This is a genomic window from Chloroflexota bacterium (assembly GCA_026708035.1).
Lineage (GTDB): Bacteria > Chloroflexota > UBA11872 > UBA11872 > UBA11872 > JAJECS01.
In genome coordinates, this window is record JAPOVQ010000025.1 from 1 (window position 1) to 115,343 (window position 115,343).

The window sequence follows — 115,343 nt, forward strand, 5'->3', positions numbered from 1 at the left end:
ACGTCGACTTCACCATCGTGCACAACATGTCGCCGGGCGTCTTCGCGCTCTACGCGGACGTCGCCCTCGAGGCCGGGCAGCCGACGGTGGCGATCCACACCTGGCCGCTCATTCCATATATCGGTCCGATGGCGGACTGGTTTGACACCGGCGTGAACGCCCACGTGCCCCGACAGCATGCGATCCCCGGGCGCCTGCTCGATCCCAAAGTCAAAAGCCGCTCGCGCATGCACTACCGGATGGCGCTCAACGAGGCCCAGCGGCGCGGCGACGACACCTGGGCCGTGCTGGTGGACGAGGATGGCTACCTCACCGAGGGCACCGGGTCCAACTTCTTCATCGTTCGCGACGGCGAGCTGCTCACGCCCGAGCCGCGGCACATCCTGCGCGGCGTGACGCGGCAGAGCATCCTGGACCTGGCCGGCGAAATCGGCGTGCCGGTCCGTGAGGCCAATCTCGAGCCCTACGACGTCATCGTGGCGCAGGAGGCGTTCTTCGCCTCGACACCCTTCGTCATCATGCCGGCCACGCGCTTCAACGACCGCCCCGTCGGCGACGGCGCGGTGGGGACGATCACGTTGCGCCTGCTCGACGCCTTCAGCGAGACCGTGGGCGTGGACATCGTGGCGCAGGCCAAGGCCTACGGCCAGCGCCTCCGTGCCGGCTAGCTAGTCGTCGTCGGCGCTGCGCCGCAGATCGTGCGTGAGCACGCCGACGATGCCCGCGGCCAGTCCGCCGATGATTGGTCCGAGCCAATAGATCCAGTGCGAGTCAAAGTGCCAGTTCACGATGGCGGGTCCCAAGCTGCGCGCCGGGTTCATGGAAGCGCCGGTGATCGCGCCGCCCACCAGGATCAAGGCTCCCAGCGTGGCGCCGATGGCCGCGCCTGCCGCGGCCGCCGGCACTCTGCCGCTCACCGCCACCGCGATGACCACCGAGACCAGCACGAACGTCATCACCGCCTCGAGCAGGAACGCCTGCCCCGCGCTCACGTCGACCGCCGGCAGGGTCATGGCCGTGCCGGGTCCCATCGGCCAGGTCCATCCGTGCAGCAACGCGCCCAGCAGACCGCCGGCGATTTGCGCCACGAGGTACGACGGCGCCTGCCGCGGCGAGAACTTGCCGATGGCCGCCAGTCCCAGAGTCACGGCGGGGTTGATGTGGCAGCCGGACACGTGGCCGATGGCGTACACCAGCCCCGCCAGGATGCAGGCGTGGCCAAAGGCCGGAATGAGCAGATTTCCCGCGGCGACGTCGCCAAAGCCAACTTGCGCCATGGATGTCGTCATCATCGCGACGAACACCAAAAGCGTGGTGCCCACGAATTCGGCCAGCAGGGCGCGTGGCTTCAGCGACTCGATCATAGGCAAGTCTCGGAACTGGACTTCCGCCGCCACGGAATGACGACGTCAGAGCTTCGCGACGAGGATTCTAAGCGGGCCGCCGCGACCTTAGCGGGTGCACCCTTATTGCGATATTATCTCAATAAGCGCGAGGCAATCGTTGACAATGCGATCGGGGCATGGCCGCGCGTGCCCGATGATCCTGGAGGTCTATGTCTGAACCGCCGGAGGTAACGCACTCGCACCTGTGGCGGCCTGGCCGCCCCATCAACCGCCGCGCGCTGCTTGGCGCTTCGCTCCTCGGCGCGGCGGCGGTGGCAACGACCCCGCTGCTCGCGCAATCGGTGACCGAGGAAGAAATAGAGGCCACCGAGCAGGAAATCGAGCGTGTGGACAGTGAGCGGCGCGCCGCCGAAGCGCTGGTAGCGGCGGCGATCGCGCGTGAAAGCACGCTGCAGCAGCAATTGGCCGTCATCGACCGCGACCGCTACTTGGCTGCCCAGCGGCTTATCCAAGTCAAGCGGGAGCTCGAGACCGTGGAGCTCGAAGTCTTCGACATCAACCAGTCCATCGGCGATCTCAATGACGCGTTGGCCGGCGAGACCTCGGTGCTCGAGCGGAAGGCGCGATCGCTGTATAAGGCGGGCCGCACGACGTTGTTGGAACAGGTCCTCGCGGCCGACTCGTTCGCCAGCGCGCTCGACCGCGCGGCGTCGCTCGAGCGGTTGCTGGCGCGCGGCGTCGCCGACATCGGCCAGCTCCGGTTGCGGCGTGGCGAGATTCAGCTGCGCACGGCCGATCTGACGGCCCGTCTGGACCGGCAGCAGGAGTTGCAGGCCGAAGCGCAGTCGATCGAGGAGGAGCTGGCGCGCAGGTCCGAGGAGCAGCAGGACCTCATCTTCAGCGTGCAGAAGGAGCAGGCGGAGCGCGCGGAGGACGTGCGGGCCTTTGAACGTGAGTCGGAGGCCATCGCCTACCGCGTGCGGCTTCTACGCGATATCTACGAACGGCAACTCGTTGAAGAGGAGCGTCGGCGGGCCGCCGAGGCGTTGGAGCGGGCGCAACAGTTCGCCAGAACCGTCATCAGCCAGCAGAGCCCCGGCGCGGCGGGCCCCTACATCTGGCCGCTGCTGGGACTGATCACCACCGAGTACGGCGGGTGCACTTTTGGGCAGTGTCCCCACCTGGGCATGGACATTGCCGCCTCGTCGGGCACGCCCATCGTCGCGGCCAACGACGGCGTGGTGCTCGCTGCGGGACTTGTGGTGCCGGGCGACCGTCGGGCGTCTTACGGAATGATCGTGATCATCGCCCACAGCGAGACTGAAGAAACGCTTTACGCCCACCTGGACGACCTCACCTGGCCCCCACCGGTCGCGCCCGGGCAGTTTGTGAGCCGTGGGCAGACCATCGGGTTCGTTGGCCTCACGGGGTGGACCACCGGTCCCCACCTGCACCTGGAATACCGCGTCGGCGGGGCCGCTAGCGACCCACGGCGAGTGCTCGTCTAGCGGGCGCCGTCGGCCCGCGCGCTCAGTCCAGGCGCCGGAAGAAGCACGTCCGCTCGCCGGTGTGGCAGGCGGGCCCGGCTGGGCGGACCTTCACCACCAGGGCGTCGCCGTCGCAATCGATGTGGATCGACTCCACCGTCAGCACGTTGCCCGAGGTGGCGCCCTTGTGCCACAGCTCTTGCCGACTGCGGCTCCAGAACCACGCCTCGCCCGACTCCTGCGTGAGCGCCAGCGACTCGCGGTTCATGTAGGCGAGCATCAAGACCTCGCCTGTCGAGGCGTCCTGGGATATGGCCGGCACCAGCCCGCGATCGTCAAACGTGGGCTGGATTGTTTCGGCTGGCGCGGAAGCGCGCGTCGACATCGGATTGATCCTCCCTGGTGGATGTCGCGGCCGCCGGGCTAGACGGCCGCTTTCATCTCCTGGTACTGGGCCTCCATGGTTTCGTTCACCGCCAGCGTTGCGTCGAGACCATCCGCCAGCGTCTCCAGGGCGCTGCCGGGGACGGCGGCCAGTACGTAGGCGTCGGGGATTTCGGTGAATGTGCGCATGCCGATGCATCCGAGCGAGATCGACGCCGCCTCTCGCCCCGCGGCCGTCGGCAGCACGCCGCAGGCGGGCCGACCGAACACGCCGTCTTGCGGACCGGTCCACAGCGTGCCGCCCAGGCTCTCTTCGAGAAACATCGTCTGCTTGGGCGTCAGCCACAGGATCACGTTGTCGGGCTCGAGCGGAAACGTCGCCAGCGGACCGTAGACGGCGCCCCTCGGTCCGGGATCGAAATGGGGAATGTGGGGAATCTCCTCTTCGCGGATGTAGGCCAGCGAGCACATGTCGCCGACCAGACCCATCAGCTCTTCCTGCTTGGCCGGCGGCAGCTCGAATCCCATCACCATCGCCCCAATGGGACAGCCCATGTGTGCCGCCTCGTCGGCGAAGAACACCTGCTCCTCGGCGCGGCGCCAAAACGTGCAAGCCGACGGCACCGCGTCGGTCCACGCCGCGATCCCTGACGGGGGCGCGTCCACGCGCGCGACCGCCACCGGCGGATACTCGAGGTCAAGGACGGTCTGAAGTCGGGTGGCCAGATCGGCATAGGGCGTGGACGTCATGCGTGCTCCAAAGGCGCGGCAAGCCCGCCAGCGTCAGCAGGTAGGCACTGCCACGTTCGTAGGTGGGTCTCTCGATGGTGACACAACGAGCCGGATGAATCCCAAACGTGACGACCGGCGCGTTGATTGACTGTGATTGACGCCGTTTGCTAAGTCGCGGTGGTATGGCACGGACCGCACAGCCCATACACTTCCAGGCTGTGGCCGGTCACGGCGAATCCGGTCTCGAGCTCAACCTCGCTGGTGATCGCGTCGAACGTGCAGCGTTCGATGATTTCGACGGTGCCACAGGTTTGGCACACGACGTGATGCTGGTCGGGGGTCCGGCGCGCCAAATAGCGGTGTTGCTCCGGTGAGGGATGCACTGTTTCCACCGCGTCGATGTCCCGCAGCAGGTCCAGCGTGCGGTACACGGTGCTCCGCGACGCATCGCCATCGGATCGCTGCACCGCGCTGACCAGCTCTCCGGCTGAAATCCCGGCGGGCGCGGCATCGATAGCCGCCAGAATCAGACGCCGCTGTCCGGTGACTCTGCCGCCCGCATCCCGCAGGGCGGTGAGGGTGCGATTGATCCAGGCGGATTTCATGGCGGGGCGTGCGTGAATCGGCGCGCCCCAATTATACGGCCTTTCAGCATTGACAGAGGGTCTCAGTTGTTTCCGAACTCAGCGGTGGTTTGATCGAGCGCCTCTGGCGCCGCACGTGCGGTGCGCGCATTCTCGGCCAGCCACGCATGGCCCCCGCGGCTGGCGTGGCACAATTCCCACTGCGCATCCGACGGCTGAGCCTCACCGCTCGAGATGATCAATCCCCTCCACGCCGCGGCGGGCGCGCTTATCCTCCGTCGCCTCCATCGGTGGTCCGGCAGCACGCTGCGGCTCAAGCTCCCCGACGGCTCGCGGCGCGACTTCGGTCCCAGCGACGCACCTCGTCGGGTGCATGCGGACGTCCACCACGCGCGCTTCTTTGCGCGCCTGCTCTTGGGCGGCACGACCGGCGCCGGCGAGTCCTACATGGCCGGCGAATGGTCCAGCACCGATCTGAAAGCCTTGCTGCAAGAGACGCTGCGCAACGGTCCTCGCCTGGGGTTGGAGTCGCACGCCAGTCTGCTCGCGCGGCTGCTGAACGCGTGGCGCCATCGGCGGCGGGCCAACACCAAGGTCGGCAGCCAGCGGAACATCCACGCGCACTACGACCTTGGCAACGACTTCTACCGGCTGTTTCTCGACGAGTCGCTCACCTATTCCTGCGCGCGCTGGCCGGAAGGATGTGACGACCTCGCCACGGCCCAGCGAGCCAAGATGCGGGACATCTGCGACAAGCTGGACCTGGGCCCCGATCACCACGTGCTCGAGATTGGGAGCGGCTGGGGCGGATTCGCGCTTCACGCCGCCCAAACGACGGGGTGCCGGGTGACCGGCATCACGATTTCGCGGGAGCAGCTTGAGCATTCACGCAAGCGTGTCGCCGAGGCCGGCTTGCGCGACCGCGTGGATATCCAGTTCTGCGACTATCGCGACATCGACGGGCAATACGACCGCGTGGTCTCCATTGAGATGTTCGAGGCCGTCGGGCGTACCTACTGGCGCTGCTTCTTCGAAGTCTGCGAGCGCGTCTTGCGGCCGGGCGGCCGGATGCTCCTGCAGACCATCGCCATTCCCGACGCCGACGTCGACCTGCCCTATCGCGGAGCCGGATGGATCAGCCGCTACATCTTTCCGGGCGGACTGTTGCCGGCCATGTGCGAGATTGCCGAGGCTGCGGCGACGCCGCGCGGCGACCTTGCCGTCCGGATGGTGGACGAGATTGGTCCTCACTACGTCCGCACCCTGGATACGTGGCGCTCGCGCTTTTGGAGCCGCATCGACGACGTGCGGCGGCTGGGATTCGACGAGACGTTCGTGCGGATGTGGGACTTCTACTTGGCGACGTGCTCGGCGGCGTTTGCCGTCGGGCAGACGCGCGATGTCCAGGTGCTGCTCGAGCACTTGGGGCAATCCACCGCGCCCCCGAGCCAGGTCATCACCGCCGGCGCGGCCTTCTAGCGGTATCGAGCAAAGATCGGCTTGAACGCCGGTCTTCCATATCTCACCCTTTCTAACGAAGGCTGCGTCCAGACGCCTGGATTCCGAAAGCAATTGTGGGTGGAGAAGCCCGAGACCCGTCGTGAGCTCTGAGGCCGTACCTGCCGCCCGGCGGGACAGTCCCGAGGCAGAATCCTCTTCGCGCCTACACGCCGTCGTTCGCAACCTTCCCTTCACGCTCGTGCACCTCTTGGCACTGGCCGCGATCTGGACTGGCATGAGTTGGCCGGCCGTGGTGGTCTGCCTGGGGCTCTACTGGATGCGCGTGTTCTTCATCACCGGCTTCTATCACCGCTATTTCTCCCATCGGAGCTATCGCACGTCGCGCGTGTTTCAGGCGGTGATTGCGTTCCTCGGCACGACCGCCATGCAGAAAGGGCCGCTGTGGTGGGCCGGACACCACCGGTTTCATCACCGGCACTCGGACGACGAGGAGGATGTCCATTCGCCGCTGCACGGCGGATTCTGGTGGGCGCACATCGGCTGGCTGATCCGCGTGAGCCGGGACGACACGCGCTGGGAAGAGGTCAAGGATTTGGCCCGCTTTCCCGAGTTGCGCTTCTTCGAGAGCCACTACCGGCTCGGCATGGCGGCCTATGCGGGCGGGGTGATTGGCCTGGGATTCTGGCTGGAGCACGCATTCCCGCAGACGGGCGTCACCTGGGGGCAGGTGCTCGTGTGGGGCTTTGTGATCAGCACGGTGATGCTGTGGCACACCACCTATCTCATCAACTCCGGCGCCCACATGTGGGGTAGCCGCCGCTTCGACACCAAGGACACCAGCCGCAACAACTTTTGGCTGGCGCTGGTCACCATGGGCGAGGGCTGGCACAACAACCACCACCGCTATCCCGGGGCCGAGCGCAACGGGTTCTATTGGTACGAAGTCGACGTCACGCACTGGCTGCTCACGGTGCTCAGTTGGCTTGGGTTGGTGTGGGACCTGCGCCGCCCGCCGCGCCATATCTATGAGAGCGCCTCGCGCTAGCCGGCTTAGTCGTCAGGTCGATGCGCTCGCAAGTCCGCTACTGATTTGGCTGCCAGGCGTTGACGGAGACGATCAACGCCGCGCTGCCTCTACCGTACGGACTGGTTTGCCTGTCGAGCCAGGCACGATGGTGGTCAAGACTTCAGCGAATTGGCGCGCGGCCGATTTAGACTCTGGCGGTGGCTCCGAGTCTGTGAGGGGCGTTTCAATGGTCGGCACAGCGCCGTCATTCCCGCGGAGGTGGGAATTCACGCCCCAGTCGCTTCCCGACGACTCGCTGGCCGCCAGGGGGGCGCCGTGCGCGTAGCGCTCACCGGCGGCAGCGGCCTCATCGGCGGCGCGGTCGCCGCCGCGCTCCTGGCCGAAGGCCATGAGGTCATCCATCTCGTCCGCCCGCCGCGTCGTTCCGCCGAGGGCCAGGTTGCCTGGGATCCCGTGGCCGGCACCATCGACGCGGGCGGTCTTGAGGGCCTCGACGCCGTCGTGCACCTGGCCGGCGAGCCGACCACCGCCTGGCGTTGGACGGCTGCCAAGAAGCGCCGCATCTTCGCCAGCCGGGTGGACGGAACGCGGCTGCTGGCCGAGACGCTGGCCGTATTGCAGTCTCGCCCCCGCGTCTTCGTGTCCTACTCCGCGGTGGGCTACTACGGTGACCGCGGCGACGAAGTCCTGCGTGAGGACTGCCCGCCGGGGTCAGGCTTCCTAGCGAAAGTCGCGACCGACTGGGAGGCCGCCGCGCATCCCGCCGCCGGCCGCGAAATCCGGGTGGTGCATCTGCGCGGTGCGCCGGTGGTGGCGGGCCACTCCCCGTTCCTGACGCGCCAGGCGCCTGCCTTCAGGCTCGGGCTGGGCGGCCCGTTGGGCAGCGGCCGCCAGTGGTGGCCCTGGGTGGCGCTGGAGGACGTCGTCGGTGTCATGCGGCACGTGCTGGCGCGTGACGACCTGCGGGGCCCCATCAACGTCGTGGCCCCGGAGCTGTGCACCAATCTCGAGTTCGCCCGCACATTGGGTCGCGTGCTTGGCCGATCGGCGCTGCTGCCAGTGCCGTCGCCGATACTGCGCGCAATGATGGGCGAGATCGCCGACGAGATGCTGCTGGCCAGCCAGCGCGTCGAGCCGGCTCGACTGATTGACTCGGGCTACCACTTTCACTTCCCGATGCTGGAGCACGCCCTGCGCCACGCGCTCGGACGGCCTGGCTCCTGAGACTCGACCGCCGCGCGGCGGTGCGCGAGACTGCCCGCGTCCAGCGCCGCTCGACGGTTGAGGGAATCCATGCTCAGCACTGAGGGATGTCGGGCGCGCACGCGCCGCTTGCTCGAATGCGTCGACGCCGACGTGGAAGCGCTCGTTGTCACGCGGCCCGAGCACGTCTTCTATCTGGCCAATTACATGCCGTCGCCCAACGACATTCACCATCGCGCGCCGCAGTACCTGGTCATCCAACGCGCCGGACCCACGACGCTCATTCTCGATGGGTTCGCCAAGCTCGACGGCGAGCCTGCCGTTGATGAGGTTATCCACGGTCATTGGGGCGTGGCGGAGCCCGACGTGACCCGCGCCCACTGCACGGCCAGCGCGGTCATCGACCTGATTGGCAAGCTCGGGAGCAAGATCATCGGCGTCGAGCGGGCCGCCGTGCCCGCCACGGTCGCCGAGGCGGCGCCCGAAGTGCGGGACATCGAGCCCCACCTGGGCCTCATGCGCCGGGTCAAGGATCCCGACGAGCTGAAGCTGATCCGCGCCGCCGTGCGAGTCGGCGAGGCCATGCACGCGGCCTCGTGGGAGTGCCTGGCGCCCGGCATGCGCGAGATCGACGCCTATGCCGCCATCGTGACCGCGGGGCTCGAAGTGGCCGAAGGCCCGTTCGTGATGATGTGCGAGTTCATCTCCGGTCCGCGGGTCGTGCCGCGCCGCGGCGACCCCGGCCCGCGTGTGATGGAATCCGGCGACAACGTCGTGATGGACCTGTTTCCCTACGTCAACGGCTACCGCTGCGACCTCACCAACACCATCACCCTCGGCGGGCGGCCCACGCCGGAGCAGCAGTACGCCTTCGACGCGGTCCACGAGGCGCTGACGTCCTCCGAGGCCATGATTCGCCCGGGCGTGCGCGCGCAGGAAATCTACGCCGTCCAGGACGCCGTGCTGCGGGGCGCCAACCCGGAGTGGGGGCTGCCGGGCCACGCCGGACACTCGCTCGGGCTGGAGCATCCCGAGGCGCCGGACTTCGTGCCCGGCGTCGAAGGCGAGATTCTGGAGGGCATGGTCATCGCCCTCGAGCCGGGCGCCTACGGCATGCCCTTCCACGGCGTGCGGCTGGAGCACAACTACCTCGTCACCGCCGACGGCCTGGAGCGCCTCTCCAACCACCGCCTGGGGCTGGTCTAGCCCGAGCCGCCCGTCCGCCGCCGACCCTGGGCAACAGTTTGACCGTGACCTGGCCCATGCGGGAAGGTCAACCCACCACCAATGAACCTGTGACGGAGGCGGCGATGGCCGTTGAGGCGGCGACGCGGCGGATTGACGATCGGGACTGGGCGGCGCTGACCCTTGGCGAGCGCATCCGGCAGATCGAGGTCGAGGGCTATCTGGTGCTGCCCGACCTGCTCACGTCCGAGCAGGTGGCCGACCTCAAGGCCGTCACGGCGACCTGGGAAACCATCCCCACCGACTACAGCAAGAGCCAGCAGGTGCGCCCCGGCGTAGAGTTTGCCGGCGGTCTGATCAGCGATCTCATCGGGAATCCGCCCGCGCTGGAGTTCCTGCGCGCGCTCTGCGGGCCGGAAATCATCTTGATGTCGGTGGCCTATGCGCGTTCAGAGCCGGGCCATCCCGGCATCAGCCTGCACACCGACGGCCAGCCCTACGGATCCAAGATCTTCGGTCAGGGCGGCAGCACGCCGTTTATGGTTCGAGTGCTGTACTACCTCGACGATTTGACGCCCGAGGTCTCGCCATTTCGCGTCGTGCCGCGGTCCCATTTGTCCTTCCACGCCGACGCGAATCCCTATCTCCGCTTCGAAGGCCATCCCGAAGAGGTCATGGTGCCCGCCAAGGCGGGATCAGCCGTGCTGATCAATCACCGCGTCTTTCACGGCAACTTCCCCAACACCGGCGATCGGCCGCGGGAGATGATCGCCATCGCCTATCGGCCGGCGTGGGCGGGACCGCAGGGCGAGGTGCCGGCCTGGGACGCCGACGCCGTGGCGGCGCTGCCCGACCACGTGCGCCCGCTATTCGCCGATCGCAACACCCGCCACTGGCTTCCGGAGGGCGGCAACAAACCCGAGGGCATGCAGTCCGAGGCGCCCGGAATGAACCCCAGCCGCTGGGATCTGGCCTAGCGGTTCCGACCTACTCGACCGCAGGGGGCTCGTTGCCCCACTCGTAGGACGGCACGCGCACGTTGCGCTCCTGCAGCGGCAGCGCCACGCGCGCGCCGCCCTGGAGGTGCGATTCGTGGAACGCGAATCCGAGCTCGGTTACCAGGCGCGCGCGGTCCAGCCCGCAGATCGAGGGCCGGCCGTCGCGAATCGCGGCCACGAGATCGCCAACGGCCACGCGGCCGGCATCGGCCAGACCGCCTCGGTCGGGCAGTTCAATAGTCTCGGCCGCCAGGCCCTCGCGGCCCAGGTAGCCGAAGCCTTCGCGCACGCGCCACACCAGCGCGTCGCTGGCGTCGTTGGTCACCAGCAGTCGACCTTCGCTCCCCAGGACCTCGTAGGCGTGACTCGGCGCGCCCTCGCGCATCACGTGCGCAAACTTGTTCTCGCCCCAGCCGAACATTCCGCGGCCCGGCGGATCCAGCCGGTCCCGCGCGTCCGCCGGCAGGCTGGAGACGTCGTTGACATAGCCGGCGGCCCAGGTTGGCTCGGGATGCCCGGCCAGCGTGAGCATCACGTCCAGCCAGTGGCAGCCGTGGTTGAGCAGCTGCGCCAGTCCAAACCCGAACACCGCCTGAACCTCGCCGATCAGTCCGTCCGCCAGCAGCTCGGCCAGGCGCACGTACGGCGGCCACCAGGCGCGGTCGAGGCCATAGACCACGCCCACGCCGTTGGCCTCGCACGCGTTGACGATGCGATCGACCTCGTCCATCGTCGTGCACAGCGGCTTCTCGAAAAAGATGCCCCGCACCCCAGCCGCCGCGGCCTGCTCGCATTGATCGGCGTGCATGGTTTGCCGCGTGGCGATGCAGACGATGTCGGGATCCACCGCTTCCAGCATCCGCGGGTAGTCTCCGAAATCGGAGATGTGATCGCCCCACACCGCCTTGAACTCCTGCCGCGTCTCGTCCCCGTAGTCGAAGACGCCGACGATTTCGGTGTCGGGCACCGCGTCGAACGCCGTGGCCCAGTTGTGGCTCTGCCCCACGCGATCGAGCATGCGGTGGCAGCCGGCAATCGCCACCCGCAGCGGACGATTCGAAGCACTCATCCGCGACCGCCTAGTCTTCCCTGGGCTTGATGTCGTGGTTCATGGCCCATTCGGGGTAGTAGTTGCGCATTTCGGCGCCGGGAGCCGGGGCGCCCAGCGGCTGCGGCGGCATGCGGAACGGTCCGGGCACCGCGATCATTTCGCTCCAGATGTGAACCAGCCCCAGCGCGCGTGAGAGCCGCGACGAGGGCACGTTCCAGGTCGAGGTCGTCCACCACACCAGCTTGCCCTGCTCCAGAATCCAGCGCCCCGCCGCCGCCGCCACCGCCCGCCCCATGCCGCGCAGCTGCTGGTCGGGCGCCGAGTCGATGCCGATCTCGAGCAACTCGTCGCTTTCAACGCGAATCGACGCCAAGGAAACCAACTGGCCGTTGTCGAAAATGCCGAATCCGCCGATCGACTCGTCCAACAAGCAGTGCCAGAAAATCTTGGGATCGGCCGTTGATCGAATCTCGTCGCCGCTGAGATAGACGGGACGCGGGTCGTCGGCCTCGCAAAAGCTCTGCTCGTCGGCCGCCATGCAGAAGTAGGGCCCCCAGCCGGTGAGTCCGTGGGGAAGCGTGGCCCGGCTGATCTCGTAGGCGCCGTAAATCGAGAAGAGCAGGTCATAGCTCAGTCCGCTGAGGGCTGCCTCCAGCGCCGGCGCCCAGTCCGGTCGCACCGTCACCACGCCGCGCCCGCCGAGTCCCACGGCAAGAACCGGCGGCCCAAGCTCTAGTCGCGCGTCCAGGGCTACGACCGGCACTTCGGGCGTCGACAGCGTCTCCAGCGATGCCCCGAGCCGACCTTCCTGCCAGGGCATCAGCCGCTGCCGCAATCGCTCAACCGCCATGCAGGTCGGCTCCCATCGCCGTGGCCGGGCCTTCGCCGCGGAGCGCGTCGCCCCGCCGGCTGCGTTCACTCGGGGATCGTAGCAGCCGGTTGCGGCCGCGACCGCTCCGCTGATCGCGGTGTAACCTTGCGGCAGTCGTCGGCGCCCAGGAGTCGCAGGTGAGAAACCTCAAGTTCTTGCTCACTGCCGCGGGCATCGTGCTGTTTTTTGTGTTTATCAGCGGATTGATGTTTTGGGCCGCCGCCACCTGCGGCGAGGTCATGCGGGCGGAAGCGGAGGCCACGCCGGTGGCTACGCCCGCCTTGCCGCCGGCGGGAGCGCAAGCCGCCGACGAGGGCTTCGGTCCGGTGCAACTGATCGGCGTGCTGTTGCTCGGCGGTGGCCTTTACTACTTCTGGCGCCGCCAGCGATCGCTCTACGAGTCCATCAAGGCCCGCGAGGGACCGACGCTGAACACGCGCGTTCGCAGCTCGATCGCCCAGCTCAACGTTTCGCACGAAGGCGAACCGGTGATCGAGGAGCGCATCCGGGGCATCGAGGAGCTTGGGAAGATCGTGCAGGAGTCGCCGCAAGACTACTGGCCGGTGATGGACGTGCTGAGCCGCTACGTGCGCCAGAACGCTTCACTCGATTTGGAACGCGCGGACGATCCCGAGATCGTGCGCCCGGACGTGCAGATGGCCATGACCACCATCGGGGCTCGCCGCCACACGCGGCGCGGCAGTGATCGGTTGAACCTCTCCGAGACGGACCTCCGCGGCGTCCATCTGCCGGGCGCACACCTCGAGCGCGTGGACCTCTCAGGGGCCCGACTGGACGGCGCCGTGCTGATCAACGCCCATCTCGAGCAAACGGACCTCACCGGCGCGAATCTCACGCGCGCGGATCTGCGCGGCGCGCAGGGAGTTTCGAGCGCCCAGTTGGACGCAGCCGTCACCGCCAGCTCGACCCAGCTCCCGGAGGACGTGGCGCCCTAGGACGCGGTGGTGCGCCCTTCGAGCGTCAACGGCCAGTCGGCCGCGGTCGACTCCTCGCTAGTGTGCTGATCTACCAGCCCACGCGCCGCGTCCACGATGCCGTCGACGCTCAGCCCGTGCGCCGCGCGCAAGCTGTCCGCGGGTCCGTGATCCAGGAAGCGATCCGGCAGGCCCAGGCGGCTCACCGTGATATCGCGCCGGCCATGGTCGGCCAGCAGCTCGAGCACGGAGCTGCCGAAGCCGCCCATGCGATTGTGGTCCTCGATCGTCACCACGCGTCCCGTCCGCTCAGCCACCTGCACGATCAGCTCCGTGTCAAGCGGCTTGACGAAGCGCGGGTTGACGACCGCGGCGTGAATGCCGTGGTCGGCCGCCAGGACTTCAGCAGCTTGCATCGCCGGATGCACGGCCCACCCAATTGGCAGCAGGGCGACGGTACCGCCTTCGCGGAGCACTTCGCCGCGACCAATGGGCATCTGACGCAGCGGCTCGTCGCAGGGCACCCCGCGGCCCGCGCCGCGCGAATAGCGAATCGCGAATGGCCGATCCGAGGCGATGGCGGTTGCCAGCAGGTGTCGCAGCTCGTTTTCGTCCTTGGGCGCCGCGACCACGAGGTTGGGAATGGCGCGCAGATAGGCCAGGTCGAGCACGCCGTGATGGGTGCGGCCGTCGTCACCCACGACTCCGGCGCGATCAACCCCCAGCACGATCGGCAGTTCCTGGATCGCGATGTCGTGCACGATCTGGTCGAACGCACGCTGGAGGAACGTCGAGTAGATGCACACCACCGGCCGCAGGCCCTGGGTGGCCAGGCCGGCGGCCAAGGCGAGGGCGTGGCTTTCGGCGATGCCCACGTCGTGCACGCGCCCCGGCAGCGCCTGCTGCAGATCCGCGAGCGCAGTGCCTTCCAGCATGGCCGCGCTCACCGCGACGATTCGCGGGTCATCCTGCGCCAACTCGGCCAGGGTTTGCGCCAGAATCTTGCTATAGCTCGGCGCCACGGTTGCCCCGACCGCCTGCGCCGTGCCCGGCTGGTGCAGCGTCACCGGATCGCTCTCGGCGGCGGGGAGTCCCCGCCCCTTTTGCGTAAACACATGCACGGCGACCGGTCGTCGGAGCGCCTTGGCCGCCTGCAGCGCTTCTTCCAGGGAGCGAAGGTCATGACCGTCAATGGGACCCTGGTAGGCGAAGCCGAACGCCCCGAAGAACTCCTGGGCCGATCCCGAAGGCGAGGTGGGCGCGGTCTCGCGCTGGGACGGGGTGAAGCGGCTGTCCGGTGCGGGCGGCGTCCAGTCGTAGTGCCGACCCTGGCCCAGGTTGCGGCCCAGCGCCCCAACATTGGGCGAGATCGACATCCCGTTGTCATTCAGAATAAGCACGAGCGGCAAGCCGAGATCGCCCGCATGGTTCAGCGCCTCGAATACGACGCCGGAGGTGAATGCCCCGTCCCCAATCACCGTGACGACCGAGGCGTCGTCGCCGTGGACGCGGCTGGCCAGGGCGACGCCCGCGCCGGCCGATACGCCCGTGCCGGCGTGCCCGGCGCCGATGACGTCGTGCGGGCTCTCCTCGCGCGCGGCGAATCCCGACAACCCGCCCGGTTGACGCAAACTCTTGAAGTCGTCGGCGCGTCCCGTCACGAGCTTGTGCGCGTAGGCTTGGTTGCTCGTGTCCCAGATAATCGGGTCTCGGGGGCTTTCGAAGACCCGGTGCAGGGCCAGCGTCAGCTCGACCACTCCGAGATTCGAGGCGAGATGACCGCCGTTGGCCTGAACCGTGTCGATGATCTCGGCGCGAATCTCGTCGGCCAACGCCGCCAGCTCGTCGGCGGCAAGCTGGCGCAAGTCGGCCGGCTCACGAACGCGATCGAGAATTCGGTTCACAATGCCCCCTCGGCCAAGACCGGCCAATTCCCGATGGTGCCTGCTTTATGACCAACGCGCAAAGCCAGCCTCGCGGAGGTCCGGTCCCCTCTCCCTTGACGGGAGAGGGATAGGGTGAGGGTGACCGTGCGCAACACTCTCGCCGCCCAGGCGCCGCGGATTCCAACGTGACTCGAAACGAAGCCAGCCGTCGCCCGCGCGTGCTCAGCCTGGTCGAGTTGGCCGGACCCGCGGTGGACCGCCTGCGGCGTGTTGCGGATCTCACGCTGCGCCCATGGACCGAGACCCAGGAGCTCGTCGATCCGCTCGACCTCGCGGCGGAGATCGAGGAGCACGGCTATGGCGCCCTGTTCATCGAGGCGGACTTCATATTCGAGGAAACGATTGTCAGGGCGCCGACGTTGCGGTTCGTGGGGATTTGCCGCGTCGACCACCGCCACGTCGACCTTGACGCGGCCGCGGCTGCCGGTGTGGTCGTGGCCAACACTCCGGGCCGCAACTCGCAGGCAGTCGCCGAGCTCACGCTGACGCTCATGCTCAATCTGGTGCGCCCGGTGATCGAGGCCTCGGCGTTCGTCGCGGATGGCGCCTGGGCCGATCCCACCGGCGGATACTTCGGATTTCGCGGCACGGAGCTCGGCGAGCAGACCGTCGGCATCATCGGCCTGGGAGCCATTGGGCGGCGCACGGCGGCCCTGCTGCGACCATTCGGCTGCCGGATCCTGGCCAGCGATCCGGCAGTCACCGCGGCGGAGATGCAGGCGCTCGGCTGCACCGCCGTGTCGCTTGACGAGCTGCTCGCCGCCTCAACCGTGGTCGTGGTGCACTGTCCGGCGCTCCCCCAGACACAGGGCCTCATCGATGCCGACGCCCTGAACAGGCTGCCGGCCGGAGCGCGACTGGTCGCCACGACCGGCGAGGGCGTGGTGGATACCGAGGCCCTGGCCGCCGCCCTCGAGGACGGCCGGCTCGCCGGCGCCGCGCTCGACGTGTTCGAGACGCATCCGCTGCCTCCCGACCACCCGCTGCTTTCCGCGCCGAACGTGATCCTCACGCCGCACATCGGCGGGGCGACGGACGTCACCATTGCGCGGCACTCCGACATGATCGTGGACGACTACCTACGCTTTCTGGCGGGTGAGCCCCTCCGCAATCCGGTTCCGCCGCACGTGCCTTCATGACGAGTGGGACCGCCTATCTCGGCGTCGACATCGGCTCGTCGGGGACGCGCGTGGCGGCGCTGGATTCAACGGGGAAGATTCGCGCCGTTGCAAGGCGGACGCGTCCGCGCAAGCCCATGGTCATCACCGATCTCGAGCGCACCCTCGACGTCGAGCGCATCTGGTCCGAGGTCGCGGCGTGCGTATCCGAGGTCGCCGCTCAGTGCGGCGAGGTCCGGTCGCTCGGCCTCTGCGCCATGCGCCAGACCCTGATCGTGGTTGACGACGAGGAGACGGTGCTCTTTGCCTCGGGCAACGACGACCTGCGAGCGTCGCTCTACGGCGCCGCCATCGACGCCGCCCACGGGGACGCCCTCATGCGACAGACGGGCCGCGCCCTTGCCGCGATCTACTGGCCCGGCAAGCTGGCCTGGCTCGAAGCCGAAGCGCCCGAGGTCATGGCGCCCGCCAAAGCGCTGACAACTCTCGAAGGCTGGATTGTGCGGCGCCTCACCGGTGCTGAATCGATTGGCTCGGTGAGCGCCGCCGAAACCGGCGCCCGTTCGATCCCCGAGAAGCGCTGGCTGAACACCGTGCTTCCTGACTGGACCCATCCACTGCTCCCGCCGGTCGCGGACGGCGACGCCGCCTGCCGGATGCCCGCAACCCAGACCCGTACCCTCGGGCTGCCCCGGGGTCTGCCGGTCGCGATGGGCGTACCCGATACGCATGCGGCCGAGCTGGGCTCGCGGACGGTGGGTTTCGCCGACGGAGACTGCGTGACCGCCGGGTGGAGTCTCACGATCGTGCGGCCGCAAGCGGCATGGGACGCCGAGGCCCCCATTTGGCGCGGCGAGCGCATCGGCGGCGAATACCTGGCCGAAAGCAACGCCGGCGACCTGGCCAGCGGCTATGCCTGGCTGAGCCAGGGCGGTGACGGCGAGTTGACCGATCTCGCGAGCCCGACCGACTCCGCGGCCGAGCGCGGGATATTCGCCACCACCGGCGCTCGCGTCATGGACGTGGCGACCGCGGGCCTCGGGGCCGCCGGCGTGGTATCGCCGATGCCCTTCGCCGAAGGCGTGCCCACGCGCGAGCTGCTGGCCACGGCGGTGCTGGAGGACATGGCCTTTGCCGTGCGGGGAAATCTGGAGCGCCTGCCCCCGCCGATCGGCGATGACGCGCCGGTGCGCTTGACCGGCGGGTTTGCCGCCGCTCCCGCCGCGGGCCCCATCCTGGCGAACGTGCTCGGCGCGCCGGTGGCGGCTTACCCCGGCCTTCCCATTACGGCCATCGGCGCGGCGATTTGTGGAGCGGCGGCGTCCGGCGATTTCACGCTCGATGAGGCCGCGGCGAAGCTGTCGCCGGCGCCAGAAATCCACGAGCCGGACCCCTCGGCAGCGCGCGCGTACGATGGACACTACGCGTGCTGGGTGGATCTGCGATCCCGGCTGGAGGCTTTTGTGCAAGAGACGCTATGAATTCCGCCGCAGCGCGAGCCGCGGTGCTCGCGGCCCGGCAAGCCATGTACCGCGAAGATCTGGTCGTGGGCACGGCGGGCAATGTCAGCGTCCGCGCCGACGGCCACGCCGACGCCATGCACATCACGCCCAGCCGCATGCCGTCCGACGAGACGACGGTCGACGACATCGTGACGGTGACCTTCGACGGCGATCCCATCGAGGGCGACCGCATCCCGTCCGTCGAATGCCTCATGCACGGGGCGGTCTATCGGGCGCGGGAGGACGTTCGCGCGGTGGTCCACGCGCACCCCGTGTTTTCCAGCGTGCTGGCCGTCCGCCATGAGGCAATCCCGCCCATCCTCGACGAGCAGGTCGTGTACGTCGGCGGTGAGGTCGCAGTCAGCGATTACGCGCCGTCCGCCACCGAGGAGCTGGCGGAGGCGACCGTGGCCGCCTTGGGTCCGCGGATGGCCGTGCTGCTGGCCAATCACGGCACCCTCGCGGTGGGATCTGATCCCGAGCATGCGCTCGAAGTCACCCGGCTCGTCGAACGCCTGGCCCAGATTTGGTATTTCGCCGACGCCCGACCGGGGAGCCAGCTGCTGCCGGAAGACGTGGCGGCGGCCGAACGCGATATCTTTCACATGCAACGACAGGTCGAGGTCGATCAATGGCGCTGAAGGTTCCGGGATTCCTCTTGCGGCGGCTCTACGTGAAAGGCAGCCTCCGTGCCACAGCCGACGGGTTCGCGCTGAACCTTTCCAACACGCTGGGGTCGGGATACGCCCGGCGACTGCTGCCCGTGGTGGTTAACGGTGTGCAGGTCGATCTGTCGGACTGTTTCTTCGAGGTTGACGGCGTCGAGCACGGGTTTGCCGAGGTCACGCCGGAGTCGCCCTTCAGCCTGGCGATGAACAAGACGTCGACGCTGGTCGTGCGCGGCGTCTCCCTGCCCGACGGCCCGGTCACGCTTCGTCTCGGCTTCGAGGTGCAGGGACTTGGAGACCTGTCCTTCGAGATCACGGACACGGCCGCCTAGCCGGCGGCGCGCCGCGGTTCGCGGCTCGCGCCCGGGATAGCATGCGCTGCTTCGTCACCGGAGCCACCGGCCAGCTCGGAAGCGCGCTCGTCCGCGAACTCACCGCCGGCGGCCACCACGTCACGGCGCTGGTGCTGCCGGGCGACCCATGGGCGGCGCCGGCATTCGAGGGACTCGATGTCCGCCAAGTGCCGGGCGACCTGAGGGACCCGACGTCGTTTCCGGATGATGTCTTCGACTGGGTCTTCCACCTGGCCGCGAACCAGTCGTTTTACCGGCGCGATCACCAGATCCAATGGGAGGTCAACGTCGAAGGCGTGGCGCACCTGCTCACGTGGCTGGCGGCGCACCCGCCGAGGCGCTTCGTCCACGTCAGCTCGCTCGCGGCGGTGGGGCTCGCGGACCGGCTCGAAACGCCGATGGACGAGATGACACCGTTTGAGGCGGCGGAGCACGGGCTGATGTACGCCATGTCCAAGCAGGCGGGAGAACGGCTGGTGCTCAGGGCAGCGTCGCGGGGACTTCCCGCGGTGGTGGCCAATCCGGGCACGGTGCTCGGCCCGTGGGACCGCGGCGGCCACGCCTGGCGCCTGTTGCGGCCGCTGGTGGGCGGCTGGGTCCGGGCCGTGCCGCCCGGGGGCAACAGCCTGGTCGACGCGCGCGACGTGGCGCGCGGCCTGCTGGCCATGGCCGCCGGCGCCCGGGCTGGTCAACGCTACCTGCTCACCGGCCACAACCTCACCTACCGACACCTCGCTCAGCGGGCGGGACGCATCGCCGGCAACACCGGGCCGATCGTCACCCTGCCGCGTTGGTTACTTACGGGGCTCAGCGTCACGGTCGAGCCGCTCGCCGACCTTGTGGGCATCGCTCCGCCAATCGCCCATGATGAAGCTGTCACCGGGAGAAGCTACCTGTACTTCAACGCCAGCAAGGCCCATCGGGACCTGGGCTTCCGGGCGCGGCCGCTCGACGACACGCTGCTCGACACCCTTGAGTGGTACGCCGCCGCCGGACTCAGTTAGTCCCCAGGCGCTTCGGCAGGGTCCGCCCCCTCTCCCACCGGGAGAGGGTCGGGGTGAGGGGTCCGGATGCCACCGACACTCGGGTCCGCCTCCCGTAGGGGCGCCACTTGTGGGCGCCCGTTCGGCTTACTCCGCCGGCTCGTCCAGAAAGACCGTCTGCCGCGCCTCGCTGGAAAACGCCACCAGCAGCGTCGCCGTGTCCTCGCCGACGTTGATCGCCCGGTGCCGTACACCCTGGGGCACATGCAACAGCGATCCCGCGGACAACGTGACCGTCTGCGTCCCGATCGTGTGCTCGATCGTGCCCTCGGCGACAAACACCAGCTCGTGGCAGTTGGGGTGATAGTGCTCCGGATTCGAGGAGCCGGGCTCGAACTGGGCGCGCCCAAACGTCATCCCGCTGCCGGGCGTCAGGTTTTCGTCTGCCAGCCACTCGAGCGACACGCCCGGCACGTAGTCGCGCCGGCCGCGCCCCACCGTCACCACGCGCGGTTCTTCCGCCTCGCTCATCGACTCCGCCTTCCTCGCCTCGGGATGCCTTCGCGCGGCGTCAGCCTACGCTACTCCGTCGCCGCCCGAATCCCGCTGCTACCCTGACGACCCCCGACGAACCACACCCAGGCGACATCCATGGCGGCACCGGCATCCCCCGAACCACCCAGACTCCTTCAGCTGGCCGCGATCAACAGCTTCATGGGCCACCCCAGCCCGGATCGCGAGTGGAGCTTCGAACGCAAGATCGCGGAGGTGGCCGAGGCCGGATTCGACGGGTTCACCGGACGGGCGCCGCCGATCACTCGGCAGATGGTGGACGACTCGGGCCTGCTGTTCTGGTGCACGGCCGACATCGAGACTGCCCGTGACGTCAAGCCCGCGCTCATGGCGGCGCAGGAAGCCGGCGCGGCGACGGTGAACGTGCAGATGGGCAACCACGACACGCCCACGCGTTCCGCGGTGGCGCTGGCCCGCCGCACGCTCGCCGCGGCGGACGAAATCGGGATTGAAGCGGCGATCGAGGTGCACCGGGACACGGCCACCGAGACGCCCGAGAAGGCCTATGCCCTGGCGGACGGCTTCGCCAAGGCCGAAGGCCGGCTGCTGCCCATGGTGTGGGACCACTCCCACCCGGCCGTGATCAAGCACTTGCCGCCGCCGTTCGCCGGGCGCCTGCTCGACCGGCCCGAGCTGGTCCAAAACTCGAACTGGTTTCACCTGCGCGCCTTCAACGGGCATCACGCACAGGTGCCGGTGATCGACGGCGACGGCAATCCGACGCCCGAGTTCCACGACTGGATCGAGTTCGTCGACGAGCTGATCCAGCTCTGGCTGGCGGCCGCGGGCCCTGGCGCCACGCTGTGGACCTGCCCCGAGATGATCGCCAGCGGCTACCGGCTGTCGGTATTCACGGACAACTGGAGCCAGGCGCTGTTCATCCGCAACGCCGTCGACGACGTCTGGGACCGCCGCCTACCCGATTGGTCGCCGCCGGCCTAGGGGCACGTCCGCTCGCCCGAATCTCAGGCTCCTTGTAGGGGCGCCCCTAGTGGGCGCCCGTCCGGGACGATCCGGGCAGCCACGAGGGCTGCCCCTACACGGAGCCATCCTGGCCGGTGGCCCGAGCTGCGTGCAGCCTGGGAGTCCCTCCGCTGCACCTGCCATTGGTGACCCCACAGGAAATACCTGCGCTTTTGCAATGAAACTTACTTGACAGAGATACACTCAAGTCTTACGATGCCTCCGACAGATCGAATCGGCGGTCCGAGAGGCGGACCGCACGGAGGAGGACACGATGGCCACCATTCAGCGTTGGGATCCGTTCCGCGAGTTGCTCGGTATTCACGACGCCATTGGGCGTCCCTGGCGCCGCACGGCGCTGCCCACGCGCGCATCCTCGTGGGTGCTGCCGGTCGACGTCCGCGAGGATGAGAACGCGATCGAGATCAGCGCGTCGCTGCCCGGCGTCGCCAAGGACGACATCGAGGTTTCCGTCGAGCACGGCGTGCTCACCATCGAGGCCAAGACCGCCGTTGCGGACGAGGCCGCAAGCGACGGCTACGTGCTGCGCGAGCGTCGCGCTGGCAGCTTCCGACGCGCCCTGCGCCTGTCGGATCGGGTGGACGCCGCCGCGGCGACGTCCCGCTACGCCGACGGCGTGCTCACGGTGACCGTGCCCAAGCTGGAGACCAGCAAGCCCAAGCGCATCGAAGTCACGGTCTCCTAACCACCTCCCCCCACGGCGGCGGCCCGGGCACGCTCGGGCCGCCGCCGGCGCGTTTCCACCTTGCTTGGGCGGCGCGGGCGATCGAAGTGCGCAACGTCAGTCAGCGCCCGCCATTTCTTCGCATCGGCGCCGAAGTCCGGCCCCCTCTCCCTGAGGGAGCGGGCTAGGGTGAGGGGCGCGCGGGGCAGCGATTCCACTGGGTGCATGATTCAGGAAGCTGCATCACGCACTTCCGAATAGACGGGCTCTCGCCGCCCCGCTACCGTTCTCGCAGCCGCCGCTTAGGCCGGACGGCCCGGAGACGCTTGCATGAAGGTCCTGATTGTCCCGCACGCCGACTACTACGTCCTGCCGACGGACGAGCTTCGCGCGGAGTTTCCCGACGCGACCTTCGTCGAGCCGGAAACCCCGGAAGAGCGGCTGCGTGAGGTCGTCGACTCGGACGCCTTCTACGGCACCCCCACCAGCGAAGAAATGCGGGCGGCCACGCGCCTTCGCTGGATCCACAATCCCGGCATGGGCATCGACCGGCTGATGAAGGTGCCCGAGATCGTCGCCTCCGACGTCGTGATCACCAACTCGCCCGGTCCCCACACCAACCCCATGGCCGATCATGCGTTCATGTTCATCCTGGCCCTCGCGCACCGCCTGGTGGAGTCGCTGGACGACCAGCGGCAGCGCGTCTGGGACACGGTGAAATACAACAATCGCATGCTGCCGCTCAATGGCAGCCGTTTGGGCATCCTCTCGATGGGCGGCGTCGGTCGAGCCGTCGCCCAGCGCGCGCTGCCGTTCGGCATGCACGTCTATGCCATGGATCCCAGCCCCACCGACATTCCCGCCGGCGTGCGCAAGGTCTACCCGCCTGAGGAACTCGACGAGATGTTGCGGCACACCGACTGGCTGGTCGTCACGTCGCCGTTCATTCCCCCGACGGCCAACCTGATCAACGCCGCGCGCATGTCGCTCATGCCCGAGGGCTCGCACATCGTCGTCGTGTCCCGCGGCGGGATCGTGAACGAGGACGCGCTGGCCGAGGCGCTGCACAGCGGCCACATCGCGGGCGCGGGGATCGACGCGACGGCCGTTGAGCCGCTGCCGCCGGACAGCCCGCTATGGACCGCGCCCAACATCCTCCTCTCGGCGCACACCTCGGCAATGAGCACTACGCTTGCCGCCGAGCGGCAGGAGATCTTCTTCGCCAACCTGCGCCGCTTCGCCCAAGACCGCCCACTGGCGTTCGTCTGCCCCGTCGGCCGCGGTTACTGAGCCTTAGCCACCCAATCGCACGGATCGTCCCGCTTGGCGGCGGCGCGCCGCGGTGGGAGCATTGGGACACGGGCGGCCGGAGGTCGGGCCCATGACACGTGACGGCAAGGTCAACGCCGGAAAGCTAAGCGACCTCGCGCCCGGCCGCTGCCACGGACTGCGCGTCAACGGGCGCTCCCTGGTGCTCGTCCGCGACGGCGACGCCGTGCACGCGCTCGACAATCGCTGTCCCCACATGGGGTTTCCGCTCGACCGCGGCAGCGTGGACGACGGGATTCTCACCTGCCACTGGCACCACGCGCGCTTCGACGTCACGACTGGCGGCACGTTCGATCTTTGGGCCGACGATGCGCCCGCGTTCCCGACCGAGGTGATCGACGGCGATGTCTGGATCGACCTGCGGGTCGACCGCGACGAGCTGTCGCATCACCGCCGCCGTCTGCGCGACGGCTTGGAGCGAAACCTGTCGCTGGTCATCGCCAAGGCGGTCATCGGTCTGCTGGAAGCCGGCGCGGACCCGCGCGAGCCGTTTCGCATTGGGCTGGAGTTTGGGGTGCGCTACCAGTCGGACGGCTGGGGGCAGGGTCTCACCGTGCTGACCTGCATGATGAACCTGCTGCCCCGATTGTCGCGCGACCAGCACGCTCGGGCGCTGTTTCACGGGCTGTCGAACGTGGCGAGCGACTGCGCCGGGGCCGCGCCTCGCTTCCCCGCCGGGCCGCTGCCCGACGCCCCTGCCGATCCCGCCGCGCTCAAACGCTGGTTCCGGCGCTCCGTCGAGGTTCGCGACGCCACCGGCGCCGAACGCTGCCTGCTCACCGCCGTGCGTGCGGGCTTCGAGCCGGAATCCCTGGCGGACATGCTCTTCGCCGCCGCGACCGACCATCGCTACCTCTCCAGCGGTCATGTGCTCGACTTCACCAACAAGGCGCTGGAGGCGCTGGACATCGCTGGCTGGGACCTTGCCGAGGGCGTGCTCGCGTCGCTGGCGCGCGGCTACGCCAACGCGCAGCGCATGGAGGAGTCCAACGCCTGGCGACGGCCGCACGATCTGGTCGCGATCCTCGAGGCGACTTTCCAGGAAATTCCGGAGGCGTCGGCACCGTTCGATGGGTCAACCCCGTGGCCCGACCGCGGAGCGTTCGTCAAGACCGTCCTAGGCGACGATCCCGACGCCATCGCCGACTCGCTCACGGTTGCGCTGCGCTCAGGCGTCGGCCCGGTGCAGCTCGCTGAGGCCGTGGTTCAAGCGGCGGTCGCGCGCGTGGCGCGCTTTCATGTCAGCAACGAGTTCGGCGACTGGGATCGCGCGCTGCACACGCTGTCCTTCGCCAATGCGGTTCGCTGCGGCTTGATGCGGTCGCCGTCGAGCGAGCTGGTGCGCGGCGTCTACGACGCGGCCATGAGCGTCTATCTCGACCGCTTCCTCAACGTGCCGCCGGCGCGCGTGCCGGGTCTCAACGGCCAGTCGCCGGCGCTGAGCTCCACGTTGCTAAGGCAATTGCCCGACATCCTGGACCGGCGGCAGCGCGTCGACGACGCCGCGCGGCTGGTGGTCGAGTACCGGGCCGGCGATGGGCGCGACGACGAACTCCTCGCGGCCATGGGCGGCGCGCTGCTGCGTGAGGACCGCAACTTCCACACCATCCAGTCGATCGAGGCCGCCATGCGGCAGTTCGACCTAACGACGCAATCCGACGACGCCACGATGGCGCTGGTGGCCGGCGCACGATATCTCGCGGCCCATGCCCCCACCGTGCGCGCCCAGGGCCAGACCTTCCAGATCGCCCAGCGCCTGCACCGCGGCGAGGCGCTCTACGAAGAATCGCCGGCCTGACCGAAACCGGTCCGCCGGCTCGCCACCGTGGTGATCCCGCCCTGTAGGGGCGCTCCTTGTGGGCGCCATTGGGAGAGACGCGGGCAGCCACGAGGGCTGCCCCTACATCGAAAAAGACCACCCGGTGGCCCGGGCTGCGGGCAGCCCAGGAAGTCCCCGCCCGAACGATCCCTTAGGCCGCTCCGTTCGTCGACGGCGTCGCGAAGTCGAAGATCTTCAGCGCCGTTTCGCCCATGATCTTGCGCTTCGTCTCCGCGGGAAACGGCTTGATCATCACCTCGCGCGGGTGGTCGAAATCGTGGTGGGGCCAGTCCGAAGCGAAAACCACGTGGTCCGTGCCGTCGATCAGGTCGATCAGCGTCACCAGGTCTTGCGGCCGTTCCGGCTCTTCCACCGGCTGCGTGCAAAAGTAGAACTCGCGGATGTAGTGGCTCGGCGGCTTCGCGAGCAAAGGCGCCTGGTGCCGCAGCTCGTGGTACTCCTTGTCCAGGTGCCACAGGACGTAGGGCACCCATGAGACGCCGCCCTCCGTGAACACGACGTTCAGGTCCGGGAAGCGCACCGGCATCCCCGTCTCGATCATGCTGAAGATGTTGGCCATCAGCGCGAACCCGTGCTCCACCGAGTGCCGGCCCAGTTGGGTCGCGAACTGCTCGGTGTTGAAGGGGAAGTTCGTGTGCAGAATGCCTCCCACGCTGTGCAGCATCACGGGACAGTTGGTCTCCTGGGCGGCCTCGAAGATGGGGTCGTACATCGTGTGGCCCCACAGGGGGCGAACCGCGCACGTTGGCAGGAATACGCCCACAAAGTCCTTGCGTGAGCCGTACTTCCGAATCTCGCGCGCGGCGTCCTCCGGGTCCTGCGGCGCGGCGAGGACGGTGCCGTACAGCCCCCGCGCCGGGTCCACCCAGCGCTCCGCCAGCCAGGCGTTGAAGGCCCGGGCCACCGCCGCCGCGAAGTCGGCCTGCGGCAGGACCGCCATCCGCAGCAGAAAGTCGGGAAACAGGATGGCGATGTCGATGGACATGGCGTCCAGGTCTTCGCGCATCTGGTCGGCGGTCGCCACCGTGCGGTGCGTCAGACCGCGCCCAGGCACCGGGAGGTCGAAGGGCGTGGCCGGCGCGTATCCCGGAGCTTCCAGGTAGCGGCGCGGCACGTCGCCCAAGTGCTCCAGGGCCACGCGCCACGGCTCGTCGCAATAGGGCGCCAGCGCCTCGGGGGGATCGTTGGCGTGCACGTCGCAGTCGACGATGACGAGGTCGTTGACCGTGAGCGGACGTTCGCGCTGGGCCGCCATGTGTGTGCTCGTTGGGTTGCGGGAGGCTGATTCTAGCCCGCAACGATCTTCTCCGTGCCCGACTAACGTGTTGGGCATGCGCGCGTCGCCGACACCGTCGGTTGATAGGTGTTAGATGCGTCGCCGACCTAGCAGGCTCCCGACGTCGGGGCGGCTAGGTTGCGGGGATTATTTGGTAGGCCACCGTTTCCGGAATCTGCGGTTCGGTCGTCAGCGTGATGCCGTCCGCGTAGCGAACCACGTGCGTCCCGCCTCCGATCCAGGCCCAGTTCTTGCCGAACGCGTTGAACGTCTGGCGCGGCGCGGCGAGCGTGAGGTCGTGGGAGCCAGGGCTGAGCGTCTGCTCGTTGCCGACATGGTCGGAGAGGTAAACGGCGTCGTCGGACGTTGCCTCGTCGGTCGCAAAGGTGAGCGTCAGATCGATCGGTGCACGCTTGCGGTTGTAGAACACGCTGGTGATGAATCCTGGTCCCGGCAAATCGATCCGGACCGGCCCGGCGTATGCGTTGGCCGCGCGCTCTCCGCGAATGTTCGGCCACTTTGCGCGCTGGGGATGTTGCCGGGTGACGTGCGACAAATAGCGCACGGCCACGCGCGCCCCTTGCCCCGAGACTTGCGACAGCGGAAAGTTGACCAGCTTGTGCAGGGCAACCTCGTCCGCGCCGCCGACCAATGCGTTGGCCACGGCCTGGATGATGAAGTGCGCCACGTCCGTGTCGTCGAAGTGGGCGCCCAGCCCGGGATCGTCCTGCAGGCCCGCCTCCATCACGACGACCCGGCGACTGCCGGCCAGTGGATCCGGTTCGCCCACCGTTACCGAGAGACCGTCGAGCGCCGTGCGGTAGTTGGCGGCCATTTCATACACCCGCTCGGGCTCCTTGTGCAGCGTGAGGGACATGTCGTGGAACCAGAAGTTCTTGGCAACCAGGGCCTCGCGATCGGTCTGCCCGGCCAGGAAGCTCACCCAGCCGTCCCAGAACCGCATCTGTCGCGGCGTGTTGTCACAGCGCCGATTCACGACGCTGAGCGATGGAAAGATCAGGCGCGCCCCGGGGTCGGCGGCGATCATGGCGTCGTAGGCCACCTGCACCAGGCGGTAGAGCAGGCGCTCGCGCTCGGCGTCGTCGATCTCGACCGCGGCGGCCGGGCCCGAGCCGTCGGTGCGGTCCACCCAGCGCTTGTGCGGTTCTCCGCCCCAGGCATAGCCCGGCATCTCCGGGCGACAGATATCCGGCTCGTTCGCCGGAATCCAGCGTGAGATCCAATTCAGGCCCGACGACGACGGCGTGGATCCTCCGTCGAGCGGCCGGCGACTCTCGACCACCCCGCGGACGAACCGGCCGAAGTGGTTCGACGGATCGGCGGCCGGCAACTCGAGCCCGTTGGGCGGGTTGAACTTCGCGGGCTCGGACACCCCGCCGCCCGCGTACGCCGGCGTGAACTGAAGCAGCCCGATGACTTCCCTCGAGACTCGAAAGTTGCGGTCGGTGGCGATCGTGGGCAGCGCGGCGTCGCTGTACGCGTCCATGCCGCTCCAAATGAACTGCTCGCGGGCCCACCAGAGCCCAAGGCGGTTCATGTGGTCAATGCCGGCGGCGACACCCTGCTCGCTGGCCAGGGTGCATCCGAAACCGGGGTCGATGCCTTTGTCCGTGCCCGGGAGGTCGTCCGAGATGCCGGATGCTTCGTCCGAAAGCGCGAACTCCTCCGGGGCGACGGCGGCGGTCGGCAGGTGGCTGGGCTGGCCCTGGAAATAGGCCCGATAGCGCTGGCCCAATACGCCAAGGCGGACAGTCCCGCCTACCCTTTCGAGGCCAAGATTGGCGAAGAGGTTTCGCACCTTGCCGGCAAAGCTGCGCGGCCGGGATCGCGCTACACCCGCTTGCAGGCCTGGATTGTCGGTGATGAAGGCTGCAATCGCTGGATCGACCGCCGTCACGTGGCTGTATTGGGGCCAGCCGTCGAACTCGAGCTTGGTCGCGTTCGAGAAGCTGGGTGACACGGGCGGCCCGTCCACGATGCGATCGACGATGGGCGCAAGGCGCGCCGCGCCGCCGGCCAGCGGCTGGGAGAACATCGCGCAGGCGAACAGTTGGTACCAGTTGTCGGCGTCGCGCCACACGCGGCTGATCGGCGGGCCGTACCACGCGTGGCCGCCGGCCGCGTCGTAGAGCGTCCAGAAGTTCGGACCGGCAGGGTCGTCGCGGACGTAGAAGCCCGAAAGACCTCCGTCGATCGGGAAGAAGGCCCCGTCCACCGTCTCGATCGCGTCCGGCGGAAGCAGCTGCTCAGCGCCGAGGGCAGGCGGCGACGTCGTGACTCGGGCAATGCCCCCGGCGGCAAGCGCCGCCATGACGGCGAGAAACCGACGCCGGCTCAGGATGGCCGCGTGACTTGACACTTAGGTCGCTGCTCCGATGTTAGGGCGGAACCACAAACGGCGAGGGGCGTTTCCGCACCCTACTAGAGCTTTGGAATCCCCGTGCTTGCGCCCGCCCGCTCCAGGCGTGCGGGTTTCGCGATCGCCTCTAGGAGGCGACGCCCGGCTCGTCCGCTTCAGCCGATGACGGCGAATTCAAGCGCACGGGCCACCAGTTCCAGCGGCGCAGCAGGATCACCAGGCTGGGCACGAACAGCGCGCGCACGACGAAGGTATCCAGCAGGACGCCCAGCATGACGGCAAACCCCAGCTGGAAGATGTCGCGCAGCGGCAGCGTGGCCAGGATCGAGAAGGTGCCGGCGAGGATCAGGCCCGCCGAGGTGATGACGCCCCCAGTTCGCGCCACCGCCAGACGTGTGCCTTCCACCAGTCCCCGCGCCCGAATCTCCTCCCGGACGCGCGACATGATCAGGATGTTGTAATCCGCTCCCAGCGCGGCCAGGAAGATGAACATGAAGACGGCGTTCTGATAGCCCACGCCGGGATGTCCCATCAGGTTCTGGAAGATGACGACGGAAATGCCCAGCGCGGAGAGAAAGCTCAGCAGCACGCTGCCGATGAGATAGGTGGCCGCGACCAGGCTGCGTAGCAGCAGCAACAGGATGAACCAGATCAGCACCACCACGATCGGCCCGACAAGCCGAACGTCGGTGTTCACCGAGGCCCACGCGTCCGTTTGCAGCGCGGTTGGGCCGCCGACCAGGACCATGGCGTCGGCCAGGCTGGTGCCCTCGACCGTGCTCCGCGCCGTCGCGCGGACTTCGTCGATGCGCTCGATCGCCGGGATGCCGTAGGGATCGTCTTCCATCACCACGTCCAGCCGGGCGGTGCTGCCGTCGGGCGAAATGAAGCGGCCGGCGGCGAGGAAGGCCTCGATCACGGCTTGCATTTGCGGGTCGGCGTTCGCCGGCGGACGGGCCGCCGGGGCGCCGGTTGGCGCGCCGCCCTGGAGCATTCCGGGAGGCAGGTTGGCGACGGCGGCTTGCAGCACAGCAGGATCCACTGCCGGCGCCTCGCCCGTGGGCCGGGTGGGTCCACTCACCCGCGTGACGCCCGGGATGTCGGCGATGGCCTGGGCCACGCGGTCGATGTCCACCAGGCTGGCCAGGACGTTGTCGGTACTCAGATAGACGTTCGTTGGCGCCAGGTTCCCGGCGCCGAAGCTGTCGTCCATGATCTGCGCGCCGATCTTCGACTCGGCGTCGTCCGGGAAACCGTCAATGAAGCTGAAGTTGGGGGTGAGCGTCGGCGTGCCGGCGGCGAAGACCACCAACAGCACGAAGGTCGCCGTGAATGTGGCCACCGGGCGGCGGGTCACGAAATCCGCGACGCGCGACCAGACGCGGGAGTGCTCGGTGCCGGTCACGTGCATGCGCCCGGGCCAGAAGGCCGCGCGTCCCAGCAGCACCGCCATGGCTGGGATGAAGGTGAGCCCGCTGAGCAGCATCAGGAACATTGCCAGCGCCAGCACCGGCCCCATCGTCTGAAACGACCCGAACGTGGCCAGCAGCAGCGCGAGCATGGCCGCGATGGTGGTGCCGGCGCTGGACGCAATCGCGGGTCCCACCCGGCGCAGCGCCACCTGCATGGCGCGCCAGCGGTCGGGCTGTTGCCGCAGCTCCTCCCGATACCGGGCCACGATGAAGAGCGTGAAGTCGGTGCCGGCGCCGAACATGAGCACCGACATCAGCGCCGTCACCTGGCTATTGAGCAGCAGCCCGGCGTTTTCGGCCAGCGTCGCCGCCACACCCTGGGCGATCACCAGCGTCCACCCCACGCCGGCCAGGGGGAGCAGGGCCAACGCGGGCGAGCGGTAGATCAGCAGCAACAGCACCAGGACGAAGAGCACGGTGAAGAGCGTCACGCGGAAGTCGATCGACGCGAACACCTCTACGGCGTCGGAGATGATTCCCGCGGGTCCGGTGATGGCGACGGTGAGACCGGCAGCGGCGGTTCCGGCGCGCGCCTGGTCGCGAATCCAGCGAATGACTTCGCGAAACTCCTCCTCTGCCGGAGAGCCGCTGATCGTCACGATCGTCGTCACGGTGGTGCCGTCCGGCGCCAGCAACGCGCTGCCCGCCATCGGCGACGCGGTGCTCAGGGCGAGCACGCTTTGAATGCCGGGAGGTGCGTCGGCCGCTTGCAGCGCCTCGTCCACCCGCGCCACGGCCGCCAGATCCGAGTCGGACAGGCCCTCGGGTTGATGGAAGACGACGATCGCGGGAATCCCCTGCCCCCGCGGGAACTTTTCCCGGACCAGTTGCAGGACGCGCAGGGACTCCGAGCCGTCCGGGAGGAAGTTCTCCTGCTCGTTGGTGGTGACGTCGGACAGCGGCGGCGCCGAGACGACCACGGCGGCGCCCACCACGCCCCAGATGGCGATGACGATCGCCGCCCGGCGCCAACTGGTGGCAAAGCTCGCAACTAGCCCGAACATCTAGCGCAACCCTATGTCGATGGCACTCGTCGGTTTGTGAACAAATGTACGAAGTCCCGTCGGTCCTATCTTTCGCGCCGGGGCTCTTACGTCGCAGAATTGGCACATGGGTACGCAGGCCAAAACGCAACCGAAACCGTCGGCGCGGGCGGCAACCAGCGGTGCGCATCCTGCACGACGCTGGCTGCTTGCGTCCGTCATTCCGGCGAAGGCCGGAATCCAGTCCGGGTTGCGACGGCTTCTTAAGCTAGCGGTTGATCCCATCCAACCTCACCGCGCTGGGTCTATCCCCTCCAGTCCACGCGGCCGTGTGCCCGTGCGGGGCGCCTGGGAGTCCGCCTGCGGCTGGGAGGCGCGCTGGAACGCCTGGCTGGCCAGTCCCTCCGGTCCCATGTGGCGCGGCGACGGGGAGCAGCCCCACCGCCGCTAGTTCCGGCCGACCGTCAGGCGATGTCCAGCCCCAGGGAAGCCGCGCTGTCCACCAGGTCCTGCCACACGTCGTCGTGCAGCGGAATCCCGTCGCGCTCGCGTTGCAGTCGCGTGCGCGCTTCCAGGTCGCCGGGCGCCAGCACTTCGCTGAACCCCGGCGCGGGCTCCGCCGCGTGCACCTGGTCGACCAGCTCCCTCGCGCCGCTCAGGTAGGCGTCCATATCGCGGAAGAGGTCGGACTTGGCGAACAGCATCGTCACGCCTTGGTGGCGCATGATGTCCCCGCCGCGTACCTCTTCGGCGTAGTCGTCCGATCCGGAGAAGGTGCGCCCCAGAAACTCGGCGGCCATCATCAGCGCGTAGCCCTTGTGGCCCCCGAAGGGAACATGGCCGCCGCCGTCGAAGAACGCCTGCGGGTCGGTCGTCGGATTCCCGTCGGCATCGACGATGCTGCCCGGCGGCAGCGTTTCGCCGCGCTTCTGGGCGTTGACCACCTTCACGCCCGAGAGCGCCGTGGTCGCGAAGTCGAACATCATCGGCGGCGCGCCCGCCACGGGAAAGCCCATCGCGATCGGGTTGGTATGCAGCACGCGCGTGCGACCGCCGTAAGGCACCGTCTGCGGATCGACGGCGCCGAAGCCGCCCGCGCACACCAGCGAGACCAGGCCCTCCGCCGCGGCCATCTCCACGTAGTGCCCCAGCCGCCCGATGTGATGCGATTGGACCAGCGAAACCAACGCCAGTCCCGACGCCGCCGCCTTGCCGATGCCGAGCTCGGCGCCGTACTTCGCCGCCACCTGCCCGAATGTCCAGTTGCCGGTCACCAGCGCCCCGCCGTCGAGGTCTTTGAGGGCTTCCGGCCGCGCCCGCGGCAGCAGTTGCTCGGCCCTGATGGCGTCGACGTACCCCGAAAGCTGCGTGACCCCATGCGTCACGACGCCGCTCATGTCGGCGATGACCAGGTGGTTGGCAACGTCGACCGCGTTTTCGGCTGATGCGCCGGCGGCCTCCAGGATGTCGAGCACGATCCGCCGCAGCTCACCCGCTTGTTTCGTGACCATGGCTTCGTCCTCGTTCCAGCGCGCTACGACTGCCCGCTACCGATGGTGCGCCATGCCATGCCCGGCCGCCACCCCGTGGTCGACGCCCGCCACGCCGACCCGTGCGAAATCCCACAAATGGGGCGTCAAGAGCCGGTCCGATCCCCTTTCCCTTGGAGGGAGAGGGCTAGGGAGAGGGTCCTCTGGGGCCTGGGCGTGGGGTGTCGACCGTGTAGGAATAATTCGCCGGCGCAGGTGCGCCAGTGCTGGCGCTAGTTCTCAAAAAGCACCACGTCGATGTCCTCGATCCGCTCGTCGGTCGTGTAGCGCCAAATGCCGATGTAGCCCCGGCGCAGGTCGCCGTTCGCGTCCCAATCCAGCGTCCCCGACGCGCCGTCGTAGTCGACCGCATCGCCGGCGCTCAGGATCTCGAGCGCCCGCGCGATGCCCTCCGGCCCCGCGAACACGACCTCTCCCGGTCCGCCACCCACCGCGCGCAGTTGGTCGCGGATCGACGGGCCGTCGGTGCTCCCGGCCGCCTCGGTCGCCAGCGCCACGGCGATGGTGGCGTCGTAGACCTCGCGGACGTACGTGCCCGCCGGGGGATCGCCGTAGGCGTCCAGGTAGTCCTCCTCCCACCGAGCGGCTGACTCGCTGGCTGGTGGAGGGGCCGGCCCGGTGCCGTACATGCCGCCCAGCGCGGCCCCGCCGATCGCCTGGACCAAGGCCGGGCTCTTGACGCCGTCGCTGAAGACGAAATGGTCGTAGATGCCCTGTTCGAGCGCCTCGCGCAGAATGATCTCGGTCTCCGTCGAGAAGGCGATCAGGATCAGGGCCTGGGCGCCGCCGGCGGCGGACTGGCGCAGGGCGTCGGCGAACGTGGTCTGATCGGGTTCGACTGCCACGGTGGTGATGGCGCCGTCCCACGCGTTTTCAAATGATTGGACCAATCCCTGCCCCCAGGCGTCGTTGCGGTAGATCGCGCCCACCTTGTCGAAGCCGCGTTCCCGGGCGACTCGCGCCAGGACCGGTCCCTGCGCCACGTCGGACAGGGCGACCCGGAAGAAGAAGTCGTCGTCCGCGGCATTGGTCAATCGCGGCGACGTGGCCGAGGGGCTGACGACGGGAATCCGGGCCGGTCCGGCCACGCGCTCGATCACGGCCAGCGAGTTGGCGCTGGTGCTGGGACCGACGAGCGCATGCACGCCCTCGTCCTCGATCAGCCGCCGCGCTTCGACGACTGCCGTGTCCGGGTCGAGCGCGGTGTCGCCGACCGCTGTCTCGACCAGGCGACCAAACACGCCGCCGGCCTCGTTGAGATGCGCCACCGCCAGCTCGAAAGCCCGTTGCCGGTCCTGGGCATTCTGCGGCGACCCCTCGCTGATGTACGTCAGCAGCCCGAGCTTCAGCGGCTCCGGAGGCGCCTCGCCGCACGCCGCCAGGCAGACCGACAGCACGCCCGCCGCCAGCAGCCAGGCAGCGCGCAATCTAATTGACATAACACTCCACCACTTAGTGCCGGGTCGCCGGCGACGCGCCTCCACGCCTCGTCGACGCAATCCTCACGATTGGTATGCGCGTCGCAGTCTCCCATGGCAACACCCGTAGCAGGTGTTGCGCTTCGTTTGTGAACCTTGGGATTCTGGTCCGAAGCACCTTCATCGTCATTCCAGGCGCCTCACTCCTGTCATTCAGGGCGAAGCGAGGAATCTAAGGGGCGGAAGGGGCACGGCTCCCTCGGCTGTAGGGGCGCCCCTAGTGGGCGCCCGCCCTACTCCAACCTCAGCGGCCCGGTGGCCCAGGCTGCGGGCAGCCTGGGAGATACAACCGCCGCCCGTCCCACGCTGCACGCAGCGCGGGCCACCGAAGATTTCGGGCAGCCACGAGGGCTGCCCCTACACGGCCTCTTCCGCTGTAGGGGCGCCCCAGGTGGGCGCCCGCTCTACTCCAAGCCCAGCAGCTCCAGCGAGTTGCGATGGATGATCCCGTCGAGAACCTCCTCGGGAATCCGCGGCAGGTTCGTGCCCTCCACCTGGTCGTTCAGGCGGCGCATATCGTCCATGCCCTCCTGCGGCGTCCAGAGCGGGAAGTCGGAACCGAACAGCAGCTTGTCGGCCACACCCCACTCGACCATCAGCACCAGGGCCTCCCACGCCTGGTAGGGCCGCACCCAGCCGCCGCCCGAGACGTCGGCGTAGACGTTGGCGTGCTTGCGAATGACCACCGCGCAGTCCCGCTGCCAGGGATGCGCCATGTGCGCGATCACGAACTTGAGGTCGGGGAACGCCTGCGCCACCTCGTCGATCAGCAGCGGATGGCTGTACTTGAGAATCGCCCGCGGATTCGGCTGCGTGCCCATGTGCGACAGAATCGGGAGTCCCAGGCGCTGGGCCTTCTCGTAGAGGGCGAAATAGACCGGATCCGCTGGATTGAAGTGCGCCAGCATGGGATAGATCTTGATCCCGCGCAGGCCCAGGTCCACGCCCCGGTCGATCTGGTCGAGATAGCCGTCCTCGGTCGGATCGATTCCCATGAACCCGATGAGCTTGTCCGGGTCCCTGGCCACCCATTCGGCGGTGAAGTCGTCGGGACTCAGCATGCCGCAGGCCAGCGCGCGCACGCCGAAGACGATGGCCCGATCAACCGCTTCCATCGCCTCCGCATATTTCTCGAACGGCAGCGGCTGCATGGGCGCATACCCCGCCCGCACATCGGCCCGCCGCGACGCTGCGCTCACGTGCTCCGGCTGCAGGCAATGCGTATGGACGTCGACGATCATGGGCATTCCTTCCGCCTATCCCCGGGGATCCGCTGAGCCCTCCCGCGCCCAAGATATCGCGACCCAACGAGTCCGCGCTGCTATTCGCAGCGTGAGCGCGACTCCGGGCGTGCGGGTGATTTGTCAAACTTCGGAACAGATTCCCGTGATCGGTCTAGCGGGCGTCCTTGGTGTGGGGAGGTCCTGGCCGACGCGCCTGGCTATTCCGGCGGCGTGGTACGGCCGTCGTCAGCGCCCCAGCAGACCGCAGTGCCGTCGAGGCGCAAGCCGCAGCTGAAGTTATCGCCTACGACGACCGATGCAAATGAGACTGTCGGCGGAGAAGCCTGACCCTCGTCGTCCAGGCCCCAACAGGCGACGGTGCCGTCGGTGCGCACGCCGCAGTTGTGGGAACTCCCGGCGCTGATCGAGACAAATCCACCGGCAGGCGGCGTGGCCTGACCGCCGAAATCAGATCCCCAGCAGACAACGGCGCCGTCCACTCCAATTGCGCAAGCGTGGTTGATGCCGACGCTCAGCGAGGTGAAACGGCCTGTCGGTGCCTGCGTCTCATCGTTCTCGTGCGCTTGCCCCCAACAGGCCACGGTTCCGTTCGCGCGTAGGCCACAGGTGTGGCTCCAACCGGTGCTTACGGCTGTGAAGGTGTCTGGCGGGGGCGAGGCATTGCCGTGCCTATTCGATCCCCAGCACTCGACCAGCCCCTCGCTGGTCACCCCGCAACTGTAGTCATTGCCGACGCTGACCGAAACAAAGCTCCCAGCGGGCGCGGTAGCCTCGCCGAATTGGTTTAGGCCCCAGCATTTGACCGAACCCTTCGGTCGCACGCCGCAGCTATGTCTAAGGCTAATGCTGATTGAGGCGAAGGGCGGAGACGGGAGCTCGTGAAGATGGTCATTCGGGACCCGCCCCCAGCAGTCGACGGCCCCATCGGGGCGGATGCCGCATACGTGCCAGCTCGCAGCGCTGAGGGTGGTGAATACGCCCGGGAGTGGCGACGTGCGTCCGTTGTCATAGCCCCAGCAGGCGATCGATCCGCCGACCCGGAGGCCGCAGGAGTGATCTTCTCCGACGGTGACGGAGCTGAAGGCGCCCGGCGGTGGCGTGGATTGACCGGCTTCGTCGGCTCCCCCGCACACCACCGTTCCGTCAGTGCGCACCCCGCACGCGTGCACAAAGCCGAGGCTGACGGAACGAAGTGCACCCGGCAGCTCTACCCCGTCGCGTACATGGCCCCAGCAGGCGATGGCCCCATTTGAGCGCACGCCGCATGCGTAGGAGGTTTCGGTGCTAATGGCGACGAACGTGCCTGACGGCGGCTTCGCACGTTCGCTGCGCTGGTCTCCCCAGCAACTCAGTGTGCCGTCGGTACGCACACCGCAGCTATAGCGACTGCCGGCACTCACTGCTGAGAACGTGCCGGGTGGCGGGGTAGCCTGGCCGATCTCGTTGTCTCCCCAGCAGGCTACGGTGCCGTCAGTGCGCACGCCGCATGAATGCCCGCTTCCGGCACTGACGGACTGAAACGTGCCGGTGGGCGCAAGCAATAGCTCGTCATCGTCGGCACCGCCCCAGCAGGTAATGGTCCCATCTGTGCGCACGCCGCAGCTATGGGTTGAACCGGCGCTGATCGCGGTGAAGGCGCCCGGAGGTGAGCTAGCCTGGCCCTTGTAAGACCCGATCCGGGTCGTGTTTCCGCCCCAGCACTCGACGGTGCCATTAGTGCGGATGCCGCAGGTGTGGCGGTCGCCGGCACTGACGGCGATCCAGTCACCAGATGCGGGCGGCTCGGTTGGTGCCGTCGTCGGCGTATGGTCGGCCGTCTCGGGTGCATCGACAGCAACGTCGCATGCGGCCGCGGCGACGATGACGAGGGAGAAGGCAGCCGAAATGGCCCCAATTTTCCGCGTCAGGCCATGGCAGCCGCTACTCCTGAGTCGTGCAAGCAAGCCTAGACCGCCCCAGTTTCTCGAGCCTCCCTACAAAACAGTACGCAGCCAGCGGCCAAAGCGTTCCGTTTAGTCCAAATAGTCGCGAGCCCCTGCGAGAGGTAGCTGCCCGCGCCCCCACTCGCGGGGCACCCGACGGCTCTATGGTTCGACCAAGCCCGCCGTCACCTCACCGCAGCTGATCGCGCCCCTTGAAGGACGGCACGTTCAACCGCAGCGTGGGCCGGTGCAGGTCGTAGAGGTCCATCGGCTGGTAGGGATGGTCCTTGGCGGCCTCCTCGTTGAACTCCACGCCGAGGCCCGGCCGGTCGGGAATCTCCAGCCAGCCGTCCTCGACCTTCAGCGGGTTCGCGCACACCTCGAACCGCCACGGCTCCGGCGGGAAGTGCTCCAGCGTCAGGAAATTCGGGACGCAGGCCGCCATCTGCACCGCCGAGGCGTAGGACACCTCGCCGTTGGGGTTGTGCGGCGCGAACGCGGCGTAGTGCGAGTCGGCGATGGCCGCGATCTTGCGCGCCTCGAGCATCCCGCCGCAGTGGGCCATATCCGGCTGCACGATATCGGCGCCCCCGTGGTTCAGCAGCTGCTGGAAGCTGAAGATCGTGAACAGGCGCTCGCCTGTCGCGATAGGAATGTTGAGCTTGCTGCGGACGTAGGCCATGGCGTCCAGGTCTTCGTGGGGGATGGGCTCCTCGAAGAAGGTGATGTTGTATTCCTCCACCGCCTTCCCGGCGCGCACCGCGTTGCCCACGGTGTTGAAGATGCCGTTGCAGTCGATGTAGAGGTCGATGTCGGGCCCCACGGCTTCGCGCACCGCGCCCACGGCGTCGACGCCGGTGTTGAGGATGTTGTTGTCCATGCGATAGAAGTCGATGCCCTCGCGGGCGCCCCACGGGTTGAATTTCATCCCCTGCACGCCCAGCTTCAGCGCGGCCTTGGCGGCCTCGGCCATCTGCTCCGGGCTCATGCCCTGGCGGTACCAGGCGTTGCCGTAGAGCTTCACCCGGTCCCGCACCTTGCCGCCGAGCAGCTCGTAGACGGGCACGCCGAGCGCCTTGCCCTTGATGTCCCACATGGCCGTTTCGACGCCGCTGATCGCGCTCGTCAGCACCGCGCCGCCCCCGTAGAACGCCCGCCGGTACAGCTCCTGGAAGTGCTTCTCGATCTCGAACGGATCCTTGCCCATGAGATAGCGCTTCAGCTCGTGCACGGCGGTTTCGGCCGTCGCCGACCGGCCCTCGAGGGTGGCCTCCCCGATGCCGTGCAGGCCGTCGACGTCGGTCTCCATCTTGACGATCAGCCAATTGCGCCACGACCCCCCGACGAGAAAGGTCTTGATGTCCGTGATTTTTCTTGGTCGCATGGGCGTGCAGCTCCTTGGCGTGAGTCGCCGGGTTCGCGGTGGTTCGGGCCTGGCTTAGACGTGTCTGCCGATCATTCGAGCCCCAGCAGCTCCAGGGTGTTGCGGTGGATGATTCCCTCGATCACGTCGTCCGGGATGCGCGGCAGGTTCGTGCCCTCCACCTGCTCGTTCAGGCGGCGCATCTTCGTCATGCCCTCCTCGGGCGTCCAGAAGGGGAAGTCCGAGCCGAACAGCAGCTTGTCGGCCACGCCCCACTCGACCATCAGCACCAGGGCCTCCCAGGCCGAGTAGGGCCGCACCCAGCCCGCGCCCGAGACGTCGGCGTAGACGTTGGCGTGCTTGCGGATCACGACCGCGCAATCGCGTTGCCAGGGATGGCCCATGTGCGCGATCACGATCTTCAGGTCCGGGAAGGCCTGCGCCACTTCGTCGAACAGCAGCGGCTGGCTGTACTTCAGGATCGCCCGCGGATTCGGATGCGTGCCCACGTGAGACAGGATCGGCAGCTCCAGGCGCTGGGCCTTCTCGTAGAGGGCGAAGTAGAACGGATCGGCGGGATTGAAGTGCGCCAGCATGGGATAGATCTTGATCCCGCGCAGCCCGAGCTCGACGCCGCGCTCGATCTCCTCGAGATAGCCGTCCTCGGTCGGATCGATGCACATGAACCCGATGATCCGGTCCGGGTCCTTCGCCACCCACTCGGCGGTGAAGTCGTTGGGACTCAGGGCGCCGCACGCTAGGGCGCGCACGCCAAAGACGACGGACTTGTCCACCACGCGCATGGCTTCTTGATAGGTTTCGAACGGCAGCGGCTGCATGGGCGGATACCCCGCCCGTTCGTCGGCGCGGCGCGAGGCCTCGCTCACGTGATCCGGCTGCAGGCAGTGCGAGTGGACATCGATGATCACGGGCAAACCCTCCGTGCATGTGCATGCGAAATCGGCATCAGCGCGAGAATCCGGTGGTCAGTCGTCCTGGTCGGCAGCGGACGCTTTCGGGCTTTTCCGCCGAGGTCCGGTCCCCTCTCCCCTCGAGGGAGAGGGCTAGGGTGAGGGGGCCTCCGAGCAACGCTTCCGCCGAACGTATGCGAAATGAGGCTGAGTTCTCCGCCACCCGGAATCCTCATCCCTTCACGGCCCCTGCGGTGATGCCCCGCACCAGCCCCCGCTGCAAAATCAGCACGATGATGAAGATCGGCACCGCCGACAGCGTCGACGCCGACATCGCCACCGCCCAGTCGGTGGCCGTCTGCTCGGCCGTGAACGTCGTGCTCACGCCGATCGGCAGCGTCTTGACGTCGGACGTGGTGGTGAACACCAGGGCGAACAGGAACTCGTTCCAGGCCAGGATGAACGCGAACAGCGCCGTCGCCACGATGCCGGGAACCGAGAGCGGCAAAATCACCCGGAAGAGCGCCCCCAGGCGGCTGGCGCCGTCCACCATGGCCGCTTCCTCGAGGTCGCGCGGCAGCGATTGGAAATAGCTTCGCAGCAGCCACAGGCAGAACGGCACCGAAAACGTGGTGTAGGTGATGATGAGCGCAACCAGGTTGTTCGCCAGGTTTAGCGCCACGACGATCTTGAACAACGGAATCAGCAGCAGCACCGATGGGACGGTGTACGTCAGCAGCGCGAACCGCCCGATGGCCTCGCCGCCCGGAAATCGCAGCCGAGCGAGGCTATAAGCGCCGAGCGTGGCGACGGCGATGGACACAAACGTCGTTCCCGTCGCGACGATCAGGCTGTTGAGCGCGAATCGCAGGAAGACCGGGTCGAACGCCACAACGGCCATGTGGTCCCCGACGAACGCGCGGGGGAGCAGGATTTCCCCGAGATCCCGCCGCAGAAAAGTCTCCACGGGGCTGATCGACCCCACGACCATGAAATAGATCGGGAACACGGCGAGAAACGACAGGAACAGGCCGAGCATGGCCCGCGGGCGATGATTGGCCGTGAGGACTTTGGCCACGCGCCTCATCGTTGCGATTCTTCCTCGACCCAGCCGACGCGGAGCATGATCAGCGACAGCAGCACCACCAGCACCACCATCACGGCGGCGATGGCCGAACTCATGCCGACGTTGTATTCGCGGAAGCCCGCCGTGAATACCTGCATCGGCAGCGTGAGAGTCGCTCGCGCCGGACCCCCGCCGGTGAGGAGGTACACCATGTCGAAGGAGTTGAACGTCCAAATGGTGCGCAGGACCAGCACGATGACGAGGACGTAGCGCAGCGCCGGCACCGTGATGTGCCAGAACATCTGCCACGCCGAGGCCCCATCGACCTTGGCGGCCTCGTACCAGTCCTCGGGAATCGTCTGCAGGCCCGCCAGCAGCACCAGGAAGGTCCATGGCAGGCCCTTCCAGGTGTAGACCGCGATCAGCGAGATCATGGCCGTGACGCCTTCGGAGAGCCAGGCGATCGGCTCGTCGATGATGTGCAGCAGCTGCAGGAATGCGTTGATGGGTCCGAACTGCGGATGCAGCAGCCAGACCCACACGAAGGCCGTCACGAAGGACGGGATCACCCACGGCAGGATGTTGAGCGTTCGGAAGAGCCCGCGGCCGCGATAGCTCGCGTTCACGGCGAGGGCGATGATCATGCCGATGATCACCTCGCCGGCCACGGCGCCGGCGGTCAGCACCACGCTGTTGATGACGACTTTCCAAAAGCCGCCATCGGACACCAACCGCACGAAGTTGTCGAGCCCGACGAACTCGGCGGGATCGTTCGGCCGTAGCAGGCTTTCTTTGAAGAACGCCAGCCACATCGTCGAGATCATGGGGTAGAGCACGACGGCGGCAATGAGCGCGACGGTTGGAAGCAGCAGCCCTATGCCCAGGAGCCGCTCGGAATTGCGCAGGCTGAGGCCTCGAATACCCCACCTCACCGTGGTATGCAGGGGGCGGGCCCGCGGCTAGCGCCGACGGCCCGCCCCCAAGACTGCACTCGATCGACTAGTTCTCGTCGATCACCTTTTGGACTTCGGCCTCGGCCCAAGCCGCGGCGTCCTCGGGGCTTTCACCGTCGAACACCATGATGAACATGTCCTTCACGATGTTACGAGCGGTCACGGTCCCGAGAAGTCCCGAGCCCTTGGACCCGTACTTCGATCCGCCGACCCACGCCATCTGCGAGGCGTCCACGCCTGCGCGGATGATGTGCGCCACCGGTGCGATGCGCGGGTGGCCCCAATATTCGTCGCTGTTCTGGACATCCACGTGCGTCGGCGCCCAGCCGATCACCGTGCTCTGGAACCACTCCTGGTAATTCGGGCGATCGAAGAGCGCCGCGAAGAACTCCGCCATGCGGTCGGGGTAGTCCGTCTGCGTGGTGATGTTGAGGATGTTCATCCCCGCCAGCCCGGCGCCCGTGCCGGCCACGCTCGGCTGCGCGACGGCGGCCACCTGCTCCAGCATTTCCGGCTTGTCGGCCAGGAAGGTGCCGGAGAACGAGGTCGACGAGACCATGTGCGCCGTGGCGCCGCGGATGAACTCGGTTCGACCGTGGCCTTCGTGGCGGGCTGCCGCGCCCGGAGCTGATACGTCGTCCAGGGCTTTCGCCAGCTTGAGCGCCGCGATGGTGCCCTCGCTGTTGATCGAGTTGTTGCCGTTCTCGTCGAAGACGTACGCGTCATGCGCCGGCATCAAGCTCCACGCCATCTTGGGATGGGCGTCCAGCAGGTAGGTGAAGTAGCCGTAGATGTCCGGCGGGTTGTTCAGCGCCTGGGCGTTCGCCAGGATGTTGTCCCACGAGTCCGGGTCCGGCAGACCGTGCTGCGCGTAGAGGTCGCTGCGGTAGTACAGGATGTGGGGCCACAGGAACTGCGGCACGCCGTAGTTCACCCCGTCCACCGCGGTGGCGTTGAGGTCGTTCTCGCCAAAGACGTCGCGCCCCATCAGGTCCAGCGCGTCCGTCGCCGGCGCCACGATCTCCTGCCCCGACCAGCTCCAGGTTGCGTCCGGCTGGCTCCAGACCATGTCCGGCAGCGTGCCGGCGGCCTTGGCCGCCAGGATCTTCGGCTCGGTCTCGCGGAATGGCACCACTTCGCGGTTCATTCGCACGTCGGCTGAAATGCCGGCGCGGGCGAACCACGCGTCCTGCGCCGCGACGCCGAGAGGTCGCGTCTCAAAGTCCCAGAACGAGATGTCGAGGATTTCCCGCTCGACCATGACTTCCTCGACCACTCGCTGGGTGATGACCTGCTGGACCGGAACTTCCTTGATGACTTCCTGCTTGACGATCTTCTCGACCGCGACTTCCTTGATCACTTCCTTGGTGACGACCGTCTCGACCGGAACTTCCTTGATGACTTCCTTGGTTACGACTTCGGTTTCGCCGCAGGCGCCCAGGATCATCGCGACGGTCGCGGTCCCACCGGCCGCCGCGGCCAGACGGAACAAGCGCCGCCGGCTCAGCGTTCCAGTTCGACTCGAACTTCCTGTCATCCCTCACTCCTCTGCTCGTGCGGGGCGCATGAGGTCGCCGCCGCATAACCGGTCAATACGGGCACAACGTTGGCTGGAAGTATATCGCCTGAGTGCGTTCGGGCATGACGCAACGCACTGGAACGGGCGCAAATCCGGCACCCATTGGAATCGGCGTGGTCTTGCGCGGCGCGCAGTCGGATTCGCCCGCACCTTTGCACGGTTGTTGGCGATTGCGCTGTATATCACGAAGCGGATTCACGCTTCAACCGCGGCGGCGCGCGATTGCCGCCTGCGCCGCACGCGCTCCGCATGCCACACTGCGCCCATAGGATCGTGGACCGAGGTGCGGCGATGGACCCGACTTGCTTGGAATTCGCACTTACCGACTCCGAGGCGGCGACCTTCGAGCGGGATGGATTTCTCGTCGTCGAAGACGCGCTCTCCGACGCCAAGGTCGCCGAGCTGAGCGAGCTGATGGACCGGCTGGTCGCGAGCGGCGGCTACACCCACACGCCGCACGGCGCCCGCGCCGGTCGCGTGAACGCCATCGACGTCGCCGGTCTGGATCCCGCCCTGATCGAGCTGGTGGATCATCCCCGCACGCTCCCGAAGGTGTGGGGAATCCTCGGCTGGAACATCCACCTCTATCACAGCCACTACATCACGGCGGAGCAGATTGACCGGCCCTCCAACGGGGGCGCCGAGGCCACGCTCGGCTGGCACCAGGACTCCGGGCAAATCAACCAGGACCTCGAAACCAATCCTCGCCCGCGGCTCTCGCTCAAGGTGGCCTACTTCCTCAGCGACGCCAGCGAGCCCGACCGGGGCAACTTCTGGGTGCTGCCCGGCAGCCACCTGCGGAATGAAATCGAAATTCCCGCGTCCGGTCGCGGCCAGCCGGACGGCGCCATGCCGGTTTGCGTGTCGCCCGGCACCGCGGTCCTCTTCGACCGACGGCTCTGGCACGCCGGATCGCCCAACTACGCGCCCATCGTGCGCAAGGCGCTCTTCTACGGCTATTCCCATCGCTGGGTGCACGCCCGCGACGAGGTGACCGTGCCGCCAGATCTCTGGGAGGCGGCCGATCCCATCCGCCGGCAACTGCTCGGCTATTCCACGAGCCAGCACGGACGCACGTCCCCCACGGACGAGGACGTTCCCCTGCGGGGCTGGCTGGAGCAGCACCAGCCGGCCATGGCGGCGCGCTAGAAGTCTTCGTCATTCCGGCGAGAGCCGGAATCCAGATATGCCTAGGACGTAGGGGCGAGTTTCAAACCCGCCCGATCACAATCCGTTCGCCCTGAGCGACGTCGAAGGGCGTGGTTCGACAAACCCTGTCCTGAGCCTGCCGAAGGGCTCACCACAAGCGCTGAACGCTACGCGCAGAGCGGGTGGTTGATGTCCCAGCGCAGCCCGGTGGTCTCCGGCGGATGAGCCACGAGCCGCTCGTGCGCCTCGATCCACTGCCGCCGCCACTCGCGGTGGTCGCGCAGTTCGGATGACGGATTCGAGCGACTGCGGGCGATGAACCCCGGCAGGTAGCCGCGGCCCGAAGGCGCGTCCGGGTGCTGATAGCGCAGGTCCAGGCTCATGCGCACGCTGTCGCCCAGGTTCGGCATCGCGCCGTGCATCAGGTGGCGGGAGAACACGATCACCGATCCCGCGCGCACCGGCAGCGGCTGCGTGCGTTCCTTGGACATGATCCCGTCGGGCAGGTGGACGCCGCTCGCGGGGTTCGGACAGTGCTGCGCCAGACCCTGCCGATGACTCCTCGGAGCGATCTTCAAGCACCCGTCCGCCGCCATGGCGTCGCTCAGGGCCACCCACGCGGTGATCATGTCGGTGTCGTCGGCCTCGCGCGACTGCACCGCGTGGTCCTGGTGCCACGGGGTCGCGCGGCCAAGGCGGTCGTCCTGGGCCAGAAATCGCTCGGGAACCTTGAGCCGGGCGTGCTGGATCGGACACGAGTAGATCTCGGATCCCACGAACGGCTCGACGACGTCCAGCAGCTTGGGGTGGCGTAGCAGATCGAAGGCGGGCTTGCCCAGGTAGGGGTCCCGGTCCGCCGTGGCGACCGTGTTGGGCCGGATCGAGGGATCGAACGGCGCCCCGTCAATCTTGCCGGCGCACTCCGCGAGGTACATCAGCTTCGCCTGGAGGTCGCCGTCGCGCGGCCACGCCGCGAGTTGCTCCGCCGTCAGCTCCTCATCGGCCAGGCGTTCCGCGATGCGCTCGAAGTCCTCGAACAGCGCGGCGAAGTCGCGCTCGGGATCGAACACGCCCTCGAAGATCACCCAGCCCTCGCGCTCGAAGTGCGCGAGCTTCTCCGCCAGCTCGTCAGTGCTCTCGACCGGCGCCGTTTCGACTGCCATTCGTGGTTCCCCAGGCTGGCCTCAACCCTGCGCCCCTCAGGATACGCCAACGCGCCGGGCTAGCCACTTTTTCTGGTGTCAACGAGTGAGAGAAACGGCCTTCGAGTGGCCTGGCTATTGCACGACCAGCTGATAGATCACCCCCAGCACCGCCCCCGCGGGCACGAGCCACGTCGCCGTCGTGCGGAAGCGAATCACGAGCGCCAGCGAAACCGCCGCCAGCACGCCCGTGAACACGTCCACGATTGCCGCGCGCCCCAGCGTGGCCGCCACGCCGATCATCAGGGCGATGGCCGCCGCGTTCACCCCGTCCAGAAACCCGCTCGCCCGCCGATCGGCGCGCACCCGCGCCACCAGCGGGTTCAGCATGGCGACGAAGACGAACGACGGCAGGAATATCGCCACCGTCGCCAGCACCGCCCCCGACCAGCCGCCGAGGATGTAGCCCACGAAGCTGGCGGTGGTGAACACCGGGCCGGGCGTCATCTGGCCCACCGCCACCGCGTCCAGCAGCTGCTGCTGGGTCAGCCAGCCCAGCCGGTCCACGAAGTCGCCCTGCATGAAGGCCAGTAGCACGTAGCCGCTGCCGTAGAGCACCGCGCCGATCTTGAGAAACAGCAAGAACAAGTGGCCCAAGCTGAAGGTGCTCGCCGCCGTGAGGACGGCCGGCATCGCACCCAGCGGCAGCAGGCCGAACAGGGCGCGGCCCCCGGGTCCGGGCCACTCACGGGCTCGGGCGAGCAGGCCGATGCCGCCCGCCGCGGCCAGCAGGATCAGCTCGTTGACGCCCACGATGTAGAGCGTGAGCACGCCGACCGCCAGTACCAGCGTCCACACCTTGCCCAGCGCGGTCTTGGCCAATCCGACGATCGCGTTGACCACGATCGCGATCACCGCCGGCTTGATGCCGTAGAGCGCCCACTGCAACGCGGGAACCTCGTTGAACTCGACATAAACCCACGCCAGCCCGGTCACGATCAGAAAGGCCGGCAGGATGAATAGCGCGCCCGCGGCCACCAGCCCCCGCCAGCCGGCGCGCTCCAGGCCCAGATGAATCGCCATCTCGGTGGAGTTGGGACCGGGAATCAGGCTGGTCGCGCCCACCAGATCCATGAACCGCTGGTCCGAGAGCCACTTGCGGCGGTTGACCGCTTCCTCGCGGAACATGGCGATGTGGGCCGCCGGCCCGCCGAAGCCCAGCACGCCGAGCTTGAGGAAAAGCGCCGAAACTTCGCGCAGCGCGCCGCGGCGCTCAGACGGTGTCTCTACTAGTCAACTCCTTCGCCACGGGCTGACTTCGCGTTTGTCGCAATGGTCGGTACGCAGTTGTAGCAGTCGGCCGTCGTCGTGCGGGTTTGCCCCGCGGCGAAGCGGCACCGTGGGCGGCCTGTTCCGCTAAACTCAGCCACTCCCGCGCAGTCTATTCAGCGCGGCATCGCCCACAGCGAGCGAGAGCGCCATGCCACGGACCAACTGCCTGTCGATGCTGCTCAATGACGACATCGCCGACTGCGACACGCTCGCGTTTCGGGTCGAGCCGGCGGTCCCCGATCCGGCCAATCCGCTGCTCGAGCCGCACTTCCCCTGGGACAGCGGGTCGGTGTTCGCCCACGGCACCTTCGTCAAGGACCCCATCGACGGCCTGTGGAAGGGCTGGCATCTCTCGACGCCAGCCGGCGAGGAGCGGTTCGAGGCCTTCCGGCGCCTGACCTACTGCGAGTCCGAAGACGGTGTCAACTGGACCCGGCCCGAGCTCGACATCGCCCCCCAGCCCGGATATCCGAAGACCAACATCATCTTCGACCACGACTCGGGCGGCGCGTCGCAGTTCGCCTCCGTGCTCATCCATCCGGACGAGGAGCCCGAGCGGCGCTACGAGATGTTCGCCATGCGCGTGCCGGGGCGGCCCGAGGGCATCGGCGCCAACTTCATTCCCGGCATTCCGCGGCGGCCCGGCGAGGACCGGCATCCGACGGCCGTCTATCGCTATTTCTCCTCGGACGGCATCCATTGGAACGCCGAGGAGGGGCCGCTGCTCGAGGTGATGACGATCGGCAACCGCATGATCATGCCCTACACCACGCCCATTGGCGGGGCCGACCACTCGGCCTACTTCAAGGCCGAGGACGGGGGCTACGAGCTGATCCAAAAGGTCGGGACGACCATGCATCCCGGCGGCGCCATCCCCTACGACTGCTTCCCGATGGGCCGCCGCGTGATCGGCCGGCGCACCAGTCCGGATGGATCGAACTGGTCGCCGATCGAGGTCATCATCGAACCCGATTGGAAGGACGCCCAGGACCTCCAGTTCATGGAGCTGGCCCCGCTGAAGGTCAAGGGCGGACACCTGGGCCTGCTCTGCTGCTACAACCTGCGCGAGCAGACGATCAACTGGCAGTTCGCGGGCAGCGCCGACCGCCGCATCTGGGAGCGTCCGGCGCGCCGCCCCACGCTCGACAACACGCCGCTCGGCGACTACGGCGGCGGCATGCTCTGGCCCACTCACAGCTTCATCGAGCACGAGGGCCGCGTCTATATGTATTACGGCGCGCTCGAAGGCGTCCACGGCGACATCTTTTCCGACCAGCCGTCACTCCACATCTTCAATGGCGCCCTCTGCCGCGCCAGCTGGGAGCTCGATCGCTACTGGGCGGCGGTGTCCGCCTCGGGCGGCGTCAACGTCGGTACGCTCACCACCCACCCGTTGCCCGCGGCTGGCAAGCAACTGCTGCTCAACGCGGCCACTTCCACGGTTGGCCCGGGCGAGCTAGCGGTCGAGCTGCTCGACCCGGACGGCAACCCGATCGAGGGCTTCAGCCGCGACGACTACGTGGCCTGGCACGGCGACGCCAAGGCGCAGCCGGCGCGCTGGTCCGGCGGCAGCGTGGCTCCGCGCGACGACGTGGCCGCGAAGTTCTACCTGCGGCGCTCGCGGCTCTACGGCTTTGCCTGGGAATAGCGGCGGGCGCGCCACCGAGCCGCGCTGGCGGCTCGCGGGGGCGGTCGATACGACCGACAGCCCCCATGCCCGCCTGCGCCCCGTGCCGATTCACGCCGTCACGATGGGCGACGGCTTTTGGAAGCCGCGCCTGGAAGGCAACCGCACAGCAGGCATCGCCGCCTTTCTGGCGTGGCTGGATGAGGACGGCCAGGTCGCGCCCTTCCGCGCCTTCGCGCACTACGCGCGGACCGGCGATCCCTCTCGAATCGAAGGTGCGCTCGACACCATGCGCGCCAGCTTCGAGGGCCGCAACAGCCGCCGCATCCGCCACTCCTGGCGCGCGGCGGTCGCGAAGGTGGTCGAGGCCTGCGCCTTCACGCTGCAATCCGTGGACGACCCCGACCTGCGCGCGCTCATGGACGAGCTGGTCACCGGCATCGTGGCCGCGCATGACAGCGACGAGTTCTGGTCCGCGTACTACGGCGACGACTTCGAGAATTCCTATCAGCTCGCCACGCCGGGTCACCTGATCCAGGCCGCCGTCGCGCATCACCGGACCACCGGGGAGACGAACTTCCTCGACGTGGCCGTCCGCGTCGCGGACGCCATCGCGGCCAAGTACGAGGGCCGCGAGTTCGCCGAGCATCCCTGCATCGAGATGGCGTTGGTGGAGCTTTGGCGCGCGACCGGCGAAGAGCGCATCTTCCGGCTGGCGGCGCACTTCACCGCGCTGCTCATGGAGCAGGAACCGGAGATCGGCCCCCATACCGGCAAGGGCCGCTGGGAGCACTTCAATTGTCACGTCGTGCGGCAGACCTACCTGCCCGGGGGAGCGGCGGATCTGCTGGCGGAGCGACACGATTCGGCGCTCCATGCCCAGTTGCACGCCATCTGGCGCGACATGATGCGCGGCAAGCTGCAGGTCACCGGGCACATTGCGGTTGACCACTGGATGCCCGAGCGCATCACGCCGGAGTCCTTCGCCCTCACGGAGGGCGCCCTCGGCAACGTGCTCGACCACATCAACCACGGCTTCGAGCTGTGCGAAAGCGTCGGCAACGTCATGTGGAGCTGGCGCATGCTCATGCTCGACCCGGACGCCGCCTACGCCGACCAACTCGAGCGAGCGCTCTACAACGGCCTGCTCCCGCACGTCGGCCTCGACGACCGCAGCTGGTTCTATCTGTGCCCGATGCTGTCGGACGGTGACCATCCGGCCCGCAACCAATGGGGCAACCCGGCCACCGGCTGCTGCGGGGCCAACGCGGTCCGGTTCATGCCCTCGGTGCCGTCCTATATGTTCACCACGTCCGACGACGGCGTGTGGGTGCACCTCTACGACGCCTGTCGCATCGACTGGCATCTGCCCGACGGATCGCCGATCGGCGTGGACGTGCGCACTACCTACCCGTGGAGCGGGCGCGTCGAATTGCAACTCGACGTCGCGGAGCCCGCGGAGTTCGCGGTGCATCTGCGCATTCCCGGCTGGTGCGACGGCGCGAGCGCCGTTGTCAATGGAGAGCCGGTCGCCGACCCAATCAGTCGAGGGGCATATCTCGCGCTGCGGCGCATCTGGACCGCCGGCGACCTGATCACGCTCGACCTGCCGATGCCGGTGGTGGGCATGGAGGCCGATCCGCGGGCGGAGGAATTTCGCGGCAAGACGGCCCTCATGCGCGGACCGTTGCTCTACTGCTTCGAGGGCGTCGACAACCCTGCGACGGGCATTCGCAATCTGGCGGTCGAGTCGGGCGCGGACATTCGGCCCTTCACGCCGGAGACCGAACCCGAGGCGCTTTATCAGGAGGCGGCGGACGTGCCGGCGTTTCTGCCGCACGACCGCTCCGATCTCTTGGGCGGCGTGACCGTGCTCCAGGGTCCCGCCGCCGGGCGCGATGACGGCGCCGACCTGACGGCCATTCCCTTCTATGCCTGGGCCAATCGCGGCCCGACGCCAATGACCGTGTGGATCGATTGGGCCGACGGCGAGGGACGTCGAGCGACCTAGTCCTCCCGGCCGCTCAGACCGCGACTTCGGATGTGTGGCCGCCGGATAGTCGATGTGCCGTGTCGCTGCACGGCCGGCGCATCGCTCGCTCTGCGGATGAGCCGCTGGGGGCGACGCTCGTCCTTTATTGCGACTGCATGTCAATAAATGTATATTGCGACGCTATGTCGGTAAGCAAGTCTCCATCGGAGGTCCGTCTGTGAGATTCCGCATCGTGCTCGCCGCGCTCTTCGGCGTGCTGATCCTGGCTACGGCCTGCGGCGAAAGCGACGAGAGGCCTGAGCGAACCGCGGCCGTTGCGACCCCAACGCCCGCTGCCGCCGAAGCGGCAGCGTCCGGCGACTCGAGCTCCGAGCCCCTCACGGTCATCGCGACGATCTACCCGCTGGGGTACTTCGCCGAGCGTGTCGGCGGCGACCGCGCTGAAGTCACCGTGCTCGTTGAACCCGGCGTCGAGGCGCACGGCTACGAAGTCACGGCGTCCGAATTGCGGACGCTCGGCGACGCCGACGTGATCGTGATGAACGGGATCGGTCTCGAGCCTTGGATGGAACGGGCGATACACGCCGTCGAAGACGAGATTTCGGCGATCGTCGTGGAAGCGGCCGACCCGGCGCTGGCTATGGAAGGCGAAGTCCATATGCACGACGACGAAGAAGGCCATCACGACGATGAGGAAGGCCATCACGACGACGAGGAAGGCCATCACGACGACGACGAGGAAGGCCATCACGACGACGACGAGGAAGGCCATCACGACGACGACGAGGAAGGCCATCACGACGACGACGAGGAAGGCCATCACGACGACGATGAGGAAGGCCATCACGACGACGACGAGGAAGGCCACCACGACGACGAGGAAGGCCATCACGACGAGGACGAAGAAGGCCACCATGACGACGAGGAGGGCCACCACCACCACGGGGAGGGCGGGCTCGACCCGCACTTCTGGCTAAGCCCGACGATGGCCGCGCGACAGGTCGAGCGCATTCGTGACGCCTTCATCACGGCGGATGCGGCCAACGCCGCCGCCTACCGGCAAAGCGCGGACGAACTGATGGCCGAGCTGGCCGACCTGGACCAGGAGTTCAAGGACGGTCTCGGCGCCTGCCAGCACGAGCACTTCGTGACTTCGCACGCGGCCTACGGCTATCTGGCCGCGCAATACGGCCTCGAGCAGATCGCGCTGGCCGGATTCTCACCGGAAGTGGACCCCTCGCCGCAGCGGCTGGCCAGCGTCACGGACCGCGTGACCGACCTAGGCCTGGGGCATGTCCTGGTCGAGCCGGTGCTCAGCGACCGCCTCGCGCAGACGGTTGCCCGCGAAACCGGCATCGAGCTCCGGGCCATCCACGCCATCGAGAGCGTGACGGGGAACGAGCTCGATGCGCACGGCGATTACTTCGGCCTCATGCGCGACAACCTGGCGGCTCTCAGGCTCGCCTTGGAGTGCGAGTGATGACGTCGCCGCGGCCGCAGGGCCTCTCATCGAGTAGAACCATGTGACTTTCGCCCACCGCAAGGCGGTGCATGACGAATCCCACGGCACCCACGTCAGGGCGGCGGCGCAAGGATCCGCGGCTTCGGGCCGCGGTTCCCGGCGCTACCCGGACCGGTTCGGAGGTTCTGCAAGGCGAAGGCTAGGGCGACGCCGGCCACGCACTTTCGCGTGGGGCGCCCTAGAGTGACACTATGTGTCGAGAAGAAATCGCCGTCGGAGCTTGGTCAATGAGATTCCGCATCGTGATCGCCGCCATTCTCGGAGCGCTCGTCTTCACCGCCGCCTGCGGCGAAAGCGACGACGCTTCCGACCGGCTCCAGGTTGTCGCCACGATCTATCCGCTGGGGTACTTCGCCGAGCGTGTCGGCGGCGACCGGGCCGAGGTTGAGGTGCTGGTCGGGCCCGGAATCGAGGCCCACAGCTTCGAGCCTACGCCGTCCGACTTGCTGGCGCTTGGCGATGCCGACGTGATCGTCATGAATGGGATCGGGCTCGAGCCCTGGATGGACGGCGCGATCGACGCCATCGGGGACGACCTGACCGCGATCGTCGTGGAGGCGGCCGACCCGACGCGGGCCATGGAAGGCGAGGTTCACACCCACGGTGAGGATGAAGCTGACCACCACGACGATGAAGGCGACCACGGCCACGAGGACGCCGATGAAGAGGGGCACCACGACGACGAGGATGCCGACGACGAGGGCCATCACCACGACGAAGACGAAGGCGAGCATCACGACGAGGAGGCCGATGAAGAGGGCCATCACCACGACGAAGACGAAGGCGAGCACCACGACGAGGATGCCGACGAAGAAGGCCACCACCACGACGAGGACGAGGGTGAGCACGGCGACGAAGAGGGGCACCACGACGAAGACGGCGAGCACCACGATGAGGACGGCCACCACGAGGGTGAAGAGAGCGCACTCGACCCCCACATGTGGCTCAGTCCCACGCTCGCCGCCCTTCAGGTCGAGCGCATCCGCGACGCCCTTGTTTCGGCGGACGCGGACAACGCCGACGGCTACCGGCAGCGCGCGGATGAACTCATCGCCGAGCTCAACGCCCTGGAGCAGGAGTTCGCGGAGGGTCTCGCCGCTTGCAAGCACGATCACTTCGTGACCTCGCACGCGGCGTATGGCTACCTGGCCGCGCAATTCGGCCTGGAGCAGATTCCGGTTGCCGGGCTATCCGCCGACGTCGAGCCCTCGCCCCAGCGGCTCGCGAACGTCACCGACCGGGTGACGGAGCTGCAGTTGGGCCATGTCCTGGTCGAGTCCGTGCTCAGCGACCGCCTCGCGCAGACCGTCGCCCGCGAAACCGGCATCGAGCTCCTCACGATCCACGCCATCGAGAGCGTGACGCCGAACGAGCTCGAGGCGCACGGCGACTACTTCGGACTCATGCGTGACAATCTTGCGAACCTCAGGATCGCCTTGGAGTGTGAATGACGTGCTCTGAGTCGCCATCGCGTCCCGTCATCGAGTGGGATTGCGTGACGTTCGCCTACGGCGAGACGGTGGCGGTGGAGGACGTGTCGCTCACCATCCGTGCCGGGGAGCTGGCGGCGATCTTGGGCCCCAACGGGAGCGGCAAGAGCACGCTGATCCGGCTCGCCCTCGGTCTGCTCCGCCCGCTATCGGGCGCCGTGCGGCTTTTCGGGCGCGATGCGGTGGACTTCGCCGACTGGGACCGCGTCGGCTACATGCCGCAGGTGATCGCCGGGACCTGGCGCGACTTTCCCATCACCGTCGCGGAGACGGTGGCCCACGGGGCCTATCGCGGCATCTCCCCCCTCGCGCTGTTTCATCGCTCCGAGCGCCCCGAGGTCATCGAGGCGCTCGAGGCGGTGGGCATGGCGTCCTACAAGGGGCGGCGTCTGTCGCAACTCTCCGTCGGCCAGCAGCAACGCGTGCTCTTGGCCCGGGCGCTCGTGCGCCAGCCGGAGCTGATCGTCCTTGACGAGCCCGCGGCCGGCATTGACGTCTCGGGCGAAGAGCAGCTGTACGCCGTCCTGCGCGACCTCAACCGCGAGCGCAACATCACCATCGTGCTCGTCTCACACGACATCGGGGCCATGCTGCGCGAGGCCGGCACCGTCGCCTGCATGAACCGCACGCTGGTCCGACACGGGCCGCCCCACGAGCTCACCAACACGGAGATCGCCATGCTCTACGGCGCGCCCGTCGACGTGCTGGTGCACGACGCGCTCCACGAACACCGCTAGTCATGCCGTCGATCTTTCTCTACGAGTTCATGCTGCGCGCCCTGGCCGGCGGCGTGCTCGTGGGCGTGCTGGCGCCCACGCTCGGGATGTTCGTCGTGCTGCGGCGCTTTTCGCTCATTGCCGACACGCTGGCGCACGTGGCGCTGATGGGCGTGGCCGTGGGACTGGCGACCAATACGTTTCCCTCGGCGGTGGCGCTCGTGGCGGCCTCGCTTGGGGCCATCATCGTCGAGCAGCTGCGTTCGCGCGGCCGGCTGCCGGGCGACATGGCCCTGGCCGTGGTGCTCTACGGTTCACTCGCGTTTGCCGTCGTCGTCATTGGGATCGCCGGCGGCTTCAACGTCGACCTCTTCTCGTTCCTGTTTGGTTCCATTCTCAGCGTGTCCCCACTGGACCTGTGGCTCCTCGCCGGGATCACGGTCACCGTGGTGCTGTTCGTCGGCGTGTTCTTTGTCGACCTGGCGCAAATCGCGTTCGACGACGATCTGGCGAAAGTGAACGGGGTGCGGACGGGTGCGCTCAACCTGGCGCTGGCGGTGTTGACCGGCGCCACCATCACCCTGTCGATGCGAGTGGTCGGCGTCCTGCTGGTGGGCGCCATGCTCGTCGTGCCGGTGATGGTTGGGTTGCGCCTCGCGCACGGCCTGCGGTTCGCCATGGCCACGGCCGTCGTCGCCGGGGTGTTCAGCGCCATCGTTGGATTGACCATCGCGTTTTACGTCGACGCCTCGGCCGGCGGCGCCACCGTGCTGACGGCCCTGGGCCTGCTCGGACTGGCCTATCTCTTGACCGCTGTACGACGGTGGCATCGCCGGGGGCGTGGCGAATCTCCTGTCCCGGCAGCGAGCCCAAACGGACCGCCGGGTCACCGGCACCACCATCACCACTGAGCGCCGCCGTCCTGTCAGGAGGGCGGTTGGCGTGCCACGCGGGGGTACTTGCGGCCTAGGTCCCGGTGGCCGTACCTCCGCGGAGCGGCGCAAGGCTGAGCCTCACGCTATCGGCTGAACCCGGGCGCCCGACGATCTCAACTGGGAGGATGTGGCGCCACGAGGCAGCGTGCTAGCGTGCGCCCCCATGGTCGACATCGAATTTGTGGATCCTGGTGCCGCGGCGTCCACGTGCGCCGCAGCCGGCGTACGGAAGCTTGCCTACTACGCCCAGGGCGTGCTGAACGGCCACGCCTGGGTCGCCTGTGAGCGTCCGCCCGGTTCGGACCGCATCGAATTTGGTGCGCCGGAGCCGACTGAACCTAGCGCGGCGCTGCTCAAGCGCCGCATCGACGAGGCCCACGCGGCCGGCCTGCGAGTCGATGCCTACAGCATTCTCGGCCTTGCCGGCGTCTGGGCGGGATCGCGCCACCAGGTGCCGCGCGTCATTGAACCTGTTGGTCGAGTGCCGCGATTTGCCGTCGAGCACCCCGAATTCATGTCCAAGGCCCGTGACGGCCGTAGCTGGCTCGACTGGGACGTCGGTGAGCCGGTGCTGGGCTACGACGTGGGCTATCTAGCTCTGGCGCACCCCGAAGTGCGGGCCTATGCGCGCCGCGAGCTGGTGGCCTTCGCCCGGGACTTCGGGGCCGACGGGGTGCAGCTGGAGTTCCTGCCCGTGCTTGCGGCCGGCGAGAGCGTGTGGCCGTTGGGATACGACGACCCGGCGCTTGCCGAGTACCGCCGGCGGTTTGGCGTGGATCCGCGATCGCGGCCCGCGGACGACCCGGCCTGGGCGCGGCTGCGGGCGGAATATGTGACGCAATTCTTTCGGGAGCTGCGCCGCGACCTCGAAGCCTTGGGGCGGCCGGTGGAGGTCGCGGCGGCCACCGAGGGCATATGGGCCCGACCCGACGAGGCCTACAAGCTCGGCCTGGACTGGCCGGCGTGGGTCGAGGAGGGCCTGGTCGACGCAATCAATCCGCGCTTCTTTCTCAACGACCCGCTCTATCCGCCAAGCGACCCATCAAGCGAGGCGGGCTCCTGGCTCGCCGATATCGATCGCATCGAGCGCGAGGTGGCCACCGTGCGCGGCGTGGTTGGCAATCGATGTCGGGTGTGTGCCACGGCGATTGCGTCGAACGCGCCCGCGAATGAGCCCGTGTCGGTCCTCGTCGAGCGAATCGTCGCCGCCGCTCGGGCCATGGTCGCGTCGGGATCCGACGGTTTTGGGATCTACACCGACGCGCGCGTCACCGGCGACGACGCCTTCTGGTCCGGTCTCAGACGCATCCACCAAGGCCGGTTCTAGCAGGCGGCGCGAGGTCGGGCGCCGTGCGGCGGCCCGCCGTCTTCCGCATCGGGCCTTCTCGCCCATGGACGGCTGATGTAGAAGGGCTGCCGTGACTTCGGGTATTCTCACCGGTCGCGGCGTTGCCCAAATGTATGGATAATGCGCCGCTGGAAAGCCGCCGCCGCGGGTGGTCCGCGGAGCGGTGGTACCGCCATGTCGGTGGCAAGGGGAGGTTTGTATGAAGCATGTTGCGGGGCGTGTCATGACCCGCCGCAATCTGTTGCGCGGTGCGTCCGCCGGCCTATTCGGGGCCGCCGGCGCGGCCGTGCTGGCCGCGTGTGGCGAGGCGCAAGTCGTCGAAAAAATCGTCACGCAGGAAGTGATCCGCGAGGTCCCGGTTGAGACCGTCGTCACCAGGGAAGTGGTGAAGGAGGTCCCGGTCGAGTCCGTGGTCACGAAGGAAGTCGTCAAGGAAGTCGCGGTCGAAAAGATCGTGACGCAGGAAGTGATCAAGGAAGTCGTCAAGGAAGTCGAAGTCGTCAAGGAAGTCCCGAAGGAAGTCGTCAAGGAAGTCGAAGTCATCAAGGAAGTTCCGAAGGAAGTCGTCAAGGAAGTCCTCGTCACGAAGGAAGTCGAGGTCATCAAGGAAGTCACGGCCGAGATGATGATCCCGGAGGGTCCGCTCAGCGGCGAAGTGCTGACGCTGAGCGCCAGCCGCGCCAACACCCAGGACATCTTCACGCAGTTGCGCCAGGTCAGCAGCACGCAGGCCTTCGTCACTGACTACGTCTTCATGCCCCTGTGGTATGGCGACACGTGGGGCATGGGCGAGACGCCGGCGATGACCGGTCAGTGGGCGCCGGGCGTGGCCAACGGCTGGGAAGAGGTCGAGCGCAACCGCGTCTACAACTTCACGCTCAATCCCGACGTGGGCTGGCATGACGGCGCACCGTTGACCGTCAGCGACGTGCTGTTCGGCATCGAGATGGCGTTCGACACGAACTACAACAACAACAAGCACAAGCAGGATTGGGGCGACATCGCCGGCGCCAGGGCCTGGGGCGACAACCCGACCGACAGCGCCGAGGACATCGAGGGCATCTCCGTCATCGACGAGATGACGATCCAGGTTGCGCTCGAGAAAGAGGACCCGGACTGGTGGGCGGCGGGGAGCAAGATCTTCCCCATGGCGCGCCACCACTACGCGGGCCTGGACAAGGCGATCGCGACCGAGGCGCGGGCCACGAGCCTGCTCGGCAACGGCCCGATGATCTGGGAGCGCTACGTCACCCAGCAGTTCGCCGACTTGACGGCGAACAAGAGCTACGCCTACGGCGCGCCGTATGTGGATGACTACATCGTGCGCTACGGCGACGGCGAGGCGCTGAACGCGGCCACCGAGGCCAACGAGCAGCCCAACCCGATCGACTTCCATCGCGCGGCTGGCGGCTCACGGACCGAGGCCTTCGCGCGGCTGGCGGCACAGCCGCACCTGCGGCCGTTCCCGCAGCGCTCGCCGTTCGGCGGGCACGTGTTCTTCAACCAGACCGCCGAGATCTTTGCGGACATGACCCTCGAGCAGCAATCGCTGGTGATCGAGGCCATGGTGCGCGCGGTCGACCGCGAGACGATGAACAACGAGCTGTACGGCGGCACGCTGTTCATCTCCGACTACATCTTCGAGCACATCGCGCTGTTGCAGGACCCGCCGGAAGGCACCTTCCGCGACCTGTCCTACGACCCCGACGAGGCCCGGGCCCTGCTCGAAGAGGCCCAGTGGGACTCGGAGAAGGAGATCAAGTGGATCAAGTGGGGACCGCCGTCTGCCGCGGACCTGGCGCTCAAGGACTACTGGGCCCAGGTTGGCGTCAAGACCGAGTTCCTGCTGGTCGACGGTTCAGCCGTGATCGAGAAGCTGTACCAAGAGCGCGTGCACGACATGGTCATGGCGAACATGGGCGGCGGCCAGAACGCCTTGGACGCGTGCCTGCGCGTGTGCAGTGACAAGGTGTACGAGCTCGGTGGGTGGAACCACTCGAACATCAACCGCCCGTGGATCGACGAGATGTACGCGGCGGTGTTCGCGGCTGAGTCACAGGAAGAGAAGCGCGAAGTCTGGCTGGAGCTGGCCGCCCGGTTGCACTCCAAGGGCAACATGGTGGCCGGTCTGCTGTGGCGCGGTTCGCTGCTGAACCTGTACCACCGCCGAGTCCAGGGCGCCTTCTGGATGCAGCACTACGCCATTCCGGTTCGGTCCCCGATCAACCAGGTGTGGATCGACCCGTACTGGGAAGAGCGGTAGCGCTCACCGCGATGCCCCTGCCCTGAGCAGCGGCACCCGCGGACAGCGAAGAGCCGGCGGTCATTCGACCGCCGGCTCGTCGGCGTCTTGGCGATGTGCGGCTTCCCACGGACGCGCCGGGGACCGAAAGAGTCGGGGGATAGCCACCGACACGCGCGTCATTTCCGGTGAAGAAAATTTGCCCGCCCATAGTTGATTCGGTTAATCTCTCGCCCCGCGGCGTGGCCGGGAAGATGCAAGGCGCGCCGCCCCGATACCTTTCGCCGCGGAGCGTTCGCCTAGCGGTGCGCCGCCGCCAGGACGGCGGCAGGGGAGGCTGGCATGAAGGATGTTGCGGGACGGGTCATGACCCGTCGGAATCTGTTGCGCGGTGCGTCCGCTGGCCTCGTCGGAGCGGCCGGCGCGGCGGTGCTGGCCGCATGTGGCGAGGCGCAGGTCGTCGAAAAAATCGTCACGCAGGAAGTGATCAAAGAGGTTCCGGTTGAGACCGTCGTCACCAGGGAAGTGGTGAAGGAGGTCCCGGTCGAGTCCGTGGTCACGAAGGAAGTCGTCAAGGAAGTCGCGGTCGAAAAGATCGTGACGCAGGAAGTGATCAAGGAAGTCGTCAAGGAAGTCGAAGTCGTCAAGGAAGTCCCGAAGGAAGTCGTCAAGGAAGTCGAAGTCATCAAGGAAGTTCCGAAGGAAGTCGTGGTCGAGAAGGTCGTGACCAAGGAAGTCGTCGTCGAGAAGATCGTGACCGCGGAGATGATGATTCCGGAGGGCCCGCTCAGCGGCGGCACGCTGCGGCACAGCGCCGGCGGCGGCAACACCCAGGACATCTTCAACCCGCTCAAGCAGGTCAGCAGCTCGCAGGCCTACATCACCGACTACGTGTTCCTGCCGTTGTGGTATGGCGACACCTGGGGCCCGGGTGACACGCCGGCCATGACGGGCGAATGGGACGTGGCTGTGGCCAACCGCTGGGACGAGGTCGAGCGAGGCCGCGTCTACAACTTCCACATCAATCCGGACGTCAAGTGGCACGACGGCCTGCCGGTGACGGCGGACGACGTGTTGTTCGGCGCCAAGTTGGGCCTGGACAAGAACTACGGCTCGGGCATGCACAAAAAGGCCTGGGGCCGAATCGAGGGCGCCGAGGCCTGGGGCGAGAACCCCACGGACAACGTGGAGGACGTTCCCGGTCTGGCGAAGCTGGACGAGATGACCGTGCAGGTCTCAATCGACCGGCCCGATTCCGCCTGGTGGGCGAGCCGCGACTGGCACCTGCCGCCGATGGCCCAGCACCACTACGCTGGTCTGGAACCGGCGACAGCGCTCGAGACGCGCGCCACGCACCTTCTGGGCAACGGCCCGATGATTTGGAACCGCTACGTCTCCCAGCAGTTCGCCGACATGGCGGGGAACAAGGACTTCGCCTACGGCGCGCCGTACGTGGACGACTACGTCGTGCGCTACGGTGACCGGACCGCCTTGGACGCGGCCATGGAGGCTGGCGAGCAGGACTTCCACCGCGGGAGCAATATCGAGGCCTTCCAGCGCCTCGCGTCGTTGGCGCACCTGCGGCCGTTCCCGCAGCGCTCGCCATTCGGCGGGCACGTGTTCTTCAACCAGACCGCCGAGATCTTCTCGGACATGACCCTCGAGCAGCAGTCGCTGATGATCGAGGCCATGGTGCGGGCGGTGGACCGGGACACGATCAACAACGAGCTCCACGCGGGCACGCTGTTCATCTCGGACTACATCTTCGAGCACGTGGCGCTGATGCAGGATCCGCCCGAGGGCACCTTCCGCGCCCTGCCCTACGACCCGGACGCGGCGCGCGCTCTGGTCGAGGAGGCCCAGTGGGACTCCGAGAAGGAGATTCAGTGGATCAAGTGGGGGCCGCCGTCGCCGACGGACCTGGCGCTGAAGAACTACTGGGAGCAGGTGGGCATCAAGGTTGAGTTCTTCCTGGTCGATGGCTCGGCGGTGATCGAGAAGCTGTACCAGGAGCGGGTCCACGACCTGGTCCTCGCCAACATGGGCGGCGACCAGTCGGTGGTGGACGCGTGCCTGCGCGTGTGCAGCGACCGGGTGTACGAGCTCGGTGGCTGGAACCACTCGAACATCAACCGCCCGTGGATCGACGAGGCGTACGCCGACATGTTCGCGGCGGAGAACAACGAGGCGCTGCGCGAGCGATGGATCGAATTCGCGACGCGACTCCACTCCAAGGGCAACATGGTGGCCGGGCTGCTATGGCGAGGCTCGCTGCGGAACCTGTATCACAGGCGTCTGCAGGGCGCGTTCTACATGCAGTTCTACGCCATGCCGGTGCACTCGCCGATCGAGCGGGTGTGGCTGGACGACTACTGGGAAGAACGGTAGCGCCTACCGCGATGCCGCCGCACCGCGCGGCGGCATGAGCCCAGATCGAGGAGCCGGCGGTCATTTGACCGCCGGCTCTTCGGCGTCTCGCAAGTACAGGGTGCCCCATGCACGTGCCGGCAGCTGGCCGCTTCGCGACCCACAGACGCGCGCGTCATCATCGGCGACGCCTCCTGGTGCGGTCGCCGCATCCACGAGGGCCGTTTCCGGACACGGGGCCGTGCCACGTCGACGCCTGCGGTTCGGGCTCATGTGGTCCAGGCCGCCCGGCCGAGGAAAAACGGATCCATTCGCGCGCCTCTCTTGGTTTGGGTTAGGCTTTTGCCCCGCGGCGTGGCCGGGATGATGCAAGGCGCGCCGCCCCGATACAGGCGCCGCGGAACATCCGCCTAGCGGTGCGCCGCCGCCAAGTCGGCGGCAGGGGAGGTTTGCATGAAGCATGTTGCAGGACGGGTCATGACCCGTCGGAATCTGTTGCGCGGGGCGTCCGCCGGCCTATTCGGGGCCGCCGGCGCGGCCGTGCTGGCCGCGTGTGGCGAGGCGCAAGTCGTCGAAAAAATCGTCACGCAGGAAGTGATCCGCGAGGTCCCGGTTGAGACCGTCGTCACCAGGGAAGTGGTGAAGGAGGTCCCGGTCGAGTCCGTGGTCACGAAGGAAGTCGTCAAGGAAGTCGCGGTCGAAAAGATCGTGACGCAGGAAGTGATCAAGGAAGTCGTCAAGGAAGTCGAAGTCGTCAAGGAAGTCCCGAAGGAAGTCGTCAAGGAAGTCGAAGTCATCAAGGAAGTTCCGAAGGAAGTCGTCAAGGAAGTCCTCGTCACGAAGGAAGTCGAGGTCATCAAGGAAGTCACGGCCGAGATGATGATCCCGGAGGGGCCGCTCAGCGGCGGCACGCTGACGCTCAGCGCCAGCCGCGCCAACACGCAGGACATCTTTACTCCGCTGCGGGCCGTCAGCAGCACGCAGGGATTCGTGTTTGGCTACGTCTATGAGCCGCTGTGGATTGGCGACACCTGGGGCATGGGCGAGACGCCGCAGATGACGGGTAACTGGGACGCGGCTCTGGCCAACAGCTGGGAGGAAGTTGAGCAGGACCGGTCCTACATCTTCCATCTCAACCCGGACATCTGGTGGCACGACCGAACGCGGGTGGTCGACGCCGACGACATCCTGTTCGGCATGGAGATGGCGTTTGACCCGGCCTACAACAACAACAAGCACAAGACGGCCTGGGGCGACATCGAGGGTGTCAAGGCTTGGGCGGAGAACCCGACCGAGAGCATCACGGACGCCTCGGGCGTGACCAAGATCGACGAGATGACGGTCCAGATCGCGATTGAGAGGCCCGACAACAACTGGTGGGCGTCCGGCAGCAAGGTCTTTGCGATGCCGCGGCACCACTTCGCGGGTCTGGACAAGGCGATCGCGACGGAAGCGCGAGCCGTTGACCTCTTGGGCAACGGTCCGATGATCTTCGAGCGCTACGTCACCCAGCAGTTCGCCGACCTCACGGCGAACAAGGACTGGGCCTACGGCGCGCCGTATGTGGACGACTACGTCGTGCGCTACGGCGACGGCGCGGCGCTGGACGCGGCCACCGAGGCGAACGAGCAGCCAAACCCGATCGACTTCCACCGTGCGGCGGGCGGCATCGAGGCCTTCTCGCGACTGGCGGCCCAGGCGCACCTGCGGCCGTTCCCGCAGCGCTCACCGTTCGCGTCCGGCGTGTTCCTCAACCAGACGGCGGAAATCTTCGACGACATGACCCTCGAGCAGCAGTCGTTGCTGATCGAGGCCATGGTGCTGGCAGTGGACCGCGAGCAGTTGAACAACGAGCTGCACGGCGGCACGCGGTTCATCTCGGACTACATCTTCGAGCACGTGGCGCTGCTGTCGGATCCGCCCGACGGCACCTTCCGCGACCTGTCCTACAACCCGGACGCCGCACGTGAGTTGCTGGCGGAGGCGAACTGGGACAACAACAAGGTCATCAAGTGGATGCGCTGGCGAGCGCCGGCGCCGCGTGATCTGGCGATCAAGGCCTACTGGGACGAGGTCGGAATCCAGACCGAGTTCCTGATCATCGACGGCTCCGCCGTGATCGAGAAGCTCTACCAGGAGCGGGTGCACGATCTGGTGTTCGCCAACATGGGCGGCGACCAGAACCCCGTGGACGCGTGCCTGCGGATCTGCAGCGACCGGCTGTATGAGCTGGGTGGCTGGAACCACTCGAACATCAACCGGCCGTGGATCGACGAGGCCTACGCGGCGGTCCTCGGCGCGGCTAACGCCGAAGAGCGGCGCGAAGTGTGGCTGGAGATGGCAACGCGGTTGCACGCGCGCGGTGAGATGGTCTACGGCCAGTTCTCGCGCGGGTCGCTGCTGAACCTGTACCACCGCCGGGTGAAGGGCGCGTTCTGGATGCAGAACTACGCCATTCCCGTGCGGTCGCCGATCAACCTGGTGTGGATCGACCCGTACTGGGAAGAGCGGTAGCGCCCACCGCGATGCCCCTGCCCCGAGCAGCGGCACTCGCGGACAGCGAAGAGCCGGCGGTCACTCGACCGCCGGCTCTTCGGCGTATTCCGGCGATTGTGACGCGCCCCGGATTGCCGCCTCGATCACCGGCATCATGGATAATCGCGGCACTGTTTCCCGCGCCGGCTGACGGCGCGGCGCGATGAAGGAACCTGGCGACATGCACTTGGTGCGCTACGAACTCGACGGCAGCATCCGGCACGGCATCCTGGAAGACGGCTCGATTTCCGAGATCGAGGGCGACTTCTTCGGCGACCGCCAGCGCACCGGCGCGGTGGTGGCGCTCGACGCGGTTACGCTCAAGTCTCCGACCGCGCCGTCAAAGGTCATCAACGCCGCCGGCAACTACGAGAGCCACATGGCCGGCGCGCCCAAGCCGCCACGACCTAAGCCGTTCCTGGCGCCCAGCACCTCCGTCACCGACCCCGGCGCCAACGTCGTCATGCCGCGCGAGACGCCGGTGTCCTATGAAGGCGAAATGGCCGTCGTCATCAGCAAGCGCGGCCGTCACATTGCCGAAGACGAGGTCTCGGACTACATCCTTGGCGTGTGCTGCGCCAATGACGTCAGCGCCTATGAGTGGGTCGGCGCCGACAGTGATTGGTTTCGCGGCAAGGGCACGGACACGTTCTCGCCCTTCGGTCCGTGGATCACCCCCGGCCTCGACTACCGCGACCTCCAGCTCATCACGCGCGTCAACGGCGAGGTGGTCGAGGACACCCGAACCACCAAGATGTTCTACGGCGTCGACGAGCTGGTCAGTTTCGTCTCGCGCTACATGACCGTCGAGCCGGGCGATGTCTTCTTCACCGGCACCTCGGGCGAAAGCACGCCGCTCAATGACGGCGACGTGGTGGAGGTCGAGGTCGAAGGCAACGGCGTCCTCAGCAACACCTTCGTGCTGGCAACTTAGCGGACCTGCTCGGGCCGCCGGCTGGTCTCCGCCGGCTGCCCGGACCGCCGCTTTGGGCTAGTCCGTGAGTCCCATCAGGGCGCGTCGCCGTGGGTCTGCCTGGCTTGCGATGTAGGCATCGGTGGACTTCATCTCGTCGTGGGATGCGAACTCCACCTGCGACGGCTTGAAGAGCAGCCAGATCACCCGGCGCGGCCGGTCTGATTCGTTCGGCGTGTTCGTGTGCCAGAGGTTCGTGTTGTTCAGCAGACAGGCGCCCGCCGGTCCGGTGGCGTGCACCATTCCGGGAAGCAGGCGCGGCTGGCCATCGTGGTTGGCCCACGGCGGCGGCGGCTCCGAGCTCAGGTGACTTCCGGGAAGGAAGGCGGTCGCGCCATTGTGCTCGGTGATGTCGTCCAGGAAGTAAGTGAGACGGAGGTACGGTCCACCGTCGCGATGCCAAAGCGTCGCCGCCCGTGAACGCGGCGCCCGGTGGTTCCCCGTCGCATCGCAGCACAGCGTCGCGTCGTGTCCCAGCGCGGCTTGGACGATCGGCAGCACGGTGGGCAGGTCCATGAGGTCCTCGAAGACCGGGTTTAGTTCGAACAGGCGGTTGATGTCGATGGATCCCGATCCCGGAAGCGACGTCCGCCGATAGTCCTCCACGGCCGTCGGCACGTTGGCGTGGTCGTGGAAGAGCCCGTCCAGGCGTTTTCGAACCCGTGCGAGGTGAGAGGGAGCAAGGGCCTGCGGCACGAGCGTGAAGCCGGTGAATTCCAGGCGCTTGAGGTGCAGCGACACGGCGTGAATCTCGGGCACCGGCTCCATCGCTGCACTCCATCGAGGACGGTTCACCCCACCGGCGCCACGAGAATAGCGCTGGATCACCGAGCGGCCGCGAAGAAGCTGCTTCGTACTCGAAGTTAAACCCCGAACATGCCAAGAAACTCCACCGCAACGACGCTGGTCGCACCCGTGCAGTGGTCAGGTGTAGGGGCGCTTCGCGAAGCGCCCGTGCCCCAGATCAGCTTGGCGGCGGGACCGCCGGCTGATGCCGCCCGTAGACTGGCCTTGAACCCGACTGCCGAACGCGAGGCTGCCGTTGCCTGAGACCCAACCGCCCGTCGTCGTCATCTGCGCCGACGGCGCCGACCCGGCGTATGTGGACGCGGCCATCGACCACGGGTGCATGCCCACGCTCGCACGCTTTCAGCGTGAGGGCGCGTACCACCTCGTCCCAGCGGCGATTCCGTCGTTCACGAACCCCAACAACATGACCATCGTCACCGGCCGGCTGCCCGCCGCGCACGGCATTTCCGGCAACTACTTCTACGACGCCAAGCGCGAGGTGGAAGTAATGATGGATCACCCGCGCTTTCTGCGCTGCGACTCGCTCTTCGCCCGATACGGCCGGGAAGGCCGCCGCGTGGCCGCCATCACGGCCAAGGACAAGCTGCGCACCATGCTGGCCACCGGCTGGCGCGGCATCTGCTTCTCCGGCGAGCTGGCGCACGCAACGAACGAGGCCGAGCACGGCATCGCGGGAGTCACCCGGCGCATGGGGCAAAACAATCCCGACATCTACTCCGGCCGCATGAGCGACTTCGTCATGGCCTGCGGCGTCTACCTGGTGCGGGAGCGCCTGGCCGACCTGTGCTATCTCTCGCTAACGGACTTCGTGCAGCACACCTACGCGCCCGGATCACCCGAAGCCGACGCCTTCTATACGTCGCTCGACCACCGCCTCGCCGAGCTCGACGCGCTCGGGGCCGCGATCCTGCTGACCGCCGACCACGGCATGAACGACAAATGCCATCCCGACGGCACGCCCAACATCGTCTATCTGGAAACGCTGCTGGACGGGGCGGTGCCCGGGCCGTTCCGGGTGGTGCTGCCGGTCACCGATCCGCACGTGACGCACCACGCGGGCCTCGGGTCGTTTGCCACCGTCTACCTCCCGCCCGACCAGGTGGATGCGGCGATCGCGCGTCTGCGCGACGACCCGCGCATAGACGACGCCCTGCCCCGCAGCGAGGCTGCGAGCAAGTATGAACTGCCGGCCGACCGCATCGGCAGCGTCGTCCTCCTCAGCGACCGCGGATCCGTCCTGGGTCGAGCGCCCGGCGCACACGATCTATCGGTCCTGAGCGCCTCTCGCCTCCGTTCCCACGGCGGCCTGCACGAAGTAACCGTGCCATTCGCGTCGAATCGCCGGCTGACACCTGAAGTTGAAGCGCGAGCGGCCACGCTGCGCAACGCCGACGCTTTCCCGGTCGCAACGGACGGGCTGCAAACCTAGGCGGGCGCTCACCGCGTGCGTCCCGGCGGCGGTCGTGGCACTCTCGAATGAGGGAGGCACGATGAGCGACGCAGCGTCGGCCCAATCGCCCGGCACCGTCTGGCTCCTGGGCCGCCTGGCCGCCTACTTGAGACCGCACTGGCGCTGGCAGGCGGCGGCGATCCTGGCGTCGGTGCTCGTTGTGGCCACTTTCCTACCCTTCCCCTGGCTCACCAAGATCCTCATCGACGACGTCGTGGGGGCCGGAAACCTGGACCTGCTCGGTCCGGCGGCCGCGGGCATGGTTGCGGCCGCCGTGGCCACGGCCGCTCTCCTTCTGGGGTCCAACTATCTGTTCACCACCGCCGGCGAGCAGGCGATCAACGACCTCCGCACGCGCCTGATGGACCACACGCTGCGGCTGCCGCTCTCCTATTTCCGTCGTCAACGGACCGGCGAGGTCGTGGCCCACTTCACCACCGACTCCGTCGCGGTCACGGGCGTCTATCGCGCGGCATTTGGCGCCGGCCCGGCCGCCGTGATCGAACTGGCCGCCATGCTGCTGGTGATCGGGCTCATCGACTGGCGCCTTGTCCTGGTGTCTCTTGGCGTCATTCCGCTCCAAGCGACTCTGCCCGCGCTGCTCGGCCGCCCGCAACGCCGGGCGGCCGAGCGACAGCAAACGGCCATGGCCGCGCTTGGCGGGCTATCCACCGAGCTGGTCGCCGGCGCCCGCGAGATCAGGGCCTTTAGCCGGCAGGGCTGGGCGGCGAGCCGTCTGGCAGACGATCTGCGCCGGCTGTTCAGCGCTCGCCTGCGTGTGGCGGCATTGCGGCAAACTCGACTCTTCGTCGTCCTCACCAATGAGCTGATTCGGGTGGCGATCTTTGCGGTCCTGGCTGGGGCCGTCCTTGGCGGTGAGATGAAGCTTGGCGTGGTGTTCGCGCTGGCCCAGTACATGGCGTATTTGATTGGGCCGGCATACGCGCTGATGGGCGCTTACGCCGAGACCCAGCACGCCCTGGGCGCTGCGGGACGGCTGTTCGCGTTCCTCGACGCGCCCACGGAGGCGGCGAAACCGGACGCCGCGCGCGGCCTGGCGGACATCCGTGGCGAGATCGACTTCGAGCGCGTCAACGCCGCCTACGAGAGCGGCACGCCCGTGATCCAAGACGTGAGCTTCACGGCGCCCGCCGGTCGGACCACGGCCTTGGTCGGTCCCAGCGGCTCCGGCAAGACCACCATCGCGAACCTGCTGCTGCGCTTTCTGGAGCCGCAAGGCGGACGCATCCTCGTCGACCGACATGACCTGGCCACGGTCACCGCGGCCGAGTGGCGGCGCCACGTGGGCGTCGTGTTCCAGGACCCTGTGCTCTTCGCGGGCACGGTGGCCGACAACATCAGGTTTGGCCGCGACGACATTTCGGAAGCGCGGGTCGTCGAGGCGGCCACCATCGCGAACGCGCACGATTTCATCACCGCCATGCCGCAGGGCTACGCGACCCAGATTGGCGAACGTGGTTTGCGGCTCTCCGGCGGGCAGGCGCAGCGCATCGCGACTGCCCGGGCCATCGCCGCCGACCCACGCGTCATCGTCCTCGACGAGGCCACCTCAGCGCTCGACGCCGAGGCTGAACGGCTAGTGCAATCGGCTTTGGAGCGGGCCGCCGAGGACCGCACCATTCTGGTGATCGCGCACCGGCTGGCGACCGTGCGCGGCGCCGACTGCATCGTCGTAATGGACGCGGGCAAGGTCGTGGATACGGGTCGGCACGACGAGCTCTACGGCCGTTGTGATCTCTACCGCGAGCTCTGCGACCTGCAGATGACTTCCACCGGCACGGTGAATCCATGAGCGCGCCGGCAGCCGCGATGGCCCCGAGTGCGGCCGCCGGGGCCCCGGGCGCCTGGTCCACGTTCCGGCGCCTGCTGAGCTATGCCCGTCCGTTCTGGTTAATCGGCGTGCTCGCCACGGCGGCGGCGGCTGCTGCTGCGGTGTTTGTGCTCGCCCGTCCCTGGCTCTTCAAGCTGCTGGTCGACGATGTCTTCGGTCAGGGCAATGAGTCGATGCTCGCGCCAGTGCTTGTCGCCATGTTCACGCTGGAGGTGGTCGTTGCCGGGCTGGGATACGCCGCCGAGTACGGTTATGCCCGCGTGGGCGAACGCGCCATGAACCTCTTGCGGACGGGCATCCTGCACCACGCGCATCGCCTGCCCTTGATCAGCTTGCGTCGGTATCGGACCGGCGAAGTGGTGGCGCACTTCACCTCCGACGCCACCGCCATTGGCGGGGTCTACCAGCAGGTGTTCTCGAACGGCGCTCTTTCGAGCCTTCGGGTGGTGGGTGTGGTGGCCATCATTTTCGCGGTGGACTGGCGCTTCGGCCTTCTCGCCGCGGCCCTCATTCCGTTCTACGCCTTCCTGCCGGTGCTCATGCAAGGCAGGGTGCAAGGCGCCAGCCAGCGCGTCCAGGAGGCCATGGCCGATCTGTCGGCGCTGCTCACCGAGTTCGTTGGCGGCGCCCGCGACCTCAAGGCCTTCAATCGCGAGGATTGGGCCGGCCGGCGGCTGCGCGTCGCGGCGCGCCGCCTCTGGCGGGGACGCCTGCGCCTGGTCGTGGTGCGAGGTGTTGCCTTGGTCCAGTCGGTCGTCTATTGGGGCTCTTTGGCGGCGATCTGGGTCGTGCTGGCCCGCCCGGCGGTCGAGGGCCAGATCACGCTGGGACTCGTAATGGCGCTGAGCCTTTACTTCCTGATGCTCGAAGCGCCGTCGCGCCTCATCGTGTCCTCATACGTCGAGATCCAGACGGCTCTGGGAGCTGCGCGTCGCGTCTTCGCCTTCCTGGACACGCCTGAAGAGCCAAGCGGGGCCGCGGCCACGTCGCCCCCGATCCGGGACGGTGAGGTGCGCTTCGAGCGTGTCACCTTCGGCTACGCCGATGACCAGCCGGTCTTGCGCGAGGTCAGCTTCCACGCGGTGCCCGGCACTACCCTGGCGGTCGTGGGACCGAGTGGCGCCGGCAAGACGACGCTGATCAACCTGCTGCTCCGCTTTGTCGATCCGGCATCTGGTCGCGTCACCGTTGACGGGCACGACACCGGCGCGGTTGATCCCGCGGCGCTGCGCGGATCGTTCGGAGTCGTGTTCCAGGACCCCATGCTGTTCGAGGGCGGCATCGGCGAGAACATTCGCTTCGGCCGTGAGGAGCTAACCGATGCGCAGGTCGAGCGCGCGGCCGTCATTGCCAACGCGCACGACTTCATCACCGCCAGCGAGCATGGCTACGCCACCCGCATCGGCGAACGCGGCCTGCGGCTTTCGGGTGGCCAGGCGCAGCGGGTGGCAATTGCCCGCGCCATTGCCGCCGACCCGCGCATCCTCGTTCTCGACGAGGCCACGTCGGCGCTGGACGCCGAGTCCGAACGCCTGGCGCAGGAAGCGCTCGAGCGCGCCGCCGCGGGCCGTACGACCATCGTCATCGCCCACCGGCTGGCCACCGTGCGCCGCGCGGATTCAATCGTCGTTCTCGACGAAGGCCGGGTGCTCGATATCGGCCGGCATGAGGAGCTCTACGTGCGGTGCGATCTCTACCGGCGGCTCTGCGACTTGCAGTTTCTAGAGCCGGACACAGGCACGGCATAGCCCGCGTCATCTGCTAATCTCTCGCTCCGCCGTGTCGGGCACGCCGCGAAAACGGCCGACGCAGACTTTTGGTGCGGTCTTGCTTGACCGCCCTGGCGGCCTGAGCGACTCACATGGAAGCCCCACCACCCAGCACCGCGACGACCGTCCGTCGCCTGGCCGCCTACTTGCGGCCGCATTGGCGTGCGCAGGCGGGCGCCATCGCCGCCTCCTTGCTGGCGGTGAGCGCCGAGGTTCCGGTCCCGTTGCTCACCAAGGCGCTCGTCGACGACGTGGCGATTGCCGGCAAGCTGGAGTTGCTGCCGCCGGTGCTGGCGGCCCTGGGGATTCTGGCGGTGTTGACGGCGGCCCTCTCCATTCTCAGCCGCTATCTCTTCACGCGCGCGGGCGCCCGCGCCGTCAACGTGCTGCGGGCGCATCTCATGCGGCACTTGTTTCGCCTGCCGCTGACGTATTTCCGGCGGCACCGTCGGGGCGAGGTCGTTACGCATTTCACGTCGGACGCGGAGGCCGTCCTGACCGCATACCAAGAGTCATACGGTCAAGGAATCGCGTCGGCAATACAGCTCGTCATCGTAGTCGCGGCAATTGCCGTCTTCGACTGGCGATTTGGGGTCGCGGCGGCGGCGATCGTTCCTGTCTACATGCTCGTGCCCTGGCTGAACCGGCGTCACCAAGCCCGGGCAAGCCGCCGCATGCAGGACGCCACCGGCCACCTCGGCGGCCTCGCCACGGAACTCGTCGCCGGCACCCGGGATCTCCGGGCATTCAATGCGGAGGCCTGGTCCCTCCAGCGCCTGCGTCTGGGCCTACATGCGATGTTGCGCGCGGGCGTCTACCAGGGGACCGTCCGCGGCTGGTCCTACGCCCTCAATGCCGTGTTTTGGTTGATTCACGCGGGAATCTTCGCCGTGCTGGCCGACGGTATTTTCCAGGGCACGGTCACCATCGGCTTCGCGCTTGCCATGGTTGGCTACTTTGCCTGGCTGGACTTCTCGGTGTTCCCCCTCACCATCGCGTATGTAGAACTTCAGAACGCCGTTGGCGCAGCCGGACGGCTGTTTGGCTTCATCGACACATCGAGTGAGCCGACCACGGACCAGGCCTCATCAAAGCTATCCGTGCCGCGCGGCGAGATTGAGTTTCGCGACGTCAGCGTGGCCTTCGCGTCTGGCCCAAACGTGCTTGAGGGCGTGTCCTTCACGGTGCCCGCTGGGAAGCTGACGGCCCTCGTCGGTCCCACGGGCGCCGGCAAGTCGACGGCCATCAATGCCCTGCTTGGCTTCGTCCGTCCCCATGAAGGCTCCATCACCATTGACGGGCGCGACATCGCAGAAGCCGGTCCAACGCAGGTGCGGCGCCACGTCGGCGTCGTGTTCCAGGACCCGGCGCTGTTCACGGGATCGATCGCTGAGAACATCAGCTTCGGCCGCGGCGACATCGACCCCGCGCGCGTCAAGGAAGCGGCGCGCATCGCGCGCGCCGCGGAGTTCATCGAGGAGCTGCCGGGGGGCTACGAGACCACGCTCGGCGAACGCGGGCTCGGCTTGTCGGGCGGCCAGGTGCAACGGATCGCCATCGCGCGCGCCATCGCGCCCGACCCCAAAATCCTCGTACTCGACGAGGCAACCTCCTCGCTCGACGCCGAGGCTGAACGCGCCGTGATGGCCGCGATGTCGGCAAGCATGGGCGGGCGCACCACGATCGTGATTGCCCACCGGCTGGCAACCGTACGTCGGGCTAACGAGATCGTCGTGCTCGACGCCGGTCGTGTCGTTGACCGCGGTCGACATGACGAGCTCTACGAGCGGTGCGACTTGTACCGCGATCTTTGCGATCTACAGATGGTGCAGCCGGCGGCCGCCCCATGAGCACTGCGTTGCCAGCCGACCAGGCCGCGCGTCGCGCGACGGCAGAGCTCTCGGATCGCGAGCTGGTGCGACGCTTGTGGGCCTACATGCGGCCCAGCGGCTGGGATTACTCGGTGGCCATTGGGGCGACGCTCGGCAACTCGGTGATCTGGATTGTTCGCCCATGGCTGTTGCACCTCATCATCGACGACGTGTTTGGGCAAGGGAACCGTGGCTTGCTGGTGCCGGTGCTGGTCGCAATCGGCGCCGTTGGCATCGTGACGGCCATCGATGCGACGGTCGGCCACTGGTTCCACGAGCGCGCCGCCCAGGGCGCGATGCTCAGGCTTCGCGCTGACGTTCTACGGCACGCCCAGCGGATGCCGCTCGGCGAAGTCCGCGCCCGCCGGACTGGCGACATCGCAGCACACCTGAGCTCCGACGCCACCGTGATCGCCGGTGTCTTTTTGGATTTCGTCTCGCTGGTGTTCGCCCAGGCGTTCCGTCTGCCGGCGTATCTGGCAATCCTCTTTGCCATCGACTGGCGCCTGGGCGTGATTGCGCTCAGTTCGCTGCCACTTCATGCGCTGATGGCGACGAAGCTTCGCGGCACCACGCGGGCAGCCAGCGGGCGCGTCCAGGATGCTGTCGGGCGGCTGTCTGCCGTGCTTACCGACATGGCCGGGGGAGTGCGCGACATCAAGGCTGCGAACCGCCAAACCTGGGCCGGCGAGCGTGTCGGCACGGAGGCGGATGGGCTCTGGCGGGCCCAAGTCCATCTGTCGCTGTTCAATAGCCTGCGATGGGCGCCAAATGTCGTGTATTGGCTGATCTACATCGCAATCTGGGCCGTTCTCGCCGGCGCCGTGGTGGATGGGGCGGTGCAACTGGGAATGCTCGTGGCGGCCGGCCAGTACATGCTTCAACTCGGTGCACCGGTAGGCAACGCCGTCTCCGATTTCTCCCGCATGCAGATGGCGGCCGGCGCCGCTCGACGCGTCTTTGCGTTCCTCGACGCCGGTCCAGCGCCAATGCCTGCGGCAACAACAACCCGACCTCTAGGTGAACGCGGAGAGATTCGCTTCGAGCGTGTGTCGTTCGCCTATGCCGACGGCGAGCCGGTACTGCGCGACGTGAGCTTTCGCGCCAACCCCGGAGAAACCGTTGCGCTGGTCGGTCCGAGCGGCGCGGGCAAGACGTCGCTCACCAGCCTCTTACTCCGGTTCTACGAGCCGACCGGTGGGAGCATCCGCATTGACGGAACCGACATTGCCGGTGTCGATGCTGCCGCGGTTCGGGCGCGCCTTGGTGTGGTGTTCCAGGACACCGTGCTGTTCGACGGCTCGATCGAGCAGAACATCCGGCTTGGGCGTGACGACCTCGCAAGCGAACGAATGATCGAGGCCGCGACGATTGCCAATGCGCACGACTTCATCACCGACACCGAGGATGGCTACGACACGCACATCGGTGAGCGTGGATTGCGCCTGTCGGGCGGGCAGATCCAGCGCGTGGCCATTGCGCGGGCCATCCTGGGCGACCCGCGCATCCTCATCCTCGACGAGGCCACGTCGTCGCTCGATGCCGAGTCCGAACGGCTGGTGCAGGAAGCGCTCGCGCGCGCGGCCGCCGGTCGAACGACCCTCGTCATCGCTCACCGGCTGGCCACCGTGCGCCGCGCGGATTCAATCGTGGTGCTTGACGAGGGCCGGGTGCTGGATACCGGCCGGCACGAAGACCTCTACGAGCGATGTGGTCTTTACCGCCGGCTCTGCGACTTGCAGTTCCTGCAGCCTGACGCCGCCGCGGACTAGACTAAAGGCTTTAGTGGCCGGGTCGGCGCCGATGCGATCAGCCCACGCGGGCCGGCGGACACTCGCCCTGCGACAATCGAGGTAGGGCACTGAGAGCGAGCGCGAGATTCTGATGCAACCGTTGGAATTCGGCAGCCAGAAGCAGCTATTCATCGACGACGTGGTCATCGACGAGGCTGCCGGCGTCACGCGCAATCTGAATCAACCCGCGAAGTACGTGGGCAATCCGGTCATGATCCCGATCTATCCCTGGGAGGGCCGGCTCGAGCTCTTCGGCACGGTGTGGCGCGAGCCAGACGGCCTTTTCCGGATGTGGTACCAGGGCATGGGCGGGATGGGCGTCGCTCGCATGGGCTTGGACCTGCGGGGCACCCAACTCGAGGACCTCAACTTCGACATGAGGAACCTCCAGTACAGCATTTGCTACGCCACCTCGCACGGCGGCATCCACTGGGAGCGGCCCAATCTGGGCCTGGTCGAGCACAACGGCGCCACCGACAACAACATCGTGATCTCGAACGCGGCGTTTGCCAACGTGATCGAGGACACCCGCGACCCGGATCCAAACCGGCGCTACAAGTCGCTGTTCTTCGAGGATCAGGACTGGGTCGCGCTGGGCCCGCTCCACATCGACCAGGGAGTCTCAGTGGCCTTTTCGCCCGACGGGCTGCGCTGGACGAAGCACCCCGGCAATCCCGTTATCACCAGGTCCAGCGACAGCCACACGCTTCTGGGCTGGGACGACCTGCACGGCTGCTACGTGGCGTACTGTCGACCGACGATGCGCGAGGGAAACATGACCCGCCGTATCGGCCGCTGCGTGAGCGACGACTTCGTGAACTGGACCGACCCCGAAGACGTGCTGGCGCCGGATGAGCAAGACCCTCCCGCGGTGGAGTTCTACGGCATGCCGGTGTTCCGCTATCAGGGCCACTACCTGGGCCTGCTGTACGTCTTTCACACACGGCCCGAAGAGCCCATCCAGCGCAACTTCCGCAACTTCGGCCCCATCGACGTCCAGCTCGCCTCAAGTCGGGACGGGATCAATTGGGACCGGGCCGGCGATCGGCAGCCGTTCATTCCCAACGGCCCGCCGGGCAGCATCGACGCCGGCGAGATATTCGTCGCGCGCGGCCCCGTGGCTGTGGACGACGAGCTGTGGTTCTACTACTCGCCCAGCGCAACGGAGCACGGCGTCACCGGACGCAGCGGACCGATCTGCTTGGCCAAGCTGCGGATGGATGGCTTCGTGTCGGTGGACGGCGGCGACGAGACCGGCACGCTGGTCACCACGGCATTCGTTTGCGACGGCGGTCCACTGACCATCAACGCTTCCGCGCGCGGAGGCCTCGTCGGCGTCGCGGTCCTCGACGAGAGCGGCACCCAGCACCGCGGATACTCCCGGCACGAGTGCGCTCTATTCGACGGCGACTCGATCCGCCACCGGATGACCTGGCAGGAGAAGCGCACGCTGGACGAGCTAAAGGGGCAGCACATCCGCCTCAAGTTCTACCTGCGAAACGCAAAGCTCTTCGCCTTCACCGTCGGCGGGGAGTAGCCGTCTACAAGCCGCGCGCCGCTAGTGCGCGGCGGTTTCTACGCGCCCGATTGCTCCGCCAGCAGTTCGAGCGCACGATCGGCGATGGTGGCCACGATTTCGTCGAACGCCGCCGCGCCCATCTCGCGTGAGGCCGTCTCAACCGGATTCAATCCGAGAATGCCCTGCGCCTCCAGGTCCAGATCGGACCGGACCTTGGTCAGGTCTACGAGCTCCGGGTCCACGTGCCAGAGCACGCTGGTTTCCCATTTTGCTGCGTGGTCGAAGGGATACTCCTCGTCGTCGATCGCCGCGTTGTCGGGCAGAATCCAAAGCGCGATACCCGCCGCCTCGGCGGCCGGGCGTGCGCCCCGCTCCAGCGCGGCCAGGTGGTCGGGGTTTCCGTGGCCGGAGATGATGACCACCACGACGAAGCCCTCCTCCGCCAACTGCGCCACGTACTCGTGCGCCAAGGACTCGAGCGTCCCGGCCGAAATCTCAATGGTGTGACCGAAGCCGGCTTGAGGTTTCATCGTCCCGTGTCCGCAGTACAGCGGCGGCAGCGAGATGGCGCCGATGCGGTCGGCCACGGCGTCGGCGAATGCGGCGGCCTTCAGCCCATCGAGTCCAATCGCCGCGTGATAGCCATGCCACTCCAAGGCGCCCCACGGGAGCACCGCGACGGGCACCTTGGCGCGTATGGCCTCGATTTCATCCGGTCGCAAGCGTTCGTATTTCATGGGGCGTCCTCCGGCTCCGGCGGCGGGCCGGGAGCGTATCAGAACTACGGCATGGAACTGCCAAGCGTCGTACTTGCGCGCCGCCGCCGGCGTGCGTAGGTTCGGGGATTCACCGCACCGCCACCACGATTCGAGCGAAGCCATGACCGAGCTGGATCCGGCGATCCTCGACGGCCTGCTGGAATACGACACCCCGACCATCTGCAACGCGATCGAAGAGATGGAGGTGCGCGACCCGGTCGACGGCTACATGGGCTGGGACGTTCGCTGCATGTATCCGGACCTGGGGCGCATGGTGGGCTATGCCGTGACGGCGACGGGCCGCAGCACCGTGCCTGGCTCGCCGCAGAAAGGCGACGGATTTCCCCAGTGGTTCGAGCTGGTGGAGAAATCTCCCAAGCCGGCGGTGCTCGTGCTGAAGGACGTGGGGCCGGACCGCTACCGCTCGGCCCACTGCGGCGACGTGATGGTCACGATTTCGTTGGCCCTAGGAGCAATTGGACTGGTGACCGACGGCGGCGTGCGCGATTTCGAAACCGTGCATGAGCTTGGCTTTCGCTACTTCGCCTCGGGCCTGGTGGCCGCGCACGGCACGCCCGAGATCGTGCAGGCGGGGCTGGACGTCACCATCAGCGGCACGCTCGTGCGCACCGGCGACATCATCCACGCCGATGTGAACGGGGTCGCCGTGCTGCCGCCGGAACATTGCGCCGAGATCCTGGAGCGCTGCCCCGGCGTGCTCGAGATCGAGGAACGACGACGCGCCCTGGCGAACTCGCCCGGATTCAAGGCGGCGGACCTGCGCAACATGCCCTAGTCGCGCTCGACGGTCAGCCTTCCAGCAGACGCCCGCGTATCCGCAAGAACCAGAACACGAAGAACGCCGTAATCAGCAGGATCATCACGGCGGACGCGGCCGAGATGCCGAAGTTGAAGCCGATGAACGCCTCGCGATAGGTCAGCAGCGGCAGCACCATCGTCGTGTCGCCGGGGCCGCCGCCGGTCGTCAGGAACGGCAGGTCCCAGTTGCGGAACGTGTAGATCGTGTCGAGCAGCAGGATCGTGAGGATCGTGGGTCCCATGGCGGGAAGCGTGATGTGGCGAAAGCGCCGCCAGCGCCCGGCACCGTCGACCGAGGCCGCTTCGTAGTGATCCTTGGGAATGCTCTGCAGGCCGGCCAGCCACATAATCATCGTCAGCGGATAGCCGCCCCATCCGTTGGTGGCGATGAGCGCGGGCATGGCCAGCGTGAAGTCGCCAAACCACTCCGGCGGCGGGCAGCACTCCACGATGCCGAGGCTCCGCAGCATGCTGTTGAATCCCCCGCGATGGTCGAGCAGCAGCACCCAGGTGATGGCGACGACCGCCGGGATGATGAGCCAGGGTGTGATGAAGATGGCGCGAAAGAACGTCCGCAGCGACCCGCGCATGCGCGACGTGAGCAGCAATGCCAGGCCGCCGCCCACGATCTGATGAATGATCAGGCTGGCGACTACGAAGATGATCGAGTTCGCGAGCGCGACCCAAAAGAGCTCTTTCTGAAACAGATCGGCGTAGTTCTCGAAACCGACGAACTGTTCCCCGACGCGCGAGAACAAGTCTTGAAACAAGCTCATGTGAATCATGCGGCCCATGGGGAAGACCATCAGGGCCGCCATCACGATCACTGCCGGGGCGACGAACGCATAGGGAAGCAGCGCCCGTCGCATTGACCCGCGACGCTTCGAGACTGCACCGCTCGATGCGCGCGGCGTTGGCGGGGTTACCGGGTCGGCCATGGCGAACGCTAGGTCCTAAGCGCTCTCGCGCGTGGCTCCCTTGGGGGGCGCGGGCTAAAGCCCGCGCCCCCAAGAGCCGCACTCGCTTTGAAAGCGAGCGGACGGCCTAGCCGCTTACCGATTCGTTCCATTCCGTCTCGGTGCGGTCCAGGACCTCCTGATAGGAGGCGGTCCCGTTGATGGCGTCGTGGATGTGCCCAACCAAGATCAGGCGCTCATCGCCCAGGCCCTCGGAGCCTTGCGCGCCCTCAAACGTGGCCCACTTGACCGCCTCGCTGACAAGACCGCTCATCTTGCCCTCCGAGTAGGTGGGCGTCGCGTTCTTGTTCGCGGGAACCTGGTTCCCCAGTCCTGCGAGCAGCGAATTGCCCTCGACGCCGGCGATCCATGCCAGGAAGTCGAAGGTCTCCTGCGGGTGCTCCGTGCGGTCGGCGATGCTGTTGCGCCAGCCGAAGGTGAAGCCGGCCCGCTTGGCGGGGCCCTCCAGCGGCGGACCAACGAAGAAGCTGAGATCTTCGCGCTCCAGATAGCCGTTGAAGTGCGCGGAGTTGTCGTAGAACATGCCGCTCAAGCCCGAGCCGAAGTTCTCGATCAGCGTTTGCTCGGTGCCGTTCAGGCTTCCCGGCGCGACCATGCCTTCCTTGAGCTCCATGTCGAGCACGTAGCTCAGCGCCGCCAGGCCTTCCGAGGTATTGGCCTCGAAGGTGAGGTCGTCGTCGTTCTCAACCTGTCCGCCCGCCTGCCAGATCTGCGGGTACAGGTGGCTGTAGACCTGCGGATTCTCCAGGCTCCAGGCGTGCGAGATGCCGTACTGGCCGGCGTCCGGGTTCGTGATCTGCTTGCCGATCTCGATGTGCTCGTCCCAGTTGTCCGGTGGCCCGTCTACGCCGGCGGCCTCGAACGTACCCTCGTTGTAGTGGGTAAGCCCGGTGATCGTGGACATCGGGACGACGACGATCTCGTTCCCGATCCGGTTCTTGAGCGGCTCGGCGTAGTCCGACCAGTCGAAGTTCGCCGCGTTGGCCATGCTCTCGACTTCGCGAATCATGCCCTGGTCCCAGAAGTCACCGATCTGCCAGAAGCCGATTTGGATGGCGTCCGGCAGGGCTCCGGCGGCGTGCAGGGTGATCATCTTGTCCTGGGCCTGTGAAAAGCCAAGGTTCTGGGGCTCGACCTGGATGTGGGGCATGGCCGCGTGGAAGGCGTCCAAGATCTCTGCGGCCGGGCCCTCTCCGACCTCGGAGAACGCCCAGTTCAGGTACTCGATCGTGACGGTTTCCCGTTCGCCGCCGTCCATGGCGGCCTCGGTCATGGTTTCAGCCTCGTCCTCGCCGCAGGCCGCCAGCAGCGACGCCGTCGCCGCTCCAACGGCTACGCCAAAGCCGGCAGCCATCAGTGAGCGCCGGCTGAATTTGCGTGGACTCATACACACCTCCTGTCGAACATGGTTTCGGGCGCTCGGCCCGCGGTGCCCAGCGCCTCCGTCGATCAGCGTTTCCCGATACGCCACCTCCTCACGTGCACGGCTACTGCTTGACGGCCCCGAGGGTCAGTCCCGACACCAGGTACCGCTGCGCCAGGGCGTAGAGCACGAGCAGCGGAATGCTGGCGATGACGGACGCGGCCAGCATCTGATGCCAGTCCACGTTTTGCTGTCCGATGAGCGTGACGATGCCCAGCGGAATGGTGCGCATGTCGTCGGACACCGTCAGCTGCACGGCAAACAGCAAATCCTGGAACGAGAGAATGAAGGCGAAGACCCCGGTGGCCACGATTCCCGGCAAGGCCAGGGGGCGCATGATCGTCCAGAGCATGCGCAACCGGCCTGCGCCGTCGATGAACGCGGACTCTTCCAGCTCGATCGGAATGGTGGCGAAGTAGGTCGTCAACATGAGGATGGCCAGCGGCAGGGCAAACGCGGCGTAGGTGATGATCAGCGCCAGGTGGGTGTCGTAGAGCCCAAACTGCCGCACCAGCGCAAAAAACGGGATGATCATGGCGACCGGCGGAATCTGCTGCGTGCCCACGACAAAGAACTCCAGCAGTCGTTTGCCGCGAAAGGCAAAGCGCGACATGCCGTAGGCCGCAAGCGCTCCCAGGGTGATTGCAAGCAGGGTGGTAGCGCCGGCCACGAAATAGCTGTTGAGAAAGATTCGAAGCCACAGGCCCTTGCCGAATACCTTGCCATAGGCCTCGAGGGTCGGAGTCGGCGGCAGCCACTCGGCCGGATGCTTGAAGATTTCCCCGTTGGGCCGAATCGAGTTGGTGATCAGCCAGAAAATCGGATACAGCACGACGACGGCGAGGGCGAGAAGAATCAGTCCCCGGATGATGATTTCGAAATGGGACGGCCAGCGGCGCAACGCCCCCCGGCCGGCTGCCGGTGCCCCGCCGGCGCCAGGTTGTCGAGCGACTGCATTGCGGATCATGGTGCACACCCACGATCACCAAAGCTCGCCGCTGAGCCCGGGATCAACCCCCCTGCAGACGGCGCGAGTATACGCCGGGTGCCAACTAGCTGCGAACGAACTGCCCAGAGGCTGAAACTGCGGCCCCGTACAATGCGGACTCGCCGTCCGGCGGACACATCCGAGGAGTTCCACCTTGGCGCGCAGGGTCAGCGTCGGCGTCTTGGGCATTGGGACAGTCGCCGAGCTGTTCTATCTGGAAGCCATCGTCAAGCATGGCGATCGCGCGGAGCTGACAGCGCTTTGCGACGTCGTGCCGGGCCGGGCGCAGGCCGCCGCCGACAAGTGGGGCGCCAGGGCCGCGTTCACCGACCTGGGGGAGATGCTCGCGTCAACCGACGTCGAGGCGGTGCTGGTGCTGACCAAGCACAGCCAGCACTACGCCCACGCCAAGCAGGTGCTCGAAGCCGGTCGGCATCTGGGCATTGAAAAGCCCATTGCGGCGACGTTCGAGCAGGCGACCGAGATCGTGGAATTGGCGGAAGCGCGGGGTCTCAAGCTGGCGGCGGCGCCGGCGATGGCCTTCGAGCCGGTGGCGCGTCGCGCCGAGGCCCTAGTCGCGGGAGGCGCCATCGGCCGGGTGGCCGCGGTGCGCACCCACATGACCGCCAATCCCGCCGACCGGGAAACCGAGTGGCGGCGGATTGGGCCCAACCTGGCCCGGATCGATACGCCGCCAACCGATCAGACGTGGATGTACCAAGCCGGTGAGGGCGGTCCGCTCTTCGACCTGACGCCCTATCAGCTCATTCCGCCCACGCGGCTCCTGGGTCCGATCAAGCGCGTGGGCGCGCTCGCCGGCATCGCCGTTCCGGAGCGAGTTTCCGGGAGCGGACCCACAAGAGGGGAGCGGTTCGCCACGACGGCCCCGGACAACGTCGTGATGCTGCTCGACTGGGGCGACGACCGCTTCGGCACGGTCTATTCGGGATACCTGCCGGCGAACTTCCGCGGGCCGCACACCGAGTACTACGGCGACGCGGGGGTCCTCGCGGTGAACGGCGGCACCGGCGTCGACAACCTCGAGCTCTACCGCACCGTCTCCGGCGGCCGTGAGAGCCGTTGGGAGGCGGTGGGCGAGCCGAACGACGGCTGGGACGTCGTGGAGCGCGCGGGCGCGATCACGCATCTGGTCGATTGCATCGCGGACGATGCCGAGGTGCAGCTCTCCGCCCGCCAGGCGTTGCACATCCTCGAAGTGATCGCCTTGGTGCACGAGTCGAGCGCCAGCGGCCAGTTTCTACCGACGACCACGACGTTCGAGTTGCCGGGGACTATTTCCGCCTAGGCTGTCGGGCCCGGCGACTCGACGCTACGCGCGCGAGTCTTCGTGGACGTAGACCGAGACGTGCTTGGTGCTGGAGGCGTCGAATGGCGACCGGCTCCAATTCGCCCAGCGCGCGTGCAACCGCAGCCCCGCGAGCTGAGCCATCAGGTCGAGCTCCGACGGCCAGGCGTACCGGATCTGAATGGGTCGCATGTCAATTGATCCGTCCGACATGAAGATGACTTGGCTAGTGATGCGCTGGGCCACTGGGTCGTGGCTGGCGGCATCCAGCCGGACGTGATCGAGGCCGACCTCTCCGACGCTGAGCGATCGGTTGCGTTGAAACCGCGCCAGGTCCGGCACGAACGCCTCGATCACGAACGCCCCATCCGGCTTGAGGCGCTCTGCCACGTTGCCGAAGCAGCGCACCTGGTCCGCCTGCTTCAGCAGCACGTAGAACGTGTTGAACACAACGAAGATGAGGTCGAACGGTCCCGGACGACCGACATCGGCGAAGTCGCCCATCGTGACCGGAATGTCCGCGCCGCACGGCTTTTCCCGCAGCTTCGCCACCATGCCTTCCGACAAATCGATGCCCTCGACGGCCACTCCCTCGGCCGCCAGCGGGAGCGCGAAGCGACCGGTTCCGATCCCCAGCTCGAGCGCACGGCCTCCACGAGCGAGGTCGGCGAGAACCGCGATTTCGGACGAATTGGCCGCTGGGTGGATGTCGTCGTAGATCTCGGCCCACTGGTCGCCGTAGATCTCGGCCCACTGGTCGCCGTAGATCGCCGGATCGACTGATTCGTTGGACATAGCTGTTCCCGATTATGCGGCACTCTCGATCGGCGCTACGCCCATGGCGCGCGTCTGCGATGCTTAGTCAAGCGGACCGAGGAGCAGCATCATGTCCACCGATACGCCTCCGCAGCGGCCCGGCGGATCGCCGCCCGTGCTGAGCGACGGTCCGGTCATCGACCTGCTCGGTGGCAACCTCGGCTCGGTCATCCCCCCGAGTGACGCGCCGGCGGCCTACGGGGACCACGTCAGGCGCGGCGGCGTGAACGTGATTCACGTCACCTTGGGGCTCTACGCGCGCGATATCGAGCACCTGCTCGACGACTTCTTCGACGCCTTCAATCTCTGCGAGCAGATGGACCACAAGCTCATGCTCATTGAGCGGATGGCCGACATCCACGCGGCCCATGTCTCGGGAAGACTGGGGCTGATCCTTGGGTTCCAGGGTTTGGACGTTTTCCGTCACAACACCCAGTTCATCCCGATATTTCACCGACTTGGCCTGCGAGTGGCTGCCCTCACCTACAACGAGGTGAACCAGCTGGGCGCGGGCTGTCTCGAGCCGCGAGACGACGGCCTAACCCTCCTAGGGATTCGCATGGTGCGCGAGCTGCGGCGCGCGGGGATCGTGTTGGACCTGTCGCACGCGGGCGTCCGAACGTCGCTGGAGGCCATCGAACGCTACGACGGCCCCGTGATGTTCACGCATTCGAACGCCGACGCCGTCACGCCCAACCCGCGCAACCTGACCGATGATCAAATCCGCGCCGCGGCCGCCACGGGCGGCGTCGTGGGCTTGGCGTCCTATGCCCCGTTCTGCCACCAGGACGACAAGGACACCCTTGACTTGGACGACTTCTTCCGCCACATCGACTACATCTGCGAGCTGGTGGGACCGGAGCACGCGGCCATCGGGTCGGATATCACGCCGCAATCGAAGGTGAAGTGGGAAAACGCCACCAAGCGCATGTACCCGGACATGGTCGGACGCTACGTGCTGGAGACCGAATACGTGGAAGGGCTCCACACCCACGCGGAGTTCCCGGCCATCCGCGAGGGTCTGCGGAAGCGTGGGTATGCGGAGGACGAGATTCGGGGAATCCTGGGAGGAAACGCCGCCCGTGTGCTCGAGCAGATCTGGGGCTAGGCCCCCGACGACAGACGAACCGTAGGCGCAAGGACCGTCCCGTGCTGCTCAACCACGCTCGCGCCCTGGAGTTGATGAGTCTTGACGGCGTCGACGTCCTGGTCCTGACGCAGCCCAACAACTTCCTCTACTTCTCGGGCTTCACTCAGGTCAACTCGTTCTCGTTCATTGATCGCCCGGCCATCTGCCTCTTCTTTGCTGATGCCGCGATCGATCCAGTCGCCATCATTCCGCGCTGGAACTATGAGGCATTCGTCAGGACCAGTTGGATTGGCGACGTCGTGGTCTACGCCGAGCACGCCGCCCCGGGCAGTCGCGCCGAGGCCGGCGGCTGGCGGCGGGCGCTGCGCACCGCGCTTACCGATTGCACCGACGCGCGGTCGGTGGGCGTGGAAGAGAAGGCGATCCCCAAGTGGATCATGGACGAGGTGACGGCGGCCTGCGCCGACCGCGCGGTGCGCGACTGTAGCGAGCTGATCCGGCGCATCCGCGCCGTCAAGACCGCCGACGAACTTGGGCACCTGCACGCGGCGGCGGGAGTCTTGGACGCCGCCACCGCCGACATGCTGGCGGCCGCCCACACCGGGGTCAGTGAGGCCGAGTTGGCGGCTGCGTTTCGAGCCAGCGTCGGGCGGCAGGGCGCGGAAGGCATCAAGAACTTCGTGCTTGGGTTCGGCCGCGAAACGGTCATCACGCACAAGCTGCCCGGAAGCCGCCGACTGGCCGACGGCGACCTGATCCGCTTCGACCTGGGCGCGTTGGTTCACGGCTACCACGCCGACAATGCGCGCTCCCATGTGTGGGGAGCGCCGAGCGCCGCGCAGGAGGGTCTCTACGCGGCCGTGATGAAGGGCCAGACCCAAGGCGAGGCCCTGCTGCGGCCGGGCGTGACCGCGGGCGAGATCTACGCCGCCACGGTGGACGGCCTGCGGCAGTCATTGCCCGATGCGCGCCCGGAGCACGTGGGGCACGGGATCGGCGTGGAGCACCACGAAAGCCCGGCGCTGATCCACGGCAACACGCAGGCGCTGGAACCGAACATGGTCATCAACCTCGAGACCCTCTACCACGACGCCGAGTACGGGGCATTCGCGGTCGAGGACACGTATCTGATCACGGCGGACGGCCACGAGCGATGGACGCATCTGTCCCGAGAGCTGGGCCTGGCGGCGGCCTGACGGTGGGCCGGGTTTTCGGGCATGCGGGCTGGGCGGTCATGCAAGTGGTCCGCAACTTCGGCACGCTTGGCCTCCGGCTGAATCTCCTCTGGTTTCTCGCCGCGCTGCCGTTGCTTCCGGCGGTTGGCGTTCCGGTCGCGATTGCAGTGCAACAAGCCGCAAGCGGCTTCGACTCGCCGCAAACTCCGCTGATTCTGGCCCTCGCACTGCTTGGCGCCACGGTCGCGGCGTGCCTGTCGGCCGGACCCGCGACGATGGCGCTCGTTCAGTCCGCGGCGCGCTTCGTGCAGGGCGACGAGATTGGCATCGCCGATTTCTGGCGGGCCCTGCGGCGCCATTGGCCGCGAGGCTGGCTGGTGCTCTACGCGGACCTCCTGGTGCTCTACGCGCTGGTCTTCGGTTTCTACTTCTACTTGAATTCCGGGCAGCTTCCGTTGCAAGCGCTGGCATTCGTGGCGCTGTACCTGACGCTCGTCTGGGTCGGCGCGCAGGCCTATCTGTTTCCCCTGGTCATTCGGCCCGAGGTATCGCTGCAGCATGCGTTTCTGGGCGCGTTTGCGATGGCTCTCGGTCGCGTCGGGCCGTCCGCCGCGTTCGTGGTGGTCGCCACTGTGGCCATTGGCGTGAGCGTGGCCTTTGTGCTCCCGCTGATGGTCTTGGCGCCGGTTACCCTGGCCTTGGTCGGACATCGAATGGCGCACGACCGGTTTGGCGGGCCGTTAGGCGAAACGCCGGAGACTGAGCCCGGCTATTCACGGCCCGCAGCCGCAGGAGGTAGGCAATGAGTGAATCCACGGCAGTCGAGCTGGTGGCCGACGCGCATGCGATCGTCGGCGAGGGTCCGGTGTGGGACGCCTCCACGGGCCTCCTGGTCTGGGTCGACATCGAGGGCAAGCGCATTCACGAGTTCGACCCGGCAACGGGCACGAACCGGGAGATCGAGGTCCCGCAGTGTCCCGGCGCCGTGGTGCGCCGTGCGTCGGGCGGCTATATGGCCGCAGTGACCAATGGCTTCGCCTCCATCGATCGCGACGGCCGGTTCGAGCTGGTCGTGCCGGTCGAGGCCGACTTGGCCGAGAACCGCATGAACGACGGCAAGTGCGACCCGCAGGGACGGTTCTGGGCCGGCACGACGCGCATGACCCACGACGCCCCGATCGGCGTGCTCCACCGGCTGGACACCGACCTGTCGCTGCATCCCATGGTCGACGAGCTCTGGGTGTCCAATGGGCTCGACTGGACCGACGACGAGCGGCACATGTACTTCATCGATTCGTTTGGGGGGAGCGTGGACGTCTTCGACTTCGACGCCGCAACCGGCGATATCGCCAATCGCCGTCCGCTCATCGATGTGCCGGAGTCATGGGGCACGCCCGACGGCATGACGCTCGACGCCGAGGGCTATCTCTGGGTGGCGTTCTGGGGCAGCAGCCGCGTGCGGCGATTTGATCCAAAGGGCCGGTTGGACCGCGAGATCACGCTGCCCGTCACGCAGGTCACAAGCTGCGCCTTCGGCGGACCTGATCTGCGCGATCTCTACATCACCAGCGGAGCGCGGGGGCTCGACGCCGAGGCGCTCGAGCGCGAGCCGCATGCGGGCGGTCTATTCCGCGCGCGGCCGGGGGTTCAGGGGCGTCCGGCGTTCGAGTTCCGGGGATAACGTCCCGGGGCAGACGCAAGATCGCGTAGGGGCGGTTCGCGAACCGCCCCTGCCAGGCACGCGCGGCCCGTGAAGTGCAGACGCCCGCTCGACGCGCCCCGCTACCCGCCCTTGGCGCCGGCGACGTCCTTGCGCTGGAACAGTATGAAGGCGAGGCCGCCGAGGATGACGATATATCCCAGCATCACCATCGCGGCGGGCAGAGGGTCGGGCATTTCGCCGACGCCCCCCGCGCCAAACGAGAAGTCGCCGAGTTCCAACCAACCGCTGGTCACGCGCCCGAGGACAAAGTTGGAGATTCCCTCAAACCAATCGAAGTTGACCAGGATGCCGACGACGATTGACTCAATGACGTAGTAGCCGACGCCGATTGCAATGCCCATTCCCGACGATGAAGTCAGCACCGACATCAGCACGGCCAATGCCACATACGGCAAATAGGTATAGATGAGCTTGCCGAACGCGATGGCAAAGTCGGACCATTCCCCGGCCCCAGCCAGCTCGCCGCCTTCCAGCGTGAGGGACGCGATCACGCTGGCAACGCCGACGGTTGCCAAAACGGCGGCGCTCAGGCCGGCGCTCGCGAGCATGATCACCAGTGTCTTGGCCGCGAGCAGCTGCCACCTGCCGACCCCCTTCACCAGGACGGTGCGCAGGGTCCCCCAGCCGTATTCGGTTCCGGCTGTCGACGCCGCCAGAATCATCATGAGAATGACGCCGAAGAAGGCCAACGAACTGGCCAAGGCAAATGTGAGGCTGTTGGGAAGCAACAGGGCTTCCCGGATGTCGTTGGAGTCCTCGTTGACGGATTCACAGCGTTCGGCAAACTCCTGCAGGCCCCTGGCGATGTTCTGCTGTTCCTCCCGGGAGAATCGCTCGATGTCGATGGGGATTTCGCCCCCCTCCATGTCGCGAAGATCAGCGCAGGTGAACTCGATCTCGACGGTTTCCCCAGCCGTATCGGTTGCGTCGAACGAAATGCTCGATTGATTGGCGGGCCCTCCGCTTTGGGCGAAGGCGTAGGTGCTCCAGAAGATGAGCTGCGAAATGGCCACGCCGATGATCAGCAGAATCCACGGCATCCGGCGGCGGTGCAGCTTGAACCACTCCCAGCGCGTGAGCCTGAGGACGTGCCCGATCATTGGATCTCACCCGCGACATCACCGGTGACTTCGAGGAAATACTGCTCCAGCGACACTTGGAGCGGCGTGATCTCCGAGATATAGACTCCCGCTCGGCCCAATGCCTCGCTCAACTCAGGCGTTCGGTCGTGCGGCGCCGTCACGATCAGCGCCTCGCCCTCGATCCGCACGTCCTCCACCCAATCCAGCGCCGCGAGAACCTCGACCGCCTTTGCGTCGTCGGATGTCCGCAGGCGGACTTGCTCCTGCGGCTGCAGCAGGTCGCCGACGGCGCCCTGGGCGATCACCTTGCCCTTGGACAGGATGGCGACGCTGTCGCAGATTTGCTCCACCTCGTTGAGCAGGTGGCTGGAGAGCAGCACCGTGCGGTCGGCGCTTCCCAGGCTGCGAATCAGGTCGCGCACTTCCGCCATGCCCGCCGGGTCCATGCCGTTGGTCGGTTCGTCCAGGATCAACAGCTCGGGATTGCCCAGCAGGGTGTAGGCCAAGCCCAGCCGTTGCTTCATGCCCAGCGAGTAGGTCTGGAAGCGGTCGCCCGCGCGGTCGGCCAGCCCGACTTGCTCGAGCAGATCGTCCAGCTCCTTGGGCGAGCCGCGTCCAGAGATGCCCTGGAAATAGGCCAGGTTGCGGCGACCGGAGAGATACGGATAGAAGTACGGCTGCTCGACAATGGCGCCCACGCGATGCAGGGCCTCGGCGTGGCTCGTCCCTGAGCCCAGCAGGCTGAAGCTGCCCGAGGTCGGACGCACCAGGCCCAGCAGCATGCCGATGGTGGTGGTCTTGCCCGACCCGTTGGGCCCAAGGAGACCAAAGATGCGCCCGCGGGGCACTTCCAGCGAGAGTTGGTCCACGGCCAGGATGTGACCGTAGCGCTTCGTCAGGGCATCGGTCTGGATGACGAGGTTGTTCAAGACGGTCCTGTTCGCGTCAACGAGATTTCCCGGAAAGACGCCACATCATACGAGGTCAAGACGAATCCATGTGAAGGAATGCATATGCTGGACGCGGCATCGGTCACCGGCAAGAGTTCGCCCGCCTCAGCGAGCCGGACTCCGCCCTCAGCAGCTACAGCGCGAAGGTGTCGGGGCCGGTTCGGCGCCAGTCGGGGCGGTAGCCCTCTTTGGCGTTGAATCCCATGGACGGGAACACCTGTTGCGGCGTGCGCCACGGCCATGCCTGCCCGCCGATGACGCGGTAGTCGTCGTCCCTGCCGCACAGCCAATAGAACATGTGCGCCACGAAGATTGCCGTGCGGTGGCCGCCGTAGTAGGCGGTGTGAAAGTCGAAGTCGTCTTCCACGATCCAGTCCCGCTGCGGCTCCGCCGAGCGCCAGTAGTTGTATTTCAGCATCCGCCGTCGGCCGGTCGAGGTGGAGACGCCGCGCCGGTGCAGGATGCTCTGGTGGTGGATGCCGATCGTCCCGGCGGGTCCTTCGAGCAGGACGCCTTGCTCCTCGAAGTCGCGCTTGTTGGGTCCGATGTGGGTGCCGGGAAAAACCTCCGTGGGCCCCATCCCGGCGGGCGTGTCCTGAGGAAAGTAGAAGACTTCCAAGAATTTGAGCTCGGGGCCGAAGATGTGATCCGCGTCCTGATGCCAGCCCTGCGCCGGCATGGGGCACTCGGCCAGATGGTGGCTGGTGATCACCGGCAGGCCGACGCCGGCGCCCAGCAGGGATCGCAGCGCGCCCGCGAGCTGCGGATTCAGCAGCACGTGCTCGATGAACCAGTCCTCGAGCAGGATCGAGCTGGGTTCGTGCGAGTCGCGGATGCGCTCCAACTCCTCCAGCGTCAACCCCGGCGGCATCTTGAACGGGTTCAGCGGAATCTTGCCGTCCAAGTAGTCGCAGCATTTCTGGTTGATCTCGTCCGGCACGACGCCCTCGAGGAGCAGGTGCCCGTCGCGGCAAAACTCAAGCACCTGGCTGTCGGTGAGGGTGGGCGCGCAGTCGAACGTGCGGGCTTCGCTGTCGTACTCGACGTTGGATGACATGGGCGACGGTACCCGGTGTGGCCGTGGTGGCCCATTTTATGCAGCTTTGCGGGTGCGCGGAGCCTCCGGCGGCGGCTCGGAGTGAAGCTGTTGGGTGTCCGGCGCCCAACGCCGGACCAAAGCTGCTGCCTAGCCTGGTACCCCCGGTAGGAATCGAACCTACAACCTTCGGATTAAGAGTCCAGAGTCTCGGGTGCTCGGGAGCTTTCCCCGGCGGGGACCAACCCCTGCCACACCTGTAATCCGCTGCGCCGAGTGTCGCGCCAGGGCGCCCAGCGGGGCGCAAAGTGGGCCCAGATGTTGGCAGGACGTTGGCAGCCCGGGTCGCGTGGAGCGCGGAGCGTCCGCTGCAAGGCAGTCTGTCCGCTGGCCCCAACGAGGAAGCGGAGGAAACGTCGCGTCGCTTGGCGACTGGCGGGTGCTGGCTCGCCTGGTCTGGCGGCGGCTCGGCTGCCGGCCGACGCGGAAGGTCTGGCTTGGCAGTTTGCCGCGAGTGGCTGTGCTTCGTCACGGAGGTTGGTGGAGCGGCCAGCAGGCCGGTTGCGTGAGGCTCAGTGCCTGCGGCCGTTCGTCGCACGACGGGTCCGTCGGTGGCCATAGCCAGCAACGGCCTGGCCGCCGATTGGCGAGTTTCCCTTAGGGCGGCGTTGCTCGGCCGAGCGCGTCGTAGCCCCAGCAGACCACGGCGCCGTCGGTGGTCACGCCGCAGGTGTGCCCAATCCCCGCGCTGACGGCGACGAATTCTCCGTCCGGCGGCGTGGCCTGGCCGGCGGCGTACTTGGGTGCTTCTTCGTCGGGACCGGCGCGGTCAGGCGCGAGGGAACCACCGCTTCGATCCACCCTGGCGGTGCTGAGGAGATCAACGTTGGAACCCCAACAGGCCACGGAGCCGTCGGCTCTGACCCCGCAGGTGTGCACCCCACCGGCGCTGACCGAGTCGAACTTCCCCGTGGGCGGTGCGGATTCGCCGAATTCGTTACGTCCCCAGCATGCGACCGTACCTTCCGCTCTCACTCCACAGGTATGCGACCCGCCGGCGCTGACGGAGGCGAACTCCCCCGCGGGCGGCGTGGCTTGCCCGTGGTCGTCATTGCCCCAGCAGACGACCAGACCGTTAGTCGTGATACCGCAGGTGTGCACCCCGCCGGCGCTGACGGAGGCAAACGCTCCGTCGGGCGGCGTGCTCTGGCCAAACTTGTCATTGCCGCGGCAGGCGGTGCTGCCATCGGTTCTCACCCCACATGTGTGCGTTCCGCCAGCGCTGACGGCCGCGAATTGCCCCCAGGCCGAAAAATTACGATTGCCCCAGCAGACGACGCTCCCGCCGGTCTTGACTCCGCAGGTGTGTGTCCACCCGGCGCTTACGGAGATGAACTTGTCCCTGGGTGGCTTGGATCGGGCCCAGGGCTCGAATCGGTCGTATCCCCAGCAGACGACGGAACGGTCGGCCTTTACGCCACAGGTGTGCACGCTCCCGGCACTCACGGAATCGAACTTCACCCCAGGCCGGCTAGAGCGGGTCGATGACGGCTGGTTCTCGGATGGCGAGGTGTCGTTTTCGGCGGCCACAGCGCGGCGGTCCGCGACGGTCGCAGAGGTATCACCGGAGCTGCCGTTGCCACAGGCGGGTAGAGCGCAGGCGATGAAAAGCGTGGTTAGAGCAAGAGTCCAAACCGGCCGGCGCCACCGCCGACGGCTAGGTGGCCTGTTCACTGACGGCGCCGGCGAACTCAATGAGATGAGCACTAGCGCGGTGCGACGAAGCGTCACTGCGACGGCCTCCTGCCGAAATTTTCGCACGTTGATCTGCGCCCGGGTCCGAGATTCTCGTGAAATGTCGATACCATCACGATCTCTCCAGATCGATTAGTCTGCTCCATATCATCTCCGTGCGGATGTGCGCGGATCTGCGCGCCTTGAGCCAGGTCCGTGGGTGCCCGCGACTTCCAACTAACCACAAGCGGACAGTGGGCGAAGCGGCTTGCGAAACCTATCGGTGCGGCCGATTCCGGAAAAAGGCTGGCGGCCCGAGTGCCGCCGGCGCCATCCGACGGGCCAGGCAAGACCGCGTCATCCGGCGTTGACGGCGGGCCAGCCCGGTGACAGTATTCCCGCACATCGATCCATTCGTGAGTGAATCTTCCTATTGAAAGCTGAGGCCTCATTCGCAGGCGAGATGCGCTTCTCCCTGAGGCAGTCGCGATTCGGGGACCGGAGACGCTGACCGACCATCTGGTTTGGGCCGCACGCCGGAAGAGGTTCCGCGCGCGTGACTACGCCCAACGGGCTGGTGCCGAATGGTGTTGGCGACCGAATCCTGAGAAAACCGGGCGACCTACCCGAGTTGCGGCCCGCTTCCGATACCAGACATCGGCACCACCGTTCGATTCGGGAATGGATTTGCGGGCCGCCCGCCTGAAAACTCCTCAGCTGTCTTATCGCCAGCTCACTGGATTGACGCGCACGGGACTGGGGGAGAGTCGGTGCGAAAGACTTTAGCCGACTCGGGCTGCCGGATTGCACGTGCATAGCGTCAAGTCGGCGCTGCTTGGCATGGAATCGGCGCCCTGCCGCATGCTGGCATCCGCCCGCCGATGGTCTATGGGACACGTCGGATGGGTCGCGCTTCCGGGTGTCACCCTGATTCTCGCCATTGCGGGCTGTGATGGCTCCGAGCCGACCGGGGAAGCTCCGCCCGTCCCCACGACCGCCGCGCACGTGGACACGGCGGCGGTCGTGGCCGTCGGCACGCCGACCCGGACGGTGTCGCCCATACCAACACCCGATACAGCGGCCCCGACCGAGTCGCCCACGCCCGGTCCCAACCCTGACCGGAAAGTCCTGGTCGCGCTCTATCACGCGACGGACGGCCCAAATTGGCGCAAGAGCGCCAACTGGCTCAGCGAGACGCCCTTGGATGAGTGGCACGGCGTCACCACGGACGCCGATGGCCGGGTCACGGACTTGCGGCTCTTCCAGAACTGGCTACGCGGTGAAATCCCGCCCGAAATAGGACGCCTTACTCGGCTGCGCTGGCTCTCTCTTGTAGACAATGAATTGCGGGGAGCCATACCACCTGAGCTGAGCCGTCTTGCCAGCTTGGAGTATCTATGGCTCGACCACAACGAGCTCACGGGGGCGCTGCCACCCGAGCTGGGCGAGCTTCCCAAACTGAGAGTGCTGAGTGCACTTGGCAATGGCCTGACTGGACCGATTCCGCCGGAATTCGGCAGCCTTGCCAATCTGGACGCCCTGGATCTGCGGGGCAACGGGCTGAGTGGGGCGATTCCGCCCGACCTCGGCAAGCTCGCCCGGCTCTCGGAGCTGAACCTCGGGTATAACCAACTCAGCGGGCCGATCCCGCCCGAGCTCGGCGAACTCGCCCGGCTCGCGGAGCTGGATCTCGCGCACAACCAGCTCAGCGGGCCAATCCCGCCGGAACTCGGCCGCCTCGCGAACCTGCAACAGCTGGACCTCTCGGGCAACCGGCTCAGTGGAGAGATCCCAGGCGAATTGGGCAGCCTCGGAAAGCTGACCTGGCTGTACCTCAACGGCGGCAATCGGTTCACGGGGTGCGTCCTCAAGGAAATCCGGGACATTCCGGGCGACGCTGCCAAAGTCAATTTGCCAGTGTGCCTGGACAGCATCAGCCCGCGCCCCACTCCGGCAGCGACGCCCACGCTCGCCCCACCACCGGTCGCCTCGGTGACGTCGGCGCCGGCCCCTGCCCCGGGCGTCGCCGAGGACCGAGAGGCGCTCATCGCGTTCTACCACGCAACCGACGGACCGAACTGGGTCGACAACACCAACTGGCTGAGCGATGCGCCGCTCGGCGAATGGCGCGGGGTCACGACCGACTCGGAGGGCCGGGTCACGGAAATAGAGCTCGGGAGTAGTCGCTTGAGCGGCGAACTTCCCCCCGAGCTCGGCCGTCTTGCCAAGTTGGAACGGCTGACCCTCCCCGGCAACCAGCTGAGCGGAGCGATTCCGCCGGCACTGGCTCGGCTCTCCAACCTCAAGTCCCTGAGTCTTGCCGTCAACGGGCTCCGTGGGCCGATCCCTCCCTCGCTTCGCCACCTGGTGGCGTTGGAAGTGTTGCTCCTCGGCGGCAACAGTCTCGTTGGGGAAATTCCACCCGAGCTAAGTCAGCTGTCCAACATGAAGGCTGTGAGCCTGGCGGGCAATCAGCTGATTGGGCCGATCCCGCCGTCGTTGGGCCGCCTTGCTGACCTGCGAGTGTTGAAACTCGACGGCAACCGGCTACGCGGAGCGATACCCCCCGAACTGGGCCAACTCTCGAAATTGCGGGAACTGACCCTTTCGGGAAATCAGCTGGATGGCGCGATCCCTGCCGCGCTGGGTCGCCTCGCCGAGTTGGAAGCGCTGGTGCTGAGCGGCAACAACCTGAGCGGGGCTATTCCACCCTTCCTCGGCCAGCTCACCAACCTTGTCGTGCTGAGTCTCGCGTTCAACAATCTCAGTGGGGCAATTCCGCCGGAGTTGGGCGGCCTCTTCAAGCTGTGGTCGCTGGATCTCCGGAGCAATCGGCTCGACGGATCGATCCCCCAGGAGTTGGATGGCCTGGAAATGCTGTCGAAGCTGCTTCTTGGCCAAGGCAACAACTTCACGGGCTGCATCCCCGCGGGACTGCGCGATGTATCCCGCAACGACCTCGTCGCGCTCGCCCTGCCATTCTGTAGCGCCACCGAGGTCTCAGGCATCGAGGCGGCGCGGCCCGCGATCGTCTCCGACCGCGACGTCCTCGTTGCGCTCTTCCACGCAACCGACGGGCCGAACTGGGTCCGCATCACGAAATGGCTGACCGACGCGCCGCTCGGCGAGTGGCATGGGGTCACGACGGATTCAACCGGTGCGGTCACGGCGCTGCGGCTCAACGACAACCAGTTGAAGGGGGAGATCCCCCCGGAGCTCGGCCTTCTCTCCGCGCTCGAGGAGCTGTCGCTCGGCCAGGATCGGCTATATGGAGCGACACCAACCGAGTCGGTCGGCTTCCATGAGTCGATATCAGGCGGGCCGGGCACGAGCCGACTGAGTGGGCCAATCCCGACCGAGCTGGGCCAGCTGGTCAACCTGCAGCGGCTGAATCTTTCGGGCAACCAGCTCAGCGGGCCAATCCCGACCGAGCTGGGACAGCTGAACAACCTGCGGGGACTCTACCTCGACGAAAACCAGTTAAGCGGGGCGATCCCGCCGGAGCTTGGCCTCCTGGTCAACCTGACGACGCTGTCGCTTGGCGCGAATCAGTTCAGTGGCCAGATCCCATCGGAGCTCGGAAACCTCTCCAAGCTCCGGACTCTGGGCCTATATCGGAACCAGCTTAGTGGGGGAATTCCGTCGGAACTCGGCCGTCTCTCCGCACTCGAGGTGCTTTCGATCAGTCAAAACCAGTTAGACGGAAAGATGCCATCCGAGTTGGGCGGCCTCACGAACCTGCGAGAGTTGAGACTCTATGAAAACCAGTTGGACGGCGCGATCCCGCCGGAGCTGGGTCAGCTGGTCAGCCTGCAGTGGCTTTTCCTGGGCGAGAACCAGCTGAGCGGGACAATCCCGTCGGAGTTTGGCCTCCTTATCAACCTGACGACGCTGTCGCTCTCTGGAAACCGGCTCAGCGGCCAGATCCCACCGGAGCTCCGAGGTCTCTCTAATCTCCGACGGCTGGGCCTTTCGTCGAACCAGCTCAGCGGGGAGATTCCGTCGGAACTCGGCCGTCTCTCCGCACTTGAGGCGCTTTCGCTCAGCGACAACCAACTGGATGGAGAGATTCCATCCGAGCTGGGCGGCCTCGCCAACCTGGAAATGCTCGAACTCAACACGAATCAACTGAGCGGGCCAATCCCGTCCGAGCTGGGCCAGTTGGTCAACCTGTCGGCGCTTGTCCTGGGCGCGAACCAACTGACCGGGCCAATCCCGACCGAGTTGGGCCAGTTGGTCAACCTGTCGGCGCTTGTCCTGGGCGCGAACCAGTTGAGCGGGGCGATCCCGCCCGACTTGGGCGGCCTGAGCCGCCTTCGTTATCTCGATCTCTCGGAGAATCAACTGACTGGGGAGATTCCGACAGCGTTGGGCAACCTGGACCTAACGAATCTGCGCCTCGGCGGCAACGACCAGCTGACCGGTTGCATCCCCGGTGGGCTTCGGGATGTCTTTTTCATCGACTTTGCCGAACTCGGACTGCCGTTCTGCGCGGATAGCTGAGGCCGGGGACATCCCGCGTCGGCCGGGTTTTCATGCCGCGTGTCGCGCGGCCCGGCAATGCCGGTCGAGTTGGTCGGGGGCCACGCGTCGCGACCGCACGCCGCGCCCAATGAAGCTGGTCTGCTGGAACCTGGCCCACCCTCGAAAGTCATGGAAACCGCTGGTCCAGATGGACGAAGGGACCGCGGTGGCGGCGAAATGGCAAAGGTCGGACCGGATGCTGCCGGAGCCATCCCGCGGCCCGGTTAAGCCCGCGTCGTCCGGCGGAACCGCCCTGTTGCGCGATCGGTCGACTCGCAAGCTCGCGGTGTTGCCGAACCGAGCCTAGTAGCGTCGCGGCGGGCGCAACCAAGGCCAGACCGCAGGGAGGACCGCCAACGAGAGCTGAGCCGCGGCGGCCGACGCTGACAGCGAGCCGGTAACGTGAAAATATCCCCGTACCTCAATCACTTCATGAATAATCCTTCGTAACAGAACTAGTGACGTCGCGGCAGGTGCAACTAAATTCAGACCTGGAGGGAGGACTGACAACGAGAACCGAGCCGGGATCGTCGACGTTGACAGCAGGCGAGCAGAGTGACAGTATCCACGCACTTCGGTCGATTTATGAATAATTCTTCGTAACGGAAGCTGAGGCGGGATCCGTGAGTGGGCTGCACCGATTGAGTTCACGAAAGGCGAGGCCAAGGTCCGAATCCAGACCTGAACGGGCTGGGGCCGGCTCAATTTGACGGCGCCTGGTTTCACGGACTGTCGATCCGCGTCGATATTCCCGAGGGCGTTCGCGCCATCGGAAATCCCGCGATCTGACGCCGGCTGATGGCGTCCCCGGCGGCAATGATCACCGAGCTGCGGCGCCAGCCGCGATGGCTGCGGGTGGCCAGTGCCGTGCTGACGGTGCTGTTCCTGCTGACCTTTGCCGTCACGAGCTATGGACCACTGGTGATGGCGCAGGAGGGCGGCGAAGAGGCGGGAGTCCGGCCTCGCGACGATGCGCCGTCCGGGTGTTACCGGGAGCCGGACGCGGGAAACATCATCGTCTGTCCGTCGGTGGACATCAGAGTCTCAGATTCCGCGATCGACATTGGCGGCTCCACCACCCTCAGCTGGAGCAGCACCTGGACGACCAGACGCTCCATCAACCAGGGAATCGGGAGCGTTGATCCCAACGACAGCCGCACCATCCGCCCCACCAGCAATACGCAATACACGATCACGGCCTATAGCCCGGCCGGTTCGCACACGGACAGCGTCTCGGTCACGGTCCGACAGCTTCCACCGGCCCCATCGGGATTCAGCGCGGAGGCGATCAGCGATAGCCAAATCAAGCTGACATGGAGCGACGTGCGCAGCGTTGAGGTCTACCACGTGAAGGGCCGAAGCAGCAGCATCACCAGCACTGAGCTAACGGTGGGAGGGCTTGCATGCAACACCAAGTACGACTTCAAAGTGCGGGCGCACGGGGACGGGTCGACCTGGGCGAATAAGTGGGGCCCATATGCCGAAACATCGGGGACGACCGCGGCCTGCCCTACCCCGACCCCAACGCCAGCGCCGACCGCAACGCCAACCGCAACGCCAACAGAACCGCCAACCGGAGGCCCGACTCTCGACAAGCCGCCCGCACCGTCCGGATTCAGCGCAAGCGCCGGAGGCAGGACCAGCATCAATCTGAATTGGAGCTCTCGGAGCGGCATCAGTAGATATGAGGTAGAGCACCGCAAGAGCGACATCTCGGGTTCAAGCACCAGCTATAGGGTGTCGGGCCTGACATGCAACACGTCGTACAGCTTCAAGCTGCGGGCGCGCGGCGACGGATCGACGTACGCGCCTAGTTGGAGCGCGTGGGCCTCCGCCTCGGCGACCACCAACGCGTGCGACTCGCAGTTGGCGGGGAGCATCGCGATTACCTCCGGTAAGCCAACGCACCTGACGCCCCCAAATCCGGACTGCACCAACATTACCTGGACCACTACCGATGCCGAGTCAGCAAGCGTTGATTCCAAGATCAAGACAACGTCGAGTGCGGTTACAAGCACCAATATCAGCACGAGTCTCAATGGGACTGACGAAGAAGTCTGTCCTGAGCGAACCACCACGTACACGCTCACCGCATCCAAGGGGAGTCAAACAATCACTGCCCAAGTGGATGTAACTGTATCTAATGGACATGTCGAGGTGAACCCATCGGAGATCTATGTTGGTAACCGTGCGATCGTAAGCTGGTGGACCAGTGCCCTCAACAACCCGTCCATTGGCCTCGATACAGGAGACCCTAACATCGGCGCTATCGAGGTTGTCGGGAGCCGGCGAGTCTGTCCCACCGCCACAACCAAGTACACCCTCACGGGTAGCAGCCAAGTCGCTGCTAGTAGCAGCCAGGCTGGCGGTAGCAGCCAGGCTCGATCGACAGCTGCGGGCAACGCGGCAGCTGCTTCGACGACCAGCGTTTCAAAGAGTGCCACGCTGACGGTTCATGCATCGTGTTCAGACAAGCCAGGCGACCTGTGCGAGGTTCAAGCACTAACGGTCTCGCTCGGCAACGGCGATCCTGGATCGGCCGATGGTCCGGATACGTTGGTGGCAAAATGGACTGGGCCCGCATTGCCGCTCGGAGGCGGAAAAGGATACTTTGTTCAGTACAAACGCAAAGGCCAAACGTTCCAATCAAGTGGCCATCCGTCCGGTTCCGGCACCTTATCTTGGCCAATCGCTACCACCAGTACAGCACAGCAAGCGCCGCTGAGGGAATTCAGAATTCCTGAGTCGCAGCTAACCGGCGGAACTGAATATCTCATTCGAGTCGCGACTTGCCAAACTCACGCGAATCCACTCAATTGTGGCCCGTGGCGGACGACTAGCACCATAATAGCTGCCGAGTGCGATACGCATAATTTTGTAGTTGACAAAGATCGTCTAAAGCCAGACGGTGCCACCGTGATTGAAGACGAGCTTTGGAGTAAAATCGAAGAATATTTGTCATTGCTTGGCATTCTCGACGACGTATTTGGACGCACGGCTGGGCCACCGGACCCTTGGCATGTAACATCCATCACTCATTTCTGTTTCAATGGCACAAATATAGTCGGCGACGTGGCATTCGAGATTCCGGCTGATTCTGGAGGCCACAGGATACTCAAAGGTAAAAGCGGGTCGTGGACAGACTACATCTATAAGATCGGCTCGCGTGAAATTGTCTCGTCAATCGCGTCTGAAAACCCGAAACTGCACAAAGATAGTCTTACGTTCCACTATAGATTTGCGACTTCTGCATTTTCGATTTCTTGTGCTGAAGGCCCTGGGAATTTCACGGAAGATTTTGAATTTGGTGGTACTCCCGAGGGATGCAACTGGTCGTTAGTAAATACCGATGACAGTAATCGTGTGGGGGTGATCGAAAAATATCAACAAGGGTCCGGGAAAAAGTGTGGGCGCGTGTCCATGCTACCTCCTCACTTTGTGGTAGGTGCGGATGAATCTACATGGTATTGCGATCGCAGCAATTCGGAATCTGCTAGTGCGACGGCGGATGCATCGCAAAACAGCCGGGTGCCAATCGATCACGTGGATGAATCTGAGTCGCGAAATCCCAGGGCGGCTCGGTCCGCCCAGGGCGTTGTCGCTCAACGGGCGGAGGAACAGAGGGTGAGAGAGCGGCTCAAATCCTTGGGCGAAGAGCTCAATCTGGGTGCGCGGCAGAGGCTGACATGGGTATCGTCTGGCGGAGGCTTTGATATCTATCGAAGTGGCCGTGATTGGTCATTTGTGAAAATTGGAGACTGCCTACAACAGGACAGGGTGAATCCATTCTTTGTCCAGGTGACACCTAGCGACGTCAGCGATCTTCCGGCAGGTCGGCGGTCGATAGGATACGAAGTGACTGAATTCACGTTGAATCAACGTGGTGCCGTCGATAATGATACGTGTTATACGATGGTTAGGGTCCCGGAATATGATATTGGCAAAATATCTATAGGCCAATTTGGGGCGGGTAGCCGTGCGAAAACATGGGAAGTCGGCTATGTATCTGGCAATGCAATTCCGGAATTTTCTGAAGATGTGTATACATTCGAGGTTATCGCGATCGCCGCCGCTGGTACCGTAGTTGGGGCATTGGAGGCGTCTGACGTGGACGGCGATTCGGTGAGCTATGCAATCACCCATGGCAATGACGCCGGAAAACTCGCGATCAATGCAACCTCAGGCGCATTGTCGGTAGCCGGGTCGCTTGCAGGGGGCTCAGCGTCGGTCTACGAGTTGACGGTTGCAGCGAGCGATGCGTCCGGCGGCATGAGCTCAGTCGGTGTGACGGTGAAGCTGATTGGGCCAGACTGTGGCAATGGCACGGTGATACCGAATCCGGAGAGCAATCAGGCGTTGGTAGCGGACTGCCGCGTCCTGAGCGCGGCGAAAGCGCTTCTGGAAGGCGCGAGCGGTGACGCCCTCGACTGGAGCGCTGCGACTGCGATCACCCAGCGGGAGGGGGTCACAACCGGTGGCACGCCAAGTCGCGTGACGGGGCTCGACCTCTCGAGCAAGAAGCTTGCCGGGACCATCCCGGCCGCGCTTGGGACGCTGACCGCGCTGACGACGTTGGACCTGAGTTCCAACAAACTCGCGGGGACGATTCCTGCCGAGCTAGGAAGTCTCGCTCGTCTGAGCACTCTGGGTCTCAGCGGAAATCAGTTCAGCGGATGCGTCCCGACCGCCTTGCGCAGCCTGGGGACGGCGATTGACGGTCGCAGCGGATCGCAGGATCTCGCCCAACTATCGTTGCCCTACTGCGACGCGACCGCACCGGCGCCAACAAGCCTGAGCGCCTCGTCTCCAACCGAGACTGGTGTCACCTTGACGTGGGTGGGTGCCGCAAATGATGTGACCCCGACCTATCGCGTCGACTACCGCGTCTCCGGTTCGAATGCGGAGTGGCTGATCGACGCCTTCGACCTCAGCGCCGTGACCCATGAGGTTGACGGCTTGGTCTGTGGAACCTCGTATGAGTTTCGGGTGAGCGCCTTCGGCGATGGGACGTCGACCGTGCTTGCGTGGGGCGAGCCGTCGACATCCTTGACCACGGACACGAGCGCTTGCACGCCGCCCACGTTCGGGGCCGAGAGCTACACCTTCACGGTGAGGGAGCGCGCGGCGATAGGCGCCGTGGTGGGCACGGTCTCGGCGACGGACGCCGATCCGGTGACCTATGCAATCACTGCCGGGAATGAGGCGGGAACATTCGCGATCAACGAGACCAGCGGGTCTATCACGCTCGCGGCGGCGTTGGACTACGACACGACCTCTCGCTATGCCCTGACGGTTTCGGCGACCGATGCGGCCGGCGGCGCCGCGGCGGTGCCGGTGACGATTACGGTGACCGAATTCGACGGCGAGTACGACGCAGACGACGACGGGCTGATAGAGGTGAGGAGTCTGGCGCAGCTTCACGCCATCCGCTGGGATCTGGATGGTGACGGGACCTCCACCCACCCGAGGTTCGCGCTGGCCTTCAACGACGCCCTGACCGGGATGGGCTGTCCCACCACCGGCTGCGTCGGCTATGAGTTGATCGCGGACCTGGACTTCGACACGAACGGCAATGGCGCGGTGGATGTGGCCGACGCCTACTGGAACGACGGGGCGGGGTGGGTGCCCATTGGCACCGGCCACCCGGGATTCACGGCGACGTTCGAGGGGAACGGGCACACGATCGCCAACCTGCGGATTGCGCGGGCGTCCACGAACGACGTGGGGCTGTTTGGCCGCATCGGCACGGGGAGCGTGATCCGCAATGTCGGGCTGCGGGCGGTGGACGTTGCGGGGCGGGAAGACACCGGGAGCCTGGTGGGCGAGAACTACCGGGGAAGGATCCAGGCCAGCTATGCGACCGGCGCGGTGGCGGCTCGCGGCAGCAACAGCGGGGGGCTGGTGGGGCGGAACAGCGGCACGATCGAGACGAGCTATGCCCGGGTCGCCGTGGCGGGTGTGAGATTCACGGGCGGCTTGGTGGGCGAGAACGCGGGCACGATCCAAGCGAGCTATGCAACGGGCGCGGTCAGGGGCACGGACGACGTTGGAGGCCTGGCGGGGCGGATTGGGGGATCGGTCACCGCGAGCTATTCGACCGGCACGGTGACCGGCAACAGCCGCGTCGGCGGCCTGGTTGGTGATCGCACGAGCAGAGTGACGGCGGGCTACTGGGACACGGCGACGAGCGGGCAGAGCCGGAGCGGCGGGGGCGTGGCCAAGACCACGAGCGAGCTGCAGACGCCCACCGCTTACGCCGGCATCTACGCGGACTGGAACCTGGACCTGGACGGGGAGACGGGCGGGGAGAACCCGTGGCACTTCGGGACAACGAGCCAGTACCCCGCGCTGCAGGTGGACTTCGACGGTGACGGCACGGCGAGTTGGGCCGAGTTTGGCGAGCAGCGCCCGGCGCCCGACGCGTCGCGGGTGGACTACGACGCGGATGACGACGGGTTGATCGAGGTGGCGAACCTGGCGCAGCTCAACGCGATCCGTTGGGACCCGGACGGCAATGGGTTCGCCACCGATCCCGGCTACGCGGCGGCGTTCCCGCGCGCGCCGCCGGGCATGGGCTGCGCGACCAATTGCACGGGCTATGAGCTGACGGCGGACCTGGACTTCGACACCAACGGCAACGGCCTGGTCGACCTCAATGAAGCCTACTGGAACGACGGGGCGGGTTGGGAGCCAATCGGCGCCTCCCGCCCGAGATTCGCCGCGACATTCGAAGGCAACGGGCACGTGATCGCCAACTTGCGGATCGCGCGGGCGTCGACCAACGACGTGGGGCTGTTCGGCTTTGTTGACCGGATCGGCGTGGTGCGCAACGTCGGGCTCGTCGGGATCGACGTGCGCGGGAACAGCGATGTCGGCGGATTGGTGGGGGAGAACGCCGGCACGATCCAAGCCAGCTACGCGACGGGCGCGGTGGTGGCGGGGGGCGCGAACAGCGGCGGCCTCGCGGGGCGGAGCTACGGCACGATCCAGACCAGCTATGCCCGGGTCGCGGTGACGGGCACGGACGACGTTGGCGGCTTGGTGGGCGAGAACGCGGGCGCGATCCAAGCGAGCTACGCGACGGGCGCGGTCGGGGGCACCCGTAACGTTGGCGGCCTGGTGGGAGAAAAGACGGGCAGCGGAACGATCAGCGCCAGCTACGCGACGGGGGCGGTGACGGGCGACCACGGGACTGGGGGACTGATCGGGACGAACACGAGCGCGATCACGGCGAGCTACTGGGACACGGCGACGAGCGGGCAGAGCCGGATCGGTGGGGGCGAAGGAAAGACGACGAGCGAGCTGCAGACGCCGACGGGGTACAGCGGCATCTACGCGGCCTGGAACGTGGACCTGGACGGGGAGACGGGCGGAGAGGACCCGTGGCAGTTCGGGACGACGAGCCAGTATCCCGCGCTGCAGGTGGACTTCAACGGCGACGGGACGGTGAGTTGGACGGAGTTTGGGGACCAGCGCCCGGCGCCGAATACCGCCCAAGTCGACTACGACGCGGACGACGACGGCTTGATCGAGGTGGGGAACCTGGCGCAGCTGCATGCGATCCGGTGGGACCTGGACGGCAATGGATTCGCGACGGAGGCGGGCTATGCCGCGGCGTTCCCGCGGGCGCCGCCGGGGATGGGCTGCGCCACCGGCTGCACGGGGTATGAGTTGATCGCGGACCTGGACTTCGACACGAACGGCAACGGCGTGGTGGATGTTGCCGACGCCTACTGGAACGACGGCGCGGGGTGGGTGCCCATTGGCACCGGCCCCCCGGGATTCACGGCGACGTTCGAGGGCAACGGGCACACGATCGCCAAACTGCGGATCGTGCGGGCGTCCACGGACGAGGTAGGGCTGTTCGGGCGCATTGGCAGGGAGAGCGTGATTCGTCGCGTGGGGCTGCGGGCGGTCGACGTCACGGGGCGGGATGAGACCGGGGCCCTGGTGGGCGAGAACGACCGAGGGACGATCCAAGCGAGCTACGTGACGGGGCGCGTGGCGGGGCGGACGCGGGTCGGCGGGATGGTGGGGAAGATCCACCAGGGCGCGATAAGCGCCAGCTACGCGGCGAGCGCGGTGACGGGCAGCGACTGGGACATCGGCGGGCTGGTGGGGCGCAATGACCGGGGCACGATCAGCGCCAGCTACGCGACGGGGGCGGTGACGAACCAGCATCGGGTGGCGGGGCTGGTGGGCATGAACAGCGGCGGGACGATCACGGCGAGCTACGCGACGGGGGTGGTCCGCGGCGAGCGCAACCTGGGCGGCCTGGTGGGCGAAAGCAGCGGGACGATCACGGCGAGCTACTGGGACACGGCGACGAGCGGGCAAAGCCGGAGCCGTGGGGGTGTGGGCCAGACGACGAGCGCGTTGCAGACGCCGACGGGATACAGCGGCATCTACGCGGCCTGGAACGTGGATCTGGATGGGGAGACGGGCGGGGACGACCCGTGGCAGTTCGGGACGACGAGCCAGTATCCCGCGCTGCAGGTGGACTTCAACGGCGACGGGACGGTGAGTTGGACGGAGTTTGGGGACCAGCGCCCGGCGCCGAATACCGCCCAAGTCGACTACGACGCGGACGACGACGGCTTGATCGAGGTGGGGAACCTGGCGCAGCTGCATGCGATCCGGTGGGACCTGGACGGCAATGGATTCGCGACGGAGGCGGGCTATGCCGCGGCGTTCCCGCGGGCGCCGCCGGGGATGGGCTGCGCCACCGGCTGCACGGGGTATGAGTTGATCGCGGACCTGGACTTCGACACGAACGGCAACGGCGTGGTGGATGTTGCCGACGCCTACTGGAACGACGGCGCGGGGTGGGTGCCCATTGGCACCGGCCCCCCGGGATTCACGGCGACGTTCGAGGGCAACGGGCACACGATCGCCAAACTGCGGATCGTGCGGGCGTCCACGGACGAGGTAGGGCTGTTCGGGCGCATTGGCAGGGAGAGCGTGATTCGTCGCGTGGGGCTGCGGGCGGTCGACGTCACGGGGCGACCTATGTCGGGGGGCTGGTGGGGGAGAACCTGGGCACTATCCGGGCCAGCTACACGTCGGGCGCGGTGGCGGCGCGAGGGATCAACAGCGGCGGGCTGGTGGGGCGGAACACCGGCACGATCCAGACGAGCTATGCCCGGGTCGCCGTGACGGGCGCCCACTTCACGGGCGGATTGGTGGGCGAGCACTTCCGGGGCGCGATCCAAGCCAGCTATGCGACGGGCACGGTTACGGGCACAAACAACGTTGGGGGCCTGGTGGGTCGGATCGCGCGAACGGTCGACACCAGCTACGCGACGGGGGCGGTGACGGGCGACAGTACCTATGGAGGGCTGACCGGGGCGCACACGAGCGCGGTGACGGCGAGCTACTGGGACACGGCGACGAGCGGCCAGAGCCGGAGCGGCGGGGGCGTGGGTAAGACGACGAGCGAGTTGCAGACGCCCACGGGGTACACGGGCATCTACGCGGACTGGAACGTGGACCTCGACGGGGTGACGGGCGGCGAGGACCCGTGGCAGTTCGGCAGCAGCAGCCAGTACCCGGTGCTGCAAGTCGACTTCGACGGCGACGGGACGGCCACCTGGACCGAGTTTGGCGATCAGCGGCCCTTGCCAGGCGCACCGGTGAGTTTCAGCGGCACCGCTGGAAACACACGGGCAGTGCTCGCTTGGATGCCACCACCCGCGTACACGATCGATCAGTACCCGATCAGCAAATACCAATATCGGCAGAACGGTGGGACGTGGACGGACATTCCAAATAGCGCGGCGGGTGGGGCCAATTCCACGTCATTCGCCGTCACCGGCCTGGCCAACGGCACGTCGTATAGCTTTGCCATCCGCGCGATCAACGCAAATGGAACCGGCGCCGCGTCGGCGACCGTTTCGGTGACTCCCGCGACGGGGGACTACGACGCCGACAACGACGGGTTGATCGAGGTGAGAAGCCTGGCCCAGCTACATGCGATTCGCTGGGACCTTGACGGAGACGGCACATCCACTGATTCCGGCTACGCCGCGGCGTTCCTCGACGCCTCGACCGGAATGGGCTGTCCCACCACCGGCTGCACGGGGTATGAGTTGACGGCGGACCTGGACTTCGACACCAACGGCAATGGTGTGGCGGACGCGGGGGACGCGTACTGGAACGGCGGCGCGGGGTGGGAGCCCATCGGCACGCACGCCCGAAAGTTCACCGCGACCTTCGAGGGCAACGGGCACGAAATCGCCAACCTCTTCATCGATCGGCCGACGACCGACGATATTGGCCTGTTTGGAGTCACCAGCGCGTCTGGCGTCGTCCGACACGTGGGACTGCGCGGCGTGGACGTGCGCGGCCGCTACGACGTCGGCGGGCTGGTCGGCGACAACGATGGGACCATCGCCGCCAGCTATGCCGGCGGCACGGTGCGCGGCAGCCTTGACGCCATCGGCGGGCTGGTGGGGCGCAACGACGGCACCGTGACTACCAGCTACGCCAGTGGCGCGGTGACGGGCCGCTACTCGGTCGGCGGGCTGGCGGGGGGCAACTACCGCCAAATCACGGCGAGCTATGCCACCGGCGCGGTGTCGTCGCACCTGGCCGCCGGCGAGCGCCTGGGAAGCCTGGTGGGCCACAACTACGCCAATGGCCGCATCACCGCCAGCTACGGGCGGGGCCCCGTGACGGGGTCCCGCGACAGCATTGGTGGACTGGTCGGCAAGCATGACAGCGGCGCCCGCGTGACGGCGAGCTACTGGGACACGGCGACGAGCGGACAGAGCGCGAGCCGTGGCGGCACCGGCAAGACCACCGCCGAGTTGCAGACGCCGACGGGCTACACCGACATCTACGCCGATTGGAACGTGGACGTGGATGGGGAGACGGGTGGGGACGATCCCTGGCACTTCGGGACCGGCAGCCAATATCCGGTGCTCAAGGTCGATTTCAACGGCGATGGGACGGCCACGTGGGAAGAGTTTGGCGACCAGCGCCCGGCGCCGCCCGCGTCGCAGATGGACTACGACGCGGACAACGACGGATTGATCGAGGTGGCGAACCTGGCGCAGTTGCACGCGATGCGGTGGGACCTGGACGGGAACGGGTTCGCGACGGAGGCGGGATATGCGGCGGCGTTCCCGAACGCGCCGTCGGGGATGGGGTGCCGGACGGGCTGCACGGGCTACGAGTTGATGGGGAACCTAGATTTTGACACCAACGGCAACGGCGTGGCGGACGCGGGGGACGCGTACTGGAACGGCGGCGCGGGCTGGGAACCGATTGGCACACAGTCGCGGCCGTTCACCGCGACGTTCGAGGGCAACGGGCACACCCTGGCCAACCTGTTCATCGCACGTGGCGCTACGAACGATGTGGGGCTCTTCGGCCGCGTCGGCTCAGACGGCGTCGTCCGCAATGTCGGTCTGCACGGTGTGGAGGTGCGGGGACAGCACGAAGTCGGCGGGCTGGTGGGGGACAACGACGGTGCGGTGACGGCGAGCTACGCGAGCGGGACGGTGCGGGGAACCGGCGACGCCATCGGCGGCTTGGTGGGGCGCAACAACGGCCACATCCGGGCGAGCTATGCGAGCGGCGCAGTGGCCGGCGACGACTTCATCGGCGGGCTGGTGGGGCGCAATCACCGCCAAATCACGGCGAGCTACGCGACCGGCGCGGTGACGGGAGGCGTGGACGGCACCAGTGCGGAGCACCTGGGGGGCCTCGTAGGCCGCAACTACTCGAGCGGCCGCATCAGCGCCAGCTACGCCCGGGGCCCGGTGGCCGAGACCCGCGGCAGCATCGGCGGACTGGTGGGGAGCCACGAGAGGGGCGCCCGCGAAACGGCCAGCTATTGGGACACGGCGACGAGCGGACAGACGCGGAGCGCCCAGGGCGTGGGCAAGACGACGGCCGAGTTGCAGACGCCGACGGGGTACGCCGACGTCTACGCGGACTGGAACGTGGACCTGGACGGCGAGACCGGCGGGGACGACCCCTGGCACTTCGGGACGAACGCCCAGTACCCGGTGCTGCGGGTGGACTTCAACGGCGACGGGACGGCGAGTTGGGAAGAGTTTGGGGACCAGCGCCCGGCGCCGCCCGCGTCGCAGGTGGACTACGACGTGGACAACGACGGGCTGATCGAAGTGGCGAACCTGGCGCAGTTGCACGCGATCCGCTGGGACCTGGACGGGAACGGGTTCGCGCCGGAGGCGGGGTATGCGGCGGCGTTCCCGAATGCGCCGTCGGGGATGGGGTGCCGGACGGGCTGCACGGGGTACGAGTTGACGGGCGACCTGGACGTTGACACGAACGGGAACGGCGTGGCGGATGCGGGTGACGCGTACTGGAACAACGGCGCGGGGTGGGAGCCGATCGGCGCGGGCTCCCGGCAATTCACCGCAATCTTCGAGGGCAACGGGCACGTGATCGCCAACCTGTTCATCGCGCGCGGCGAGACCGAGGACGTTGGGCTCTTTGGCCGCACCGGCACGGGCGGCGTGATTCGCAACGTCGGGCTGCGCGGCGCGAATGTCACCGGCTGGAACGACACCGGGGGGCTGGTCGGCGAAAACAACTCGGGGACGATCCAGGCCAGTTACGTGAGCGGCACGGTGACGGGCAATGACTACATCGGCGGGCTGGTGGGGCGCAATCACGGCCAGATCCGGGCGAGCTATGCCAGCGGCGCGGTGGAAGGGGACGACCGTGTGGGTGGACTGGCGGGGTACAGCAGCGGGGCGAGCACGATTACGGCGAGCTATGCCAGCAGCAGCGTGACGGGGGTCAGGTCTGAAAGCTACGAAAGTCACGGTGGTCTGGTCGGCCGCAACGACGGGCGGATCACGGCCAGCTACGCGTGGGGCCGGGTGACGGAGATGCACGGCACGGCGGGCGGGCTGGTGGGGAGCAAGCACAGCAACGCCCGGGTGACGGCGAGCTACTGGGACACGGCGACGAGCGGGCAGACGCGGAGCAGCGGAGGTGTGGGCAAGACGACCGCCGAGCTCCAAACGCCGACGGGCTACACCGGCATCTACGCCGACTGGAACGTGGATATCGACGGCGCCACGGGCAACGACGATCCGTGGCACTTCGGCACCACCAGCTAATATCCGGTGCTCAAGGTGGATGTCGACGGGGACGGAACCGCCACCTGGCGGGAGTTGGGCCAGCAGTACCCGAACGTCCCGCCGGCGTTCGCGGAAGGCGAGACGGCCACGCGCTCGGTGGACGAGAACACGGCGACGGGGCAGGACATCGGCGCGCCGGTGACGGCCACGGACGCCGACGAAGGCGACGTGGTGACCTACGCGCTGGGCGGGACGGATGCGGCCAGCTTCGATCTCGACACGGCCACGGGGCAACTGCGGACGAGCGCGGCGTTGGACTACGAGACACAGGCCGACTACGAGGTAACCATCACCGCCAGCGACGACCACGGCGACGGCTCGAGCATCACGGTCACGATCACCGTGGGCGATCTGGTGGACTCGCCGCCCGCGCCGGCGAACCTGGCGGCGGGGACGGTGACGGCGAGCACCGTGCCGTTGAGCTGGGATGCGGTGACCGGCGCGGCGAAGTATCGGGTCGAGTACCGCGTGAAAGACGCCGAGACCTGGACGACGGACGACGAGACCCTGACGACCGCGACCCATACCGTGGATGAGCTCTACTGCGGGACGGCCTACGAGTTCCGGGTCAGCACCTACGGCGACGGCACGACCCATACCGCGGAATGGAGCGCGCCGTCGGGGACGGTCGCAGCGGCGACGAGCGCCTGCCCGGCGCCGGTGTTCGGGGACGAGACCTACGCCTTCAGTCTGGCGGAGGACGCCGCCACGGACGCCGACGTGGGGACGATCACCGCCACCATCACGGGCGGCCCGCCGGTGACCTACGCCATCACGGCGGGCAACACGGCTGGCGCCTTCGCGATCGACGCGGCCAGCGGCGAGCTTACGGTGGCCAAGGCGCTGGACTACGAGACCACGGCGAGCTACGCGCTGACGGTGACGGCCAGCTACGGGGCCAGCACGGCGACGGCCGCGGTCGCCATCACCGTCACCAACGTCGTGGAGCCTCCGGTGTTCGGCGCGGCGAGCTACGCCTTCACCGTGGCCGAGGACGCGGGGATCAGCACGACGATCGGGACCGTGGCGGCCACCGACCCCGAGGGCGGGACGGTGATCTACTACGACATTACGGCGGGGGACGACGACAGCCTGTTTGCGGTGGACGTGCTGGCGGGGCGCCTCGTAGTGGCCGTCCCGCTGGACTACGAGAGCACGGCGAGCCACACGCTGACGGTGCGGGCCAGTACGCCTGATGATGCCGAGACGACCGTGACGGTCACTGTCACGGTGACGGACGTCGCCGAGCCACCGGTCTTCGGGGCGGAGAGCTATGCCTTCAGCGTGGCGGGAGACGCGGCGTTGGAGGCCGACGTGGGGACAGTGACGGCCACCGTTCGCGCCAATGGGGCGGTGAGCTACTCAATCTCGGCAGGCGACGAGAACGGCGCGTTCACCATCGATGACGCGACGGGAGAGCTGACGGTGGCGGCGGCGCTGGACTATGCAACCACGGCGAGCTATGCGCTGACGGTGACGGCGAGCCATGGGGTGAGCACGACCACGGTGCCGGTCGCTATCACGATCACGGCACCGACGCCGGTCTTCGACGAGGCCAGCTATGCCTTTGGCGTGGCCGACGACGCGGTCGTCGGGACCGCGGTGGGCACGGTCGCGGCCTCCGTTGTCGGCAGTTCGGCGATCGCGCACACCATAACGGCGGGCAATACCGGTGACGCCTTCGCCATCGCCCAAGCCAGCGGCCAGCTCACGGTGGCCGCCGCGCTCGACGCGGACACGGTGTCAACCTACACGCTCACCGTGCAGGCGAGCGTCGGCAGCGGCGACGACGTGAAGACCGCCACGACCACCGTCACGCTGACCGTGCAGGGGGCACCGCCCGCGCCGGCGAACCTCACGGCAGGCACGCTCACTCAAACCAGTGTCCCGCTGAGCTGGGACGCGGTGACCGGAGCGGCGAAATATCGCGTCGAGTACCGCGCGACGGCTACGGAATCGGAGGAGTCGGAGACTGGGGAGTCTGGGACTGAGGAGTCGGACGAGGAGGAGACGGTCAGCTGGATCACCGACGACGAGACGCTCACGGGCACCACCCACACGGTGGACGAGCTGACCTGCGGCACGGCCTACGAGTTCCGGGTCACCGCGTTCGGGGATCAGGTGGTGCACACGGCGGCGTGGGGCACGCCGGCGACCGCGGTGTCGGCGACGACGGCCATCTGCCCGCCCCCGGCCCCCGACAATCTGGCCGCGGGCACGGTTGGGAAAACCAGCATCCCGCTCACGTGGGACGCCGTGACCGGCGCCGCCAAGTACCGTCTGGAGTATCGCGTCAGCGACACCGATACCTGGTCGAGCGCCAGCGATGCGATCACCGCGGCGGCGTACACGGTGGACGACCTCACCTGCGGCACGTCGTATGAAGTCCAAGTGAGCGCCTTCGGCGACGGCGTTTCGCTTGTCGCCGAATGGGGTGCGGCCTCAACGGTTGTCACGGCTGCAACGGCCTTGTGCGCGCCCCCGGCCCCGACAAACGTCGCCGCGGGCACGGTTGGGAAAACCAGCATCCCGCTCACGTGGGACGCCGTGACCGGCGCCGCGAAGTACCGCGTCGAGTACCGCGTCAGCGGCGCCGACACCTGGACGACCGCCAGCGACTCGATCACCGGGGAGGCGTACACGGTGGAGGAACTCACTTGTGGCACGTCGTACGCGGTTCAAGTGAGTGCCTTTGGGGACGGCGCCTCGCTTGCGGCCGAATGGGGCGCGGCCTCCGCGGCTCTCACGGCGGCGACGGCTTTGTGCGCGCCCCCGGCCCCGACCAAACTGGCCGCGGGCACGGTTGGGAAAACCAGCATCCCGCTCACGTGGGACGCCGTGACCGGCGCCGCGAAGTACCGCGTCGAGTACCGCGTCAGCGACACCGAGACCTGGACGACCGCCAGCGACGCGATCACCGCTGCGGCATACACGGTGGAGGAACTCACCTGCGGCACGGCCTATGAGTTCCGTGTGAGCATCTACGGCGACGGCTCCACCTTGGCCGCCGCGTGGGGGGCGGCTTCCACCGCCCTCGCCGCCAGCACCGGCGCCTGCGACCCCTGCGACCCGCTGGCCGTCGTCGACGCCACGCTGACGAAGGTCACCGGGACAACGGAGGTCAAATTCAATTGGGCCTATGGCAACGGATGCACCGAGTTCGAGGCGGCGCGGTATCACGTTGGCTACGCCGTAGAGTACGCCGATGGCACCAAGTCCACCGGTGAGTATCAGTCCATCACGGCTCCGCCCCTCACCTTCCGGCCGAAAATGACGCATGAGACCTCCGGGTCGCCGCTGGTGCGCTTCCGGTGGACCGATTTGGACTTTGTGCTCGAGGAGGGTGACGACCCGTCCGAGAACCTGACCTTCAGCTTCGATCCGGCGCCCAGCTTGGTCTACAACTGGCCGCCGGCGTTCGGGAAGGCCAGCTACGCGTTCACGCTGGCGGAAGACGCGGCGGTTGCCGCGGCGGTCGGCAGTGTGAGCGCCTCCGACCCCAACGACGGCGACACCGTGACCTATGCGATCACCGCAGGCAACACCGGCGACGCATTTGCGATCAACGCTGCGAACGGCGCGATCACGGTGGCGGGCGCGCTGGACTACGAGACCACGTCGACCTATTCCCTCACCGTCCAGGCGAGCGACTCGGAGAGCGCCGCCACAACCGTGACGGTCACCGTCACCGTGACGGACGTGGCCGAGCCGCCGGTGTTTGGCGCGGCCAGCTATGCCTTCTCCGTGGCCGAGGACGCGGCCGAGGCCGCCGCGGTGGGGACGGTCGGCGCGACGGTGCGCGCCAACGGCGCGGTGGCCTACGCGATCACGGCGGGCAACGACGCCGGCGGCTTTGCCATTGACACCAGCTCGGGCGCCATCACGGTGGCCGGCGCGCTGGACTACGAGGGCACGACGAGCTACGCGCTGACGGTGACGGCCAGTCACGGGGTGAGCACATCGACGGTCGCGGTGGCCATCACGGTGACGGACGTGGCCGAGCCGCCGGACTTCGGGGAGTCCAGCTACGCCTTCAGCGTTGCGGAAGACGCGGCGGAGGACGCTGCCGTGGGGACGATCGGCGCGACGGTGCGCGCCAATGGCGCGGTGAGCTACGCGATCACGGCGGGCAACGATGCCGGCGCCTTTGCCATCGATGCTAGCTCGGGCGCCATCACGGTGGACGGCGCGCTGGACTACGAGACCACCACGAGCTACGCGCTGACGGTGACGGCCAGTCACGGGGTGAGCACGTCGACGGTCTCGGTTGCGATCACGGTGACGGACGTGGCCGAGCCGCCGGTGTTCGGCGCGGCGAGCTATGCCTTCTCAGTGGCCGAGGACGCGGCGGAGGACGCCGCCGTGGGGACGGTCGGTGCGACGGTGCGCGCCAATGGCGCGGTGAGCTACGCGATCACGGCGGGCAACGATGCCGGCGCCTTTGCCATCGATGCTAGCTCGGGCGCCATCACGGTGGACGGCGCGCTGGACTACGAGACCACCACGAGCTACGCGCTGACGGTGACGGCCAGTCACGGGGTGAGCACGTCGACGGTCGCGGTGGCCATCACGGTCACGGACGTCGTGGACACCCGTCCGGCGAAGCCGACGAATCTGACGGCGACGGTGAATACCGCCGGCTCGATCACCTTGAGCTGGGACGATCCCGGTGACGAATCGATCACCGGCTACCAGATCCTGCGGAGGCGGCCCAGCGAGGGTGAAAAGACGTTGCTGGTCTACGTGAAAAACACGGGCAGCAGCAGCACCACGTACACCGACACGAGCGTGACCGATGGCGTGCGCCATGTCTACCGGATCAAGGCGATCAACGCCGTCGGCCTGAGCGAAATCTCCCACTTCGTGCGCGTCGACCCCTAGGAGCGCCGAATCCACAGCTTCACCGCAATGACCAGAGTGGCTCGCACATGCGATTCCCAAGGCCAGTCGGACGAGGCTGGGGTGTGGCCCACCGGCACGTGGAGCAGACGCAACAGTTGATTTCACATGTGACATCGCCGCCTCATCGGCCGAGTCGGAGGGTGCCCACATCGAACATCGGCACCTGGCAGAGCCTTAGACGTTGGTGGCGGCTGTGGAGATGTTGCCGCGACGGCTCCGGCCGGGCCGAACGGCCGACAGAAACGTTGGCAGACGTTGGCAAAACGCCAAAAGACGAGCGTTTCGGGGCGGCGAAAACCGGCTCCCAAACCTGGTACCCCCGGTAGGAATCGAACCTACAACCTTCGGATTAAGAGTCCGCTGCTCTGCCAATTGAGCTACGGAGGCCGGTTGCCCAGTCTACTGGCGCGGTGCTGGCGGGCTCAATGATCGGGCGCCGACGGCGACATGAATTAAGCTGGACGGCATGAGCAGCGACGCCCCGCAAGAGCCCCTGGATCTGAAACGTGAAGGACGACGCTGGCGGCTCGCATCCACGCCGACCCCTCAAGTGTCCACGATGACCGCCCGCGCCGCCCCGCCCGAATGACGATCCTGCGACACATTGCCGACGTTCCGCTCTATGCGGCGATCGGCGTCGGGCCGCTGGTGGCCGGGCGGACGGTCATCGATGGATTTATCGGTGTCCAGGGCGATCCTTGGCTCGGGCGCACGTCGCTCACCATCGAGTGGCTGGCATTTGTGGTGCTCGGCTACTTCTTCACGCGAACCATGGTTGGGCTGGCGTTGGACTACGAGGCCTTCTGGCGCGTGCCGGGTCGGGTGAGCGAGTTTGCCGCGCTGCTGGCGGTGGAGACGACCCCCGGGCCACTGCATGCGCACGTGGAGCGCGCCGGGGGCGACGTTTCGGCGGCGCTTCACGCCCGAGCGCTGCGTGAAGCGGGCATCGGCGGAGGACCGCTCGGTCGGCTGAACTATTCCTACATCGCCATCCGGGCGGGCTGCCTCGGGGCCTTGGTTGCGCTGGTCTGCCTGGTTGTGGAGCTGCTGCGACGGGCGGCGAGCGGCGAACAAGACGTGCTG

At 67.0% G+C, this 115,343-nt stretch carries 78 protein-coding genes, 1 tRNA gene and 2 pseudogenes (1 of these 81 running past the window's edge); 46 read left to right on the forward strand and 35 right to left on the reverse strand.

Annotation, left to right across the window (positions count from 1 at the left end; genetic code table 11):
- Window positions 1–668 (forward strand): aminotransferase class IV (locus tag OXG33_10240; GenBank protein ID MCY4114301.1); only part of this gene is annotated, 668 nt, incomplete at its 5' end.
- Here OXG33_10240 and OXG33_10245 read toward each other — a convergent pair.
- Window positions 669–1,364, reverse strand: a complete 696-nt coding sequence (locus OXG33_10245; protein MCY4114302.1) for an aquaporin — start codon at window positions 1,362–1,364, stop codon at window positions 669–671. It lies immediately after the preceding gene.
- 191 nt (window positions 1,365–1,555) lie between these two features.
- Here OXG33_10245 and OXG33_10250 point away from each other — a divergent pair, with 191 nt between their 5' ends.
- Entirely contained in the window at window positions 1,556–2,854 is a 1,299-nt protein-coding gene (locus OXG33_10250) for a peptidoglycan DD-metalloendopeptidase family protein (GenBank protein ID MCY4114303.1), read from the forward strand.
- Between the two features lie 25 nt (window positions 2,855–2,879).
- On the opposite strand, the pseudogene hisI reads toward OXG33_10250, so the two are convergent.
- The 3 genes and pseudogenes from hisI to OXG33_10265 form a co-directional block, all read right to left on the reverse strand.
- A pseudogene (gene hisI / locus OXG33_10255) lies at window positions 2,880–3,218 on the reverse strand (phosphoribosyl-AMP cyclohydrolase).
- Window positions 3,219–3,256: 38 nt separating this feature from the next.
- A complete protein-coding gene (locus OXG33_10260; GenBank protein ID MCY4114304.1) occupies window positions 3,257–3,967 on the reverse strand; it encodes a DUF169 domain-containing protein in 711 nt (236 codons plus the stop codon).
- A 149-nt stretch (window positions 3,968–4,116) separates the two neighbouring features.
- A complete protein-coding gene (locus tag OXG33_10265) occupies window positions 4,117–4,554 on the reverse strand; it encodes a Fur family transcriptional regulator (protein MCY4114305.1) in 438 nt (145 codons plus the stop codon).
- Window positions 4,555–4,767: 213 nt separating this feature from the next.
- On the opposite strand from OXG33_10265, the gene OXG33_10270 reads away from it, so the two are divergent.
- The 5 genes from OXG33_10270 to OXG33_10290 all read left to right on the forward strand — a co-directional run bounded on the left by OXG33_10270 (window position 4,768) and on the right by OXG33_10290 (window position 10,386).
- Complete coding sequence (locus OXG33_10270) at window positions 4,768–6,012, forward strand: cyclopropane-fatty-acyl-phospholipid synthase (protein MCY4114306.1); 1,245 nt, start codon at window positions 4,768–4,770, stop codon at window positions 6,010–6,012.
- A 256-nt stretch (window positions 6,013–6,268) separates the two neighbouring features.
- The gene (locus OXG33_10275) at window positions 6,269–7,039 is read left to right on the forward strand and encodes an acyl-CoA desaturase (GenBank protein ID MCY4114307.1); all 771 of its coding nucleotides are present in this window, start codon (window positions 6,269–6,271) and stop codon (window positions 7,037–7,039) included.
- A 297-nt stretch (window positions 7,040–7,336) separates the two neighbouring features.
- Entirely contained in the window at window positions 7,337–8,245 is a 909-nt protein-coding gene (locus OXG33_10280; protein ID MCY4114308.1) for a TIGR01777 family oxidoreductase, read from the forward strand.
- A gap of 69 nt (window positions 8,246–8,314) precedes the next feature.
- On the forward strand, window positions 8,315–9,430 hold the full coding sequence (locus tag OXG33_10285; GenBank protein ID MCY4114309.1) for a Xaa-Pro peptidase family protein: 1,116 nt from the start codon (window positions 8,315–8,317) through the stop codon (window positions 9,428–9,430).
- Between the two features lie 104 nt (window positions 9,431–9,534).
- A complete protein-coding gene (locus OXG33_10290; protein ID MCY4114310.1) occupies window positions 9,535–10,386 on the forward strand; it encodes a phytanoyl-CoA dioxygenase family protein in 852 nt (283 codons plus the stop codon).
- Between the two features lie 10 nt (window positions 10,387–10,396).
- On the opposite strand, the gene OXG33_10295 is transcribed toward OXG33_10290, so the two are convergent.
- A complete protein-coding gene (locus tag OXG33_10295; protein MCY4114311.1) occupies window positions 10,397–11,476 on the reverse strand; it encodes a Gfo/Idh/MocA family oxidoreductase in 1,080 nt (359 codons plus the stop codon).
- Window positions 11,477–11,486: 10 nt separating this feature from the next.
- Window positions 11,487–12,308 carry a GNAT family N-acetyltransferase gene (locus tag OXG33_10300; protein ID MCY4114312.1) on the reverse strand — a complete coding sequence of 274 codons (822 nt, stop codon included), beginning with the start codon at window positions 12,306–12,308 and terminating at the stop codon, window positions 11,487–11,489.
- 158 nt (window positions 12,309–12,466) lie between these two features.
- On the opposite strand from OXG33_10300, the gene OXG33_10305 reads away from it, so the two are divergent.
- Window positions 12,467–13,285 (forward strand): pentapeptide repeat-containing protein, encoded by an 819-nt coding sequence (locus OXG33_10305; protein ID MCY4114313.1) that lies wholly within the window; start codon window positions 12,467–12,469, stop codon window positions 13,283–13,285.
- Here the strand turns inward: OXG33_10305 and dxs are convergent.
- The gene (dxs, locus tag OXG33_10310) at window positions 13,282–15,168 is read right to left on the reverse strand and encodes a 1-deoxy-D-xylulose-5-phosphate synthase (protein ID MCY4114314.1); all 1,887 of its coding nucleotides are present in this window, start codon (window positions 15,166–15,168) and stop codon (window positions 13,282–13,284) included. The genes OXG33_10305 and dxs overlap by 4 nt on opposite strands.
- A gap of 167 nt (window positions 15,169–15,335) precedes the next feature.
- On the opposite strand from dxs, the gene OXG33_10315 reads away from it, so the two are divergent.
- From OXG33_10315 to OXG33_10335, 5 genes are read left to right on the forward strand one after another with little or no spacing between them, the layout of a single operon-like run.
- Window positions 15,336–16,349 (forward strand): hypothetical protein, encoded by a 1,014-nt coding sequence (locus OXG33_10315; protein ID MCY4114315.1) that lies wholly within the window; start codon window positions 15,336–15,338, stop codon window positions 16,347–16,349.
- The gene (locus tag OXG33_10320; protein MCY4114316.1) at window positions 16,346–17,809 is read left to right on the forward strand and encodes an FGGY family carbohydrate kinase; all 1,464 of its coding nucleotides are present in this window, start codon (window positions 16,346–16,348) and stop codon (window positions 17,807–17,809) included. The genes OXG33_10315 and OXG33_10320 overlap by 4 nt, the downstream gene beginning before the upstream one ends.
- The gene (locus tag OXG33_10325) at window positions 17,806–18,471 is read left to right on the forward strand and encodes a class II aldolase/adducin family protein (protein ID MCY4114317.1); all 666 of its coding nucleotides are present in this window, start codon (window positions 17,806–17,808) and stop codon (window positions 18,469–18,471) included. The genes OXG33_10320 and OXG33_10325 overlap by 4 nt, the downstream gene beginning before the upstream one ends.
- Entirely contained in the window at window positions 18,462–18,830 is a 369-nt protein-coding gene (locus tag OXG33_10330; protein MCY4114318.1) for a hypothetical protein, read from the forward strand. The genes OXG33_10325 and OXG33_10330 overlap by 10 nt, the downstream gene beginning before the upstream one ends.
- A 41-nt stretch (window positions 18,831–18,871) precedes the next feature.
- Entirely contained in the window at window positions 18,872–19,855 is a 984-nt protein-coding gene (locus tag OXG33_10335) for an NAD-dependent epimerase/dehydratase family protein (protein ID MCY4114319.1), read from the forward strand.
- Window positions 19,856–19,981: 126 nt separating this feature from the next.
- Here OXG33_10335 and OXG33_10340 read toward each other — a convergent pair whose 3' ends face one another.
- Window positions 19,982–20,365 carry a cupin domain-containing protein gene (locus tag OXG33_10340; GenBank protein MCY4114320.1) on the reverse strand — a complete coding sequence of 128 codons (384 nt, stop codon included), beginning with the start codon at window positions 20,363–20,365 and terminating at the stop codon, window positions 19,982–19,984.
- A gap of 120 nt (window positions 20,366–20,485) precedes the next feature.
- On the opposite strand from OXG33_10340, the gene OXG33_10345 reads away from it, so the two are divergent.
- The 4 genes from OXG33_10345 (at window position 20,486) to OXG33_10360 (ending at window position 25,182) form a co-directional block, all read left to right on the forward strand.
- On the forward strand, window positions 20,486–21,349 hold the full coding sequence (locus OXG33_10345) for a xylose isomerase (GenBank protein ID MCY4114321.1): 864 nt from the start codon (window positions 20,486–20,488) through the stop codon (window positions 21,347–21,349).
- A gap of 295 nt (window positions 21,350–21,644) precedes the next feature.
- Window positions 21,645–22,076, forward strand: a complete 432-nt coding sequence (locus OXG33_10350; GenBank protein ID MCY4114322.1) for an Hsp20/alpha crystallin family protein — start codon at window positions 21,645–21,647, stop codon at window positions 22,074–22,076.
- Window positions 22,077–22,385: 309 nt separating this feature from the next.
- On the forward strand, window positions 22,386–23,345 hold the full coding sequence (locus tag OXG33_10355; GenBank protein ID MCY4114323.1) for a D-2-hydroxyacid dehydrogenase: 960 nt from the start codon (window positions 22,386–22,388) through the stop codon (window positions 23,343–23,345).
- A gap of 91 nt (window positions 23,346–23,436) precedes the next feature.
- A complete protein-coding gene (locus OXG33_10360) occupies window positions 23,437–25,182 on the forward strand; it encodes a Rieske (2Fe-2S) protein (protein MCY4114324.1) in 1,746 nt (581 codons plus the stop codon).
- A 172-nt stretch (window positions 25,183–25,354) separates the two neighbouring features.
- Here the strand turns inward: OXG33_10360 and OXG33_10365 are convergent, their stop codons facing one another.
- From OXG33_10365 to OXG33_10420, 12 genes are all read right to left on the reverse strand, one after another.
- Complete coding sequence (locus OXG33_10365) at window positions 25,355–26,479, reverse strand: amidohydrolase family protein (GenBank protein MCY4114325.1); 1,125 nt, start codon at window positions 26,477–26,479, stop codon at window positions 25,355–25,357.
- A 154-nt stretch (window positions 26,480–26,633) separates the two neighbouring features.
- Window positions 26,634–28,880 (reverse strand): hypothetical protein, encoded by a 2,247-nt coding sequence (locus tag OXG33_10370; GenBank protein ID MCY4114326.1) that lies wholly within the window; start codon window positions 28,878–28,880, stop codon window positions 26,634–26,636.
- A gap of 127 nt (window positions 28,881–29,007) precedes the next feature.
- Window positions 29,008–31,356: an MMPL family transporter gene (locus OXG33_10375; protein MCY4114327.1), complete on the reverse strand. Its 2,349-nt coding sequence runs from the start codon at window positions 31,354–31,356 to the stop codon at window positions 29,008–29,010.
- A gap of 443 nt (window positions 31,357–31,799) precedes the next feature.
- Window positions 31,800–32,846, reverse strand: coding sequence for an Ldh family oxidoreductase (locus OXG33_10380; protein MCY4114328.1), 1,047 nt, complete (start codon window positions 32,844–32,846; stop codon window positions 31,800–31,802).
- Window positions 32,847–33,097: 251 nt separating this feature from the next.
- The gene (locus tag OXG33_10385; protein ID MCY4114329.1) at window positions 33,098–34,324 is read right to left on the reverse strand and encodes an ABC transporter substrate-binding protein; all 1,227 of its coding nucleotides are present in this window, start codon (window positions 34,322–34,324) and stop codon (window positions 33,098–33,100) included.
- Between the two features lie 443 nt (window positions 34,325–34,767).
- Window positions 34,768–35,604 (reverse strand): amidohydrolase family protein, encoded by an 837-nt coding sequence (locus OXG33_10390; GenBank protein ID MCY4114330.1) that lies wholly within the window; start codon window positions 35,602–35,604, stop codon window positions 34,768–34,770.
- 200 nt (window positions 35,605–35,804) lie between these two features.
- Window positions 35,805–37,550 carry a hypothetical protein gene (locus OXG33_10395; GenBank protein MCY4114331.1) on the reverse strand — a complete coding sequence of 582 codons (1,746 nt, stop codon included), beginning with the start codon at window positions 37,548–37,550 and terminating at the stop codon, window positions 35,805–35,807.
- A 169-nt stretch (window positions 37,551–37,719) separates the two neighbouring features.
- Complete coding sequence (gene dgoD, locus OXG33_10400; GenBank protein MCY4114332.1) at window positions 37,720–38,913, reverse strand: galactonate dehydratase; 1,194 nt, start codon at window positions 38,911–38,913, stop codon at window positions 37,720–37,722.
- A 71-nt stretch (window positions 38,914–38,984) separates the two neighbouring features.
- On the reverse strand, window positions 38,985–39,821 hold the full coding sequence (locus OXG33_10405) for an amidohydrolase family protein (protein MCY4114333.1): 837 nt from the start codon (window positions 39,819–39,821) through the stop codon (window positions 38,985–38,987).
- Between the two features lie 214 nt (window positions 39,822–40,035).
- Window positions 40,036–40,881: a carbohydrate ABC transporter permease gene (locus tag OXG33_10410; protein MCY4114334.1), complete on the reverse strand. Its 846-nt coding sequence runs from the start codon at window positions 40,879–40,881 to the stop codon at window positions 40,036–40,038.
- 5 nt (window positions 40,882–40,886) lie between these two features.
- Window positions 40,887–41,801, reverse strand: coding sequence for a sugar ABC transporter permease (locus OXG33_10415; GenBank protein ID MCY4114335.1), 915 nt, complete (start codon window positions 41,799–41,801; stop codon window positions 40,887–40,889).
- Between the two features lie 67 nt (window positions 41,802–41,868).
- Window positions 41,869–43,359: an extracellular solute-binding protein gene (locus OXG33_10420; GenBank protein MCY4114336.1), complete on the reverse strand. Its 1,491-nt coding sequence runs from the start codon at window positions 43,357–43,359 to the stop codon at window positions 41,869–41,871.
- A 348-nt stretch (window positions 43,360–43,707) separates the two neighbouring features.
- Here OXG33_10420 and OXG33_10425 point away from each other — a divergent pair, with 348 nt between their 5' ends.
- Entirely contained in the window at window positions 43,708–44,550 is an 843-nt protein-coding gene (locus OXG33_10425; protein MCY4114337.1) for a phytanoyl-CoA dioxygenase family protein, read from the forward strand.
- A 167-nt stretch (window positions 44,551–44,717) separates the two neighbouring features.
- Here OXG33_10425 and OXG33_10430 read toward each other — a convergent pair whose 3' ends face one another.
- Both OXG33_10430 and chrA read right to left on the reverse strand, forming a co-directional pair.
- Entirely contained in the window at window positions 44,718–45,713 is a 996-nt protein-coding gene (locus OXG33_10430; GenBank protein ID MCY4114338.1) for a phytanoyl-CoA dioxygenase family protein, read from the reverse strand.
- Between the two features lie 114 nt (window positions 45,714–45,827).
- Window positions 45,828–46,952, reverse strand: a complete 1,125-nt coding sequence (chrA, locus tag OXG33_10435; protein MCY4114339.1) for a chromate efflux transporter — start codon at window positions 46,950–46,952, stop codon at window positions 45,828–45,830.
- Window positions 46,953–47,172: 220 nt separating this feature from the next.
- On the opposite strand from chrA, the gene OXG33_10440 reads away from it, so the two are divergent.
- The 11 genes from OXG33_10440 (at window position 47,173) to OXG33_10490 (ending at window position 64,733) form a co-directional block, all read left to right on the forward strand.
- Complete coding sequence (locus OXG33_10440; GenBank protein ID MCY4114340.1) at window positions 47,173–48,672, forward strand: hypothetical protein; 1,500 nt, start codon at window positions 47,173–47,175, stop codon at window positions 48,670–48,672.
- Entirely contained in the window at window positions 48,659–50,662 is a 2,004-nt protein-coding gene (locus tag OXG33_10445) for a glycoside hydrolase family 127 protein (GenBank protein ID MCY4114341.1), read from the forward strand. The genes OXG33_10440 and OXG33_10445 overlap by 14 nt, the downstream gene beginning before the upstream one ends.
- A 199-nt stretch (window positions 50,663–50,861) precedes the next feature.
- Entirely contained in the window at window positions 50,862–52,124 is a 1,263-nt protein-coding gene (locus tag OXG33_10450) for a zinc ABC transporter substrate-binding protein (protein MCY4114342.1), read from the forward strand.
- Window positions 52,125–52,393: 269 nt separating this feature from the next.
- Complete coding sequence (locus OXG33_10455) at window positions 52,394–53,617, forward strand: zinc ABC transporter substrate-binding protein (protein MCY4114343.1); 1,224 nt, start codon at window positions 52,394–52,396, stop codon at window positions 53,615–53,617.
- On the forward strand, window positions 53,614–54,393 hold the full coding sequence (locus tag OXG33_10460; protein ID MCY4114344.1) for a metal ABC transporter ATP-binding protein: 780 nt from the start codon (window positions 53,614–53,616) through the stop codon (window positions 54,391–54,393). Before OXG33_10455 ends, OXG33_10460 begins: the two co-directional genes overlap by 4 nt.
- A gap of 2 nt (window positions 54,394–54,395) precedes the next feature.
- The gene (locus OXG33_10465; protein MCY4114345.1) at window positions 54,396–55,283 is read left to right on the forward strand and encodes a metal ABC transporter permease; all 888 of its coding nucleotides are present in this window, start codon (window positions 54,396–54,398) and stop codon (window positions 55,281–55,283) included.
- Window positions 55,284–55,470: 187 nt separating this feature from the next.
- Window positions 55,471–56,634, forward strand: coding sequence for a family 10 glycosylhydrolase (locus OXG33_10470; GenBank protein ID MCY4114346.1), 1,164 nt, complete (start codon window positions 55,471–55,473; stop codon window positions 56,632–56,634).
- Window positions 56,635–56,878: 244 nt separating this feature from the next.
- Window positions 56,879–58,918: an ABC transporter substrate-binding protein gene (locus tag OXG33_10475; GenBank protein ID MCY4114347.1), complete on the forward strand. Its 2,040-nt coding sequence runs from the start codon at window positions 56,879–56,881 to the stop codon at window positions 58,916–58,918.
- Between the two features lie 321 nt (window positions 58,919–59,239).
- Entirely contained in the window at window positions 59,240–61,285 is a 2,046-nt protein-coding gene (locus OXG33_10480; protein MCY4114348.1) for an ABC transporter substrate-binding protein, read from the forward strand.
- Window positions 61,286–61,717: 432 nt separating this feature from the next.
- Entirely contained in the window at window positions 61,718–63,778 is a 2,061-nt protein-coding gene (locus tag OXG33_10485; protein ID MCY4114349.1) for an ABC transporter substrate-binding protein, read from the forward strand.
- Window positions 63,779–63,962: 184 nt separating this feature from the next.
- On the forward strand, window positions 63,963–64,733 hold the full coding sequence (locus OXG33_10490) for a fumarylacetoacetate hydrolase family protein (GenBank protein ID MCY4114350.1): 771 nt from the start codon (window positions 63,963–63,965) through the stop codon (window positions 64,731–64,733).
- 57 nt (window positions 64,734–64,790) lie between these two features.
- Here the strand turns inward: OXG33_10490 and OXG33_10495 are convergent, their stop codons facing one another.
- Window positions 64,791–65,540 carry a phytanoyl-CoA dioxygenase family protein gene (locus OXG33_10495; GenBank protein ID MCY4114351.1) on the reverse strand — a complete coding sequence of 250 codons (750 nt, stop codon included), beginning with the start codon at window positions 65,538–65,540 and terminating at the stop codon, window positions 64,791–64,793.
- A 274-nt stretch (window positions 65,541–65,814) separates the two neighbouring features.
- On the opposite strand from OXG33_10495, the gene phnA reads away from it, so the two are divergent.
- The 6 genes from phnA to OXG33_10525 all read left to right on the forward strand — a co-directional run bounded on the left by phnA (window position 65,815) and on the right by OXG33_10525 (window position 75,854).
- Window positions 65,815–67,011 carry a phosphonoacetate hydrolase gene (gene phnA, locus OXG33_10500; protein MCY4114352.1) on the forward strand — a complete coding sequence of 399 codons (1,197 nt, stop codon included), beginning with the start codon at window positions 65,815–65,817 and terminating at the stop codon, window positions 67,009–67,011.
- A 61-nt stretch (window positions 67,012–67,072) separates the two neighbouring features.
- Window positions 67,073–68,845 (forward strand): ABC transporter ATP-binding protein, encoded by a 1,773-nt coding sequence (locus OXG33_10505; protein ID MCY4114353.1) that lies wholly within the window; start codon window positions 67,073–67,075, stop codon window positions 68,843–68,845.
- Window positions 68,842–70,632, forward strand: coding sequence for an ABC transporter ATP-binding protein (locus OXG33_10510; GenBank protein ID MCY4114354.1), 1,791 nt, complete (start codon window positions 68,842–68,844; stop codon window positions 70,630–70,632). Before OXG33_10505 ends, OXG33_10510 begins: the two co-directional genes overlap by 4 nt.
- 113 nt (window positions 70,633–70,745) lie before the next feature.
- Window positions 70,746–72,503, forward strand: coding sequence for an ABC transporter ATP-binding protein (locus OXG33_10515; GenBank protein ID MCY4114355.1), 1,758 nt, complete (start codon window positions 70,746–70,748; stop codon window positions 72,501–72,503).
- A complete protein-coding gene (locus OXG33_10520; protein ID MCY4114356.1) occupies window positions 72,500–74,296 on the forward strand; it encodes an ABC transporter ATP-binding protein in 1,797 nt (598 codons plus the stop codon). The genes OXG33_10515 and OXG33_10520 overlap by 4 nt, the downstream gene beginning before the upstream one ends.
- 112 nt (window positions 74,297–74,408) lie before the next feature.
- Window positions 74,409–75,854 (forward strand): hypothetical protein, encoded by a 1,446-nt coding sequence (locus OXG33_10525; protein ID MCY4114357.1) that lies wholly within the window; start codon window positions 74,409–74,411, stop codon window positions 75,852–75,854.
- Window positions 75,855–75,892: 38 nt separating this feature from the next.
- Here the strand turns inward: OXG33_10525 and OXG33_10530 are convergent, their stop codons facing one another.
- Window positions 75,893–76,573 (reverse strand): creatininase family protein, encoded by a 681-nt coding sequence (locus OXG33_10530; protein ID MCY4114358.1) that lies wholly within the window; start codon window positions 76,571–76,573, stop codon window positions 75,893–75,895.
- Window positions 76,574–76,715: 142 nt separating this feature from the next.
- Here OXG33_10530 and OXG33_10535 point away from each other — a divergent pair, with 142 nt between their 5' ends.
- Entirely contained in the window at window positions 76,716–77,390 is a 675-nt protein-coding gene (locus OXG33_10535) for an RraA family protein (GenBank protein MCY4114359.1), read from the forward strand.
- Window positions 77,391–77,403: 13 nt separating this feature from the next.
- Here OXG33_10535 and OXG33_10540 read toward each other — a convergent pair whose 3' ends face one another.
- From OXG33_10540 to OXG33_10550, 3 genes are all read right to left on the reverse strand, one after another.
- Window positions 77,404–78,282 carry a sugar ABC transporter permease gene (locus OXG33_10540; GenBank protein MCY4114360.1) on the reverse strand — a complete coding sequence of 293 codons (879 nt, stop codon included), beginning with the start codon at window positions 78,280–78,282 and terminating at the stop codon, window positions 77,404–77,406.
- A gap of 175 nt (window positions 78,283–78,457) precedes the next feature.
- Window positions 78,458–79,777: an extracellular solute-binding protein gene (locus OXG33_10545; protein ID MCY4114361.1), complete on the reverse strand. Its 1,320-nt coding sequence runs from the start codon at window positions 79,775–79,777 to the stop codon at window positions 78,458–78,460.
- A 100-nt stretch (window positions 79,778–79,877) separates the two neighbouring features.
- Window positions 79,878–80,780: a carbohydrate ABC transporter permease gene (locus OXG33_10550; GenBank protein ID MCY4114362.1), complete on the reverse strand. Its 903-nt coding sequence runs from the start codon at window positions 80,778–80,780 to the stop codon at window positions 79,878–79,880.
- A gap of 175 nt (window positions 80,781–80,955) precedes the next feature.
- Here OXG33_10550 and OXG33_10555 point away from each other — a divergent pair, with 175 nt between their 5' ends.
- Window positions 80,956–82,107: a Gfo/Idh/MocA family oxidoreductase gene (locus OXG33_10555; GenBank protein MCY4114363.1), complete on the forward strand. Its 1,152-nt coding sequence runs from the start codon at window positions 80,956–80,958 to the stop codon at window positions 82,105–82,107.
- Window positions 82,108–82,131: 24 nt separating this feature from the next.
- Here the strand turns inward: OXG33_10555 and OXG33_10560 are convergent, their stop codons facing one another.
- Window positions 82,132–82,902 carry a methyltransferase domain-containing protein gene (locus OXG33_10560; GenBank protein ID MCY4114364.1) on the reverse strand — a complete coding sequence of 257 codons (771 nt, stop codon included), beginning with the start codon at window positions 82,900–82,902 and terminating at the stop codon, window positions 82,132–82,134.
- 91 nt (window positions 82,903–82,993) lie between these two features.
- Here OXG33_10560 and OXG33_10565 point away from each other — a divergent pair, with 91 nt between their 5' ends.
- Genes OXG33_10565 through OXG33_10580 form a run of 4 tightly spaced genes read left to right on the forward strand, consistent with a single transcriptional unit; the run spans window position 82,994 to window position 86,869 of the window.
- Window positions 82,994–84,031 (forward strand): membrane dipeptidase, encoded by a 1,038-nt coding sequence (locus OXG33_10565; protein MCY4114365.1) that lies wholly within the window; start codon window positions 82,994–82,996, stop codon window positions 84,029–84,031.
- Between the two features lie 41 nt (window positions 84,032–84,072).
- Window positions 84,073–85,209, forward strand: a complete 1,137-nt coding sequence (locus tag OXG33_10570) for a Xaa-Pro peptidase family protein (GenBank protein MCY4114366.1) — start codon at window positions 84,073–84,075, stop codon at window positions 85,207–85,209.
- A 38-nt stretch (window positions 85,210–85,247) separates the two neighbouring features.
- Complete coding sequence (locus tag OXG33_10575; GenBank protein ID MCY4114367.1) at window positions 85,248–85,994, forward strand: hypothetical protein; 747 nt, start codon at window positions 85,248–85,250, stop codon at window positions 85,992–85,994.
- Window positions 85,991–86,869 carry an SMP-30/gluconolactonase/LRE family protein gene (locus OXG33_10580; protein MCY4114368.1) on the forward strand — a complete coding sequence of 293 codons (879 nt, stop codon included), beginning with the start codon at window positions 85,991–85,993 and terminating at the stop codon, window positions 86,867–86,869. Before OXG33_10575 ends, OXG33_10580 begins: the two co-directional genes overlap by 4 nt.
- 101 nt (window positions 86,870–86,970) lie before the next feature.
- Here OXG33_10580 and OXG33_10585 read toward each other — a convergent pair whose 3' ends face one another.
- The 4 genes from OXG33_10585 to OXG33_10600 form a co-directional block, all read right to left on the reverse strand.
- A complete protein-coding gene (locus tag OXG33_10585; protein ID MCY4114369.1) occupies window positions 86,971–88,011 on the reverse strand; it encodes an ABC transporter permease subunit in 1,041 nt (346 codons plus the stop codon).
- Window positions 88,008–88,922 carry an ABC transporter ATP-binding protein gene (locus tag OXG33_10590; protein ID MCY4114370.1) on the reverse strand — a complete coding sequence of 305 codons (915 nt, stop codon included), beginning with the start codon at window positions 88,920–88,922 and terminating at the stop codon, window positions 88,008–88,010. Before OXG33_10590 ends, OXG33_10585 begins: the two co-directional genes overlap by 4 nt.
- Window positions 88,923–89,076: 154 nt before the next feature.
- Window positions 89,077–90,000, reverse strand: a complete 924-nt coding sequence (locus tag OXG33_10595) for a phytanoyl-CoA dioxygenase family protein (GenBank protein ID MCY4114371.1) — start codon at window positions 89,998–90,000, stop codon at window positions 89,077–89,079.
- 636 nt (window positions 90,001–90,636) lie between these two features.
- On the reverse strand, window positions 90,637–91,236 hold the full coding sequence (locus tag OXG33_10600; GenBank protein ID MCY4114372.1) for a hypothetical protein: 600 nt from the start codon (window positions 91,234–91,236) through the stop codon (window positions 90,637–90,639).
- 1,287 nt (window positions 91,237–92,523) lie between these two features.
- On the opposite strand from OXG33_10600, the gene OXG33_10605 reads away from it, so the two are divergent.
- The gene (locus OXG33_10605; protein ID MCY4114373.1) at window positions 92,524–96,216 is read left to right on the forward strand and encodes a hypothetical protein; all 3,693 of its coding nucleotides are present in this window, start codon (window positions 92,524–92,526) and stop codon (window positions 96,214–96,216) included.
- 1,007 nt (window positions 96,217–97,223) lie between these two features.
- On the opposite strand, the gene OXG33_10610 is transcribed toward OXG33_10605, so the two are convergent.
- Both OXG33_10610 and OXG33_10615 read right to left on the reverse strand, forming a co-directional pair.
- On the reverse strand, window positions 97,224–97,433 hold the full coding sequence (locus OXG33_10610; protein MCY4114374.1) for a hypothetical protein: 210 nt from the start codon (window positions 97,431–97,433) through the stop codon (window positions 97,224–97,226).
- 534 nt (window positions 97,434–97,967) lie between these two features.
- Complete coding sequence (locus OXG33_10615; GenBank protein ID MCY4114375.1) at window positions 97,968–98,117, reverse strand: hypothetical protein; 150 nt, start codon at window positions 98,115–98,117, stop codon at window positions 97,968–97,970.
- 2,032 nt (window positions 98,118–100,149) lie between these two features.
- Here OXG33_10615 and OXG33_10620 point away from each other — a divergent pair.
- The 3 genes and pseudogenes from OXG33_10620 (at window position 100,150) to OXG33_10630 (ending at window position 114,239) form a co-directional block, all read left to right on the forward strand.
- A pseudogene (locus tag OXG33_10620) lies at window positions 100,150–101,574 on the forward strand (cadherin domain-containing protein).
- 3,686 nt (window positions 101,575–105,260) lie between these two features.
- On the forward strand, window positions 105,261–109,337 hold the full coding sequence (locus OXG33_10625) for a fibronectin type III domain-containing protein (GenBank protein ID MCY4114376.1): 4,077 nt from the start codon (window positions 105,261–105,263) through the stop codon (window positions 109,335–109,337).
- 6 nt (window positions 109,338–109,343) lie between these two features.
- Window positions 109,344–114,239, forward strand: a complete 4,896-nt coding sequence (locus OXG33_10630; protein ID MCY4114377.1) for a cadherin domain-containing protein — start codon at window positions 109,344–109,346, stop codon at window positions 114,237–114,239.
- A gap of 332 nt (window positions 114,240–114,571) precedes the next feature.
- Here the strand turns inward: OXG33_10630 and OXG33_10635 are convergent.
- A tRNA-Lys gene (locus OXG33_10635) sits at window positions 114,572–114,647 on the reverse strand.
- 198 nt (window positions 114,648–114,845) lie between these two features.
- Here OXG33_10635 and OXG33_10640 point away from each other — a divergent pair.
- On the forward strand, window positions 114,846–115,343 hold the 5' portion of the coding sequence (locus OXG33_10640; protein MCY4114378.1) for a hypothetical protein. The gene runs 135 nt beyond the window's last position; only the first 498 of its 633 coding nucleotides appear in the window; the start codon lies at window positions 114,846–114,848; its stop codon lies off the right edge, out of view.

Excerpts from the sequence above, each read along its gene's own strand:
- OXG33_10275 (MCY4114307.1), top strand. The coding sequence starts at position 6,269 with ATGAGTTGGCCGGCCGTGGTGGTCTGCCTGGGGCTCTACTGGATGCGC.
- OXG33_10290 (MCY4114310.1), top strand. The coding sequence starts at position 9,535 with ATGGCCGTTGAGGCGGCGACGCGGCGGATTGACGATCGGGACTGGGCG.
- OXG33_10550 (MCY4114362.1), bottom strand. The coding sequence starts at position 80,780 with ATGATCCGCAATGCAGTCGCTCGACAACCTGGCGCCGGCGGGGCACCG.
- OXG33_10580 (MCY4114368.1), top strand. The coding sequence starts at position 85,991 with ATGAGTGAATCCACGGCAGTCGAGCTGGTGGCCGACGCGCATGCGATC.
- OXG33_10490 (MCY4114350.1), top strand. The coding sequence starts at position 63,963 with ATGAAGGAACCTGGCGACATGCACTTGGTGCGCTACGAACTCGACGGC.
- OXG33_10520 (MCY4114356.1), top strand. The coding sequence starts at position 72,500 with ATGAGCACTGCGTTGCCAGCCGACCAGGCCGCGCGTCGCGCGACGGCA.
- OXG33_10470 (MCY4114346.1), top strand. The coding sequence starts at position 55,471 with ATGGTCGACATCGAATTTGTGGATCCTGGTGCCGCGGCGTCCACGTGC.
- OXG33_10545 (MCY4114361.1), bottom strand. The coding sequence starts at position 79,777 with ATGAGTCCACGCAAATTCAGCCGGCGCTCACTGATGGCTGCCGGCTTT.
- OXG33_10390 (MCY4114330.1), bottom strand. The coding sequence starts at position 35,604 with ATGATCGTCGACGTCCATACGCATTGCCTGCAGCCGGAGCACGTGAGC.
- OXG33_10365 (MCY4114325.1), bottom strand. The coding sequence starts at position 26,479 with ATGGCGGCCCAGCGCGAACGTCCGCTCACGGTCAACGACCTCGTCATC.
- OXG33_10260 (MCY4114304.1), bottom strand. The coding sequence starts at position 3,967 with ATGACGTCCACGCCCTATGCCGATCTGGCCACCCGACTTCAGACCGTC.
- dgoD (MCY4114332.1), bottom strand. The coding sequence starts at position 38,913 with ATGCGACCAAGAAAAATCACGGACATCAAGACCTTTCTCGTCGGGGGG.
- OXG33_10330 (MCY4114318.1), top strand. The coding sequence starts at position 18,462 with ATGGCGCTGAAGGTTCCGGGATTCCTCTTGCGGCGGCTCTACGTGAAA.
- OXG33_10535 (MCY4114359.1), top strand. The coding sequence starts at position 76,716 with ATGACCGAGCTGGATCCGGCGATCCTCGACGGCCTGCTGGAATACGAC.
- OXG33_10350 (MCY4114322.1), top strand. The coding sequence starts at position 21,645 with ATGGCCACCATTCAGCGTTGGGATCCGTTCCGCGAGTTGCTCGGTATT.
- OXG33_10345 (MCY4114321.1), top strand. The coding sequence starts at position 20,486 with ATGGCGGCACCGGCATCCCCCGAACCACCCAGACTCCTTCAGCTGGCC.
- OXG33_10355 (MCY4114323.1), top strand. The coding sequence starts at position 22,386 with ATGAAGGTCCTGATTGTCCCGCACGCCGACTACTACGTCCTGCCGACG.
- OXG33_10440 (MCY4114340.1), top strand. The coding sequence starts at position 47,173 with ATGCCACGGACCAACTGCCTGTCGATGCTGCTCAATGACGACATCGCC.
- OXG33_10595 (MCY4114371.1), bottom strand. The coding sequence starts at position 90,000 with ATGTCATCCAACGTCGAGTACGACAGCGAAGCCCGCACGTTCGACTGC.
- OXG33_10455 (MCY4114343.1), top strand. The coding sequence starts at position 52,394 with ATGAGATTCCGCATCGTGATCGCCGCCATTCTCGGAGCGCTCGTCTTC.
- OXG33_10385 (MCY4114329.1), bottom strand. The coding sequence starts at position 34,324 with ATGTCAATTAGATTGCGCGCTGCCTGGCTGCTGGCGGCGGGCGTGCTG.
- OXG33_10270 (MCY4114306.1), top strand. The coding sequence starts at position 4,768 with ATGATCAATCCCCTCCACGCCGCGGCGGGCGCGCTTATCCTCCGTCGC.
- OXG33_10530 (MCY4114358.1), bottom strand. The coding sequence starts at position 76,573 with ATGAAATACGAACGCTTGCGACCGGATGAAATCGAGGCCATACGCGCC.
- OXG33_10430 (MCY4114338.1), bottom strand. The coding sequence starts at position 45,713 with ATGGCAGTCGAAACGGCGCCGGTCGAGAGCACTGACGAGCTGGCGGAG.
- OXG33_10480 (MCY4114348.1), top strand. The coding sequence starts at position 59,240 with ATGAAGGATGTTGCGGGACGGGTCATGACCCGTCGGAATCTGTTGCGC.
- OXG33_10325 (MCY4114317.1), top strand. The coding sequence starts at position 17,806 with ATGAATTCCGCCGCAGCGCGAGCCGCGGTGCTCGCGGCCCGGCAAGCC.
- OXG33_10295 (MCY4114311.1), bottom strand. The coding sequence starts at position 11,476 with ATGAGTGCTTCGAATCGTCCGCTGCGGGTGGCGATTGCCGGCTGCCAC.
- OXG33_10615 (MCY4114375.1), bottom strand. The coding sequence starts at position 98,117 with ATGCTCCCCGCCAACTGCGAGTCGCACGCGTTGGTGGTCGCCGAGGCG.
- OXG33_10485 (MCY4114349.1), top strand. The coding sequence starts at position 61,718 with ATGAAGCATGTTGCAGGACGGGTCATGACCCGTCGGAATCTGTTGCGC.
- OXG33_10575 (MCY4114367.1), top strand. The coding sequence starts at position 85,248 with ATGCAAGTGGTCCGCAACTTCGGCACGCTTGGCCTCCGGCTGAATCTC.
- OXG33_10375 (MCY4114327.1), bottom strand. The coding sequence starts at position 31,356 with ATGTTCGGGCTAGTTGCGAGCTTTGCCACCAGTTGGCGCCGGGCGGCG.
- OXG33_10300 (MCY4114312.1), bottom strand. The coding sequence starts at position 12,308 with ATGGCGGTTGAGCGATTGCGGCAGCGGCTGATGCCCTGGCAGGAAGGT.
- OXG33_10585 (MCY4114369.1), bottom strand. The coding sequence starts at position 88,011 with ATGATCGGGCACGTCCTCAGGCTCACGCGCTGGGAGTGGTTCAAGCTG.
- OXG33_10515 (MCY4114355.1), top strand. The coding sequence starts at position 70,746 with ATGGAAGCCCCACCACCCAGCACCGCGACGACCGTCCGTCGCCTGGCC.
- OXG33_10340 (MCY4114320.1), bottom strand. The coding sequence starts at position 20,365 with ATGAGCGAGGCGGAAGAACCGCGCGTGGTGACGGTGGGGCGCGGCCGG.
- OXG33_10560 (MCY4114364.1), bottom strand. The coding sequence starts at position 82,902 with ATGTCCAACGAATCAGTCGATCCGGCGATCTACGGCGACCAGTGGGCC.
- OXG33_10335 (MCY4114319.1), top strand. The coding sequence starts at position 18,872 with ATGCGCTGCTTCGTCACCGGAGCCACCGGCCAGCTCGGAAGCGCGCTC.
- OXG33_10460 (MCY4114344.1), top strand. The coding sequence starts at position 53,614 with ATGACGTGCTCTGAGTCGCCATCGCGTCCCGTCATCGAGTGGGATTGC.
- OXG33_10540 (MCY4114360.1), bottom strand. The coding sequence starts at position 78,282 with ATGCGACGGGCGCTGCTTCCCTATGCGTTCGTCGCCCCGGCAGTGATC.
- OXG33_10475 (MCY4114347.1), top strand. The coding sequence starts at position 56,879 with ATGACCCGCCGCAATCTGTTGCGCGGTGCGTCCGCCGGCCTATTCGGG.
- OXG33_10495 (MCY4114351.1), bottom strand. The coding sequence starts at position 65,540 with ATGGAGCCGGTGCCCGAGATTCACGCCGTGTCGCTGCACCTCAAGCGC.
- OXG33_10250 (MCY4114303.1), top strand. The coding sequence starts at position 1,556 with ATGTCTGAACCGCCGGAGGTAACGCACTCGCACCTGTGGCGGCCTGGC.
- OXG33_10420 (MCY4114336.1), bottom strand. The coding sequence starts at position 43,359 with ATGACAGGAAGTTCGAGTCGAACTGGAACGCTGAGCCGGCGGCGCTTG.
- OXG33_10360 (MCY4114324.1), top strand. The coding sequence starts at position 23,437 with ATGACACGTGACGGCAAGGTCAACGCCGGAAAGCTAAGCGACCTCGCG.
- OXG33_10320 (MCY4114316.1), top strand. The coding sequence starts at position 16,346 with ATGACGAGTGGGACCGCCTATCTCGGCGTCGACATCGGCTCGTCGGGG.
- OXG33_10285 (MCY4114309.1), top strand. The coding sequence starts at position 8,315 with ATGCTCAGCACTGAGGGATGTCGGGCGCGCACGCGCCGCTTGCTCGAA.
- OXG33_10245 (MCY4114302.1), bottom strand. The coding sequence starts at position 1,364 with ATGATCGAGTCGCTGAAGCCACGCGCCCTGCTGGCCGAATTCGTGGGC.
- OXG33_10380 (MCY4114328.1), bottom strand. The coding sequence starts at position 32,846 with ATGGTCACGAAACAAGCGGGTGAGCTGCGGCGGATCGTGCTCGACATC.
- OXG33_10505 (MCY4114353.1), top strand. The coding sequence starts at position 67,073 with ATGAGCGACGCAGCGTCGGCCCAATCGCCCGGCACCGTCTGGCTCCTG.
- OXG33_10510 (MCY4114354.1), top strand. The coding sequence starts at position 68,842 with ATGAGCGCGCCGGCAGCCGCGATGGCCCCGAGTGCGGCCGCCGGGGCC.
- OXG33_10525 (MCY4114357.1), top strand. The coding sequence starts at position 74,409 with ATGCAACCGTTGGAATTCGGCAGCCAGAAGCAGCTATTCATCGACGAC.
- OXG33_10465 (MCY4114345.1), top strand. The coding sequence starts at position 54,396 with ATGCCGTCGATCTTTCTCTACGAGTTCATGCTGCGCGCCCTGGCCGGC.
- OXG33_10265 (MCY4114305.1), bottom strand. The coding sequence starts at position 4,554 with ATGAAATCCGCCTGGATCAATCGCACCCTCACCGCCCTGCGGGATGCG.
- OXG33_10565 (MCY4114365.1), top strand. The coding sequence starts at position 82,994 with ATGTCCACCGATACGCCTCCGCAGCGGCCCGGCGGATCGCCGCCCGTG.